This window comes from Planococcus sp. VCh962 (assembly GCF_057748275.1).
In genome coordinates this window covers 173015-287280 of sequence record NZ_JBYLHS010000001.1, presented here as the reverse complement: position 1 = coordinate 287280, position 114266 = coordinate 173015, and the positions used below count along the sequence as shown (strand labels likewise).

General features: G+C 44.0%; 136 protein-coding genes (2 of these 136 running past the window's edge). 11 read left to right on the top strand and 125 right to left on the bottom strand.

Annotation, left to right across the window (positions count from 1 at the left end; all coding sequences use genetic code 11):
• From pyrH to AC3AQ9_RS01460, 13 genes are all read right to left on the bottom strand, one after another.
• On the bottom strand, positions 1-168 hold the 5' end (the start) of the coding sequence (pyrH, locus tag AC3AQ9_RS01520) for a UMP kinase (protein WP_488305697.1). The gene continues 558 nt to the left of window position 1, outside the view; 168 of the gene's 726 nt are visible here — the first part of the coding sequence; it begins with the start codon at positions 166-168; its stop codon lies off the left edge, out of view.
• Between the two features lie 80 nt (positions 169-248).
• Entirely contained in the window at positions 249-1133 is an 885-nt protein-coding gene (gene tsf / locus AC3AQ9_RS01515; protein WP_488305696.1) for a translation elongation factor Ts, read from the bottom strand.
• 87 nt (positions 1134-1220) lie between these two features.
• Complete coding sequence (gene rpsB / locus AC3AQ9_RS01510; RefSeq protein ID WP_300989601.1) at positions 1221-1937, bottom strand: 30S ribosomal protein S2; 717 nt, start codon at positions 1935-1937, stop codon at positions 1221-1223.
• Positions 1938-2421: 484 nt separating this feature from the next.
• Positions 2422-3201 (bottom strand): GTP-sensing pleiotropic transcriptional regulator CodY, encoded by a 780-nt coding sequence (gene codY / locus AC3AQ9_RS01505; protein ID WP_488305695.1) that lies wholly within the window; start codon positions 3199-3201, stop codon positions 2422-2424.
• Positions 3202-3286: 85 nt separating this feature from the next.
• The gene (hslU, locus tag AC3AQ9_RS01500) at positions 3287-4684 is read right to left on the bottom strand and encodes an ATP-dependent protease ATPase subunit HslU (protein ID WP_488305694.1); all 1398 of its coding nucleotides are present in this window, start codon (positions 4682-4684) and stop codon (positions 3287-3289) included.
• Positions 4681-5229 carry an ATP-dependent protease subunit HslV gene (gene hslV / locus AC3AQ9_RS01495; RefSeq protein ID WP_300989604.1) on the bottom strand — a complete coding sequence of 183 codons (549 nt, stop codon included), beginning with the start codon at positions 5227-5229 and terminating at the stop codon, positions 4681-4683. Before hslV ends, hslU begins: the two co-directional genes overlap by 4 nt.
• 15 nt (positions 5230-5244) lie before the next feature.
• Entirely contained in the window at positions 5245-6138 is an 894-nt protein-coding gene (gene xerC / locus AC3AQ9_RS01490) for a tyrosine recombinase XerC (RefSeq protein WP_488305693.1), read from the bottom strand.
• 71 nt (positions 6139-6209) lie between these two features.
• The gene (gene trmFO / locus AC3AQ9_RS01485) at positions 6210-7520 is read right to left on the bottom strand and encodes an FADH(2)-oxidizing methylenetetrahydrofolate--tRNA-(uracil(54)-C(5))-methyltransferase TrmFO (RefSeq protein ID WP_488305692.1); all 1311 of its coding nucleotides are present in this window, start codon (positions 7518-7520) and stop codon (positions 6210-6212) included.
• Between the two features lie 19 nt (positions 7521-7539).
• Positions 7540-9609, bottom strand: coding sequence for a type I DNA topoisomerase (topA, locus tag AC3AQ9_RS01480; protein ID WP_488305691.1), 2070 nt, complete (start codon positions 9607-9609; stop codon positions 7540-7542).
• A 105-nt stretch (positions 9610-9714) separates the two neighbouring features.
• Positions 9715-10608: a DNA-processing protein DprA gene (gene dprA, locus AC3AQ9_RS01475; RefSeq protein ID WP_488305690.1), complete on the bottom strand. Its 894-nt coding sequence runs from the start codon at positions 10606-10608 to the stop codon at positions 9715-9717.
• 276 nt (positions 10609-10884) lie between these two features.
• Positions 10885-11277, bottom strand: coding sequence for a hypothetical protein (locus tag AC3AQ9_RS01470; protein ID WP_488305689.1), 393 nt, complete (start codon positions 11275-11277; stop codon positions 10885-10887).
• Between the two features lie 19 nt (positions 11278-11296).
• Positions 11297-11947, bottom strand: a complete 651-nt coding sequence (locus tag AC3AQ9_RS01465) for a hypothetical protein (protein ID WP_488305688.1) — start codon at positions 11945-11947, stop codon at positions 11297-11299.
• A 225-nt stretch (positions 11948-12172) separates the two neighbouring features.
• Positions 12173-12535, bottom strand: coding sequence for a YolD-like family protein (locus AC3AQ9_RS01460; protein ID WP_488305687.1), 363 nt, complete (start codon positions 12533-12535; stop codon positions 12173-12175).
• A 272-nt stretch (positions 12536-12807) separates the two neighbouring features.
• On the opposite strand from AC3AQ9_RS01460, the gene AC3AQ9_RS01455 reads away from it, so the two are divergent.
• Complete coding sequence (locus AC3AQ9_RS01455) at positions 12808-13134, top strand: hypothetical protein (protein ID WP_488305686.1); 327 nt, start codon at positions 12808-12810, stop codon at positions 13132-13134.
• Positions 13135-13207: 73 nt separating this feature from the next.
• On the opposite strand, the gene AC3AQ9_RS01450 is transcribed toward AC3AQ9_RS01455, so the two are convergent.
• The 3 genes from AC3AQ9_RS01450 to AC3AQ9_RS01440 are packed head-to-tail and all read right to left on the bottom strand — an operon-like array spanning position 13208 to position 15005.
• Positions 13208-14212 (bottom strand): peptidoglycan recognition protein family protein, encoded by a 1005-nt coding sequence (locus AC3AQ9_RS01450; RefSeq protein ID WP_488305685.1) that lies wholly within the window; start codon positions 14210-14212, stop codon positions 13208-13210.
• Positions 14209-14487 (bottom strand): holin, encoded by a 279-nt coding sequence (locus AC3AQ9_RS01445; RefSeq protein WP_488305684.1) that lies wholly within the window; start codon positions 14485-14487, stop codon positions 14209-14211. Before AC3AQ9_RS01445 ends, AC3AQ9_RS01450 begins: the two co-directional genes overlap by 4 nt.
• On the bottom strand, positions 14484-15005 hold the full coding sequence (locus tag AC3AQ9_RS01440) for a phage holin family protein (RefSeq protein ID WP_488305683.1): 522 nt from the start codon (positions 15003-15005) through the stop codon (positions 14484-14486). Before AC3AQ9_RS01440 ends, AC3AQ9_RS01445 begins: the two co-directional genes overlap by 4 nt.
• A gap of 256 nt (positions 15006-15261) precedes the next feature.
• On the opposite strand from AC3AQ9_RS01440, the gene AC3AQ9_RS01435 reads away from it, so the two are divergent.
• Complete coding sequence (locus AC3AQ9_RS01435; RefSeq protein WP_488305682.1) at positions 15262-15492, top strand: hypothetical protein; 231 nt, start codon at positions 15262-15264, stop codon at positions 15490-15492.
• Positions 15493-15796: 304 nt separating this feature from the next.
• Here the strand turns inward: AC3AQ9_RS01435 and AC3AQ9_RS01430 are convergent, their stop codons facing one another.
• The 56 genes from AC3AQ9_RS01430 to AC3AQ9_RS01155 form a co-directional block, all read right to left on the bottom strand.
• A complete protein-coding gene (locus AC3AQ9_RS01430) occupies positions 15797-16204 on the bottom strand; it encodes a hypothetical protein (protein ID WP_488305681.1) in 408 nt (135 codons plus the stop codon).
• Positions 16205-16291: 87 nt separating this feature from the next.
• Complete coding sequence (locus AC3AQ9_RS01425) at positions 16292-17455, bottom strand: siphovirus ReqiPepy6 Gp37-like family protein (protein ID WP_488305680.1); 1164 nt, start codon at positions 17453-17455, stop codon at positions 16292-16294.
• 69 nt (positions 17456-17524) lie between these two features.
• Entirely contained in the window at positions 17525-17854 is a 330-nt protein-coding gene (locus tag AC3AQ9_RS01420; RefSeq protein WP_488305679.1) for a hypothetical protein, read from the bottom strand.
• 152 nt (positions 17855-18006) lie between these two features.
• Positions 18007-18360 (bottom strand): hypothetical protein, encoded by a 354-nt coding sequence (locus AC3AQ9_RS01415; protein WP_488305678.1) that lies wholly within the window; start codon positions 18358-18360, stop codon positions 18007-18009.
• A 113-nt stretch (positions 18361-18473) separates the two neighbouring features.
• Positions 18474-18578 carry a CD1375 family protein gene (locus AC3AQ9_RS01410; RefSeq protein WP_488305677.1) on the bottom strand — a complete coding sequence of 35 codons (105 nt, stop codon included), beginning with the start codon at positions 18576-18578 and terminating at the stop codon, positions 18474-18476.
• Positions 18579-18612: 34 nt separating this feature from the next.
• Positions 18613-18741: a hypothetical protein gene (locus AC3AQ9_RS01405; RefSeq protein ID WP_488305676.1), complete on the bottom strand. Its 129-nt coding sequence runs from the start codon at positions 18739-18741 to the stop codon at positions 18613-18615.
• Complete coding sequence (locus AC3AQ9_RS01400) at positions 18741-19007, bottom strand: hypothetical protein (protein ID WP_488305675.1); 267 nt, start codon at positions 19005-19007, stop codon at positions 18741-18743. The genes AC3AQ9_RS01405 and AC3AQ9_RS01400 overlap by 1 nt, the downstream gene beginning before the upstream one ends.
• 15 nt (positions 19008-19022) lie before the next feature.
• The gene (locus AC3AQ9_RS01395) at positions 19023-20486 is read right to left on the bottom strand and encodes a hypothetical protein (RefSeq protein ID WP_488305674.1); all 1464 of its coding nucleotides are present in this window, start codon (positions 20484-20486) and stop codon (positions 19023-19025) included.
• Positions 20487-20498: 12 nt separating this feature from the next.
• The gene (locus AC3AQ9_RS01390; protein ID WP_488305673.1) at positions 20499-21344 is read right to left on the bottom strand and encodes a phage tail family protein; all 846 of its coding nucleotides are present in this window, start codon (positions 21342-21344) and stop codon (positions 20499-20501) included.
• On the bottom strand, positions 21345-26171 hold the full coding sequence (locus AC3AQ9_RS01385; protein WP_488305672.1) for a phage tail protein: 4827 nt from the start codon (positions 26169-26171) through the stop codon (positions 21345-21347).
• A gap of 4 nt (positions 26172-26175) precedes the next feature.
• Positions 26176-26505 (bottom strand): hypothetical protein, encoded by a 330-nt coding sequence (locus tag AC3AQ9_RS01380; RefSeq protein ID WP_488305671.1) that lies wholly within the window; start codon positions 26503-26505, stop codon positions 26176-26178.
• An 11-nt stretch (positions 26506-26516) separates the two neighbouring features.
• Positions 26517-26966 carry a tail assembly chaperone gene (locus AC3AQ9_RS01375; protein ID WP_488305670.1) on the bottom strand — a complete coding sequence of 150 codons (450 nt, stop codon included), beginning with the start codon at positions 26964-26966 and terminating at the stop codon, positions 26517-26519.
• A 68-nt stretch (positions 26967-27034) separates the two neighbouring features.
• Entirely contained in the window at positions 27035-27559 is a 525-nt protein-coding gene (locus tag AC3AQ9_RS01370; RefSeq protein WP_488305669.1) for a phage major tail protein, TP901-1 family, read from the bottom strand.
• A 16-nt stretch (positions 27560-27575) separates the two neighbouring features.
• Positions 27576-27980 (bottom strand): DUF3168 domain-containing protein, encoded by a 405-nt coding sequence (locus tag AC3AQ9_RS01365; RefSeq protein ID WP_488305668.1) that lies wholly within the window; start codon positions 27978-27980, stop codon positions 27576-27578.
• On the bottom strand, positions 27977-28399 hold the full coding sequence (locus tag AC3AQ9_RS01360; RefSeq protein ID WP_488305667.1) for an HK97-gp10 family putative phage morphogenesis protein: 423 nt from the start codon (positions 28397-28399) through the stop codon (positions 27977-27979). The genes AC3AQ9_RS01365 and AC3AQ9_RS01360 overlap by 4 nt, the downstream gene beginning before the upstream one ends.
• Positions 28392-28718, bottom strand: a complete 327-nt coding sequence (locus AC3AQ9_RS01355; protein ID WP_488305666.1) for a phage head closure protein — start codon at positions 28716-28718, stop codon at positions 28392-28394. Before AC3AQ9_RS01355 ends, AC3AQ9_RS01360 begins: the two co-directional genes overlap by 8 nt.
• Positions 28708-29034, bottom strand: coding sequence for a phage head-tail connector protein (locus AC3AQ9_RS01350; RefSeq protein WP_488305665.1), 327 nt, complete (start codon positions 29032-29034; stop codon positions 28708-28710). The genes AC3AQ9_RS01355 and AC3AQ9_RS01350 overlap by 11 nt, the downstream gene beginning before the upstream one ends.
• 9 nt (positions 29035-29043) lie before the next feature.
• Entirely contained in the window at positions 29044-29379 is a 336-nt protein-coding gene (locus tag AC3AQ9_RS01345; RefSeq protein ID WP_488305664.1) for a hypothetical protein, read from the bottom strand.
• Positions 29380-29397: 18 nt separating this feature from the next.
• Positions 29398-30420 carry a major capsid protein gene (locus tag AC3AQ9_RS01340; protein WP_488305663.1) on the bottom strand — a complete coding sequence of 341 codons (1023 nt, stop codon included), beginning with the start codon at positions 30418-30420 and terminating at the stop codon, positions 29398-29400.
• Between the two features lie 30 nt (positions 30421-30450).
• Positions 30451-30759, bottom strand: a complete 309-nt coding sequence (locus AC3AQ9_RS01335; RefSeq protein WP_488305662.1) for a hypothetical protein — start codon at positions 30757-30759, stop codon at positions 30451-30453.
• Positions 30760-30774: 15 nt separating this feature from the next.
• A complete protein-coding gene (locus AC3AQ9_RS01330; protein WP_488305661.1) occupies positions 30775-31371 on the bottom strand; it encodes a DUF4355 domain-containing protein in 597 nt (198 codons plus the stop codon).
• A 174-nt stretch (positions 31372-31545) separates the two neighbouring features.
• Positions 31546-32574, bottom strand: a complete 1029-nt coding sequence (locus AC3AQ9_RS01325) for a phage minor head protein (RefSeq protein ID WP_488305660.1) — start codon at positions 32572-32574, stop codon at positions 31546-31548.
• Positions 32575-32586: 12 nt separating this feature from the next.
• Entirely contained in the window at positions 32587-33942 is a 1356-nt protein-coding gene (locus AC3AQ9_RS01320) for a phage portal protein (RefSeq protein WP_488305659.1), read from the bottom strand.
• A gap of 9 nt (positions 33943-33951) precedes the next feature.
• Positions 33952-35169 (bottom strand): PBSX family phage terminase large subunit, encoded by a 1218-nt coding sequence (locus tag AC3AQ9_RS01315; RefSeq protein WP_488305658.1) that lies wholly within the window; start codon positions 35167-35169, stop codon positions 33952-33954.
• Positions 35159-35992, bottom strand: a complete 834-nt coding sequence (locus tag AC3AQ9_RS01310) for a terminase small subunit (protein ID WP_488305657.1) — start codon at positions 35990-35992, stop codon at positions 35159-35161. Before AC3AQ9_RS01310 ends, AC3AQ9_RS01315 begins: the two co-directional genes overlap by 11 nt.
• 109 nt (positions 35993-36101) lie before the next feature.
• Positions 36102-36320: a hypothetical protein gene (locus AC3AQ9_RS01305; RefSeq protein ID WP_488305656.1), complete on the bottom strand. Its 219-nt coding sequence runs from the start codon at positions 36318-36320 to the stop codon at positions 36102-36104.
• Between the two features lie 92 nt (positions 36321-36412).
• Positions 36413-36736, bottom strand: coding sequence for a hypothetical protein (locus AC3AQ9_RS01300; protein WP_488305655.1), 324 nt, complete (start codon positions 36734-36736; stop codon positions 36413-36415).
• Positions 36737-36902: 166 nt separating this feature from the next.
• On the bottom strand, positions 36903-37403 hold the full coding sequence (locus tag AC3AQ9_RS01295) for a sigma-70 family RNA polymerase sigma factor (RefSeq protein WP_488305654.1): 501 nt from the start codon (positions 37401-37403) through the stop codon (positions 36903-36905).
• A 96-nt stretch (positions 37404-37499) separates the two neighbouring features.
• Positions 37500-38825 carry a PIN-like domain-containing protein gene (locus AC3AQ9_RS01290; RefSeq protein ID WP_488305653.1) on the bottom strand — a complete coding sequence of 442 codons (1326 nt, stop codon included), beginning with the start codon at positions 38823-38825 and terminating at the stop codon, positions 37500-37502.
• Positions 38826-39010: 185 nt separating this feature from the next.
• Entirely contained in the window at positions 39011-40312 is a 1302-nt protein-coding gene (locus tag AC3AQ9_RS01285) for a hypothetical protein (RefSeq protein WP_488305652.1), read from the bottom strand.
• On the bottom strand, positions 40309-40506 hold the full coding sequence (locus tag AC3AQ9_RS01280; RefSeq protein ID WP_488305651.1) for an XtrA/YqaO family protein: 198 nt from the start codon (positions 40504-40506) through the stop codon (positions 40309-40311). The genes AC3AQ9_RS01285 and AC3AQ9_RS01280 overlap by 4 nt, the downstream gene beginning before the upstream one ends.
• Positions 40507-40518: 12 nt before the next feature.
• Entirely contained in the window at positions 40519-40737 is a 219-nt protein-coding gene (locus AC3AQ9_RS01275) for a hypothetical protein (protein WP_488305650.1), read from the bottom strand.
• Positions 40738-40757: 20 nt separating this feature from the next.
• Positions 40758-41177 carry a RusA family crossover junction endodeoxyribonuclease gene (locus tag AC3AQ9_RS01270; RefSeq protein WP_488306797.1) on the bottom strand — a complete coding sequence of 140 codons (420 nt, stop codon included), beginning with the start codon at positions 41175-41177 and terminating at the stop codon, positions 40758-40760.
• Between the two features lie 11 nt (positions 41178-41188).
• Positions 41189-41320 (bottom strand): hypothetical protein, encoded by a 132-nt coding sequence (locus AC3AQ9_RS01265; protein ID WP_488305649.1) that lies wholly within the window; start codon positions 41318-41320, stop codon positions 41189-41191.
• A complete protein-coding gene (locus AC3AQ9_RS01260; protein ID WP_488305648.1) occupies positions 41317-41595 on the bottom strand; it encodes a MazG-like family protein in 279 nt (92 codons plus the stop codon). The genes AC3AQ9_RS01265 and AC3AQ9_RS01260 overlap by 4 nt, the downstream gene beginning before the upstream one ends.
• Positions 41592-41924, bottom strand: coding sequence for a hypothetical protein (locus tag AC3AQ9_RS01255; RefSeq protein WP_488305647.1), 333 nt, complete (start codon positions 41922-41924; stop codon positions 41592-41594). The genes AC3AQ9_RS01260 and AC3AQ9_RS01255 overlap by 4 nt, the downstream gene beginning before the upstream one ends.
• The gene (locus AC3AQ9_RS01250) at positions 41857-42147 is read right to left on the bottom strand and encodes a hypothetical protein (protein WP_488305646.1); all 291 of its coding nucleotides are present in this window, start codon (positions 42145-42147) and stop codon (positions 41857-41859) included. The genes AC3AQ9_RS01255 and AC3AQ9_RS01250 overlap by 68 nt, the downstream gene beginning before the upstream one ends.
• A 204-nt stretch (positions 42148-42351) precedes the next feature.
• On the bottom strand, positions 42352-42654 hold the full coding sequence (locus AC3AQ9_RS01245; RefSeq protein WP_488305645.1) for a hypothetical protein: 303 nt from the start codon (positions 42652-42654) through the stop codon (positions 42352-42354).
• A 39-nt stretch (positions 42655-42693) separates the two neighbouring features.
• Entirely contained in the window at positions 42694-42882 is a 189-nt protein-coding gene (locus AC3AQ9_RS01240) for a hypothetical protein (RefSeq protein WP_488305644.1), read from the bottom strand.
• On the bottom strand, positions 42882-43178 hold the full coding sequence (locus AC3AQ9_RS01235; RefSeq protein WP_488305643.1) for a hypothetical protein: 297 nt from the start codon (positions 43176-43178) through the stop codon (positions 42882-42884). Before AC3AQ9_RS01235 ends, AC3AQ9_RS01240 begins: the two co-directional genes overlap by 1 nt.
• Positions 43179-43344: 166 nt before the next feature.
• Positions 43345-43521, bottom strand: coding sequence for a hypothetical protein (locus tag AC3AQ9_RS01230; RefSeq protein ID WP_488305642.1), 177 nt, complete (start codon positions 43519-43521; stop codon positions 43345-43347).
• A gap of 167 nt (positions 43522-43688) precedes the next feature.
• Positions 43689-44138 carry a YopX family phage-derived protein gene (locus tag AC3AQ9_RS01225; RefSeq protein WP_488305641.1) on the bottom strand — a complete coding sequence of 150 codons (450 nt, stop codon included), beginning with the start codon at positions 44136-44138 and terminating at the stop codon, positions 43689-43691.
• Positions 44135-44326 (bottom strand): hypothetical protein, encoded by a 192-nt coding sequence (locus AC3AQ9_RS01220; protein ID WP_488305640.1) that lies wholly within the window; start codon positions 44324-44326, stop codon positions 44135-44137. Before AC3AQ9_RS01220 ends, AC3AQ9_RS01225 begins: the two co-directional genes overlap by 4 nt.
• 1 nt (position 44327) lies before the next feature.
• Positions 44328-45146 (bottom strand): ATP-binding protein, encoded by an 819-nt coding sequence (locus AC3AQ9_RS01215; RefSeq protein WP_488305639.1) that lies wholly within the window; start codon positions 45144-45146, stop codon positions 44328-44330.
• Between the two features lie 11 nt (positions 45147-45157).
• A complete protein-coding gene (locus tag AC3AQ9_RS01210; RefSeq protein ID WP_488305638.1) occupies positions 45158-46006 on the bottom strand; it encodes a DnaD domain-containing protein in 849 nt (282 codons plus the stop codon).
• 59 nt (positions 46007-46065) lie between these two features.
• Positions 46066-46872, bottom strand: coding sequence for a PD-(D/E)XK nuclease-like domain-containing protein (locus AC3AQ9_RS01205; RefSeq protein WP_488305637.1), 807 nt, complete (start codon positions 46870-46872; stop codon positions 46066-46068).
• The gene (locus AC3AQ9_RS01200) at positions 46820-47740 is read right to left on the bottom strand and encodes a hypothetical protein (protein ID WP_488305636.1); all 921 of its coding nucleotides are present in this window, start codon (positions 47738-47740) and stop codon (positions 46820-46822) included. Before AC3AQ9_RS01200 ends, AC3AQ9_RS01205 begins: the two co-directional genes overlap by 53 nt.
• 107 nt (positions 47741-47847) lie before the next feature.
• Positions 47848-48048, bottom strand: coding sequence for a hypothetical protein (locus tag AC3AQ9_RS01195; protein ID WP_488305635.1), 201 nt, complete (start codon positions 48046-48048; stop codon positions 47848-47850).
• 32 nt (positions 48049-48080) lie between these two features.
• The gene (locus AC3AQ9_RS01190; RefSeq protein ID WP_488305634.1) at positions 48081-48893 is read right to left on the bottom strand and encodes a DNA adenine methylase; all 813 of its coding nucleotides are present in this window, start codon (positions 48891-48893) and stop codon (positions 48081-48083) included.
• A gap of 36 nt (positions 48894-48929) precedes the next feature.
• The gene (locus AC3AQ9_RS01185) at positions 48930-49289 is read right to left on the bottom strand and encodes a YqaI family protein (RefSeq protein ID WP_488305633.1); all 360 of its coding nucleotides are present in this window, start codon (positions 49287-49289) and stop codon (positions 48930-48932) included.
• A 1-nt stretch (position 49290) separates the two neighbouring features.
• On the bottom strand, positions 49291-49503 hold the full coding sequence (locus tag AC3AQ9_RS01180) for a hypothetical protein (RefSeq protein ID WP_488305632.1): 213 nt from the start codon (positions 49501-49503) through the stop codon (positions 49291-49293).
• Between the two features lie 402 nt (positions 49504-49905).
• Complete coding sequence (locus AC3AQ9_RS01175; protein ID WP_488305631.1) at positions 49906-50418, bottom strand: helix-turn-helix domain-containing protein; 513 nt, start codon at positions 50416-50418, stop codon at positions 49906-49908.
• A gap of 88 nt (positions 50419-50506) precedes the next feature.
• Positions 50507-50812: a DNA-binding protein gene (locus tag AC3AQ9_RS01170; protein ID WP_488305630.1), complete on the bottom strand. Its 306-nt coding sequence runs from the start codon at positions 50810-50812 to the stop codon at positions 50507-50509.
• Positions 50813-50868: 56 nt separating this feature from the next.
• Positions 50869-51048, bottom strand: coding sequence for a hypothetical protein (locus AC3AQ9_RS01165; RefSeq protein ID WP_488305629.1), 180 nt, complete (start codon positions 51046-51048; stop codon positions 50869-50871).
• Between the two features lie 27 nt (positions 51049-51075).
• Complete coding sequence (locus AC3AQ9_RS01160; protein WP_488305628.1) at positions 51076-51846, bottom strand: phage antirepressor; 771 nt, start codon at positions 51844-51846, stop codon at positions 51076-51078.
• 146 nt (positions 51847-51992) lie between these two features.
• A complete protein-coding gene (locus AC3AQ9_RS01155; protein WP_488305627.1) occupies positions 51993-52247 on the bottom strand; it encodes a helix-turn-helix transcriptional regulator in 255 nt (84 codons plus the stop codon).
• 175 nt (positions 52248-52422) lie between these two features.
• Here AC3AQ9_RS01155 and AC3AQ9_RS01150 point away from each other — a divergent pair, with 175 nt between their 5' ends.
• The 5 genes from AC3AQ9_RS01150 to AC3AQ9_RS01130 all read left to right on the top strand — a co-directional run bounded on the left by AC3AQ9_RS01150 (position 52423) and on the right by AC3AQ9_RS01130 (position 55764).
• Complete coding sequence (locus tag AC3AQ9_RS01150; protein ID WP_488305626.1) at positions 52423-52989, top strand: helix-turn-helix domain-containing protein; 567 nt, start codon at positions 52423-52425, stop codon at positions 52987-52989.
• 91 nt (positions 52990-53080) lie between these two features.
• Positions 53081-53731: a DUF3862 domain-containing protein gene (locus tag AC3AQ9_RS01145; RefSeq protein ID WP_488305625.1), complete on the top strand. Its 651-nt coding sequence runs from the start codon at positions 53081-53083 to the stop codon at positions 53729-53731.
• Positions 53732-53800: 69 nt separating this feature from the next.
• Positions 53801-54262, top strand: coding sequence for an ImmA/IrrE family metallo-endopeptidase (locus AC3AQ9_RS01140; RefSeq protein ID WP_488305624.1), 462 nt, complete (start codon positions 53801-53803; stop codon positions 54260-54262).
• Positions 54263-54277: 15 nt separating this feature from the next.
• Positions 54278-54466, top strand: a complete 189-nt coding sequence (locus AC3AQ9_RS01135; RefSeq protein ID WP_488305623.1) for a hypothetical protein — start codon at positions 54278-54280, stop codon at positions 54464-54466.
• A 104-nt stretch (positions 54467-54570) separates the two neighbouring features.
• Positions 54571-55764 carry a tyrosine-type recombinase/integrase gene (locus AC3AQ9_RS01130; RefSeq protein WP_488305622.1) on the top strand — a complete coding sequence of 398 codons (1194 nt, stop codon included), beginning with the start codon at positions 54571-54573 and terminating at the stop codon, positions 55762-55764.
• 89 nt (positions 55765-55853) lie between these two features.
• Here the strand turns inward: AC3AQ9_RS01130 and sucD are convergent, their stop codons facing one another.
• The 25 genes from sucD to AC3AQ9_RS01005 form a co-directional block, all read right to left on the bottom strand.
• Positions 55854-56756, bottom strand: a complete 903-nt coding sequence (gene sucD, locus AC3AQ9_RS01125; protein ID WP_488305621.1) for a succinate--CoA ligase subunit alpha — start codon at positions 56754-56756, stop codon at positions 55854-55856.
• Between the two features lie 18 nt (positions 56757-56774).
• On the bottom strand, positions 56775-57935 hold the full coding sequence (sucC, locus tag AC3AQ9_RS01120) for an ADP-forming succinate--CoA ligase subunit beta (RefSeq protein WP_488305620.1): 1161 nt from the start codon (positions 57933-57935) through the stop codon (positions 56775-56777).
• 136 nt (positions 57936-58071) lie between these two features.
• Positions 58072-58848, bottom strand: coding sequence for a ribonuclease HII (gene rnhB / locus AC3AQ9_RS01115; protein ID WP_488305619.1), 777 nt, complete (start codon positions 58846-58848; stop codon positions 58072-58074).
• A gap of 73 nt (positions 58849-58921) precedes the next feature.
• A complete protein-coding gene (gene ylqF / locus AC3AQ9_RS01110) occupies positions 58922-59785 on the bottom strand; it encodes a ribosome biogenesis GTPase YlqF (protein ID WP_488305618.1) in 864 nt (287 codons plus the stop codon).
• An 11-nt stretch (positions 59786-59796) separates the two neighbouring features.
• A complete protein-coding gene (lepB, locus tag AC3AQ9_RS01105; protein ID WP_300989613.1) occupies positions 59797-60354 on the bottom strand; it encodes a signal peptidase I in 558 nt (185 codons plus the stop codon).
• A 300-nt stretch (positions 60355-60654) separates the two neighbouring features.
• Positions 60655-60999, bottom strand: coding sequence for a 50S ribosomal protein L19 (gene rplS, locus AC3AQ9_RS01100; RefSeq protein ID WP_488305617.1), 345 nt, complete (start codon positions 60997-60999; stop codon positions 60655-60657).
• 133 nt (positions 61000-61132) lie between these two features.
• Positions 61133-61861: a tRNA (guanosine(37)-N1)-methyltransferase TrmD gene (gene trmD / locus AC3AQ9_RS01095; protein WP_488305616.1), complete on the bottom strand. Its 729-nt coding sequence runs from the start codon at positions 61859-61861 to the stop codon at positions 61133-61135.
• Complete coding sequence (rimM, locus tag AC3AQ9_RS01090) at positions 61858-62376, bottom strand: ribosome maturation factor RimM (RefSeq protein ID WP_488305615.1); 519 nt, start codon at positions 62374-62376, stop codon at positions 61858-61860. The genes trmD and rimM overlap by 4 nt, the downstream gene beginning before the upstream one ends.
• 428 nt (positions 62377-62804) lie before the next feature.
• Entirely contained in the window at positions 62805-63038 is a 234-nt protein-coding gene (locus AC3AQ9_RS01085; RefSeq protein WP_300989617.1) for a KH domain-containing protein, read from the bottom strand.
• 12 nt (positions 63039-63050) lie between these two features.
• Positions 63051-63323, bottom strand: a complete 273-nt coding sequence (rpsP, locus tag AC3AQ9_RS01080; protein ID WP_052651220.1) for a 30S ribosomal protein S16 — start codon at positions 63321-63323, stop codon at positions 63051-63053.
• Between the two features lie 224 nt (positions 63324-63547).
• A complete protein-coding gene (ffh, locus tag AC3AQ9_RS01075) occupies positions 63548-64903 on the bottom strand; it encodes a signal recognition particle protein (RefSeq protein WP_488305614.1) in 1356 nt (451 codons plus the stop codon).
• Between the two features lie 12 nt (positions 64904-64915).
• Complete coding sequence (locus AC3AQ9_RS01070) at positions 64916-65239, bottom strand: putative DNA-binding protein (RefSeq protein ID WP_488306796.1); 324 nt, start codon at positions 65237-65239, stop codon at positions 64916-64918.
• A 68-nt stretch (positions 65240-65307) separates the two neighbouring features.
• Positions 65308-66324, bottom strand: a complete 1017-nt coding sequence (gene ftsY / locus AC3AQ9_RS01065; protein WP_488305613.1) for a signal recognition particle-docking protein FtsY — start codon at positions 66322-66324, stop codon at positions 65308-65310.
• A gap of 15 nt (positions 66325-66339) precedes the next feature.
• Complete coding sequence (gene smc, locus AC3AQ9_RS01060; protein WP_488305612.1) at positions 66340-69888, bottom strand: chromosome segregation protein SMC; 3549 nt, start codon at positions 69886-69888, stop codon at positions 66340-66342.
• A 3-nt stretch (positions 69889-69891) separates the two neighbouring features.
• On the bottom strand, positions 69892-70647 hold the full coding sequence (rnc, locus tag AC3AQ9_RS01055) for a ribonuclease III (protein ID WP_488305611.1): 756 nt from the start codon (positions 70645-70647) through the stop codon (positions 69892-69894).
• Positions 70648-70961: 314 nt separating this feature from the next.
• The gene (locus AC3AQ9_RS01050) at positions 70962-71198 is read right to left on the bottom strand and encodes an acyl carrier protein (RefSeq protein WP_488305610.1); all 237 of its coding nucleotides are present in this window, start codon (positions 71196-71198) and stop codon (positions 70962-70964) included.
• A gap of 40 nt (positions 71199-71238) precedes the next feature.
• Positions 71239-71985 carry a 3-oxoacyl-[acyl-carrier-protein] reductase gene (gene fabG / locus AC3AQ9_RS01045; RefSeq protein ID WP_488305609.1) on the bottom strand — a complete coding sequence of 249 codons (747 nt, stop codon included), beginning with the start codon at positions 71983-71985 and terminating at the stop codon, positions 71239-71241.
• Positions 71982-72917 carry an ACP S-malonyltransferase gene (gene fabD, locus AC3AQ9_RS01040; protein WP_488305608.1) on the bottom strand — a complete coding sequence of 312 codons (936 nt, stop codon included), beginning with the start codon at positions 72915-72917 and terminating at the stop codon, positions 71982-71984. Before fabD ends, fabG begins: the two co-directional genes overlap by 4 nt.
• Positions 72910-73905 carry a phosphate acyltransferase PlsX gene (plsX, locus tag AC3AQ9_RS01035; RefSeq protein WP_488305607.1) on the bottom strand — a complete coding sequence of 332 codons (996 nt, stop codon included), beginning with the start codon at positions 73903-73905 and terminating at the stop codon, positions 72910-72912. Before plsX ends, fabD begins: the two co-directional genes overlap by 8 nt.
• Complete coding sequence (gene fapR, locus AC3AQ9_RS01030; protein WP_488305606.1) at positions 73902-74486, bottom strand: transcription factor FapR; 585 nt, start codon at positions 74484-74486, stop codon at positions 73902-73904. Before fapR ends, plsX begins: the two co-directional genes overlap by 4 nt.
• An 89-nt stretch (positions 74487-74575) precedes the next feature.
• Positions 74576-76618 carry an ATP-dependent DNA helicase RecG gene (gene recG / locus AC3AQ9_RS01025; RefSeq protein WP_488306795.1) on the bottom strand — a complete coding sequence of 681 codons (2043 nt, stop codon included), beginning with the start codon at positions 76616-76618 and terminating at the stop codon, positions 74576-74578.
• A complete protein-coding gene (sdaAA, locus tag AC3AQ9_RS01020; RefSeq protein WP_488305605.1) occupies positions 76608-77507 on the bottom strand; it encodes an L-serine ammonia-lyase, iron-sulfur-dependent, subunit alpha in 900 nt (299 codons plus the stop codon). The genes recG and sdaAA overlap by 11 nt, the downstream gene beginning before the upstream one ends.
• Positions 77508-77523: 16 nt before the next feature.
• Positions 77524-78186 (bottom strand): L-serine ammonia-lyase, iron-sulfur-dependent subunit beta, encoded by a 663-nt coding sequence (gene sdaAB, locus AC3AQ9_RS01015; protein WP_488305604.1) that lies wholly within the window; start codon positions 78184-78186, stop codon positions 77524-77526.
• A gap of 159 nt (positions 78187-78345) precedes the next feature.
• Positions 78346-79998 (bottom strand): DAK2 domain-containing protein, encoded by a 1653-nt coding sequence (locus AC3AQ9_RS01010; protein ID WP_488305603.1) that lies wholly within the window; start codon positions 79996-79998, stop codon positions 78346-78348.
• An 18-nt stretch (positions 79999-80016) separates the two neighbouring features.
• The gene (locus AC3AQ9_RS01005) at positions 80017-80379 is read right to left on the bottom strand and encodes an Asp23/Gls24 family envelope stress response protein (protein WP_488305602.1); all 363 of its coding nucleotides are present in this window, start codon (positions 80377-80379) and stop codon (positions 80017-80019) included.
• A 221-nt stretch (positions 80380-80600) separates the two neighbouring features.
• Between AC3AQ9_RS01005 and rpmB the strand changes: the two genes are divergently transcribed.
• A complete protein-coding gene (rpmB, locus tag AC3AQ9_RS01000; protein WP_488305601.1) occupies positions 80601-80789 on the top strand; it encodes a 50S ribosomal protein L28 in 189 nt (62 codons plus the stop codon).
• Between the two features lie 281 nt (positions 80790-81070).
• Here rpmB and AC3AQ9_RS00995 read toward each other — a convergent pair whose 3' ends face one another.
• From AC3AQ9_RS00995 to AC3AQ9_RS00935, 13 genes are all read right to left on the bottom strand, one after another.
• On the bottom strand, positions 81071-81712 hold the full coding sequence (locus AC3AQ9_RS00995; RefSeq protein ID WP_488305600.1) for a thiamine diphosphokinase: 642 nt from the start codon (positions 81710-81712) through the stop codon (positions 81071-81073).
• On the bottom strand, positions 81709-82374 hold the full coding sequence (rpe, locus tag AC3AQ9_RS00990) for a ribulose-phosphate 3-epimerase (RefSeq protein WP_488305599.1): 666 nt from the start codon (positions 82372-82374) through the stop codon (positions 81709-81711). The genes AC3AQ9_RS00995 and rpe overlap by 4 nt, the downstream gene beginning before the upstream one ends.
• Entirely contained in the window at positions 82367-83263 is an 897-nt protein-coding gene (rsgA, locus tag AC3AQ9_RS00985; protein WP_488305598.1) for a ribosome small subunit-dependent GTPase A, read from the bottom strand. The genes rpe and rsgA overlap by 8 nt, the downstream gene beginning before the upstream one ends.
• A gap of 29 nt (positions 83264-83292) precedes the next feature.
• Positions 83293-85260 carry a Stk1 family PASTA domain-containing Ser/Thr kinase gene (gene pknB, locus AC3AQ9_RS00980; RefSeq protein ID WP_488305597.1) on the bottom strand — a complete coding sequence of 656 codons (1968 nt, stop codon included), beginning with the start codon at positions 85258-85260 and terminating at the stop codon, positions 83293-83295.
• 2 nt (positions 85261-85262) lie between these two features.
• Entirely contained in the window at positions 85263-86012 is a 750-nt protein-coding gene (locus AC3AQ9_RS00975) for a Stp1/IreP family PP2C-type Ser/Thr phosphatase (RefSeq protein WP_488305596.1), read from the bottom strand.
• A 41-nt stretch (positions 86013-86053) separates the two neighbouring features.
• Complete coding sequence (gene rsmB / locus AC3AQ9_RS00970) at positions 86054-87397, bottom strand: 16S rRNA (cytosine(967)-C(5))-methyltransferase RsmB (protein WP_488305595.1); 1344 nt, start codon at positions 87395-87397, stop codon at positions 86054-86056.
• A complete protein-coding gene (gene fmt, locus AC3AQ9_RS00965; RefSeq protein ID WP_488305594.1) occupies positions 87394-88326 on the bottom strand; it encodes a methionyl-tRNA formyltransferase in 933 nt (310 codons plus the stop codon). Before fmt ends, rsmB begins: the two co-directional genes overlap by 4 nt.
• Entirely contained in the window at positions 88323-88838 is a 516-nt protein-coding gene (def, locus tag AC3AQ9_RS00960) for a peptide deformylase (protein ID WP_488305593.1), read from the bottom strand. Before def ends, fmt begins: the two co-directional genes overlap by 4 nt.
• Before the next feature lie 19 nt (positions 88839-88857).
• Positions 88858-91254, bottom strand: a complete 2397-nt coding sequence (gene priA, locus AC3AQ9_RS00955; protein ID WP_488305592.1) for a primosomal protein N' — start codon at positions 91252-91254, stop codon at positions 88858-88860.
• Positions 91244-92449, bottom strand: a complete 1206-nt coding sequence (gene coaBC, locus AC3AQ9_RS00950; RefSeq protein WP_488305591.1) for a bifunctional phosphopantothenoylcysteine decarboxylase/phosphopantothenate--cysteine ligase CoaBC — start codon at positions 92447-92449, stop codon at positions 91244-91246. Before coaBC ends, priA begins: the two co-directional genes overlap by 11 nt.
• 75 nt (positions 92450-92524) lie before the next feature.
• A complete protein-coding gene (gene rpoZ / locus AC3AQ9_RS00945) occupies positions 92525-92749 on the bottom strand; it encodes a DNA-directed RNA polymerase subunit omega (protein ID WP_488305590.1) in 225 nt (74 codons plus the stop codon).
• A complete protein-coding gene (gmk, locus tag AC3AQ9_RS00940) occupies positions 92749-93369 on the bottom strand; it encodes a guanylate kinase (RefSeq protein ID WP_488305589.1) in 621 nt (206 codons plus the stop codon). Before gmk ends, rpoZ begins: the two co-directional genes overlap by 1 nt.
• A 1-nt stretch (position 93370) precedes the next feature.
• Positions 93371-93646 carry an extracellular matrix/biofilm biosynthesis regulator RemA family protein gene (locus AC3AQ9_RS00935; protein WP_488306794.1) on the bottom strand — a complete coding sequence of 92 codons (276 nt, stop codon included), beginning with the start codon at positions 93644-93646 and terminating at the stop codon, positions 93371-93373.
• Positions 93647-93761: 115 nt separating this feature from the next.
• Between AC3AQ9_RS00935 and AC3AQ9_RS00930 the strand changes: the two genes are divergently transcribed.
• From AC3AQ9_RS00930 to AC3AQ9_RS00920, 3 genes are all read left to right on the top strand, one after another.
• Positions 93762-95426, top strand: a complete 1665-nt coding sequence (locus AC3AQ9_RS00930) for an Rqc2 family fibronectin-binding protein (protein ID WP_488305588.1) — start codon at positions 93762-93764, stop codon at positions 95424-95426.
• A 210-nt stretch (positions 95427-95636) separates the two neighbouring features.
• The gene (locus tag AC3AQ9_RS00925) at positions 95637-96488 is read left to right on the top strand and encodes a transporter substrate-binding domain-containing protein (protein ID WP_488305587.1); all 852 of its coding nucleotides are present in this window, start codon (positions 95637-95639) and stop codon (positions 96486-96488) included.
• Between the two features lie 23 nt (positions 96489-96511).
• Positions 96512-97189 (top strand): amino acid ABC transporter permease, encoded by a 678-nt coding sequence (locus AC3AQ9_RS00920; protein WP_488305586.1) that lies wholly within the window; start codon positions 96512-96514, stop codon positions 97187-97189.
• 75 nt (positions 97190-97264) lie between these two features.
• Here AC3AQ9_RS00920 and AC3AQ9_RS00915 read toward each other — a convergent pair whose 3' ends face one another.
• The 15 genes from AC3AQ9_RS00915 to AC3AQ9_RS00845 all read right to left on the bottom strand — a co-directional run.
• A complete protein-coding gene (locus AC3AQ9_RS00915) occupies positions 97265-98221 on the bottom strand; it encodes an ABC transporter permease (RefSeq protein WP_488305585.1) in 957 nt (318 codons plus the stop codon).
• Positions 98214-99137, bottom strand: a complete 924-nt coding sequence (locus AC3AQ9_RS00910) for an ABC transporter ATP-binding protein (RefSeq protein WP_488305584.1) — start codon at positions 99135-99137, stop codon at positions 98214-98216. Before AC3AQ9_RS00910 ends, AC3AQ9_RS00915 begins: the two co-directional genes overlap by 8 nt.
• Before the next feature lie 206 nt (positions 99138-99343).
• Positions 99344-99748 (bottom strand): VOC family protein, encoded by a 405-nt coding sequence (locus tag AC3AQ9_RS00905; RefSeq protein WP_437150256.1) that lies wholly within the window; start codon positions 99746-99748, stop codon positions 99344-99346.
• A gap of 250 nt (positions 99749-99998) precedes the next feature.
• A complete protein-coding gene (gene dsdA, locus AC3AQ9_RS00900) occupies positions 99999-101345 on the bottom strand; it encodes a D-serine ammonia-lyase (protein ID WP_488305583.1) in 1347 nt (448 codons plus the stop codon).
• A gap of 375 nt (positions 101346-101720) precedes the next feature.
• Complete coding sequence (gene pyrE / locus AC3AQ9_RS00895) at positions 101721-102350, bottom strand: orotate phosphoribosyltransferase (protein ID WP_488305582.1); 630 nt, start codon at positions 102348-102350, stop codon at positions 101721-101723.
• The gene (pyrF, locus tag AC3AQ9_RS00890) at positions 102347-103036 is read right to left on the bottom strand and encodes an orotidine-5'-phosphate decarboxylase (RefSeq protein ID WP_488305581.1); all 690 of its coding nucleotides are present in this window, start codon (positions 103034-103036) and stop codon (positions 102347-102349) included. Before pyrF ends, pyrE begins: the two co-directional genes overlap by 4 nt.
• Positions 103033-103947: a dihydroorotate dehydrogenase gene (locus AC3AQ9_RS00885; protein WP_488305580.1), complete on the bottom strand. Its 915-nt coding sequence runs from the start codon at positions 103945-103947 to the stop codon at positions 103033-103035. The genes pyrF and AC3AQ9_RS00885 overlap by 4 nt, the downstream gene beginning before the upstream one ends.
• On the bottom strand, positions 103944-104711 hold the full coding sequence (locus tag AC3AQ9_RS00880) for a dihydroorotate dehydrogenase electron transfer subunit (RefSeq protein ID WP_488305579.1): 768 nt from the start codon (positions 104709-104711) through the stop codon (positions 103944-103946). The genes AC3AQ9_RS00885 and AC3AQ9_RS00880 overlap by 4 nt, the downstream gene beginning before the upstream one ends.
• Complete coding sequence (gene carB, locus AC3AQ9_RS00875; RefSeq protein ID WP_488305578.1) at positions 104708-107896, bottom strand: carbamoyl-phosphate synthase large subunit; 3189 nt, start codon at positions 107894-107896, stop codon at positions 104708-104710. The genes AC3AQ9_RS00880 and carB overlap by 4 nt, the downstream gene beginning before the upstream one ends.
• On the bottom strand, positions 107889-108986 hold the full coding sequence (locus AC3AQ9_RS00870; RefSeq protein WP_488306793.1) for a carbamoyl phosphate synthase small subunit: 1098 nt from the start codon (positions 108984-108986) through the stop codon (positions 107889-107891). The genes carB and AC3AQ9_RS00870 overlap by 8 nt, the downstream gene beginning before the upstream one ends.
• Complete coding sequence (pyrC, locus tag AC3AQ9_RS00865) at positions 108983-110260, bottom strand: dihydroorotase (protein WP_488305577.1); 1278 nt, start codon at positions 110258-110260, stop codon at positions 108983-108985. Before pyrC ends, AC3AQ9_RS00870 begins: the two co-directional genes overlap by 4 nt.
• 2 nt (positions 110261-110262) lie before the next feature.
• Positions 110263-111132, bottom strand: coding sequence for an aspartate carbamoyltransferase catalytic subunit (locus tag AC3AQ9_RS00860; RefSeq protein ID WP_488305576.1), 870 nt, complete (start codon positions 111130-111132; stop codon positions 110263-110265).
• Between the two features lie 248 nt (positions 111133-111380).
• The gene (locus AC3AQ9_RS00855) at positions 111381-112667 is read right to left on the bottom strand and encodes a solute carrier family 23 protein (protein ID WP_488305575.1); all 1287 of its coding nucleotides are present in this window, start codon (positions 112665-112667) and stop codon (positions 111381-111383) included.
• Positions 112668-112685: 18 nt separating this feature from the next.
• Positions 112686-113225, bottom strand: coding sequence for a bifunctional pyr operon transcriptional regulator/uracil phosphoribosyltransferase PyrR (pyrR, locus tag AC3AQ9_RS00850; protein WP_488305574.1), 540 nt, complete (start codon positions 113223-113225; stop codon positions 112686-112688).
• A gap of 189 nt (positions 113226-113414) precedes the next feature.
• Positions 113415-114266: the 3' portion of an RluA family pseudouridine synthase gene (locus tag AC3AQ9_RS00845; RefSeq protein ID WP_488306792.1), read on the bottom strand. The gene runs 60 nt beyond the window's last position; 852 of the gene's 912 nt are visible here — the last part of the coding sequence; its start codon lies off the right edge, out of view; it ends in the stop codon at positions 113415-113417.

Genomic DNA, 114266 nt, shown 5'->3' with positions numbered 1-114266 from the left:
ATTTCCGCCGCCTACAACTACAGCGACTTCCACACCAAGTTCCACAACTTCTTTTACTTGGCTAGCTACGGTTTTGATGATTTCAGGAGACAAACCGAAACCTTGTCCGCCTGCCATCGCTTCTCCACTTAGTTTTAGTACAATGCGCTTATATTGTTGAACACTCATCGGTACCCTCCATTACACTTTTATTGAAAAATAGGGAACACCTTTCAGTGTTCCCCGGGTTGAAACATATAGAATAAACCTTATTTTTTGTTTACTTGGCTCATTACTTCATCTGCAAAGTTATCTTCGCGTTTTTCAATGCCTTCTCCAACTTCGTAACGGATGAATTCTTTAACAGTACCGCCAGTTGAAGCTGCGAAATCACGAACTTTTTGATCAGAATTCTTAACGAATGCTTGGTCAAGCAAGCAAACGTCTTCGAAGTATTTACCAAGGCGGCCTTCAACCATTTTAGCTACAATGTTTTCTGGTTTGCCTTCGTTAAGCGCTTGTTCTGTCAATACTTTACGCTCGTGTTCTACTTCATCAGCAGAAACTTCGTCGCGTGAAACGTATTTCGGGTTCAAAGCAGCGATGTGCATTGCGATATCACGAGCAGCACTGTCATCAGTAGAGTTTTCAAGAACAACTAATACTGAGATGCGTCCACCCATGTGAAGGTAAGGACCAAAAGCATCAGCGTCAGTTTTAGTACGGATTTCAAAGCGGCGCAAAGTGATTTTCTCACCAATTTTAGCGATAGCGTTTGAAATGTGGTCTGCAACTGTAGAACCGTTAGACATTGTCGAAGCAGTAGCTTCTTCAATTGTAGACGGTTTTGTTTCGATCAAGTGCTCGCCTAATTCTTTCACCAAAGTTTGGAAGCCTTCGTTTTTCGCTACGAAATCTGTCTCAGCGTTTACTTCGTAGATTACTGCGTCATTGTCTTTTACAAGGATTGAAGTAATCCCTTCAGCTGCAATGCGGTCAGCTTTTTTAGAAGCACTTGAAAGGCCTTTTTCACGCAAGAAATCGATTGCTGCGTCAATATCGCCATCTGTTTGAACTAATGCTTTTTTGCAATCCATCATACCTGCGCCTGTTTTTTCACGCAATTCTTTTACCATTTGAGCTGTAACTGCCATGATTAAATTCCTCCTTAGAATATATACGATTTCTCAAAAAAAGGTGATAAGTGGGGTTGGCCGCTTATCACCTGTACTACTTGTGAATTACTCAGCAGCAACAGCTGGAGCTTCTTCGTCTTCTTCCGGTTTTGACTCAAGCAAAGCGTCTGCCATTTTACCAGTCAATAGCTTAACTGCACGGATTGCATCGTCGTTTGCAGGAATTACATAATCGATTTCATCCGGATCACAGTTAGTATCAACGATACCTACGATAGGAATGTTCAATTTAATAGCTTCTGCTACAGCAATGCGTTCTTTGCGTGGGTCAACTACGAACATTACGTCCGGCAGTGAACTCATATCACGGATACCGCCAAGGAATTTAACAAGGCGTTCGTGTTCTTTTTTCAATTGAACTACTTCTTTTTTCGGTAGAACATCAAAAGTTCCATCTTCTTCCATGCGCTCGATTTGTTTCAAACGGCTAACACGTTTTTGGATTGTACCGAAGTTAGTAAGCGTTCCACCCAACCAGCGTTGGTTGATGTAGTAGTTACCAGAGCGCTCTGCTTCTTCTTTGATAGCATCTTGAGCTTGTTTTTTCGTTCCAACGAATAGTACTTTACCGCCTTCTTCGCCCACTTGTTTCATGAAGCTGTAAGCTTCCTCCAATTTGCGGACTGTTTTTTGAAGATCGATAATGTAGATACCGTTACGCTCAACGAAAATATATTTTTTCATTTTCGGGTTCCAACGGCGAGTCTGGTGGCCAAAGTGTACACCAGCTTCAAGCAATTGTTTCATAGAAATTACTGACATGTGTGTTTCCTCCTGATAGGTTATTTTTCCTCCGCATTCTTCTTCTCTGAACCGTTACTTGTTCCAAGCACCTGCGACTCAAATCAAAATGCGTGTGTATTTAACACCATTTGAAATTATACCACGGCCGCTAATAGAATCGCAAGAAGTTTCTCTCATAAAAAATACTTTAGTTTGATGTTGTTGTGCTATTCCTCAAACTGGCTGCCAGGGAGTAATGCTTTATTGGCGCGGATCCGCATCGGTCGGGGGCGACTTGAAAAGTCGCGCGTGCACTTTAGGTATGGCTTTCACAGGAAGTTGTGCATAAACCGCTCATCTTCCTGCTTCGCTCCACCCTTGGACGCGCATCGCTTGATGGAAGGTTCATCTGTAGGCATGTGAAGATGCAACGGCTTTTACCGGTAGAATGAATAAAAGAGCATCAATATTTTTCAAAAAGAAAAAGAGGCTATCCTTTTGGGACAGCCTCTTTTAATCTTACTTAGTTCATTTTCAATTGTTCTAATTCAGCTAGGAATTTTGTGTTCAATACTTTAATGTATGTCCCTTTCATTCCTAGAGAACGTGATTCGATAACGCCGGCACTTTCAAGTTTGCGAAGAGCGTTAACGATAACCGAGCGAGTGATTCCTACGCGGTCAGCAATTTTTGAAGCGACAAGCAAACCTTCGTTGCCATCAAGTTCTTCAAAAATGTGTTCAATCGCTTCAAGTTCACTGTATGAAAGTGAAGAAATCGCCATTTGAACAACCGCTTTGCTGCGTGCTTCTTCTTCAATGCGGTCGCCTTTTTCACGAAGGATTTCCATCCCTACTACCGTTGCACCGTATTCACCCAAAATCAGATCATCGTCTTCAAACGGCTGATCAACGCGGCCAAGTAGAAGCGTTCCTAAACGCTCTCCCCCGCCAATAATCGGAACGATTGTTGTTAAACCGCCTTTAAACAATTCGCGCTCTTCCACTGGGAAGATCGTGTGGTCACTGTTTACGTCCAAGTTTGCTGACGTTTCTGTGATGTTTGATAAGTTTTGAGTGTATTCAAGTGGGAATTGGCGTTCTTCCAGCATCCCTTTCATACGTTCGTTTTCGATTTGCTGGTTTACTGCGAAACCTAGCACTTTACCTTTACGGCTTACAACGAAAGCGTTGCATTCAATTACTTCGCTTAAAGTTTCAGCCATATCCTTAAAGTTAACTGGCTTTCCTGCTGCCGCTTGCAGCATCGAGTTAATACGTCTTGTTTTTTCCAATAAATTCATTTAAATGAACCTCCTACAGTTTCAAGCACTATTTATTAAATATTCTAAAGGTTTTTACTCTTTTTTGAAACTTTTTTGCCTTGAATTACAAGATAAATTGTGACAAATCTTTATTTTTCGCCACATTTTCAAGTTTTTCGTTCACATATTGAGGAGTAATGTCAATTTGTGCAGGCGATATCTCTGCTGCCTCAAATGATAAGTCTTCCAACAAGCGTTCCAAAATTGTATGGAGACGGCGAGCTCCTATATTATCGGTTTCCTGATTCACTTCATAAGCAATTTCCGCGAGTCTGACTATTGACGCATCAGTGAAGTGTACCATAACTCCCTCGGTTTCGAGAAGGGCTTTGTATTGATTAATCAAAGAATGTTTTGGTTCTGTTAAAATTTTGACAAAATCATTCACTTCTAATTTCTGCAATTCAACTCGAATCGGGAAGCGCCCCTGCAATTCAGGGATAAGATCTGAGGGTTTAGTCATATGGAATGCGCCTGCTGCTACAAACAGCATGTAATCCGTTTTGACTGCACCGTATTTTGTAGATACCGTTGACCCTTCGACAATCGGCAAAATATCACGCTGCACTCCTTCTCTTGACACATCCGCGGACGAAGTACTGTTTTTACTAGCGATCTTATCCATTTCATCGATAAATATGATGCCCTGCTGTTCAGAACGCTGAATCGCTTCCATTGCGACTTCCTCATTATCCACCAGCTTGGCTGCTTCTTCAGCAATTAAAATTCGGCGCGCTTCTTTAACCTGCAAACGTCGCTTTTTCTTTTTCTTTGGCATCAATGAAGATAAAGCGTCTTGCATATTTGCGCCCATTTGTTCCATTCCCGAACCTTGCAAGGCGTCAAACATAGATGGGATATTTTCTTCCACTTCTACAATGACCCATTCATCTTCCAGTTTGCCGGCTTTTAAATCCCCGGCAATTTCTCTTCTCTTCACGCGCACTTCCACTTCAGCAGTCGGATCTTCTTCTTCTGATTCCATTTTTTGTCCAAAAAGCATTTCAAGTGGATTCTGGCTATTCGGCTTTTTCTTGCGTGAAGGTGCAAGCAGTTTTACGATTCGTTCATTGGCTGCGGATTCCGCCTGGAACTTAACTGCTTCAAACTTTTCTTCTTTAACAATTCGTACAGCTGCTTCCACCAAGTCCCGCACCATCGATTCAACGTCGCGGCCAACATAACCCACTTCCGTGAATTTAGTGGCTTCCACTTTTACAAATGGCGCTCCGGTCAACTTGGCAATGCGTCTGGCAATTTCCGTTTTCCCTACACCGGTCGGGCCAATCATCAAGATGTTTTTGGGAATCACTTCATCGCGGAGTTCCTCATCCAGCCGGCTGCGGCGGTATCGGTTGCGCAAAGCGATTGCGATTGAACGTTTGGCATCTTTTTGGCCGACGATAAAACGGTCAAGATGGTCAGTAATTTGTCTAGGAGTCAAATCTTGCTGTTTTTTCATTTGGACAACTCCTCTACTACGATTTGATGGTTAGTGTAGACGCAAATATCAGCTGCGGTTTCTAAAGCGGATTTGGCTATTTCAGCCGCTGTCATCTGGTCCCCTGCAAACTTTTTCAAAGCTCGTCCTGCAGCGAGTGCATAATTTCCTCCTGACCCGATCGCTAATATCCCGTCATCAGGTTCAATCACTTCTCCGGTCCCGGACACGAGTAATAACTCATCTTTGTTCATGATGATCAGCATGGCCTCTAATTGGCGAAGCATTTTATCTCCCCGCCATTGCTTGGCCAATTCGACAGCAGCACGCTGCAAGTTGCCATTGTATTCGGTGAGCTTGCCTTCAAACATTTCAAATAAAGTAAAAGCATCTGCAACAGAACCTGCAAAGCCCGTCAAAACTTGGCCGTTGTATAATTTCCGCACTTTTCTCGCCGTGTGTTTCATTACTACTGCATTGCCAAATGTGACTTGGCCGTCGCCAGCCATTGCACATTCACCGTTATGCTGAACTGCGAATATCGTTGTTGCATGAAATTGCTGCATATAGATGTCTCCTCTCTAAGCTCGTGGATGTGAATTCAAATAAGTTTTTCTCAAATGCTCTTTTGTTACATGCGTATATACTTGTGTTGAACTTAGGTGCGAATGCCCCAGCAGCTCTTGCACAGTCCGCATATCAGCTCCATTGTTCAGTAAGTGAGTTGCAAATGTATGGCGGATCATGTGGGGATAAATCGATGAATTGACAGATGCTTTTTTCATGCATTCACTTAAAATATGCCGAATGCCTCTATCAGTCAGTGGTTCACCGCGGTTATTGACAAACAGTCCCAGATGTTCTTGCTTCTTCATCAACTTTGGACGAACTTCATCAATATAAAGTTCCAAAGCATCGTGTGCAAACTGGCCGTATGGAATATACCGTTCTTTCCGGCCTTTCCCCATAACCTTCACAATCTGTATTTGCCGATCCAAATCCTGCATCCGAATTGATACACACTCGCTGACCCGCATCCCGGTGGCATACAGCAACTCAAGCAAAGCTGTGTTTCGGATTGATAAATTATCTTCGCCTTTCACTGACGCAAATAACACTTCCATTTCTTCTTCGTAAAAAAATTGTGGAAGCCGTTCTTCTTTTTTGGGATGGTATAGCGAACGGAAAGCTGCTTCGCTCAGTCCGAATTCCCGATTGCCGTATTTGAAAAAAGAACGGATCGCTGAAATTTTCCTGGATATTGTCACGCGCGACAATTGGGCATCATATAATTGAGTCACATAATTTCTTGCATGCAAATATTCTACATCCCGTATCTCTGGCACTTTTTCTTTTTCCAAAAACAGAAAAAAATCCTCCAAATCTTTTTCATAATGGTGGACGGTGTGCTCAGAGTAATTTTTTTCGAGTTGAATGTAAGCCATAAAAGATTTGAGCATTTCTTCTTTCTTCATCCAATGCACCCACCTTTTTTCACAAATACAAAAGCCTCTAAATTATAACAACATTTAGAGGCTTTTATCAATTAAACCGTCACGGTATTCATATAATTTTGAATTGCTTCGAGTGCCCGTTCCGCATGTCTTTCTGCACGTTCTTGTTTGGATTTGATCCGTTCACCTAAATCAGGGAACAATCCGAAATTGACATTCATCGGCTGGAAGTTCTTGCTGTCCGCTTCCGTAATATAGCGCGCCATGCTGCCAAGAGCAGTTTCGGCCGGCAAGACGACCTGTTCTTCGCCCAATGCCAGTTTTGCTGCGTTGATGCCTGCCAGAAGCCCGCTTCCTGCAGATTCCACGTAACCTTCAACACCGGTCATTTGGCCAGCAAAGAAAATGTTCGGATTCGCTTTCAGCTGATATGTCGGTTTCAAAACGCGTGGTGAGTTGATGAACGTATTGCGGTGCATCACACCGTAACGGACAATTTCCACGTTCTCAAGTCCTGGAATCAGTTTCAATACTTCTTTTTGTGGCCCCCATTTTAAATGTGTCTGGAAGCCGACAATATTATAAAGTGTTCCTGCTGCATCGTCTTGGCGCAGCTGAACAACTGCATATGGCCGTTTGCCAGTTTTCGGATCTTCTAGCCCTACCGGTTTCATCGGTCCGAAAGTCAAAGTCTTTTCGCCTCTGGCAGCCATGACTTCGATAGGCATGCAGCCTTCAAAGTAAATTTCTTTTTCAAATTCCTTCAGCGGCACTACTTCCGCTTCAACAAGAGCTGTGCGGAAACGGTTGAATTCTTCTTCCGTCATCGGGCAGTTCAAGTAAGCTGCTTCGCCTTTGTCGTAACGGGATTTCAGATAAACTTTGTCCATATCAATGCTGTCTTTTTCTACAATCGGCGCAGCCGCATCGTAAAAGTAAAGATATTCTTCACCAGTCAATTGACGGATTTTCTCAGCAAGTGCTGGAGAAGTTAAAGGGCCTGTCGCAATAATTGTAATGCCTTCCGGAATTTCTGTCACTTCTTCGTTGATGACTTCCACAAGTGGATGGTTCCGCACTTTGTCAGTGACCAAGCCTGCAAATTCGTGGCGGTCTACAGCTAGCGCTCCTCCTGCAGGAACAGATGAGCGGTCAGCAGAGTCGACAATAACCGAATCCAACTTCCGCATTTCCTCTTTTATCACTCCAACTGCATTGGTCAAGGAATTGGCACGCAGCGAGTTGCTGCAGACCAATTCTGCAAATTTGTCTGTATGGTGAGCTGGAGTTTGTTTAACAGGGCGCATTTCATACAACCGTACATTGATGCCGCGCTTCGCTACTTGCCAAGCCGCTTCACTTCCTGCTAGTCCAGCCCCAATTATATTTACATATTTCGTCATTTTAAAACACCTCTATTAATTATTGAACTTCTTCTTTGTAATCGCAGTTTGTACAATTGATTTGTACACCTTTTTTCACTTTTTTCTCAACCAGCAATTGGCTGCACTTCGGACATGGACGTTCAATCGGTTTATCCCATGAAACAAAATCACATTCCGGGTACCGCTCACAGCCGTAAAAAATCCGGCGCTTTTTGCTTTTTCGCTCAACGATCTCGCCTTCTTTACAAGTTGGGCATGCCACACCGATATGTTTGACGATCGCTTTTGTGTTTCGGCAGTCTGGAAAATTGCTGCAAGCCATGAACTTGCCATATCGGCCTAGTTTAAATACCATAGCCGAACCGCATAGTTCACAATCTTCACCGGCAGGTTCATCTTTGATCTGCACTTTTTCCATTTCATTTTCGGCTACTTCAACATGTTTTTCGAAATCTTTGAAGAAATCGTCAATAATGACTCTCCACTCAATTTCGCCTTCTTCGACACTGTCCAAGTCATTTTCCATTTTCGCTGTAAATTCAATGTTTAAAATATCCGGGAAAAATTCGAGAACCAGCTGATGGACAATTTCTCCAAGTTCTGTTGGAATAAAACGTTTGGCATCCAGTGCCACATAACCGCGTTTTTGAATGGTATCCAAAGTCGGCGCATAAGTAGACGGACGCCCTATCCCCAATTCTTCCAGCGCCCGGACTAAACGGGCTTCCGTAAAGCGCGGAGGCGGCTGTGTGAAATGCTGTTTCGGTTCAATGCTTACCGATTTTACAGTATCACCTTCCGCCATTTCTGGCAAAATATTATCTTTGTCTTCTGTCTGGTCGTCAGTGCCTTCAATATAAAGCTTCATGAAACCAGGGAACTTTACTTGAGAACCGTTTGCCCGGAATACCGCATCTCCGTTCTGTAACTCTGCCATCACTGTATCCAATACAGCTGGAGACATTTGGCTCGCTACAAAACGATCCCAAATCAGCTTATATAGCCGGTACAGGTCTCGCGATAAAATGTTTTTCATCGATTCCGGAGTCCGTAAAACGCTTGTAGGACGTACCGCTTCGTGGGCATCCTGAGATTTAGATGATTGCTTGGCGGCCGCTGATTTCGTTACATATTCCTCGCCGTATTGCTCCACGATAAAATCCAAGGCATCTTTCTTAGCTGTTTCTGAAATACGGGTTGAATCTGTACGCATATACGTAATCAATCCTGTTATGCCTTCTTTTCCAACTTGTATACCTTCATATAGTTGTTGAGCAAGCATCATGGTCTTTTTCGCTCGGAAGTTTAGTTTGCGGGCAGCTTCCTGCTGGAGGGATGAAGTTGTAAAAGAAGGGGAAGGATTTCTCTTTCTTTCTTTTTTCACAACGCGGTTTACTGAAAAGTCATTACCTTTCATCGATGCCATAACAGCTTTTACATCGTCCTCATTTTGCAATTTCATCTTTTCGCCGGCATTTCCATAAAACTGTGCTTCAAATTTCTTTTTTGCTTTTTCAAACTCACCGGTAATGGACCAGTACTCTTCTGGCTCGAAATTTTTGATTTCATTTTCACGGTCAATGATCAGACGAAGAGCAACAGATTGTACCCGTCCTGCTGATAAACCTTTTTTAACTTTTTTCCAAAGCAAAGGGCTGATGCTGTAACCAACAAGCCGGTCGAGTATCCGCCGCGCTTGCTGAGCATCCACCAAATCCATGTCAATTTTGCGAGGATGTTTAAATGATTCTTTAATGGCGTCTTTTGTAATTTCATTGAATACGACTCGGCAATCTGTGTCCTGATCAACACCAAGAGCATTGGCTAAGTGCCATGCAATAGCTTCCCCTTCGCGGTCCGGGTCAGCTGCGAGAAAGACTTTTTTCGCTTTTTTTGCTTCTTTTTTAAGATCTTGTAAAATTGGGCCTTTGCCTCTGATTGTGATGTAACGGGGTTCGTAATTATTTTCTACGTCTACTCCCATTTGGCTGCGGGGCAGATCGCGTAAATGCCCGAGTGATGCACGGACTTTATACTTTTTCCCTAAATACCGTTCAATTGTTTTCGCCTTCGCGGGCGACTCAACAATAACCAAATAATCCGACATGAATATTCCTCCTCATAGAGGTTTCTTAAAATTATATAAAAGAATTACCTGTTGCAAAATGTATAACAGTTTTTACCGGAATGCAAGGCTTTTCATTTACAGCTGTTATTTTTCAGCCGTTAATTGCCGATATTCTTCGAGAATTTGACTGCCTTTCCATACCGGTTTAGCTCCTTCTGAAATTAGTTTGTGCGGCCCTTTTGACAAGGGGGAAAAAATATCTCCCGGAACAGCGAAAATATCTTTTCCGTGGTCCAAAGCGTGCTCTACAGTGCTTAACGTGCCGCTTTTCTCATTTGCTTCCGTGACAAGAATACCCATTGACAATCCGCTGATAATTCGATTCCTCATGGGGAAATTCCATCGTTTCGGCTGCATATAAGGTGGATATTCTGTGATGGATAAATATTTTTCTTCTATTATACTTATCAATTCAGCATTTTCCCTTGGATATGGATATAGAAAGCCGCTTCCTGTCACAGCGATTGTCTGGCCACTCAGTTCAATTGCCGTTGCATGGGCCATGGCATCTGCACCTTTTGCTAAGCCGCTGACAATAAGAATTTGTTGTTTGACTAAAGAAGGCAATATGGCATTAATCGCTTTTTGAGAATAATGGGAGGCGTTCCGGGAGCCGATGACTGCTATTTTTTCGGGGATCTGCAGCAGCTCAAGCCGGCCTTTCGTATAAAGTATCGCCGGTGGATCTATCAATTCCAGCAAACTCTCGGGGTAGTTGGGATGGTGATAAGATATGGGGGTTATCTTATGTTTTTCGTATAAATCTTCAAAAGGAATAAGTAGAGCTTCGACATATGCATTTTTTAATTGGACTGCATGGAGGCTTGGAATATTCAGTAGAGCAGCTATTTCATATGGTTTTCTACTGCTGAGCTTTTCCAATTCCGGATCATCGATTAATAACCGGTTTAAGCGGTTCAGCGGTTTCGGATAGACGTAATGCAAAGCCAGCAGCCGCTGCCAAAAATCTTCTTTCATGAAATTCCTCCTTTATTCAAATAAAAATAAGACGCATCAGCAAGATGCGCCTTATCCTTATATTAATGTGTTTTACACTGATCGTAAGAAGGGCAGATTCCGCCAAACATTCGTCACCTTTTTTCCCTTTTAAAAATCGAGTTTCTTCTATATATAATGTTTCTTATTAACTCGATAACTGCGTAAAACATTTTTCCTGCTGTGCGAGTTTATGTGCGAATTTTTCAAACCAAAAAAAATCCCTCTACCGAATCCAGGTAGAGGGATTTTCTTTGCCTAACTAACTATAGATTGCATTCTTTTGTTAAGTTGTAATAGCGAATTTGATTCCAGTTCATTTTCGCTAAGTTGGTCGTGTGCTATTTCATTTTGAATATTAATATACAAATCACTACACACATTTCTTTCAGCAAGTAAAGTGCTTGGGATTAGTATGCTGTTCATCGAAAACGTTTTATCACAATCAATGATTGTTGTAGCTTTAAAAGGATTTCTTTCTGAATTTACATCTTCAATTATACGGCGATAAGGATCTCTCTTGTTAATAAGATGATAGGGTTTAAATCTTTGGCATTTAACAAATTTTTTGTTAATGCCTTCCTCCATACAAATATACATGTGAGCATTTACCGCTAAATTAGAAGAGATATCGGGAAAAGCAATTTTCATTGTTACTACATCCTGCATACTAATCAATTAGGAGAACCCCGCCTTCATCTACAGAAACATAAACTGGATTTTGCACGTCTTTGTGATCTGCTAAATTCATAAGTACACTGCTATGATCCTCTTCGAGTCTGGCCATGTCTTCTTTTGAAATCAAGAAGTTGGTACTTCCAATAGTAACCACTTCTACCTGATCAATAAAGTCTATGGGATACATATTTCTTAGAGTTAAGAGCATGTCTATGTCCTCTTGAGAATAATCTCTCTCATCCATAGGAACATTCTGGTACTTTCCAATTTCGTTTTCTTTTACTTTCCAAACATCTAACTCGTGAGTTAGATCAGAAAGTTCTTCTTCACTAAGGATTTTTACGATGAAACCAGCGGTCTTCGCTCTTTCTTCATTAATTTGATCCTCGATTATAGTGTTAGCTACAACATGATAGAACACTTCTTTGCGATGTGTGTAGTCTCCGTATACATCAGTAAAGACTGGTCCTTTTCCATAAGCTTTTAAATAAGAAAAATCAGCATATTCATTTTCAAGTTTTGAAAAAGATTCATAAAAAAAGATAAATTTTTGCAATTTAAGTGAACTATAAAATTCCTCTTTATAATTCTCATACAACCAGTTTGAGAGCGCTAGTCTACGGTTAGTACTGTTAAGAAGCATAAGTACCCCTCCTATTCTCCATGACTCTATTTTACACATATTGTGAAGATATGCAACTTTTATCCTAAACCATTACCATTAGAATGTCATAAGCCAATATAACCCTTAAATTTTTTCGAAAAAATATTTTTTTGATTAATTATATATATTTAATAAAAACTAAAGTAGTAGAGATCTTAATCAACAAACTTAGCTTTCTTTCAAATGAGTTAGAGATCTTTTAACTCAATCAATCATCATGATTGCCACGATTTCATCAAACGGCAACCGGTTTGAGCCATAAGGATCTTCATAGATTATCGTCCGGGATGAGGCATCAATCCGTTCGATGATGCCGACATGGTAATGGAATTTATTATCTTTCCAAGATTTTAATTTCACGGTGCATTTTGTTTTCATCGCCAGCTCGATTTCTTCTTGGATCATCTGCAAGTCAAATTCGCTCAAGTCTGGTTTCTTGTCCTGGTTGTCTTCCTCGTACCAGTCACGCATCATCTGGACGTGCTCTGTCAGAAACATGCCCTGCCATTTAATATTCCCTCGGTCCTTTATGTTGCCCATCTGTTTCATTTGTCGATTGATTTTCATGTTGACCACTCCCTCTCCATATAAGAACACCTGTTCTTATATTACCACAGGAAATGTATCTATAATCCTATATTAGAAAAATAATGAGTAAATTACTTTCATACATTTAACCCGTTTCTCTATACAAACAACCGTTTTAACTCTTCAAAGTGACATTATAGCGGCACAATTTGTGTTTATTTCTATTCAAAAACTCAAAAACGGCTCATTGTGGTCTGCTTGGCAATTCGTTACGATAGGAAAAACTGTTACCCAAAGAAAGGATGAAGCTGATGAACGTTAAATGGAATTTGCCGGATGAATTAGAAGGAATGAAAGTATTGGAGACCTTGATTAGCCCCGTGAATCTAGATATAGGGGTAATGATTGTTGGTGAAAATTATTTTGAAGGAGCCGAACAACCGATTGTGCGATTTTATTTAATCACGATAAAAGAGGATGAGTGCTACATCAATGATGAGCTGCAGGCATTCGCTTTCCCGAACTTTAGTAGTGCAAAGAAGTTTGCAGAAGATGCACCGAATATGTCGGCAATTGATTTGATGTTGCAGATGAGTGGACATAGTGCGGTCAAGCTGAACGGAATCATTGTCCAATAAAAAAAGCCCCAACCGTTTCCACGGAAGGGGCTTTGTGTGTAATAATACTATAGTGTTTGCTCGTACTTGAATCTTACTTATCTTTTATTAATTCGGCAGCACGCAACACCATGACGGCCACTTCTTCGCGAGTGGCTGGCCGATGCGGGAAGGTACCATCGGTAATTCCCATCGCTACCGCCTTATTGAACTCAGGTAACAATGATTTGGATGGCTGGGCTTCCTTCTGATAAATCACACCAATATCTTCTTTTGGTTTATCCGCTGGCTTTGGTGCGGACTTGTTTAGATTCGCAAGGATTGCATCCAGTTTCGCTTGAGACGCCTTGCCCCATATCCCATCAGCCACTAATCCATTCGCCTTCTGGAACGATTTAACGGCCGCCTCTGTTCCGTTGCCAAAAATGCCGTCTGCAGAAAGCTTGTAACCGGCTTTGACCAAGCCACTTTGGATTGCTGTGACGCCACTTCCTTTATCCCCGCTTAAATAGTAGTCTCTTTTTGTTGCTTGTGTCACTGTTACTCCTCCTTTATACACTGCTTCGACTTTGTTCCGGAATGGAAGGAATGAGCCGTATTTATTCAAGATTAACTGTGGACAATACTTTCCACTCCAATGTTGATGCGGCCGAACAGCTGTAATCGGCAAGTTAATTTCTTTCATTAAGTATGCATAAAGAGCAATGGCATTCTTTTCAATTTTGTTTCGATCTGCACCTTTATGCATGCATTTTTCGACGCCGATACTTGTCCGGTTGCCGCTAGTCGGAAGCCAGCCATCACCGCAATGATAAGCGCACTCGTCAAAAGGGAGATGCTGAATGATGAAGGTTTCATCCACGGATACATGCCAGGAAATGTGGCTCGTATCACGCGGCAACTTATTTCCAAGGTTATGGATAAGCCGGTTATGGGCTTTGGCATCGGCTCCAATTCCTGTATTTCCGGTATCGTGGTCCGTAAGAAACTTTGGATTCATTGGTGTACGAGGGCGAATTTCTTTGTTGGCTCCATCTACAATATCGACGATGACTGTGGCATGGCCGATTTTCATTCCGTGTGGAAGCAAGCGCATCATAACTCGTCCTCCTTGGTATAGCCGTCACGCTGCTTGACCAGTTCAAACAATCCGGTACCGCCCAACCCTGCTAATGCGCCCGCCCATAACCGGAAGGTCAAGTCCAAGTCACTGAACGGATACGACAAGCCCCCGACCATCAAGCCGACGACCAAAGCGATGACCGGAATCAGATTAATCGGTGTAGGGACCGTCTTTTTGACGACTTCCACCAGTGCCATGACAATTGGTACGATAACGGATGCAAAAAACAAAATCTCGGTCATGTTGTTCATTTGTTTTCCCCTTCTTTCTTATTGTCCTGCTGGACGTTTTCCTGCTGCACTTGCTGGATCTCTTTGATCAAGACGGCTTTATCGATTTTATCCAGCAAGGGATCTCGGATTAAGGATTGCTCCTTGCCTCCGGGATCCCGATTCAACTTGTCCAAGGCATTGTAGAGCACTGGCGGAATGGGAAGCCCCATTTGCGCACAATTCTCCAGGATGGACAAGCCTTCATTGACGATGAAGAAACTGGCGACCCCCATGATGATGATGCCGTTCGTGTCCTGGCCCATGTGAATAAAAAAGTATTCGATGCCGGCTGTCATAGCCAGAACAACGAAAACTGCGAATTTCTTGATTAACCCTGCCATCCCTAAGGTGCTGTTGAGCGATTTGGTGAGCCATGCCCGCAGCAGCCCCGTGATCATATCTAGAAACATGAAAAACAATAATACGACGGTCGCCTCATTAATTAAGCCCGTCAAATAGACTGCAAAGCTCATTAACGCTGCCAAGAAACCCTTCACCGCCGTAACCTCCCATCTGTGCATATACCTCATCATCTCCCATACTCCCACTCCCCCAATATCTCTTTTATGGCAAAACTAAAAGAGCGCCCTAATGGACGCCTTCTCACTTCATACATGCTCTACTTCTTTATTGATATTTAATTTGAACATATTTAACAAATAATTCTTAATACTCATTGAGTTTAAATCTCCCATGTATTAGTCTGTAAGTATTGGCCAATATTACCTACATACTTATAAGGAGCACATTTAAATGGACACGTTAGAAGATGTACATAGAATACTTTCAAGTAAAAAAGGTGACCTTACTGCTAAACGGTGGTCAAAAGATGAATCCATCCAACAACAAATACTCCACTTTCATTTTTCAGTGAATAAATACCTGTCCAAAATTGGCCGTCCTGACTTGGCCCAGTCCCTGGAAGAAAGCATCAATGACTATTTATTAAATCCCTCTTTCGTCGATGACCAGTTCAAAGAATGAATGTAACGGTTAAGTCATAACTGCACTTGTCTCTCACTAATTAATGACTGGAGGATAGAAAGATGCTCCCGATTACGCGCCATTATATCCAATCCACTTAAATCACCTCAATAAATTGGAATCTCCCCTTGTGCGCCATAGCATACCGGCCCACTTCTCTCTGTTTGATGAAATGCTTGCCTTTTTTTAACTATCGGTTTAAGTGAAGAAGCTGCTTGGCATATAATCGATGATTTTCGACGAGCTTAATCTTGGCAAAACAAAAAGAGCGCCCGTGTGGACACTCTTGAATTCAGCTATTTTATTAACTTCTTTTATTAAAAGTAGGTCTTCCTAACTTTTCAATAAGATAATGCTCGAGAGCGGAGATGAAGTACCATTGAGTAGGATCATCAAATATTATTACTCCAATCTCAGTATCCATATCCTTAATTACTACATCCCATTTTTCATCACCAAAAGCAGTAACTTGGTTGATTATTCTCGAACGTAATCCGACTGCTGGAAGCGCTCTTCCCACGTATTTAACTTGTCCATGCTGGATAAAATAATAAACCCCACATACCCTTTTCAAACTAACTGCAAATTCTGGTGTCCCAATTACGTTTTGTAACGTTTCTTTTTTTCTTGAGTAAGATAATCCATTACTTAATAAATCAGAAAACTCCTCAAGTTTACTGTCTATATCTTTTTCAGTGAATATTTGTTGCACTATAATTCCCCCTCTTAATCCCATTATTCGACAAAACAGGAGAAAATCCTTTAAGTAAAACAAGAAGAGTGCCCGATTGGACACTCCCTACTTCCTTATTTCCCCGCTAATCTGCTGGAACTGTCGTTTGATTACATTAATCAGGGTAGGCCGGTTATTTCCGAAGGTTGCCGATATTTCATATCCGCTGGCTTGATGGACTTCGACAATTTCCGAAATCCTCGCATCGAGCGTGACGCCCCATGATTTGTTTCGGACCGTTGCGATATCACCTAGAAAATAATCCCGTTCAAACTCCAATTGCGATTTCGACAGGATTTCCGCTTCCAGGTATTCCTCCTGAATCATCGTTTCTAAATCCCGCGCACCACGTATCGCTAAATCCGCTTTGATATCCGCAATCGGTCGCTGCACAGCTTCTTCGCCTTCCACGGTTGATTCCACTGTGTCCGGAATGTCACGGGCATCAACGAATAGCTCATGGCGTTCCCTTCCTGTGGACGCCCCCACTTCTGTTACAATCCGTTCAACGCCTTCACCTGGTCCCGCTACGATGGCGACATTCTTATAATTCAATTCCGATTCCGAGTATTCCATTTCCTTGATGGTGTTAAACTGCGGATCGAACTTGACCGGAGGTAAAATCGACTGTCCCGCTGTCCGGTCGCTGCCTTCCACAATGTCGAAGACGAACTGTTGATTCGGAATATCGATGCGAATCTCCCAACCGATGCCGGATGCCAAGCTCATTTCCGTTAATTCTTCCGCAACATTCTTGAATCGGGATTGCCAGCTGAGATGTGCGCCGCGTTTTTTATCCGGTGCGATGATCAGATTTGGAAAGATGCGGTCTGGATTGTCCGGCGTGATGAAGTTCCGTTGGATGTAATGCTTCATGACCGTTTCGGCAGCACCGGATTTGTTGTCGTAAGCGGTATGGCTCGGCGGGTAAGTAATCCGTTGCATCAGGAATGCTTTTAACGGCAGCGCCTTAACTATCCAATCCTCGGAACCCTTGCCGTTCTGGTCGAGTTTAATTTCCCGGTGCATGATTTTATACACACGTTCATTCCGTCCGTCAAAACGAAGCATGCGCCCTTTGGTGAGCAATTCAGCGTTCGAGCTGTATCGATTGATGACCAGTTCAATTTCTCCAATTGTATGAAAGCGATGCGTTATTAGAAGAGAGCTGTATTTCGTGATTTCCCCCAGCTGCTGAAAGTTCTGGTCGATGATGCGTAGTGATTTCAATTTTTCACCTGCTTTCGATATAAAAAAAGAACGCCGGTTAGGGCGCTCTCCTAATTATATAAATGTACTTTAGATGCTAACTTCTTTCTCATAAAAGACATCGTGATAAACTTCGTACTCTTTCATTACATCTTCTAGAGGATATATTCCACCAGGATATTTTTGGTTTTCAAGCCCATCAATTCTATTCATTAAAGAATCTTTAAAATATTGACCAACTGCAATTGGTTTAGGATACTTTTCTTTTACTTCCCTGACAAAATCTTCACTCAATATCCTTCTGAACGTATGGTGCATCATTGCATTTACAATTGTTATTTTATTGTCTTGTTTTTTTATTATGACATAGTAATTTCCTAAATCATCCTTAATTAAATCTCGACTAACTAACAGTTCCATATAATCATCCCCTTTTCTGTAAATAACATACATTAGAAAAAGGATCCTGGCAACATTTTTTGAAATTTCTACGACACATAAGGGTCCTGAAGCGAAGATTCATACAGAAAAAAGCGTTCCAAAATATAAGAAGACTTTTCTAATAATATCGGCTATGCACGTATAATGATTTTTATATCATCCGAGTAGATAGTAAGCTCTTTATAACTATACTCAATTTCATAGTAGCTTGTTGAGTATGTTCCATACAGCCGAGCGTCTACGTCCTTAAAATTGTCTCCAAATTTTTGCTCCCACATAATGTGCACTTTATGAAAGTTGCTCCCTAAATCAACTTGAACTTCTACAAAAATATTATGAAGATAGTTATCCTCATCATCTTCGCTTTTTAGAACGAGGACATTAGCAGACTTTTTATAATCATTGTCTCCAATACACTCTCGTTTGAAATCCCTTACAGCTACAATAGAGATAGCCTCTTCTTCTTGAGTAAGGTTTTTTGACATATTCTTCATCTCCTCCCAGTTTATTTAATTCAACAGAAGAAGATAAATCCCTTTTTACTTTATAATTTTTGTTATTCGTTAGTTTCTTAAGCTGTTAGAATTTGTGAAACTGTTTAGCGCAAGTTTCCTACATCAGGCACCTGATCAATAGTACGCTTCCCTGCCAATATTAGAACTGCGTAAGAGTTTGCGATTGAGCTTTCAGTTGTGAATGTCATAAATAACATCTCCTTTGTTTGTATTAGGAATAATTTAAGCAGCGAGAACATCGGATACGGTCTCACGCAAGTTCTGGAAGTTTGGTACATCATCAATCGTCTTGATGCCCTTTTGGATTAGCAGTACGTAGTCTTTTACTATCTGGCTGTTTTCAGTGAACATCAAATATTCCCCCCTGACATCATGAGCATCATTTCAAACATTTCTGCATTGGATTTTGCGGTATCTATTCTTAGTTGTTCCACTTCCGAGAGGGGAATATCCTTAAATACCACTACATGTTCTGCACCGGTCACATCTACATAATCAATCGTTTTATTTTCAGGCACTTCAATCATTTGATACGGCAACCCATTCGGTGGCGTAACTGTTCCTGTTACTTGATAAAAAATCTTTCCATCGAGATCATAAACTATTAGTGTTTTCATTTTTACACTCCTTTTTTATTCATAAGCCCACCATTCACAATAGAAATCGTACGCTCCGGAAAAACCTTTTATAATTGTAAAACTATCGGTTGTCGGCTTTGATGGGGGCAATACTTTAGTCGATTGACCTGATACGGATTGACGCCACTGTGTTGTTGCGCTATTGTAACTCTTTACTTCAGTAGCCATATCTACTGTTCCCGGATTGTCGGGTCTGGTATCGTAAACAACTACAATTCGAGACGGAATAAATCCTAAATTATTAACAACAAAGCTAGTAGCGCCGTATGCTGGTAACATAAACTTCCCTGTTAATTCTTTCTTACTAGTGGCAGTAGTTCCTCCACTGTAGTAACCGGAAGGAACAGGTACGCCTAAACCCAGATTAAAAGTCCCTCTGTTCGGCATTGTGCCGGTAATATCCCCTGCATCCGTGCTTGCTGTTTTACCAGAGAGAAGGTCAGATGCAGTGGCGTTACCCGAAGCCCCTTCACCCTGTAAGATAAAAGACGCTGTCGCAGCGTTGTAGCGAACTGTATAGATGCCATTAGCTTTAAGATTCGAAACGGTATTGCCGTTCGCTTTTTTGATTGGAACTGCGCCGAGTCCGTTCACATTTAAGCTGGATGCCGTTGTTGAATCCATATTGATTGCTACCACGACCCCTAAGCCCTCAACATATCCTGCAGGTGCTGGGTTCAATGTGACAGCATAATTATTTGCCGGTCCAATAGCCGTGGCAAAAGCTGGATGCTTCACATAATCCGCCTGATGCGTCGCAAGCTTGTCATCCACATCTTGCACTGATTGCGGTGTTGCATAACCGCTAGCTTGCAAGGCTTCGAACCATCCCCGATACTCCTGCTCATAATCCGTAAGGTTCTGCGTCAGCTGCGCTTCAAACGCTTCGGCTTCAACACCAAGCTCTGCGGTCCGTGCTGTGATGTATTGTTGGAATTGGTCGGTTGGGATACTAATCAACGAATAAACTACGCCGCACAGATTCTCGTCCAGCCGTTCATCCAGCAAATCAGAAACACGTAAGCTTGCCGTGTTTGCCCGGACTCGAACCTGTGCGAGTGACAATTCATAAATAAAATTGTCCCGCTGAAGTGTCGGAGCAACCGGAGTCGCACTGGACACACCTTGCTTTACATGCAGCTTGATGTTCCGTTCCGCATTCCGCAGATCCAGCCGCAAGACAATCCGGTCGATGCGGTCAAGCGTCGCTTCCGGAATGCTGTGGATGAGCGTGAGCGCTTCTGTGTTCTCGTACAAATGCCCTTTCATGAGAGCTTTGCCGGGGCTGACAATTGTGTTCAAGGTGCCGCTTTCCACAGCGACCGCCATGCCCGGGACTTCGTTTGTATGAAGCAAACCTGTGGACAGCACACTGCCGAAATAATCCGCAAAATCCGAAGCTTGGTATTCCCTGATATCATTGGTTCCATCATTAAAAAACTTATAACTTTGAGCCATTTTTCACCCTCCTTATACCGCCGTAAACAACTTACTGTACGAAATATTTACAATCGCACCCTGTATATCGCTGTCAGCTGTGTATTCGATATCGTTCTCGCCTATTTCCAATTTCAAAAATACGGCATCATCATCAATCCAATTGAAGACGTTCCGGCGTGTGCCATCCGGTTCCACAAAGAACACGGTAGCCGCTTCCGTATCAATTTCCATCACTTCGCCTTCCCCAAGCGTCTGGTTGACCTTGAAGAATTCGCCAGTCGTATTGTTGATGATTCTCGGATTAACTGCCGGACCATGAAATTCAATATTCATCGGAGCAAGGGCATCCCCGTCATTGTTTATAATGCGACGATCACGTTGCACACCCATTCGGAACTTCCCGCTAAACGGGAATCGGAATAAAGGTTCAAACGCCGGTTCTTCCGTTACTTCAAGCGAACGCCAATAAGGATTCGGGCAGATAAGCTGGATCAGTCCCTTTTGCAAGGTTTCCGTTCTCGGCCCATCCGGGAATACCGGCACCGTTTCCGCTATCGCTTTGATTTCCCTAGTCACAAACCCATTCTCGTAGCGCAACGTCCCCGCGCCCAGCTTCGGATTGAATGCCTTCGCCACTCGGATTCGCGAAGAGGAAATGTCATGATACCCGCCGTCTTCGGCAATCAGAAACTCAATCGCAATCTGGCGTTCATCGAGTGTGCTATCTACCCAAGTACTGCCGTCTTGATAAGGTGAACGCTGCAGTTGCGTTGAAGCTCCCACATCACCCAAACCATTCACTTTCTGTAAATAAAAAGGAGGGCCATCGAAACGAATGACCTCTCCCCTTGCACTTTCAAATATTAATCGTTCCATTTAAAGCCCCCATTCCATGGCGAGTTGACGGCTTGCCTTGATTTGCTCACGCTTAATCTCGCTTGGAGACAACGGCGTACTCGAATGAATGGCAATGTGTTGCGTGATGCCACCACTTCTACCATCTACAGCGCCGGAATGATTCACGTTCATGCTGACTTCCAGCTCCCGGCGGATTTGTTGTTTCATATCTGCGATGTCCGCATGTATATCAACGCCTGCCAGCTGCACATCGGCAATGTTCGGCACGATAGCACGAGCCAATTCGTTGGATGCTGCCATTACATCTCTAACAGTGGAAGACAATCCGTTGACCATGCCTTGCCCAGCAAATTGACCAAGCGTTTCCAATACCCGTGAAGGTGAATGGATTTGCAACGCCGATTTAATGGTTTTCTGAACACTGCTGGCAATCGATTGGGCTTCTTTTTCAAGCGGGCCTTTCATCGAATTCATGCCTTGGATCAATCCAGCTACAGCGTCCTTACCGATTTGACTCAGTGTTTTGAACTCGTTCTCTGTGGATTTCGTAATGGCCGCAATATCCTTGGTCCAATCCACTTTCAACTGAGTCAATTCCTGTTTGGCCACCGAGCGCAATTCAACGATGCGCACACGGGCTTCGTCTTTCAGCTTCGTCAATTCTGCATTCGTCACTGCTCGCATTTCCTCGATTTGTCTTTGGGTATCGGCTTTCATGCCGACCAACTGTTCTTCCGCTTCTGCTCTTGCCAACGCTGATTTCTCCAAGAATAACGAGGAATACTGCGTCAATTGGTCTGTAGTCATCGAATTGAGAGCTGTTAACTGCGGCAAGGCTTTCGGCCCCATGTCGCGCAATTCCTTAAGCAGCCCATCATTGATGCCTTTGGATGCCAGTTTCGAGATTTCCGATTCCCATGCTTTAAAGCCATCTACTTGTGACTGCAGGTTGTTCAGCAATTCCGTTCCCGTTTCTTTCGGCACCATTTCGAAACTATCGAACAGTCCAGCAAAGTTTTTCAGAGAATAGTAGCGATCCTCGAATGCTTTTTCGTACTCGGCATTCAGGCGCTGCTCTTCCGCAATCAGCTTGTCCTTCGCCGCTTTCGTATTCGCCACCAAATCTTCGTTGACTCTCGCGATATCGGCTGCCAATGTTTCGTTGATTTCGGTCATGCGGTTCGAATGTTTCTCATTGGTTGATTCGATATCGTTTTGGATCTGGCGCAAGATGTCGCGGTACTTGCTTTGAGCTTCTATTTTCTCTTGCGTACCCGCCTTGAAGGATGCAGCTGCATGACGCCATACATTCGCTTCCTGGATAGCTGACAAGCCTTCCAGCTTCCCTTTGTTGTCCACGAACTTCTGAATGGCATCCAACCGCTCTTTTTGGACCGTTGCTTCTTGGGCCTTGATTTCTGTAGCAGCTTTCTTCTGGATGCTTGCCAGTTTCTCGGTGTGCGATACTTCGGCCTTCTGAATCTTCGCTGCGGAATCCCGGCGGATCTGTTCAATGCGCAATGTTTCAGTCGCGGTCAACTTCCGCTTCTTCGCTTGCGCTGCCGCCTTGATCTGATAGATATCTTCCTCAGCTTTGCGCTCAATCTCTTTGATGTTCGATGCGCTCTTTTTGTTTTCGGCTGCACGGTCCTTCGCTGCTGCTGATTCGATGGCCGCAATCGCCTTCGCGTTTACTTTCGCCACGCTTGTCATGACTGCGCCGAGTTCGGTCATTACTTTCTCGTTCATTTTCTTTGTATCGTTGACGCCAATCGCCATACCTTGACCGACGAACTGTCCGATTTCTTTAAAGACCCGGGAAGGTGAATGGATATCCAGCAATGATTTCGCTTTGCCGATGACACTGCCGACCACTCCGGAAATGGCTTCCACGGCTGCCGTGCCCATGTTCTTGATTCCGTTGATCAAACCAGATACCAAATCGGATCCTGCCGATATCATTTGACCGACATACGATAAGACTTTGCCTGGCATTTCAGCCACTTTGGAACCGAGCGTTGTGACTGCTTCCGTCATTTTATTGCGTACCGCTGTAACTACATTTGTGAAGAAGGTGGTCGCGGTGGATACCAAAGCCGATAGTTTGGAAGACGTTGCCGACTTCGCCTCTTCCCATTTGTTGCTGAGTGCCGTTTTCGCTTCCGACATTTTCGAAGTGACTTTGGAGACGATTTCCGCAAACTTGGTCGCAACTGCCGTCACCATTGCCGCAATCTTGGAAATCGCTGCAGCCTTGGCTTCCTCCCACTTATTCTGGACGGTCGTCTTGGCAGAATTCATTTTTGACTGTACATTCGAAACGATTTGAGCAAATTTCGTCACGACCGTAGAAACCATTGATGCAATCTTGCTGATCGTCGCCGTTTTCGCTTCTTCCCACTTGTTTGAGACAGTCGTTTTTGCTAACTCCATTTTTTCTTTCACGCTGTTTGCTAAAGAAGTGAATTTCTCCTTCGTGGTATTCCAGATGGCTGATGCCACTTCGGTTGTTTTCGCCTTCGCTTTTTGCCAAGCTTGCGTGACGCTATCCGATACCGCCGTCCATGCTTTCTTTGTCCAGGCGGAAATCTTGTCCCAGTTCGCAATGACGAGTGCCGCTATCCCGATAATCGCACCCGCTATCCATCCAATCGGACCGAGCGCAATAAACCAAGCCGCTGCCATTCGTGCTGCCTGCGCAAGCGCTTGTATGCCCATTAAGGTCCATTTCGCTACGAATGTTGCTGCTGTTGCCGCCATACTCGCGACCGCTGTTGCCATTGCTGCCCCTGTGGTCAGCATCCATGCTCCTGCTACTTTGGCTGCATGGAGCAACGATTGAGCGCCGATTAATACCCATTTCGCAATAAATGTCGCAGCCGCTGTTGCCATGCTTGCGATTGCCGTTGCCATGGCCGCACCAGTTGTTAGAACCCATGCTCCTGCGACTACAATGGCATGTGCCGTTGCCTGAACACCCATCCATAGCCATTTGGCTACAAAGATCGCTGCAGATGCTATCATTTTCGCAACCGATGTTACCATTGCAGCCCCAGTTGCCAACGTCCAAGCCGCCGCCTGTTTAATGGCACTTGCTGTCGCAACCGTTTGCACCCATATCCATTTAGCTACTGAAACTGCCGCCGCCCATGTTTGCTTGGCAACAAAAGCAATCATTGTGGTAATCAAACCACCCAATAACGCATTAAGTGCTACTACGTTTGGAAGTATCGCTAAAAAGGCACCACCGAAGACTGCGACCGCCGCAATTACTTTTCCAATCCACGAATGGTTCTCCAGCAATTTATTCGAGAATGCCATTACTGAGTTTGCGATTTCTAGTAATTTGGCGCCTGTAGGTGCTAAGGCGATACCTAAATTCACAATGAAAGTTACGATATTACCGATAGCCGTAACCACTTTCGGGCCATTTTCATTGATATAGCTGATGAACCCCTGAAAGCCTTGATTGGTAGCAAGTGTAGAAGACCAGGCTTTAAATCGTTCCATCATTCCCTGTAAATTGGTCATCATGCCGGCAGATGAAGTACCGAAACCTGCAAACAAATTAATGATTCCAGTAATGGCATTACCGAAGATCGAACGGATCTTAGGCATATTTTCGTTAACGTAATTAACAAAGCTCTGGAATTTCGAGCTTTCTCCCAATTTGGCAGACCAAGCCGCGAATCCTTCGGACATGCTTAAGAATCCCGCCGCTGTATTAGTGGCCAAAGGTCCAAATGCGACCATCATGCTAAAGAAACCTTGGAAGAAATTGCCGACTGCTTTCGTGATGGTCGCAAGCATCGGTCCCGCTGATGTATTAAGATAATTAAAGAAGTTCTGCATTGGTTCAGCTTTAATTGCCCGACCGAGCGTGTCCATCAATCGATTTGCCACCGTTGCCACATCAAGGAACATCGGCTTTAAATCGGTCAGGACGCCGCTCATAATACCAAGTCCTGCAGTAAACGTCTGAATTGTCTTAGCCTGCAAAGCCCCGGCAATTTCACTCCATGTTGATTTCAATTTATTCAGCGCTTCCAACCCTTTTGCCTGTTCTTCATTCAGTGAGCCTTGAACTTCCTTCATTTCCTTCATGATCTTTTGGCGTTCTTTCCAAGTATCTGCAGAAGCCAACTTTTCTTCTAACTTCTTCAATTCTTCGGAAGCGCTGAAAATGTCTTTTAAGTTTGTGACTGCAAGAGCACCAAATGCTGCAGCGCCAATCCCAGCTGTTGCAAATGCCGAACCAAGAGCGAAGGTAGATCCACCAATTGTGCCGATCATCGGTCCTAAGTTTCCAAGCAATCCGACCACAGACGCCAAGATTGGAACGATGGCCGGACTCATGGCTATGGTGATTCCTCTGGCTGTCATGCCCATGACTTCGCTCAGATTCCGAGAGAAGCTGGCAATGGCACCCATAACGCGCTGATAATCCTTCCAACGCGTCCGAATCTCAACCACAATGTCTCTAGCTGTGAGCGCTCTTAATCTTGCCATGAATGATTGTGCCTGGACAGTTGCTGCAGCTGAATCCAAATCCACCGTTACTGTCGGTTCAGCACTTGCAATTTGAGCCGTTACAGCCTGTACTGCTGCAGCACTGGACATGAATCCGGCTGTATCTGCATCAATTTCCACATCTGCCACGCTGGAGGAAATGTCGTTCACGACCGACTGGACTTGCGCAGTTTCTTGCATGAATTCTTGAATGTCTGCGCCGATCATTGCATCAGCGCCTAATGCGGTTTCCCGAATGATTGCATCTACTTCTGCAAGCTCTCGCTGGAAATCCCGTATATTGGCGCCGATTATGGCTTCAAAGTTCTCTTCCATCTATTCAACCTCCTTTCTTAATGACTTGTGGCCGGTAACCCTTCATGGCTTCATGAGCTTTGCGGAATAATGTTAAGTCGCGAGGCGCTTTCTTCTTAGCCCCGCCGTTCTCCAAATCCTCACGAGCTTTCTTAGCATCGTACAGATCTGTGAGTTTAAGCCGCTTGCTTCGATGTGCGTTTTCGATATACATGGCCTGTACAGCCGACATTTCGTAGTCGTCAATGCGCCGAAGCTGCGCGCCTTTAATGAAATTTTTGTATTCCCTAGGAGTCCAGGAAAGGATGCGGTCGGTATCATACACTTGCAGAAAATACGCCGCATCCACAATCAACTGGTTGTAATCTATGCCTTTAAAGTCTGTCTCGCTTCGTTCATCACTTCGTACATCTGTCCGTTCCGTTTCTTCTCTTCCGCTGTTTTGCCGTTCTCTTTCAGCTTCTCGAGACCTTTCCAGAAGTCTCTCCGTTGAAGTGCGTAAAACCCCGATTCATCCAAGAGTACGAATGTCTCCTTGAATAACGGTTCTGCCCCTTCCTCCTCGATGCGCTCGAACAACGCGTCTTCGATGTCATCGAGAGAGGGTTTGTCCTTTTTGTAATGCGACAATGCACAATCCCAAAAAGCCAATAGCTTCTGATTGCTTTTAGACATCAAGCCCATATAAATATTCAAGAAACCGCCTGTTTTGTTGCCCTTTTCATCGGCTTCGTTGTATCTTTCGTCTGCCACTTTATCGAATTTAAAATCACATTTACCTTCAAATTCTTTACCGTTAATCGTCAAAATTGCCATTTCCCTATTCCTCCTATGAAATCCAAATTAGTTAAATAAAAAAAGAAGCAGGTTATCCCTGCCTCTCCTTATGGTGCTACGGGTGCTTTAGTTTGTTCTGGGAACTCGCCAGTAGACGCTCCTGGTGCCTCGAAACCATATTGCGCAAATTCAATCATTTCTACTGGAAGAGGATCAATTTCACCTTCTACAGAATTGCCTAGTACTTGAACCGTGGATGACATTTCGACAAATCCATCTTGTGGCGCTGATTTTTCAACATTTTCAACAAGACCGATTGCAAAAAGTGTATTATGCTTTCCATTCGCATTTAGATTTAAATCAACTTCCCAAAGTTTGATTTGCTTCTTATTTCGAATTCCTCCAAGAATTGCTTTCTGGCCAGGATCCGCAGTTTCCGCGTATGCTGTAATATCAAACGATTCACTTGTTTGGCCATAGCCAAGAATGCGTCCGAATTTCGTTTTCTCGTCAATCAGTTCATTTTCCATCGAATGAGTGTGCTCCGTTGAATTTCCGATTAAGTGTCCTTCTGTCCCCAATACCGCATCTGATGCTTGAATCAATAGAATCGAATCTTTACCTTGTTGCATATGTGTCCATCTCCTTTTAATTGTTTTTGATCGTAAATTTAAATCTTGCAATGCCATGTTTAATTCGCGGATCTGTATCATCGATTACGTTCATCCGCGGCTTGGTTACTTTTTGCAAAGTAAAAGGACCCTCGATTGAGAGCCCTTTGCCAACCGCCTGAAGTACGGCGTTTAAAATGTCATATGCTTCTTTTTTGCCATCGTATACAGACCACACATGCACCACCAGCGAGATTTCTTCGCTATAGGTGCTCTTAGTCTCCAATGGCAGCAAACTCGGCTCACCGACCGTGATATACGGATGGATATGCTCTGTTGCCACAACGTCATGAACGCCTGTCACTTTACCCGGCACAAGGTCGGATGACAATCGTTGATAGACGGCTTTTTGCAATGGCCATAATGCGGTTTCTAATGTCATCCTAATCTCCTCATTTCCGTTTGAAAGTGACGTTCACCCACATCGATTGCCGGTCCCCAAAACTCTTGAGGTCGCTGGCCACGTGTGGTGACGAATCGCCCAAGTTTATCCGAGTAGTAGATCCAAGGCGTTTGGCGCCCGTTCCCTTCAACTGCATAAATGCCGGTGCCAAAGTTGACGTAAACAGCGTAATGGGCCGTTACCCGAATAACCGCCGTCAAACCGCCTTCTTGAATCTCCATCTGCATGGAATCCCTCAAGTTTCCATCATCCACCGGTGCCAGCATCTGAGCATTCGACAAGATGATTTGAGCTGTCTCCACGACAATCCGTTTGACCTCGCCTTCTACATGCTCCCCGAATCGCTGGACTGCTCGGGTTAGCTCCTGACTGCCATAGGTGATGCGCCCTCTACCCATTGGTTATCAACTTCAACGGGGCTTGCATAGTTTCATGTTTGCCACCCTGGTCCCGAGGGCGAGCTGAGACTTCATAAGATTCGCCTTCGAACGTGATTCGGGTACCAGCTTTAATGTCTTTTCTATAGTCATAATAGAAGTTTCGATCAAGCGTATAATTCATTTGTTGGGCTCGAAAAACATCGTCAGTGTTCGGTGTATCCATAAGACCTGAAATACTGAACGAATCAGCCCACGACTCAGTAAAACCACCGCCGCCATCCGACTTCTTTGAAACCACTTGAACAGTCACTTCATGCGGCCATCTTCTATTTCGCACGGAACCTCACCTTCCGATATGGCCGGAGAAGCTTTAATACACCTTCCGGCAAATTCTGTTCGAAAGAATCCGATGTAGATCCCGCTGAACTGGACTTCACTCCCGCTTCAAGCATGCTGTATTCACTTGCTTTTGCCACAAATTGAATAACTGGACCAGGAACATTTTCAGCGCCGTTTGAAGCAAACGAGTTGTTTGTTTCTTCCTTAGCCCATTCGAGCCAATCAGGTGCCACTTCCGCCAGAAATGCATCGTGCTTATTTGTCGTAATTTGCAGTCTTGCCTTCACTTTTTGCACAAGAACTTTTGGGTCCATACATTTCACCTACTCTCCGAGGATTTGTTTGATGTAATCCTCTTTGATGGCATCTGAAGCGTACTTAATGCCTTTTGAATCCAAATAGGCCTCAAGCTTTTCGTTTTTCACTTTCTTCAGTTCGGCTTCGGTAAATGTAGAGTAATCTACGCTTTCTTCTGTTTTAACTACAACAGTATTGCGATCTGCAGCTTTCGAGTATTTCACCATTTCTTCTTCCTCCTCCGAAGTGGCTTCTCTTACAATGTTTTCATTGAAGTGTTCTTCTTCCATTTCAAAAACCTGCCCGGCAGGATGAGTTACACCTTTGTACCGGACAGGAATCTTGAGAGCTTTTACGATCATCGTTCTTCATCCTTTCGATTAGGCGATTGGCTGAGCTTGGAATACTTCATCAGCTGCAGGGAAAGAAGGAATAGCCGTTGCTACTGCTTTTGTCCAAGTGCTCACTGGATCCAAGTTTTCTTCGTAGACCATAGCCAGAACGTTTCCGATTTTTGACGTTTCGATAGATGGATCACGAGTCAAACGGATTTCTTCAGCTGTAGGTCCGTATAATGTTTCGCCAAGAGCGCCTTCGTTGAACAACACGAAAGCATTTTCAGGGAAGTAACGGTGTTTTGTGTAAGAACCGTTCTTCGCTTGCTTGCGGTATTGTGCATCATAAGTAGCGATCTTTGGAAGTTTGGCGCCTGATAAGAAGGCATTTAGGTCTCCCATCGTCAAGACGCGACCAGAATCATTACCGAAAATAGCAGATTTTACTTTTGGATGAGTGAGCAACGCTCCAACAATCGTATTAGAAGTTAAAATACGTGTAGGTGATGTTCCCATCGAATTGGACCAACGAATGATATCTTCAATCGGATTTGATGCAGGATCTGTCCATAGATCAGTACCAGACAATGCTTCTTTATTTTCTTCTGGCACAAGGTAATCGATTGATGCATCTAAGTTATTTTCATCCAAAGTCACTGTCCCTCGTGCAAGTAATTCCATACGCATAACTTCCACGCGAGCCCGAACACCTTGAACCAGCACATCGATATCGTTATAAACATTTTGCATAAGGTACTGTTGATCGGCCGCATTCCGCGGGTTTTCCAATTGAATGATTTCTTTCTCAGTAAGTTGCATTTTACGTTTGATTAACGCAGCTTCGAGTGCAGCTTTGCTAGCTTCACGTGAGCCGATTTCAGATTCCGTATCAAAACCGTGGACAGACGCCACAACTGGCAAACGACCCGCGCCTTTAATTTGATCAAACTCTAATGACGGTGTTTTGCGAGACGGAAACAATGTATCTCCTAAGAACGGCGCATACTGGCGGTTTTGCAGGTAGTTAAGTACTTCCTTTTGATTGAATAAATCTAATACGCTTGGCATGTTTGTTTTCCTCTTTTCTAATTAGTATTTTTATCGAAATTTGATTTCTATAAGCGCTGTGATTGCTGTAGCTGCTGGTGCCACTGGCAAGCGTTCTGGAATGACATAAGCTTCAACGATTAACGAGCCGGCTTGCGGGCCTTCTGTTACGTCTGTATCGTGCATAAGAATTCCTTTGGCAGTAGCATCATTGGCAGGAAGTATTGTTCCAGCCGGCACGATTTTGCGGCCGTCTGCATTAGCAGCAACCCCTGTTGACTCGACCTGAGTAGTGAATGCTAAAAATTTAGCGCTGGCTAGAAAATTAATTTGTTCTGCAGTTTCTTTTTTGAAATACATTAAAATGCTCCTCTCTTAATCCCATAGTGTGGTTTCGACTGGCTTGGCTTGATTGTTGGCACTCTGAGCAAATGTGGCTCCAATGCTTGTATCTGATGATGTGCCGCCTTTTGGATCGCGCCCGTTTTCTTTGAATTTGCTTTCAACTGCAGCTTGAACAGCCGCATTATAAACTTCTTCCAACTTCCCAAGGTTGGCATTCGTGCTGTCTTCGTCATCCGCAATGAAGAAGTCCAAGATATCCGTAGGAAGCTTTTTCTCTGCTGCTACAGATAATGCTTTGTTCTTCAATGTTTCACGGGTCCGCGCTTTTTCTGAGTCATCAAATTTCTTCTGTAACTCTTCTAAAGCGATCTCAGCAGGGGATTTCGTTGGGTTGGCTTCGCGCACTTTCGCTTCGATTAAACCTGGCAATTGATTTGTTTTCCATGTTTCCAAGTGCTTGTCCGCATGGCGATCTTTCTCGCTATCGAAATAGCTTTTCACTTCAGCATTGGTTTTAGACACCGATTCCACATCGCTTTTCTCGATTCCGGATAAAATATATGATTCAAGCGCTGTTTTATCGCCATTTTCAACCAATTTTTTCAGTTGTTCAATATCCACTCTCATTGCATTTCCTCCTTTGCCCTCCATACGCTTTAAGCCCACAGAACGCATAATAAATAAGCCTGTTTTAAGACTGTTGCTCAAAGTCTGCTAGTTAACCGATAGCTCGGAGATGATGGATCTCCCACCTTTCACGCATTTGACTTAATGAAACGCACGACCATCACCCCCTTCCAATTAAGTTGCATGCCTGTCTTTCCACTCATTGTAAGAAACATAAGGAATCACCCGGCTCGGTGGCTGAATCTCCTTTTGGGCCTTCTTCACAGCCTGCTTATACGTCAATCCTTCATCTGCCATATATTTATCAATGCGATTGGCCAGCTTCTGCTGATAACCAGCGTCCATGTAATCACGCTCACGGCGATATTCCGGCAGTTTGCCACCAACCTTAAGGATGGTGACACATCGGCATTGAATGGATAGCACAGCTGCATCAGGACCGACCCACAATCTCGGTGCTGTTGTGAAATTGGCACCGTATTTGAAGACGCCATTCTTATCGGCTTCTTGGCCATCTAAGTTCTGGTGCGCCTTCCGTACCCGATTATCAAGCATGGACGCCCAAACCTTAGTGGTTTTAACGTACTGAGAAGCCACTTCGTTGACTTGTTCAGCCGCAAGGCTTCTAGCCCTTCCAGCTTCTGTCCGAGCTACTAAGCGCGCTTTATTTGAGGCGAAGCCAAGTTGTCGTTCCAATCGTTTAGCGATTTGCGAATAGCTTTCACCTGCAATTAATCCCTGTGCAATTTCAATGTTAATCCGGCGAACAATATCGTTTCTGTGCTGCTCAAAGATTTTTGGTAAGGTCAATTCAGCAATCGGATTCAGCAATATCGTCTGGATCAGTTCGGTTGTTGGAATATCAAAGCCCATCTCAGTAGCATTCGTGACGCTCATTTCGATCAAGTAAGCTGTCAGGAGATACTTAGCTACATAGTGAGTTTCCACTTGTTCTTGGATGGTTGTTATGACTTCTCGATAGTGTTCGGACGTTAAATCGGTAATGAGCTTCATTTCTTTCTGGAACCGATTGTATCTATTCAATTCGGTGAAGGAGAGCTCACCATTCTTTTCATATTTCCGGTACATTTCCGAAATCTGAAATAGGATGGCCTTTAACCGTTTGGCAAAGACCTTTTCCAGATCGGTTTCTGCTTTGACCAGCAGCTTGTCGAGATCATCTTCGATTTCAAATTGGTTCATTTGCTCTCACCCTCAATCCTTCTTGTCGATTAACGGCTCCAACTTCTCACCAAACCTCAAAGCTTCCTCTTCCATCTTCTTCATCTCGTACAGCACATCATCCACGAATGAAAGTAGGGAAAGACGAGTCTCCTCGCTCACGTTCCCTTTCAATGCAGCTGAAGTTAATGCTTCATCCAAGACATTCGCTGGCAAGTTACGCTTAAAGGCAAAATAAACTTTCAGATAATCTTCTTTGGCGAATCCTTTTCGCTTGTACCAGGCGCTGAATAACACCTTGAACTGGTAGCGTAGAGAAGAAACAAATTTGCGTTCCATCGTTATGCACTTATTTTCTAAAGCCGTCAGCTTCAAGCGCATCGCAATGCCAGTGATATTTCCTCCGAATGCTTCATCCGAAAAGTTCACCGACTTCGCAAACTTTAAGATGTTCTGTTCTAGGCGATCCAGATGGTTCTCAATCATTTGGTCATTGATGTCTTTGGTCAGATACTTCACGTCATCATTCTCACCAAACAGCTCAAATACTCCCGATTTCTTTAAATCGTCCAGCGTATCGGCATCGGCGCCCATTCCTTTTAGAATCAGGTAGGCCAATCGGTATTGCTCAATCTCATTGGAAGCATCAGACAATGTGCGGTCGTAAGCATCAATGAGAGCCAATACCTTCTCGGCATCGGCTTTCAGTTCTTTGTTATTGGCTACGCCAAATAGTGGATTGAATTCGAACATATGTGGCTGGATGTCCTGTAAATCAAATTGGCCGCCGTTCTTCCGAGTGAAGAAGTAAATGTTCGTTTCATCATAAAACTCAGCATGCAGCTCATTGCCAATCATGAAATAGCGCAAGGAGTAGTCCGGCTCATGAATCTCTTCTCCAATAAAAACAGCTTCCCACGGATCCAGATTCTTGATTCGTTCCTTCCCTTCTCGGTCGATGTACGCAAGTCTTGCTGATAGGCCACAAATAGCAGCCATCTTTCCGTGCTCGGCATCAATATCTTCTGCATTGTTCCGCAACAGGAACTCCTCAATCTCTTTTTTAATCGCCTGGTTGTCTTTATCCACACCGTAGCTAATGGGATGACCAAACATATAGCCGACCTTCGTGTCGACGATATCGGCATCATAGGCGTTGTTTAACCGGTTGTTGACTTTATCATCCAGCCGCTTAACGGAATTACTTTTACCGAAACCATCATAGGCTGCAGCTGCACGCTTGAAGATGGTCGGGCCCTCTTCATCCGCTTTATAACGCTCGTACAGCTTTTTCATGCGTTTGTGATCCTTGTTATGTGCCTGAATGATCTCCTGGATTAACTCTTCCGTTATTCCGTATTCATCAATCTTGTTTTTGAAGTGCAGCATTGGTTTCACCTACCCTGTTTTTCGTCTTTGTGGTTTTGTATGCGTATAGATGGCGTACCGTATCGCATCCAGCACATCGTCATGCTCTTTCTTTGGTTCTCCGGACTTCTTATCCCAGATGTATTTATATATTTCTTCTCTGAATCGATCCGCATTGTCATAAACGACAAAAAAGCGCTGCTTCTTAATCAAGCGCGCAATCTCTTCGATGCCAGACAAGATTTTCTTATCTGCATTTATGGCCCGGAACCCTTCTCTTCTAAACCGGACAACATGTTCTGGCCGTGCCGTATCACAATAGAAGTTGATGTTGCCGTATTTCGCTTTGACTTCTTTCGCAATATCAACCCAGCCATCAATTTCCTTATGCTGATGCGCATACTCTTCGACCATATAATAATTCTGTTGTCCATCGGTGCCGATCACCACGATAGAGCCATAGTGTTCGTAACCCCAGTCAACGCCAGCAAAGTATGAAGTAAGATTTAAAGACTCTGCTTGCTCTTGCGTAATGAAGTGAATGTCCTTATTGAAGTCGCTGTAAACGACACCGTCACCACTTACCCAAAGCCCTTTAATGTTGCGGTCATAAAACATGCCAGAAGGAGTTGATTCGATGATGTTCTTTCGGTACCGTTCGGATAAAAAAGTATTGTCTTCTAACTGGAATGAATAGTTGATGATGCTGCCGGAAGTATTCTCGATGTAATCTTTCAAGAGCCAATGCTCCGGATTGTCCGGGTTGGTATCAACGACAATTCGAGCACCTTCACCAGAGCAACGGGACTTGATTTCATCAAAGACCTGTTCGTTTGCCAGTGATCCTTCGTTGATGTATGCACCAAAGGCTGTCATCCCTCGTATCTTATCCAGATGCGAAATGGTGGAATGTCCTGCCTGAACCACGTAAACACCGAATAACGTGAAGTTGTTGTGCTTATCAAAGTTGAAGGTGATTCCGTATTTATTCGTCAGCTCGGTCAGAATGTTGTTTTGAATCGTTCCAAGCGTGGCGCCAGATAGAATGTACATCGGTTTATCGATTTTAAATTCATCAGCTATTTTCCGGACTCTGATTAGCTCCTGAAGAAACAAATCATTATCCAGCACCGTTTTACCGGATCGTTTGGCTCCGTGGTTGATCAGCATGAACCAATCATCATTGACGCAGCGGCTATAGATTTCCTGTTGCTTCTTTGTGTAAATGGCATCTAAGTTAGTTGTCACGGAACGCACCACCTAAAGCCGTGAAGTAATCTTTCAGCTTGTCTTCCGTGCTGGTATCCGGTGAACCTTCACGATGCAGCTTATCGATTTCAGCCTGTAGCTTCTGGACTTTCAATTCATCCAGTGACAGCAAACGCTTATCGAGTTCCTGCATTGCTTTCTGTTTGTCATGCAGTTTTATGGATATACCATCTTTACCCTGCTTTACTTCGCTAATGAGTGAACCATCAACTTCAGTAAAATCATTGAGATAGATAAAGTTTTCTTTGAACTTTACGAGTTCCCCATTTTCATCCTTCAATTCTTGACCATACTTATCTCTTACGACAACTTCCTTTGTTCCGAATTCCAGATAGTCTGTAATATCAGCAAAAGCCATTTTTAAATACTCTCTACCGATATCTGTAGCATCTACAAACAGCTCATTTTGCATTTCTGCTTTAAGCCTGCGGATTTCACCTCTGATGTCAACCTTTGTCAACAATCGATTGCCTAGTGTCTTTGCTGTTTTATAATCGCAATCATATACTTCTCGATAAGCCTTCGTAGCATTAAAATGCTTAATATAATGCAGACAAAACTGCTGTTGCTTGTCGCTAAGTTCCTCAGATAGAATGACAGGTTTCTTATTTGGAGTACTCCGTATTTTTGATTGGAGTACTCCGTTCGATTCTCCGTTCCATTTGTCCTTGGATTTCCATCCGCCAACTGTCTTTTCAGGAACACCTAATTCTTCTGCAATGGCCCGATTCGTGATGTTGCCATTATGCTTCTTCCAGATCTGGAATGCTTCATCTCTACGCGGATCTCGCTGTCTTGCCATCTACATCACCGCCGCCTCCTAACTCTATTCTCAAAATATATCTCCCTCTTTCACGCTATTCGCTTTTTTAGACATAATAAAAAACACCCCGAAGGATGTTTTAAGGAAATCATATGGCGCCAAGTCCGACTAAGATAAAGAAAATCAAACTTACCGGCAAAACAAGCATAGCTAAAGCAGCCACGAATTGTTTAAGTGGCCCTTTCTTTAATGCTGCAATTAATACTGCAACTACAACAGCAAAAACAAACCATATTAGGACAGGTGTAGCAAGTGGCTTTATAGCTTCCCACATGTCCGGATAATCGAACAATTGTACTTCTGGCATCTCTTTTCACTCCCCCTATTTTTTATCGGAAGGAGTATTCACTTTTTTAATAGCCAAAAATAAAAAGCACCTCCGAAGAGATGCTCAATGATTTAGAAACCTAGTTTCCTAGCTATATATTCATTTCCAGCTGTACTTAACATGTCTTCCCACGATGTAAAGTCACTGTTTTTCTGAATATAGGAGTCTAATTCTGCGGGTTCAATAGAATCGAAATCTTCTTCCGTTTCCGTATTAAAACCACTCTTTTCAAAGAAAACTTCAATGTTTTCTGAGTTAGTATGCTTTTGCATAAAACTATCAGTAAAAAGTTCTCCGAACGAAACATGGTCTTTCTTCGCCAACTCTTCGGCATCCTTCTCTAGTTTTTCAAGGCTCTTACTCACCTCATCAAAACCACTCATTTCAAATTTCATAATTTCACCCCCTCAGTATTTACTTTCTACAGAGAAGGAATAAAATCCTTTTTAGCCAATAAAAACCACTCGAAATAAGCGGGGCTGTAGGAGGGACTGTTCACACGAACGCATCCCCTCTTTTTTCTCCCCTTCATTTGTACTGACTTCGCATATCATTCGCATATCATGAAGCGTTTTTCTCGAATCGCTTCTTCACCTTCTGTTTCGCTCGTCTAATGGATTGCTGCACCATACTCTTGCTAATACCCAAGTCATGTGCAATCTTCGACCAGCTTAGTCCAGCGCCATAATGCAGCACATAACACTGCCGTTCTCTCAGCGAGAATGAAGCAAAGATATCAGCCAGAATAATTTTCTCTTCAGCTGTCATATATAATTGTTTCGGCCCCTCTTCAAGTTGCTCGGTAATATCCGGAATAATGTCCATCGAAGCAAATGAGTGCTTTTGATAGATCCCTTTAATGTCTGCACCTTTATACGTACCTGGCTGTCTTCCGGTCTCCATCCACTCCATCGAAAAAGCCATACTCTCAATCATGCTGTTGATCTGGGTGAGGTCTTGTTTGTCGTGAAAGTTCTCTCTGTCTAATCTGTCACGACGACGTTCCAAATCCTTTTTACCAATTCCGTATTCGTGCAGTAAATCATCAACCCATATCGTCATAAAATGACCCCCTCGTTCTTTTGGAAATAAAAAAAGAAGACACCAAAACAGCGTTATGCTGTAGTGATGTCCTCCAGTTGACTGGTGGGACTGTTTTCATTTAATGATTTTAATTATAAAAACTCTTAAATCTAAGTCTATTTTTGATACTTTTCCATTAATTTCCTTCAATCTTCGATAAACTTTTTGCTTATTTGTCATACTACGTGCATGAGCAGCACCATTCCGTAAATCTTTATATTCTTCTATTAAAATCTCAAATTCTGTTTTCGTATCATACAATAAGAAGGTTTCTTCTAAGCTTAAAGTTTCTTCTTCCAATAATTGTATATTTTCTTCAATACGATTTTTCTTATTCTCTATCCTTTGCATTAAATCAAATATATTTATTAAAAGTTCATTCTTAGCTGGAGAACTTCTTTCATCATTTTCTTCATTGGTATGGATAGTATAATTATTTTTAAAGACTCCGTAAGATGAATAATTACTATTTAAATCTGTATTTTTTGATTCTGAATGTAGTAATTTTTCCGACTTGATAACTTCTTTTTCGATTTTTTTGTAATTAATTTCTGAGGTTGTATGATATAAGAATGAACTACTAGTAAAAATCCGGAAATTTGCATTAGACACTCTCAGCATTTCTTCTATTAACTCTACACGGGCCCCTATTTTTTTCCCATAGGATTTATAGAACCAATCCTTTTTTACATCATTTGTAACAAATACAACCTCTTTAATTTCTTCGCTTTTTGCTTTTTCTAATATTTCTTTCCACATAAAGTAATCACCATAAGCTGCACACATTTTTTGACCTTTTATAAAATAAAATTCATTCTTTTTATCTGCGTAGTCTTCAAATCCAGGTGGTTGCTTATCATCATATCTTTTTTTTGCTTCTTCCGACCAAGCAATATAGTTATAGTCTTTATTATCAGCGACTCTTTGGCGGTAGATTTCTTCTATAAAATCAATATAGTCCTCTTTGTTTTTTGGTTTGATTTTCTCTTCAATTAATTTTAGGTTCGATTCAAGACTTTCTTTTAAGTTTTTTAGTGCATCTTGGTTTTCGTTTATTAATTCTTCGTATAACTTATATTTACTGCTAAATTCATGAGTAGCATCTTCAATTAATTTCTCAAGACCACTATATAAACTTGAAGTGAAATTCTTTCTTCCCTCTTCAATTTCATGAAGACGGTCTTTTCTGTTTTTATTAAATTCAAACCCAACTTGATACGGCATCCATAAGTTTTCTTTCACTAAATTTATAGATTTAGTTAGCTCACCTCGAAGACTAGAACTTGATCTATATAACTCTAATAAAACGTTGGTATCTATAACTATTAAAACTGATTCATCCAAATTATGAAAATCAATATTTTTCTTGTTGATGAAATATTCCTGGAAAACATCTTTCATAACTCTTCCTCCTAAGCAAAATTTGCACGCGTTACCTATCCATCATGCAGTTTATTAAAGCAATACAAGGAGGAAGTTTCACGTTATTTACATTATATTCTATTTGTCTTTATAAATCAGTAAAAAAAAGACACCAAAGCAGCTTGATACTGTAATGATGCCTTCCAGTTAGCTAATGGGACTAATTAATTTGATAAAGCTTCATAAAATTCTTTTTCTTTTTCTTCATCCACTAAAGTTAACAATATATTTCTGTGTTCAAATTTATCAGATACACGCTCTAATAATATCTCTCCTAATATCCTTAATCTTCTAAGTTTACTTGGAGTTCTAATATATCGTTTTATATCTCTATCAGTCTTTAGATATTCCACAAAAAACTCTGAAGCTGTATCATCGAATTTTTTAAACATATCTGGAATAATTAGTGCAGCTCCGTTGGCATAAAAATCTGTTCTAGCATGATACAATGAACTCCCTATAAATCCTATATAACTTCGAGTTATAACTCTCACATATCTTTCTAACATGTCTTGAGGTATATAGCTGGAATATGGAAGCAATTTTTCTGCACATTTATTCTCCGTTGAAAAGTCGCCAAAACTATCCTCATATTCTTCAATCGTTGGGTTAATTATATAATTCTTAGAAAACCTTGATAAATATTCATTTCCACTTACAATATCTAAAAAGTTAAAAGCCATAATAATTTTATTACGCTCTCCAGAGGTAATAATTCGATCTAAACTTCTACCTATTTGCAATTTTTCTTCTTTTGATAACACTTTCCATAACAACGGAGCACAAAATTCTATATTTGATTTTAATATGGTTGAAGCATTATCTAATAAATAAGATTTAAATAATCTATTCGATAACTCAACCTTATATCGCTTAGGAAGATCCCCTAAAGCATTCTCTATAGCAATTTTGTTTCTATCATAGGATTCGGTGTTCATTATTGCTAGATAATCATCTATATCTATTATTTGCATGGGGTATTCGTCATTAAGTACATATTTTATACAGTCTTCCATTACAGACAATACTTTTATCATTGAAGGTTCAGAGCTACCTGGGTGTCCACTGAAAAAATGCCGAGTTTCTTTAGCATGCTTTAAAATCTTACTGGCTTCATAACCGATAACTCCAATTTTATATGCACCCTCAATCAATTCATCGTCGTTTACAAAGTTCTGAAAGTCCTCGTAACTTTTTATTTCTCTTCTTAACTCCATCTCTTTATTAAACATTTCTAAACTTCTATACATAATTTTGTTTCTTAAATCATCGACGACTGCGTTCCAAAACGACCCAATAGAGCTTCTATATCCTTGAACAGCTAAAACTCTTATAGCTTCTGTTATATATGGATTATCTCTCATATCACTTCTTACGTTCTCAATTGCTCTAGTGAATAATAAATCAATCTCATTTTTCTGTATCGTTACTGGAACCGGATTATCAACTTTTGATAATTCATTCAAAACTCTTCCCCCTCATCAAAATTCACACGCTTCACTTTCCCATCATGAGTCTTGATCCGCGTTTCAGCATGTGGAGGAAGCTTCCCGATCTTTACCTTCCCTTCAGAAATAATCAGAAGGCAACTCTTGGGCAACTTCATTATATCCAACTTTAGCTCCCCTGTCTCGGAAATCTTTACCTGTTCCATCCTCATAAATGCCCCTCCTTAAAGTCCAAATAGCCCTCGTTGTCGTTTCTTGATTAATCCCCGTTCAGCGTGATCAAACACCAGGAGCGCAATCTCTGACGGCTTTCTGCGCATCTTGACTGCTATGTTTGCTACACTGATGCCCGCTTTCCATAATTCCTGAAAGTCCCTCAACTCTTCATCGGAAAACAGCAGGTTCAGTTTGATGTCGTCGCTTTCGAAAACGTGATATTTCATTGGCGCTCCTCCTTCGCCTTTCAGTACGTAATATTCACTTCAACCCTCGGCGTCATGCTATAAAACTTCCGGACGTTCATACTGACCACTTGGCTGTCGTCCTGCCAGATGATTTTGCTCAGTCCATCCTTCACGCCTTTCACGTAATTGTCGACATCGGGTTTCGTTGTCGGCAGCAACAAGCCCTTCTCAATAAGCTCCAGTTTCGGCTTCGTCTGGTACTTCTTCGGTATCGGTCGGTAGAAGTCCACGCTCAGCTGTATCGGCCCTGTAATGAGCTTCTGCGGCTTATGCTGGGATGCCACAAGCTTCACGTATTGCTTAAACTCTCTGGACTTCGCTGGATCGTAGAGAACCGTCTTGCCAGAATAACTCTTCCCGGCTCTCGGCCTTCCTTGAGCAACTGGATCCCCCATGATTTCAAAACTGATTGTCTCCAATGGCTCACCCCTTAAATTATTTTCATCATTCGGTCGTAGGCTTCGCAAAGCGCACGATCATCCATCTTTTCGAAATACTTTTTATCCTTAAAGAGAAAGACCGAGAGCGTCTCGATCATTCCTTCGCGTTCGTCCTTACTCATTTCATTCGCTCCTCTAATACCTGTTCAGCAATTGCAGAAGCGACTGCAGCTACATGAATCAATTCCTCATAAAGATTGTCGGCGTCCGTATCCTTGCCCCATCCTTTTGATTTCTGCATTGCTTCAGCTACTTCTCCAACTTCTTCCGTGAGAATCATGAGCCAGTCGCCAAGTGAATGACGTTGATGACCCCACTTGCTGTTTTGGCGGTACCGTTCTTCAATAACGTCCACATTTACTTTGGCAATTAAATCTTTCTCTGTTTTTGTACTCATGCCCGCTGATCCTCCAATTCGTAAAACTTTTTCCGCGTCATCCTCGCCGGAATATTCGCTGCTTCCCATTCGCTCCACTTGTAATGTGTGATGCGGCTCCAGAAGGTCTTACGGTTGATTCCATTCCGTTTAGCTTCGTCAAGCTTCTCTTTGCTGTAATGCATATAACTTCGAACACCCGGCTTGCGCCCGACTTCATCGGCGTCTCCTAGCTTTTTTCCGCATTTTAGGAGATCCGCAGCAACGTCTTCTCCAGCTTCTTCACGCTTCAGCAGCTTGTCGATGGTGTCGAGTACTTCCAGCCTTTCTTCTAACGATAGTTTGGCCATCTTCTTTCACCTTCCGTTTCAACTGAGCTTTTGCCGATCGATAAGCTTCCTCGTAATAATTGGCTCGTGTTCGCCATTTTGTTTCTGATGCTTTTATTTCCTCGCGGTCCTGACAGCGTGCCAGTAGGATTTCCAATGTTGCTGTCGGTATGGCAATGGATAATGCTGTTGGATTCTCAGCAACCATTAATTCCACTTGATGAATACGTTCTTGAATTTTCATTTCACTCACCGACCTTTGTTGTAGCAGCGTATATCGCTGTGCTGCCGAATAAAAGTAGAGCATGAAATGTGATGACGAATAATGGATCCATGTGATTTCCTCCCTTTTCTTCTCAACCGATAGTCTTTCGTCTGGCGGTGTAGACTTACCGACACCACCAGTACCAGGCTTATCTTTTCTTACCGCACATAATGGGCGAACTGTTTAATATTCTGTAGAAGCAATTACGTGCGGATTATAATTTTCGTATTTTTTAATGACCCATGAGAATGGTTTTTTGACATAGTAGTCGCCATCCACTTCCTTCATCGTATGAGGTTGAGATTTTTCTTCATCCGAAAGTTCGTCAATGTCTAAAAACATTGTTTCATCAAGGCTCACTTCACCTTCAAAAGCTTCTTCAATGTCTTCCAAACTTTCGCCATAAGTTTCGTGATAATATTGTTTTGCTTCTTTTTCAGATTCAGCACAAACCCAATCAATCTCATTCATTTTAAAAACCTTCATCATTTTCCCTCCTTCTCTTTATCCATCAAAAGTGCGATACTACCATTTCGCTTTCGGCAAAGCGCCCTCATAATCGAGTCGCTCTCTGATGTTGACAGCTTCATTCAAATCACATTTTACGATTCGCTGGATGGCATCTACTCCGAATTTCGGAACCCAATAAGTCGGTTTCCAACTCGGAATCGCGGCAAGTACGATGTCGTAATTATTTTCCATGCCATTTCTCATTACTGAACAACCTCCATCTTCTCGACCAACTCTGCATTCAACTCTTCCTCCGAGAGCCAACGGAACTTCTTGTCTGGATACTCTTTATTCCAATATTCCTCCGTGAACTGTAAGCCGGTATAAACTTTCGTGCAGATCAAGCTGCCTGGCTGTTGCTGGCGTTCATCAAAGCCGAACCACATGGCCGGGTCTGCACCGCTGATAAAACCATTGAACACGCCTTTTTTCCATTCACCCTCATGAAATACGGAAATCCGTTCGCCTCTTACCAGTCCATTCATTTCTTTGTAATCCATTTGAACAACCCCCTCGAATTGTTGGTTCATCCTGCATTCATCCACTCAATCTCACGCCAACCATTCCGGCGCATCCACTTGACTCCAGAAGGACGGAAGCGACCAAACTGCCAAACCTTGTGGTCGCCTTCCATGCGATAAAACAGCACTTCCCTCGCTCTGCTCATCAGAACCACGCGCTCGCTTTCGGTTCTAAATCCCTTCTCAACTTCTGCTGCAGCAAGAATGCCCGGAGATCGTAATAATCCATACTGTCGAGCGCTTCCCCGTTCGGCCCCAACGTGACCCCATATCCGTTTAGTTCCTCAATCCAAAACATAATATGAATGTGTCTGCCAGCCATGTTCCATCCCCCTCAGAATTTAAATCGTAAAACATTTCTAACTACTCACTTTTGTCTTGCTTTGAAATTCCTTTCAGACCCTTATTTAAAGAAAATATTGGTAAATAGTTTCAAAAAAATAAAGCGAAGGGCAAATACTATAAAGATGATGGGTGGCTCTCTCTGCTTTATCCTTCCAGTAGCTCTAGATGCTCGTAGATATTGCCGATGACTTCAAAAGTTGTTACATCTTTAAAGTAGTCAGCCAGTCCATCCGATATTCCACTTTTTTTCGGATTTACAACTCGTTTTACAGATACAAAGGCTGCTATTTCTTCAGCGTATTTGACAACGCCATGGTAGTTGTAAACGCCATCGTCTTGGTATGGATATTCTTCTGAGGTTAAAATATCACCCTCATAAATCTCAACGCCGTTTTTATCCTTTAAGCCTGTGTATTGCATATAAATCAAGTGCTCCATTTCGCTCATAGTATCTCCTGCTGAAGTAATGCTACGAATATCAGTACACTCAATTCCTTCGCTACCAAGCTGGAAAATCAAATCGACATCTTCCCCTGCATAATGCATTTCATTCGCTACGTTATCCCACGCTCGAAACTTGATTTGTCTACTCACGCCGCCACCTCATATTCCAAATGCTGCATAACGATATCCAAAGCCGTTTTCCGTATTGGATGGATCTGTGTCAGCAAGTCGTCGCATTCCTTTTCCAGTGCTTCATCCTGGCATCCGCTTGCTTTCCAGCTGCCAGCCGTTGCGATGAATAATTTCAACAAGTATTCGCGTTGTTCAATTGGGGTCATCTTAGTTCCCTCCTAGGAATGCCTTCCGGCGATAATCGATACCGTTCATTTTGACAATCTCTACACCATCCATGATCCGGGAGAAATTTCGAGTGCCAACTTTACCTTCCAGCTCGCCAGGTAAAAGGTTTGACGTGTAGATGGTCGACTTCCCTGAGCGTCCGTCCACCACTTCAAAGAGCTTAGTCCAGACCCAGTTGTCGTCGCCTTGTTTTCTATTCGTATATTCAGCGCCAAGATCATCCAATATCAGCACATCAACAGTTGCTATATAATCCAACAAATCTGCTTCTGAAAACTTAGAACTGCCGCCGAATGTATCTTTGATTTTCGTAATCAATTTTGGAACCGATAGGAACAATGCTGAATGTCCGTTGACCAGTAATTCTTTCGCTGTTGCAAAGGATAAATGGCTTTTGCCGGTTCCATATGTGCCAAGCAGCAAGAAGCTTTGCGGATCCGCTGGGTCGAAGTTCTGAACAAAGAGCTGAAGCTGTCCTTTTGCAAATGCCAGTTCTTGCGATGGCGGCGTGTAATTGTCGAATGTCGCTTTTTTGAGCGACTCATTCACCAGTGAGTTTTGATCGAATAGGCTGCGGAAATGGTTCATTTTCGCTTTCTTTTCATTCTCCAAGACCCGCTGTGCCAGAATCCGGTCGCCGCACTTGCAGCCAAGGTAGAAGCGTTCAATCTTTCCTTTGTCCGGTCCTCCAGCAATGGGCATTTCCGTTACATTGACTTCATGGCCGCACCCTTCGCATTCGTAGGTATTCAATATGACTGGTGCCGGGAAGTCCTCAAGCATTTGTTTGTAGCTCATCGGCTCTCCTCCTAGACTCCGTAATTGTATGGATCGTCTGATTTTGGTTGTTCGGGCGTTCTGACAGGTGATTGGCTTTGATTCTGCTTGCTTCTTTCGAACGCTTTATCGTCAGCAAATACTGCAGCAAGAGTTTTCAATCGTTTATTTTGCCAAGCACGAAGAATGGCTTCAGCAAATTTAATTTTATTTCCAGCATTGGCAACAACGGCTCTCCTAAATGACTCATGAACCAACTCCTCAGATGATTCATCAATCATTTTTGAAATCACTTCCGCTACATGCGGTGTTAATGGATGAATATTGTCTTCATAGAATCGAAATGCCATTCCCGGAGAACCACCATCAACATACGGTGTTTCTTCTTGTTGTTCTTTATCATTCTCTTTATCATTCTCGTTATTGTTCTTGTTATCTTTACGGCTGAGTATCTCGGGACTATCCATAGCCCTTGTATACTGTATGGATACCTTATCGGTTTTTATTTTTTGAGCCATTTCCCAGTACTTTTGCGCAAACGGTTCGTATTTAACTTCATTCAACTCTGACTGGACTCTAGCCACTACTTTTGGACTGTTGTTCCAGTTATATTTCGCCCAGTTCTTAATGTAAATTTCCTTGGTCGGTTCGTGGTATTCGATTTTTCCGTAATCCACGAAGCGCTGCAGAAGCTTTTCAACTGTTTCTCGGTTATATCCTGTTTCTGTTTCGATGATTCGCTTTGGCAATTCATAAATACCAATCTGTGAAGATTTGCTATTCGTCATCAAGTAGATATAGAAATATTTTTCTTCTGGTGTCAGATCCAGAACGAATGCATCTTGCCAAAAACTGACTTGAACCTGTCTGTACTTGCTCATCCTATGTCACTCCTCATTCTCTCTGTAGAAAAGAAAGGGGATCCCTCAATCCCCTTTATCTAATCTAGTAGCATGCCCATTTCAATCGTGTTTGATAGCTTTTTCGTGCTTCTACAGTAATCGCAACGGTCGCATCTGCTTGGAGGCGTTTCACCATTCTTGATGCTGATTAGTCTTTCCATTACTGATTCCACGAAGTCGATTTCAAACTGGAATCGGTCGGCATCAAAATGGATCACGGCTTTATCAGGCGGATCTTCTTTCGTTACGGCCACAATGTACGGGTTATACGCAAAGCCGGTATTCAACTCGATCACTTTGCGATAAATTGCCATCTGCAAGACGTAATCCCATGCTTCAACGAAGGAAACATACATCTCATACTTCGTGCTCCAAGTGCGCTTAGAAAGGCTCTGAGTTGTCTTTAAATCTGTGAAGGTCTTTCGTGCGTGATTGATGGAATCCACTTTGATTTTCCAAGGGACCCCGAACAATTCAGCGGTGAAGATTTGTTCTTTCTCTCCGTCCATGGCAAACATAGCGAATGGATCGTCTTTGATGGTCTGAATCATGTCATCCGCCATGGCAAAGGCAGAATACTTATCACCTTTTCGATTGAAAATCACGCCATGATTCTCTTCAATGAGCTTTGAAAACTCTTCTTCACTGTCGAATGCAGCATGAGTGTAAGAGCCGACCAGCAAGGCGCTGGAGTCCTTTTCGGCATACTCGCCGTTTAGGACCGCCATTGCTTTGTCTGAACAGGAATTAAGCTGCTTGAACTGGGAAACCGAGAAATACTGCCGATTGGCATCAGCCGAGTGGTAATTCTGGCTGGTCAGGTGAAACGTCTGCTGGGTTACCATCTGGCTTCACCTCAGCTTTCGATGGATCCAAGTCCTTGATGCTTGGCTTCTTCGGTTTTTCATCCTTCTTTTCGAAAGACTGAGCAAGGTCGCTTTTCTTGTCTTTGCCAGCACTCTTATCGAACCAGTCTTCCGGTTTACTCAAACCGTCTTTAATGGAATTGAAGATGTTAATCAGTTCGACAAAGTCATGTTCAGTAAAAGAATCTGCGTTATAACCGAATTTGTCCTCAATCATTTCCTGCGTGACCCGATACTGTTCTTTGAAAGCGTTCAGTGCTTTTGCTATGCGGTCTTTTAACGGTCCCTTATTATTTCCGCGCAATGTTTTTTCGCACTCTTCCAAGGCCTTGTCTACTATGTCTCCTGGGATGATTCCAAGGATACAAGCTCGCACTCGACGAGAACCGTTATTTGCTACTAATTCGTAAATGTCACGCGGATCGTCAAGAATTTGCATACCAGTCTTTGTTTTCCGAGAATGTTTAACCGTGAATACTTTTTCTTGCCGTGTGTTTGTTTCCAAGTCCCAGGCATAAGCCATAGCAATCGATTCGCCATTCTTTTGCTCCAGTTCTTTAACGCCGAATGAAAGATTCCCCCAGTTTTGAGCCAAGACTTCCGCAAGTCGAATGGATGGACCGGTTACTTTCGTTCCACCACGCGGATATTGATACGCAGCTACAGCTGCTAAAGCTGGACGTTTGCAGTTATCTAAGATGCGTTGCTCAGCTTGGTAAACGTTCCGTGGAAATTGCTTGGCCAAGAAGATGGCGCCCTTCACTTCTTCCATTTCACGAGAAGCTGATGCCTGGGCTAAAACGCCGCCCTGTTGTTGGTTCTGAAATTGCATTGATAGTTCGCTCATTGAAATTCCTCCATTTTCTGTGCTAAACTAGCACTATAAGTTTTTATTTTCATTCCTCTACCACAGTGGAAGAGAAACCGGTCAGCTAGTCGCATAGCTGGCTTTTTTCATGCCCGGATTTCTGGCTCCGAATACTTCCGTCTAATATCCTGCCAGTCGTTAAAGGTGACGCCATCCGGCCATACATTTTCTTCTACTGCCCGGATCAACTCTTCTTCATGGCAGTCGTCACATTGCCCGGAGAAGCCCAGCAGTTCATTCTGGATGAAGATGCCGCAGTCGTGGCAGTAGGTGGCTTGGTTGTTCATGGTTATCACTCCTTTTGGGCGAACAGACCGATTTAAATTACATCAAAAATATTCATCTGTTTATGACTCTCCATAATCTGAGGATTAAGCCATAGCACTTCCTCTTTTGATGTAGCTGCTTCAGTTGTGCTCGTTTTCGTTACCTTAGACCAATCTTTTAATATGTCGTTATAAAGATCGCTTTCATATCCACTCAACATGACAAAGCCTTTATGCTTCACCAATCCATTCAGTAAGGTTTCATGCTGCGAATTCTTCATTTCATAGGCGTAATGTCTTTTAGTTCGAGTTTCCAAAACATATGGCGGATCTGCGTATATCAAGCAATCTTCCCGGTTATACCGTTCAATCAAAGTAACAGCATCTTGATTTTCAATCTGGACTTGCTTCAATCTGCCAGTCGCTTCTAATATGGTTGCCGGAAGACCGTTCCAGTCCGGTATTGCATTGATGGTTACAGTGTCTATGTTGTGGCGCCATCCGGTTCTATCAGAGGTCTTCCCACCCCGAGCCATCCAACATCTAATCAAAAACACTCTCGCTCTTTCTAATTCCGTCAATTCGGTTTTCAATGCATCGAACGTCTGTAAATATTCTTCTCGTGAGTAAGGGGTGAACTGAATTGCTTTGGCCAGTTCTTCGGGAGATTCACGAATTACTTTAAATAGATTTACAATATTGCCATCTAAGTCATTTACTGTTTCTATCCGGGCAGCTGTTTTATTAAACAGCACTGCACCACTACCGAAAAACGGTTCTAGGTATATTTCATGTTCAGGCATTTGACTTACTATCCAGCTGGCCATATTCCACTTAGAACCAACGTAATTCAAAATCCGCTTCATATTCTCACCTGCTTTCTATTTCCGCTAAACCATCAACTACGATTTAGCCGACCGATAACAAGGAACCTTGGCCACTTCCTGCAAATACTCAGCCACATTCTCGTTCAAAACGATTCGACCCGCAGGATCCTCAAACCATTTATCTCCGGTCTGAATTTCCGAACCGAACATGTCCTCGATGGGATGGTCATCTGCTGCGTAAATGTTCCGGCCTTCCAGTTGCTCCTGGTCATCGAATTCCTTCTCCAGCCATTCCGCTGTAACGGGTCCGTGCCAGTAAACTTGGTTGATGACGTTGCTGACGATACGAGCTGCTGCATGATGAGAAAGATTGTTCAAGCGCTGCTCCATCGCTTTGGTGTCTTGGTATTCCGGCATCGCTTCAATTTCGCGCATTTTATGACTCCTCCCATTTCACTCTCTTTTTTAACTCCAGATAATAAACGCCGTGTTCTTGATAGCCCTCTTTCTCCCAACTGCTTGGGTTGAATGCTGTTTCAAGTTGGATGCCTTTGCGAAAGGCCACAGAGTGCAAACTGCCATCCTCATTCCAACTGGCCGAGCTGACTGGATATTCAATACCGTCTACTTCGATTGTTGCTTTTTTCATGTGTTCACTTCCTTTCGTTTCAGCCCTTCCGGATGATTCCAGATGCTGTTGCTAACGTTGCGTGTAATGTTTGTTGAGTGAGTTTCTGGAGCTTGTGAAAAGCTCTTTGTTTACGTTTTGACACATACACCACTCCTTTCCGATGGATTGAATCCCATCAATAAGCCCAGGAGGAGGAATTACACGCGGCTTACCAGACCGACTTCCCTGGACTTATTGACGAGAGCCAAGGCTCTCGATATACTTGAGTTAACATACTTAATTGTTTGGCAGCTGATCTGGACCATCAGTTGCTTTTTTTATGTTCATTTTTAGAACTACCGACTTGCGTACCGACCAAGAACATAATGAATGCGAACATTCCTGCTGCAACCCAACTGTGTAGAAATTCTCCGACTTCAATCACTGCAACCATCCTTTCGCTCTCAACTGGGTGTAATGCTTCTCCCAAGTTTCCAAGTAACCGATATCTGCTTCCTCGCAAACGACTGCCACCAGATGTTCAATCGCTGTGATGGCTTCTACAGCTTCTTCCAACAGGTTTTCGAGCTGTGGCTTCTCCCAACTTGATAAACTCTTCAACGGCTTTGCAAAACTGAATTCCTTCAGTGCTATCATCATTTCTTCAATTTCTTCGATTGTTTTTTCTTTCACACTCGATCTGTGCAAATCCACGTCTGGACCGTTCAGCCAGACTGGGCCGGTTTTCGTGTATTCGTTTCGTATGGCGATTGCGAAGCGAGGGTTTTCCCTGCGCTTCATCATGCTGAGTGCCACATCTGGCGGAATTTCTCTCTGGCCGTTTTCGTATTTCGAGACCGATTCCCGAGCAACGTGGTGTTCCATAGCAAATTGCAGTTGCGTTTGATTGCCCCTCATTTCCCTGGCTGCTTGTAGCAAGTTTGTCTTTTTCACATTTCCTCTCCCTTTCTCCCGAGCCGTTCACATTTGGCTGTAAAATCGGCGTTGTGTGTACCAAAAACAGTGGTCGTATGTTTTATACTTAACTTACAGAGCGAAAGTAATTGGATTTCTTCTCTAGCCAAGTAGCGTTGGCACGGATCCAGTTAAATAATTCATCTGTATAGATTTTGACTCCGAACTCCCGGCATACTGGAAAGTCTGGACGTCCAATTAACTGACACATCTTCGACTCACTGATTCTCAGCAGCTCTTTCGTTTCTTCCCTTGTCAGAAAGTGCGGCAAATCCCTCTTCGGTTCCGTTTGTGCAACAGCCTTCGTAATCTCCTCTTTAACAATGTTCCGTAAATCCTCAACGGACATTGTAATTAGAATGTTTTGTTCCATCTTCATCACTCCTCCTGGGCGTCCCTCGCGCCCTCTTCTTTTTGGTCGAACAGTTATCAGACTAAATCCCACGATTCGACGTCTTTCATTGTTTTAACCGAAACTTTCACATCAATTTTTTCGTATCCATATTCCTGAACTGCCTTCATAGCTTCCGCGACTTGTTCAGCAGCTTCTTTCGGATTTCGATTGGTAATACTAAATTTAAAAACTTCCATCTTTTTTTGTTTAGCCACTACTATTCCTCCTTTTCCATCCACTGTTCAGATTGCTTGTTGACCAGACAAAAGTTTGTTGATGAAGTACACCTGGCCCTTACCAGTAACTTTCGTTGTTTTATTAACGGTGATCACGCCGCTGTTATGGTTGATTGGCGTCTCCTTAATTTCGAACAGCCCCATATTCATACTTCTTTGAGTAGGTGTATTCCGGTCACTTCCAAAGCGCTTAACGAGATACCCGTTATCCCTTAACCATTCAAACAACCGTTTCTCGCCAGTATTGATGCCGTTCTGTTTCAAGATCACTGCAAGCTCACGGATCAGAATAGAAGATTCACTCGCTTCCACTGATTCTGCGAAAAGAACTTTCGGCCGCTGATGCTCCAATTTAGTTTCGGCTACCTTGCGTTTTTCCTGTTCTTCTTTTAGATTGGTTAGTAAGCCAATGGTGAAGTCAGGGTTTGCGATTGCTTGTTGTAATGTGTCAGGTGACATGTATGCGCCGTGCTTGCGAATGGAAGGAATGACTTCACTAGTAATCCACTTTCTAAATTTCTTGGCTTCAGGTTTACGACTGTCCAAAATGACATCGTAAAGACCGTCCTCACTTACTAAAGAAGCTGTTTGCATTCTTCCTAATGAGTCAGGGATGGTATCCATGGTAACGACCCCATCTTCTAACCTGGCTCGTACGTTGGCTACATTATTGATTTCAAGTATTTTGCAAACGTCCGTCAATGCGAACCACGGTTCATCATTCTTTTCTACAATCCGCAATTTGCTGCCATCAAAAATTTTTGTGATTTGATTCAAGGCTTTTCCTCCTTAAAAAAATTATTTTCAATAATTTACAGCTATAAAATTCTATAGAGATAATTTTTTAGATTATATTTACAGTAGATTTGAAAGGGGTGCCGCTTTGGATTGAGCACCGCTTGGTTGCTTAATCCTCCCCTTCCTTAGACCGCGACTCGCTTTTGCAACTTATCGTTGCCTTTCACTTCAAAAAAAATCGTCCACTCTATTTCTAAGAGTTTCCCAATCTTCATTGCAACTTCTGGTGACGGTCTTCTTTCACCATTTTCTATCATTCCGTAAAATTGTCGTGAAATATTAGCTCCTGATAGATCTGCTACATCCTGATGAGAAAATCCTAATTCATTTCTTCGTTGTACTAGAAGTTTTTTTAAATCCTTTACTTCCAATCTTTTCACCTCCAAACGCAACCTATAGTTGCTTATAAAGTAATGTTAACAGCAACAATTGGTTGCGTCAATAACTTTATTTAATTTCTTTTTCGCAACTTTTAATTGCATATTGTAATTTGTTTATTATGCAACAAATTGTTGCTGTATAATAAAAGTATTCTTTATGAATCGGGTGATAACAATGTTTTCAACAAACCTTAAACGCTTAAGAAAAAATAAAAGGCTATCCCAAGAAGATATGGCCAAATATTTAGGTATAACCAGGCAGGGCTATTCGAAATATGAAAATGACAATAGCGAGCCTTCATTTGAAATGCTTATTAAAATAGCCGATTATTTTGATGTCTCTACGGACTATTTACTAGGTAGAATAAATAATATTAATGAAATAGAATCTGTGAGCGAAGATAAGAATGGTAGTCGCAAAGGTATTGAGCTAGCTGGAGAATATATCCGAAGATATGAAAATCAAAGCAGCGAAATATATATGACAGATATGGACGCTAAGGACAGTGATCCAACTGAGTACCTTGAGACGTTCCGTTCAAAAGGCGTAGATATTACTGCGGAAGAGCTTGAAATTTTATCGTCATATCAAAAAGAAGTATTAGAATGGGCCATTAATGAAAATGCCCTCTTCTTTAAGAACAAAAGCAATAATGTCCTGGATATGATGGAACGTTTGGAAATTGCTTACGAGGTCGATAAAGTCATGAAACAGAGAGAGAAAAAGAAAAAAGACAAATAATTATTTAAAATTTCTCGAAAAAGGTATTTTTTTGTGTATTATTTGTTATTATTTACTAGAAAGACATTATTAAGTATGGGGGTCAATTTACATGAAGAAGTTATTTAAATTTGGTTGTCTTGGGATTATTGGACTAATTGTCTTGGTAATCGTAGCTGCCGTCGCTTTTAGCGGTACGGATTCGACAACTGAAACCACAGAGAAAGCGCCTACAGATTCAGCTCCTGCCGAAACTACACCAGCTGCAGAGGAGCCGGCAAAAGAACCGGCAAAAGAAGGCGTATTAACATCAGAGAAATTTGATCAGATTAAAAGTGGCATGACATACGAGGAAGTTGTGGCAATCATCGGTTCAGAAGGTCAAGTGATGTCTGAGTCTGGCGACAAAGGAACCGAGTTCCATACAGCGATGTATGAATGGGAAACAGACGGCTTCATGTCTTCTGCTAACATCATGTTCCAAAACAATAAAATGATGAGCAAATCACAAATGGGTGTATCGGATACTGAAAGCCCTGAAGTAAGTTTGGAGCAATTTAACCAACTTTCAACTGGCATGACGCTTGAAGAAGTGGAAGCGATTGTCGGAGGTAAAGGAGAAATCCTTTCCGAAACGGGTGATCCAGGAACTGAGTTCTACACAGTGATGTATTCTTATCCTGGCACGGGTCTTGGTTCTAGTGTTACATTGATGTTCCAAGGTGATAAATTAGATACCAAATCTCAATTTGGATTAGAATAAAGAACATGCCCTTAATTGGGCTTTTCTTTTAAACTAAAAAGAACATACGTTCCATAAAGGAGTGCTCTCATGGCTTATACATTCACCACGACCGAAGATTACGTAGATAACATGTACCGAGCTATCGGCATCTACCACCCACATCAACTCAATCTCGAGGAAATCGCTGCCCGAAATGGCATCGGCGTCTTCTACAGCCCTGCCGAATCCATGAATGTCCGAAATGCCATCGTTCTGGACAGTCGGATATCCGAACAAGCACAATGGCAGGATTTCGGCCATGAATTGTGCCATGCGCTTTGGCATTGTGGAAATCAAATCACCATGCCGATGCCTTATCAGGTGTATCAGGAGAACACATCAAATAATTTTGCACAATATGCCTGCATCCCCTCTTTTATGCTTCACCGCCTCGAATTGCCGTTCCATGAACGGGATGCCATCCTGCTGATCCAAGAGACGTTCAATGTGGAATGGGAGTTTGCGGAAAAGCGATTGCATCGTTACCTGAAGTATTTATTCTATGGATGAAAGCGAGGAAGGAAAATGAAAAACCAACAATACATACCGATCAGCGAATTGGCCAATCAGCAAAAAGAACAGCCCGGCGTGTATCCGGTCTTCGGGAAGATCCGGCGGATAAAAGGAGAACTGGTCGGCGAAGTCAAAGAATATAGCGACGCATTCGGGAACCGATTGGATTCCGCAAGCGTCACACCGAAGATGTACCACTGAGCCGCCTGTACAATGAAAAAACGACCAGTTGCTGCCACGGCTACATCAAACTGTACCAGCAGGCATCCATTGCCGAGGTATGGTGAACCGGAGGAGGAAATGTCATGAAATGCAGGAAGTTGCCCAGCGGGGTCTGGGAGTGTTATCAAGAGGGGCCGAGGGATCCCCTCACCAATGAACGGAACCCCGTTCGAAGACAATCGAAGAAAAAGACCGTTGCCCAGCGGAAAGTGACCGAAGCCATTGAAGCGCTAAGCAGCGGCATCGACAGCAAGACAGCGAACCACATCACGTTCCATGAAGTCGCACAAGAATGGATGGAGGCCTATAAGCTGACCGGCGTGAAGAACAATACGCTCGTGAGCCGGGCGTCTTCCCTTAACCTTTTAAACGGCTACATTGGCCATTTGGCCATCGGCCGCATCACGCACCAGGCCATCCAGGATGTGTTGACCGACCTTTTTCGAAAAAAGAAATCGAAATCCACCATGGCCCATGCCAAAGTGACGGCGCATTTCGTCTTCCAGCATGCCATAAAACTGAAACTGCGTTCGGATAATCCCGTCACCCATACGGTCATTCCTAAGAAACGGCAGACCGTCGAGGAAATCGAAAACGAAGAGTTGAACGAAAAGTTCTTTGAGAGCCATGAGCTCGAGCAGTTTCTGGCAGCGGCTGATCAACACGGCTTGCCACATGATCGGGAATGGTTTCTGCTCTTGGCGTTCACCGGCATGCGGGCGGGCGAGATGTGCGCCTTGAAATGGAGCGATATCGACTTCGAGGAAAAGAAGCTGCGCATTACCAAGACGATAGAAAGCATCAAGGGCTACAAATCCTATGAAGTGACGCCGCCGAAGACCACCGACTCCGTGCGGACCATCGACATTGACGACGACATTCTCACGATGCTCAAACAGGTCAAACGCAAACAGGCCGAACACCGGCTGAAGTACCAGCTAGGTGCCGGGAATTATCACGACCAGAACTTTGTCTTCACGCGCCCGGAGGACGGCTACCCTTATGCGCCACCATTTATTTACCGGCGTTCCCTGCGCCTCTGCAAGCTGGCAGGACTCGACAAAATCGAAGGGCCGCACATTTTACGCCACACCCACGTCACGATGCTGACGGAGGCCGGTGTGGAGCTGCACGTCATCATGGAACGGGTCGGCCATGTCAACGCGCAGACCACCCGAAACATTTACACCCACATTTCCAACCGGAAGAAAAAAGAGGCGGCGGAATTGCTCAGCCATCAGTACGGGAAGATCTTCCGGGCCTATTCCGGCATGTGATGTGCGAATTATGTGCGAGTGGACGGTTTTTGCGCAAATAAAAAAACCCGAAACGTTGATGTACCAACGTTTCGAGCCTATTTTATCGATTAATGTGTTTTACACTGATCGTACAAGCCTTTTTCTCTGATTACTCGGATTAAAGTCTCACCGATAACTGAAGGTGTTTCTGCAACTTCGATTCCAGCAGCATTCATTGCTTTGATCTTATCTGCAGCCGTACCTTTACCACCAGAAATGATCGCACCGGCATGGCCCATACGTTTTCCTTCTGGAGCTGTTTGTCCTCCGATAAAGCCGACAACCGGTTTTGTCATGTTTTCCTGGATCCATTGAGCTGCTTCTTCTTCAGCAGTTCCTCCAATTTCACCGATCATGACAACCGCATATGTGTCTTCATCTTCGTTGAAAGCTTTTAGCACATCGATGAAGTTTGTTCCGTTAACCGGATCTCCACCGATACCAACTGCAGTTGACTGGCCAATGCCTTCTTCAGACAATTGGTGAGTCGCTTCATACGTCAAAGTACCAGAACGTGAAACTACGCCGACATGTCCTTTTTTATGGATATAGCCAGGCATGATGCCAATTTTACATTCGTCAGGTGTGATAACTCCTGGACAGTTTGGTCCGACCAGGCGAGTTTTCTTGCCTTCCATGTAGCGCTTCACTTTTACCATATCCAATACCGGAATATGTTCAGTGATGCAGATAGCCATATCAAGATCAGCATCGACCGCTTCAAGAATTGCATCTGCTGCGAAAGGAGCTGGTACATAAATTACCGATACGTTAGCTCCTGTAGCTTTCACAGCGTCTTCAACTGTATTGAATACAGGTACGCCTTCAACTTCAGTGCCGCCCTTGCCAGGAGTTACCCCAGCAACGATTTTAGTTCCGTATTCGAGCATTTGCTTTGTATGGAAAAGGGCAGTTGACCCTGTAATTCCTTGTACAAGCACTTTTGTGTCTTTGTTAATATATACACTCATTTTTGTCCCTGCCCTTCTTTAGCCTACAAGTTCTACAATCTTTTTAGCGCCATCAGCCATCGTACCGGCTGCGACAATATCAAGACCTGATTCGTTCAGCAGTTTTTTGCCCAATTCTACGTTCGTACCTTCAAGACGCACGACTAGAGGCACGTTCAAGCTAACTTCTTTCGCTGCTTGGATTACGCCTTCTGCAATGATATCGCACTTCATGATACCGCCGAAAATGTTAACGAAAATTCCTTTTACATTCTTGTCAGAAAGAATGATCTTGAAAGCTTCCGTTACTTTCTCAGCAGTGGCACCGCCCCCAACGTCAAGGAAGTTAGCGGGTGTTCCGCCGTAATAGTTGATGGTATCCATAGTTGCCATTGCAAGTCCGGCACCGTTAACCATACAGCCGATATTTCCATCTAGGGAGATATAGCTCAAGTCATATTTTGAAGCTTCAATTTCTTTTGCATCTTCTTCGTCATAATCACGCATTTCCATAATGTTCTGGTGACGGTATAAAGCGTTAGCATCGAAATTGAATTTCGCATCCAATGCTACTACTTGGTTGTCTCCAGTCACTACTAGTGGGTTGATTTCAACGATAGCTGCATCTGTATCAACATAAGCCTGGTAAAGGCCAAGCATCAATTTAGCTGCTTTGTTGACAAGTTTAGCTGGGATGTTCATGTTGAATGCCATACGGCGCGCTTGGAAGCCAGTTAAGCCGACAACCGGGTCGATTTCTTCATAGAAAAGGCGCTCCGGATTGTTTGCTGCTACTTCCTCGATGTCCATTCCGCCTTCTTCAGAACCCATAAGAGTTACACGAGAAGTTTCACGGTCAAGAACCAATCCTAAGTAATATTCCTTCTGGATGTCGCTTCCCGCTTCAACATACAAGCGTTTCACTTCTTTTCCTTCAGGACCTGTCTGATGAGTAACAAGCACTTTGCCAAGCAATTCTTTAGCAATTGCGCGCACTTCATCCAAGTTTTTAGCAAGCTTGACTCCGCCTGCCTTACCGCGGCCACCTGCGTGGATTTGGGCTTTTACCACAACAACATCAGTACCTAGTTCTTTAGCGGCTTTCACTGCTTCTTCCGGAGAAAAAGCTACATGGCCTTCAGGAACTGCTACTCCATATTGTTTAAGGATTTGTTTTCCCTGATATTCATGGATATTCATCTGTCATCCTCCAATCAAACATCTATATCTTTATGTAGTGCCTTTATCATTGTATTAAAGATGCCTTCAAAAGTCCACAGTTGTCGGTTATACTGCAAAAAACTTCAAATTTTCTGACGTCTCGGACAGGCCCTTCTCAGAATAACTTGTCTTGCAGCAAGGACTTTACGGGTTCGAATGTTTTCCGATGAATGGGGCATGGACCGAATTTCTGCAAAGCTGCAACATGCTCTTTTGTTCCATATCCAGCGTGTTTTTCAAATCCGTAAACCGGATATTCGACTGCATAAGCTTCCATGATCGCGTCACGGCCAGTCTTTGCCAGAATAGAAGCCGCGGCAATGCTCAAGCTCTTGGCATCCCCTTTGATTATCGATTCACTCTGCCTGCCTACCTCCAGTTTCATAGCATCGGCAAGAACAATATCGGGTCCAGGATTTAATTGTAAGACCGCCTTTGCCATCGACAGTTTAGTAGCCTGGTAAATGTTGAGTGCATCAATTTCTTCAGGTGGTTGAATATGTACAGCGTAACTGACGGCTATTTCTTTTATCAGCAAAGCAAAATAATCCCGTTTCGCTTTCGGCAACTTTTTTGAATCGTCCAGGCCAATGAGGGCCGAACAATCTTCAGGCAGGATAACAGCTGCTGTGACAACCGGCCCAGCAAGTGGACCTCTTCCCGCTTCATCGACTCCACAGACTAACTCATCTTTATTTTTTTTAAATAGTTGATCAAAATCCACTTTTTGTTTGTGCGCAGAAACGAGTTTTTCATGTTGGCTTTTTTTGCGATGCCAGCCAGCCAAAGCTGCCTGGACATTTTTTCTTGGATCTTGCTGCAGCTCTTCCATCCACGGTTCCCAATCTGCAGCCTCCGCTAATCTTTCTTTTACTTCTTTGATTGTTTTCATGCCTTCAACTCTTTCTTTTTTGTATGAAAAAAAGGCTGGCTCAATTGCTTGAGCCAGCCTTTCTGATTGCATTTCATTCCTCAACAATCATTTCGTCGTGGTAATCGAATGTAATCCGGCCAAGATATTGGTTGCGGATATCACGGACGATGGCTTCAGCAGTCATTTCATAATCCACTTCTCCACCTGCTGAAATAAAACTCCGTTTTTTGGCAATGGCATTGAATGTATTGACAATTTCCTCGTCCACTCCATCAATGCCATAGCGCTCTTTTAACCGTTCCGGATATCGCTCTTCAAGAAATTTCAGCGCATAAATCGCCAATTCCTGCATCTGGATTACCGAATCTTTTATCGCTCCTGTAACGGCCAGCTTCAAACCGATTTCCGGGTCTTCAAACTTTGGCCAGAGAATTCCAGGAGTATCCAAAAGCTCTATTTCCTTGCCCACTTTAATCCATTGTTGCGCTTTTGTCACGCCGGGCATATTCCCTGTTTTCGCTAAACTTTTTTTGGATAGCCGGTTGATGAGAGTAGACTTACCGACATTCGGTATCCCAACAATCATGGCACGGATAGCCCGGGGTTTAATCCCTTTGGCTACCATGCGACCCCATTTTTCAGCTAAGATTTCTTTTGATGTTTTCGTTACTAATTGCAGTCCTTTCCCTTCAAGGGAGTTGATTGCAACTGCACGGGTTCCTTGATCCTCAAAATAACGAATCCACTTTTTGGTTTCAACTTCATCTGCCATATCCATTTTGTTTAAAATAATCAAACGTGGTTTTTGCTGAATCACTTGATCAATCATCGGATTTCGTGAAGATAAAGGTAACCGGGCATCCACAAGTTCGAAAATAATATCCACTAATTTCAGCTTTTCCGTAACTTCTCTTCTTGCTTTTGCCATATGCCCTGGAAACCATTGTATCGTCATAAAAACACTCCTTAGTTAACGACTCCCGCTTCAGCCATCGGCCAGAACACAAAATTCGTGCTGCCGATGACTTCTTCCATAGGCACGATGCCGATATGGCGGCTGTCTTTGCTTGCTCTTCGATTATCCCCCATTACAAAAACATATCCTTCCGGAATTGTGCTTTTATTGGTGATATCCTCTAATGTAAAATCTTCAGTTAATGTACCGGTAATGCCTTCTTTATAAGAATCCAAATAAGGTTCTTCTACCGCTTCACCGTTTATATAAAGCTGATCATCTTCATAAGCGACATGATCTCCGGGTAGTCCAATTACTCGCTTAATATAATCCTTTTCTTCAGGAGCATGAAAAACGATAATATCAAATCGCTCAGGATCCCCAACAGTATAGCCAATTTTGTTGACGATCATCCGATCCCCGTGTTCTAAAGTCGGCATCATGGATTCTCCATCTACAACAATCGGTGTGAAAAAGAAAAATCGTATTATTGCAGCAAGCCCAAATGCAATCAATAAAGCTTTAGACCATTCCCATACTTCATTTTTTTTCTTCACTTCAGGTTCCATGCGTGTTCCTCCCTAAACTTTCTGATTTAATTGTACAAGGATTGTACGCTTTTAGCAAAGAAAAGCGAAAGTCCTTAAGCCGATCGGATTATGCGCCTGCGAGCTTAAATACAGCCCACGTTCGGCAAAACCAACAGCTCTTTCCCCTCTTTTTCACGCACTGAAACAATTGAACAGTTGCCTTTCGTTTAAGGCCCTTACATTTTAAAAAAGCTTTGAATGGACTACAATCCCTTAAATTCAGTGAAGACAAAGCAAAAAGAAAGAGGGCGGATTCCGCCCTCTTTCATCAGTGCAATCTTATCGAATTTCTTTGATGCGTGCTGCTTTACCGCGTAGGTTACGCAAGTAATACAATTTCGCACGACGTACTTTACCGCGACGAACAACATCAAGTTGTGCAATTTTTGGTGTGTGTACAGGGAATGTACGCTCAACACCAACACCATAAGAGATTTTACGGACAGTGAATGATTCACTGATTCCGCCTCCACGGCGTCCAATTACTACTCCTTCGTATACCTGAATACGTTCGCGAGTTCCCTCGACAACTTTCACGTGTACACGAACAGTGTCTCCCGGACGGAAATCTGGGTGATCTGTACGTAGTTGTTCTTTAGTAATGTCTGCAATAATGTTTTGCATGTTTTTTCTCTCCTTCTACAGATGCTCTTGCACACAAAGGCTGTTGCAGCGGAACACCGTGATCCTGTACTTCACATAAAAGTACAGACTCCATAGTACCACTAAACAATCTGTTGCGCAAGAGTCATTCTGTTTATCGTTTTTGTTTTTTCAATTCATTTAAAATTTTCTGCTGTGCCTTAGTCAACTCAAGCTCTTCAAGCAAATCCGGTCTGCGGTCCAATGTGCGTTTCAGCGCTTGCTCTTCCCGCCATTGATCGACTTTGGCATGATTGCCGGATGTCAAAACTGCCGGAACGGTCCATCCTCTGAAATCCGCAGGACGGGTGTACTGAGGGTGTTCCAACAAGCCGGTCGAGAAAGAGTCTTGGACCGGTGAGTCGGCATTGCCCAGCACCCCTGGAAGAAGTCTGACGACACTATCGATAATAGTCATCGCTGCCAGTTCGCCTCCGGTCAACACAAAATCTCCAATAGAAATTTCGTCTGTCACCAAATGCTCCCGAATCCGTTCATCATAGCCTTCGTAATGGCCGCAGATGAAAATCAATTCTTCTTCCTGGGCGAGCTCTTCCGCTTTTTTCTGGGTAAAGCGTTCCCCTTGTGGACACATCAGGATAATCCGGGATTTTTTGCTTTGAGAGAGCGATTCAACTGCATTGAAAATCGGTTCCGGTTTTAGTACCATGCCGGCTCCACCGCCAAATGGGTAATCATCCACTTGGCGTTTGTTATCGGCAAACTGCCGGATATCCGTAACACTCAACGTAACCGCATTTTTTTCTTGAGCCTTTTTCATGATTGATTGATTGAAGATTCCCTCGAACATGGTCGGAAATAAAGATAGGACGTTTATATTCATTCGTTCAACAAACCTTCCAGCACTTCTATGACGACTTTCTTTTCATCTACATCAATTTCTTTAACTACATCTTCGATATAAGGAATGTAATGCTTTTTCCCGGTTTTCGGAGAAACTTCCCAGACATCATTTGCGCCTGTCTCTAAAATCTCTGTGATGGTGCCAATTTCATGGCCTTCAGTTGAGAAAACAGTACAGCCCAAAATTTCGTGATGATAATAGGCATGGTCTTCCAATTCCGTTAAATCATGCTCCGCAATGCGCAAATAGGAATCTTTGAATTCCACTACATCATTGATATTCGGATAGCCTTCAAACGTCAGCAATTCAAAATTCTTATGCTGGCGATGACTGGCGATTTTCACCATGATCGGTTTTTTGGCCTCGGGTTTAAAGAGACCGAGTTTCATGCCGACAGCAAAGCGTTCTTCCGGAAAATCAGTACGCGATAAAACCCGGACCTCTCCTCGGATTCCGTGAGTATTAACGATTTTTCCTACATTAAACCATTCCACTCATAAAACACCCTTCCACTTTCTGTTTAAACTAAATAAATTGAAATAATCTTTATCTGTGGGTATTCCGCAGGCAAGACATTGGCTGAGGCCTACGAGACTAAGTCTTTGCGACGAAGCGCACAGAGATGCAGAGACAGAGTCAGTACGGTTTTCTCCGCTGTTTGGCTCCATATCTAAGTGAGCAACCATCAAAAACTATCTTAATGATCATCTCTTTTATAGAAAACTTATCCAGCGTAGGCGCGTCCACGGGCGAGACGGAGCTATGAGACGAATGTTTTTCTCGGCTCATGGCGGGAGTCCTGCCCAAAGCGACCGAAGCGGCGTGGTAAAGAATCATTTGTTGATTCGTCTTATATAGATTTCATTTTGCAATTTCATTTAATCTGACAAAAAAGGAAGGAACCTGGGCTCCTTCCTTTTTGTTAATCCACAATATCTACGTAAGTCTTTTTCTTATGATAATTGCTTGCTGCTGAATACACGATTGAACGGATGGCTTTCGCCACACGCCCTTGTTTCCCGATCACTTTCCCTGTATCTTCTGAATGCACGGAAAGCTTGTAGACAATACGGCTTGCATTTTCGTCGATTTCGACTTTAACATCATCCGGATGATCAACCAGCGGTTTCACAATGGTTTCAATCAGCTGCTTCATAAGAAAACTCCCTTACTTGCTTAATTTTTCGTTATGGAATTTCTCCATAATGCCGTTTTGAGAAAACAAGTTGCGAACAGTGTCAGATGGTTTTGCACCATCATGAAGCCATTTCAACGCTAATTCTTCGTCGATTTTAACTTCAGCTGGAACTGTTAGCGGGTTGTAAGTACCTACTGTTTGGATTTGACGGCCGTCACGTGGAGCACGTGAGTCAGCTACTACGATACGGTAAAAAGGAGATTTTTTAGCTCCCATACGTTTCAAACGAATTTTTACTGCCATTTCTTAAAGCACCTCCGAATAGTTTCACACAAGATATTATATTAGCAAGCTTTAAATAGTTTGTAAAGTATTTTTTCTTAACACCTTAAATTTTATTTGAATTTGCTTAGAAAAGCATAGTAACTATGCCTTTAAACCGCTGAAAAGCGTTCTTTTGCATTGATTGTCAACGCAGAAATGCATTTTTGCACCTATAAAAATACCTAATTTTTTTACCAATAAGCTTATTTAAAAAGGGAATCCAGCCCCGGCATCGACATTTTCTTTTTGCCTTTTTGATTCATGCCGGACATTTGTTTCATCATTTTTTTCATGTCTTCAAATTGCTTCAAAAGACGGTTGACGTCTTGAATCGTCGTGCCGGATCCTTTGGCAATCCGTTTTCGGCGGTTAGCGTTAATGATTTCAGGAGTGGTTTTTTCCTGTGTTGTCATTGAACGGATAATCGCCTCTACGCGGCCCATCTGGCTTTCATCGACTTTCGCATTTTCAAGGCCTTTGATTTTATTCGCTCCTGGGAGCATTTTTAAAATTTCATCGAGCGGCCCCATTTGTTTCACTTGAGTCAGTTGATCCAGGAAGTCGTCAAATGTGAAAGAAGAAGTTCTGAACTTCTCTTCCAGTTCTTTCGCTTTTTCTTCATCGACATTGGACTGCGCCTTTTCAATCAACGACAGCATATCACCCATGCCGAGAATGCGCGATGCCATGCGTTCTGGGTAGAAAGCTTCCAGCGCATCCATTTTTTCGCCCATCCCGACAAATTTGATCGGTTTGTCGGTAACTGAACGGATCGAAAGTGCGGCACCGCCTCGCGTGTCTCCGTCAAGCTTCGTTAAAACGACGCCTGTGATGCCCAGCGCTTCATTGAAGCTTTGAGCTACGTTGACGGCATCTTGCCCTGTCATCGCATCGACAACAAGGAAAATTTCATCCGGTTCTTTTAACGCACGGATGTCTTTCAGTTCCTGCATGAGGTTTTCATCGACGTGCAGACGCCCGGCCGTATCAATCAACACCGTATCCATATGTTCTTGTCTGGCATAATCAATTGCCTGGCGTGCAATTTCCACAGGTGAAATATCTGTCCCTTTTGAAAAAACAGGAAGAGACAGCTGCTTGCCGATTGTTTCAAGCTGCTGGATTGCTGCCGGACGGTAAACGTCCGCCGCTACCATCAAAGGTTTACGGTTATGTTTTTTGCGCAGCAAGCTTGCCAGTTTTCCCGTAGTGGTTGTTTTACCTGCACCTTGCAAGCCGACCATCATAATGACCGTCGGCTGTTTTGTAGAGAATTCTATTTTGCTTTGTTCGCCGCCCATTAATGACGTCAATTCGTCTTTAACGATTTTTACGACTTGCTGGCCGGGCGTCAAGCTTTGCATAACATCTTGGCCAACCGCGCGCTCACTGACTTTTTTAACAAATTCTTTAACTACTTTTAAGTTAACATCCGCTTCGATTAAAGCAAAGCGGACTTCTCGCATCATCTCTTTGACGTCTGCTTCGGACACTTTACCTTTGCCTTTAATCCGTTGGATGGTCCCTTGCAGGCGCTCGGATAATCCTTCAAATGCCATAGTTTCCGCCTCCTAATCCCATTCTTTCAGCTGATCGATAAATTCGCGTACCCGCTCTTCTGTAAATGGCTGTTTTTCAAACGATGAAACCAATTGCTGCCGCTGTTGGAATTTCTCGAAAAGCTGCAGTTTTGCTTCGTATTCTTCGAGCATAGCTTCCGTGCGGCGGATATTGTCATAAACCGCTTGGCGCGTAATATTATATGCTTCAGCAATTTCACCTAAGGAATGATCATCTAAATAATACAGCATCATATAACTGCGCTGTTTAGGCGTCAGCAACTCCTGATAGAAATCAAACAAATAGTTCATGCGTGTTGTCTTTTCTAACCCCATCATCGCTGTTCACCCCCACTGACTCTCCTGATTAGGATACTGAAAACACTTAGAAGCGTCAAGTAATTTTACTTGTCTGCTTCTGCGTTTTCCATTTCTTCTTCTTTATCCAATCCTTCAGCAAATAAGCCATAAACATATTTTTGAGGATCAAACGGCTGCAAATCGTCCATTTGCTCACCAAGCCCGACAAATTTCACTGGAATATTCAATTTGCTGCGGATGGCTAAAACGATTCCGCCTTTTGCGGTGCCATCCAATTTGGTCAATACAATTCCCGTCACATCCGTCGCTTCTTTGAACATCTGAGCTTGTATCAAAGCATTCTGGCCTGTAGTCGCATCAAGGGCAAGCAGCACTTCATGCGGCGCTCCAGGGATTTCCCGAGAAATGACACGATACACTTTCTCCAGTTCATTCATCAAATTGACTTTGTTTTGCAGACGGCCGGCCGTATCGCAAATCAGCACATCAACACCACGTGATTTCGCTGCACGCACCGCATCATACATGACTGCCGCAGGGTCGGACCCTTCGCTTTGCTTGATGACGTCAACACCGACGCGTTGACCCCAGATATCCAATTGTTCGATCGCTCCAGCACGGAAAGTATCTCCGGCGGCCAATAAAACTGACTTCCCTTCATTTTTCAAACGGTGCGCCAATTTAGCGATCGTTGTTGTTTTACCGACGCCGTTTACACCGACAAATAAAATAACAGTCAAGTCATCCGAAAATTTCAATTCATTGATTTCTTCTTCTCCGGCCTGATAAATCTCCACCAGCTTTTCTGAGATGACCGACTGGACAGAAGATGTATCTTTAACATTTTGTCGCTGGACTTCGTAACGAAGTTGGTCCATCAATTCCATAACCGTTTCAAAACCTACGTCCGCCTGAAGCAGGATTTCTTCCAGTTCTTCAAAGAAATCTTCATCCACTTTACGGTATTTTGCCACTAAATCATTTATTTTCGAAGTAAAGCCCGTACGTGTTTTGGTTAAACCTTCTTTATATTTCTCGGTTGACTCTTCAGCCTCCGCATTTCCCGCAAATTTATCTTTTAACTTTTTAAAGAAACTCACGTGACCACTCCTTTTTTATATTTCTTCCTGCAGTTTAACAGAAACGAGTTTTGAAATCCCGGATTCCTGCATCGTGATGCCATATAAAACATCAGCACCTTCCATTGTACCTTTGCGATGCGTAATGACGATAAACTGTGTGTCTTCACTGAATTTCTTCAGGTATTGGCTGTAACGCACTACATTCGATTCATCGAGTGCAGCTTCCACTTCATCCAGCACGCAGAACGGCACCGGACGTACCTTCAGAATGGCGAACAATAAAGCAATCGCTGTAAGAGCACGTTCTCCTCCTGATAGCAAACTTAAATTTTGCAGTTTCTTTCCAGGCGGCTGCGCGATGATTTCAATGCCCGTCAATAATAAATCGTCAGGGTTCGTCAATACAAGATCTGCTGCCCCGCCCCCGAATAATTCTTTGAATACTCGCTGGAACTGAATTCGGATGGCATGGAATGTGTCATCAAAGCGACTTGTCATTTCTTCGTCCATTTCCCGGATAACTGTCCGCAGCGTGTCTTTTGCTTCGTTCAAATCATTCCGTTGTTCAGTCAAAAAGCTGTGGCGTTCTGACACATGGTCGAATTCTTCAATCGCGCCTATATTGACAGGCCCCAATTCTTCAATTGACTGTTTCAGCAATTTCACTTTTTTGCGTACGGCATTTTCTTCTTCTGCCAATTCGTATTCTTTTGCTTCTTCCAGTGTTATATGGTAATTGTTCTCGAGCTGGGCAAGGAAGCTTTGAATCTGTACTTCAACTCTCGTTGATTTTACTTCGCAAATGCGGATTGCCTCTACGTAACCTTTGTAAATGCGTTGCATTTCTTTCAGGTGTTCTTCCAGAGTGTTCATTTCATCTTGCTTCGTAACCCGTTCTTCCCTCAGTTTCTGAATCGTTTGCTGCTCTGTCAGCTTTTTCTCCGTCCACTTGGAAATTTCTCGCAGAATTTCGTCATCAGAATAAACTTTAGTTGCTTCCTCTGACTGGATCCATTCAAGTTCTTTTCGATTTTCTTCTAATTTCCGATCACTTTTCAACTTCCGTTCGAGTAGTTCCGACTCGCTGCGGATCAATTGTGCCACTCTTTCTTTCATCACAGCCAATTGGGATTTATGATCGGCCAATTTCGTAAGGACTAAGTCACGGGCCGACTCATTTTGTTGTTTAAAATGCGTCAAATCATCGATTTGTTTTGAGATGGCGGCCAGTTCTCCGCCAATTTCTTCCAGCCTTGTTGCTGCAAGTTCTTTTCTTGATATCACTGAAGACAAATCATAGTCTCTGTTATTGCGCTCTGCCTGGAAAAGCTGGAACCGGTCTTTGGTTGTTTTCAATACCGCTTCAATTTCCCTCAGCGTCATGGCACGTTCCGATTCTAAATCGCGGTATTTCTCGCCTTCCGAACGCAGATTATTCACTCGCTGTTCTGTGGCATGTACTTCGGCCTGTTCTTTTCTTACTGTTTTTTCAGCATGGACAATCGTTTCAGCAAGTTCACTTAATTGTACAATCAATTGTTCGAGCTCCGCTTTTCGAGTAAAGAAAGAAGCTTGGGATTTGCTCGCTCCGCCTGTCATCGAACCGCCAGCATTGACCACATCCCCATCCAATGTAACCACCCGATAACGGTTCATCGTCAATTTGGATAAAGCAGACGCGCCTTTTAAGTCTGAAGCAATGATGACATTGCCCAATAAGTTTTCGATGATCATGCCGTATTTAGCATCATAACCGACTAGCTCGAAAGCCATTTTTACAAAAGACGGATGCTTTTCAATAGAAGCGACCGTTTGCGCTGGAATCTTTCTTGACTTCATGACGGTCATCGGCAGAAAAGTCGAACGCCCTGCACGCTTTTTCCGTAAAAATTCAATCGCTTCCCGAGCGTGCTGTTCTGTTTCCGTAACGATATGCTGGCTTGAAGCGCCTAAGGCTGTTTCAATCGCTTTTGCATAATTTTGGTCTACTTGGACAATTTCAGCCACTGCCCCGACAATTCCTTCAAGCTGCCCTTTTTCACGTGCCACCAGCACTTCACGGACGCCTTGGAAAAAGCCTGAAAAATCGGATTCCAGTTCCTGCAAGGTTTCAATGCGGGCACTCAATTGCTTCTGGGATTGATAAGCTTGGAAAAGCATGGTTTGTTTTTTCTCAAAGGCCTCTTTCATCTCGCGGAAAGCAGTTTCGGTTTCCTTATATTGAGTTCTCTTATCTTCAAGCAGTTTTTTTATTTCAACCATCTTCTTCTCAGCGGAAGCTTTTTCCTGTTCCAGTTTTGCAATTTCAGACGTAAAGTCTGCTTGCTGGACTGCAATGCGGCTAGTAGACTCGGATAGCTGCCGTTCTTGCAAATCGATGTTCTTCAATTCGTTTTTGACGGTAGCCTGTTCATTCATCAAATCAATATAAGTCGATTTATGAGATTCTATATCGTTGTCAATATCGGCAGGGGTCCGGTTTAATTGTTCCTCAAGAAGTTTAATGGTTTGGCGGATCGATAATTGTTCCGCTTTTTGTTCTTCCAGTAAAGCCAGCTGTTCAGTATGCCTCTTTTGAAGATCATCATTTTCCACTTTTTCAGCTTCCAGTGTTTCCTGCAGCTGCTGTGCTTGCCGGTTTGCGTTATTCTTTTTCTCCGACATTAATAATTTACGGCCTTCCCATTTTTCGCTTTCACTGCTGGCTTCCACTAAATGATTTTGGGATTTCTCAATTTGGCTGTCCAGTTTGGAAAGGGCGGTACGGATGGCACTTATCGTTTTTTCTTTGTTTACAATTTCAGCCGCCAACTGACCTTCTTTTTCTTCATGAGCCAGTGTCTCAGCAGACAACGTCTCGAGTTCCAGCTCTAGCTGAGTAAGGTCAAATGCCAATAATGCAATGTCGGCGTCTTTAAGCTGTTCATTCATGTCTATATAATCGCGGGCTGCAGATGCCTGGATTTGAAGCGGTTCCATCCGGCCATCCAATTCATGCAAAATATCCAATACGCGGTTTAAGTTTTCGTCCGTTTCGTTTAATTTCACTTCAGCTTTTTTCTTCCGCTGTTTGTATTTCAATACACCTGCAGCTTCTTCGAAAATCGAACGCCGCTCATCAGCTTTGCTGTTTAATATTTCATCTACACGGCCTTGTGAAATAATGGAGAATGCTTCTTTTCCAAGTCCCGAATCCATAAACAAATCGGTTATGTCTTTCAAGCGGCAATTTTGCTTATTTAATAAATAAGCGCTTTCTCCACTTCGAAAAACCCTCCTCGTTACGCTGATTTCGCTGTAATCGAGAGGGACCCGTCCATCTGTATTGTCTAAAATTAAGGTTACTTCCGCAAAATTAAGCGGTTTTCTGGAATCACTGCCTGAAAAAATGACATCTTCCATTTTTGCACCACGCAGAGATTTGGCCGACTGTTCTCCGAGTACCCAGCGGATGGCATCTGTTACATTGCTTTTGCCGCTTCCATTTGGTCCAACTACCGCTGTTACCCCCGGCACAAAGTCAATGCCGATCCGATCAGCAAATGACTTGAATCCCATGACTTCTAATCGTTTCAAAAACATTTTCTAATCCTCCATTGCTTCCTGCAATTTACGGATTGCCAGCTGAGCGGCTTGTTGTTCAGCTTCTTTTTTAGAACGGCCATTTCCAATGCCCAGTTCCCGATCAGCCAGCGATACCCGTGTGACAAAAATCCGGCTGTGCGCAGGCCCTTTTTCATCAATAATTTCATACGTTAACGCACCATTATTTTTTTGCTGCACCAATTCCTGCAACTGGCTTTTATAATCCATCACATGCGAAAAAGCACCGGTTCCCACTTTTGGAAACAATACCATTTCCAAAAACGCCACCACTGGTTCTAGTCCTTGATCTAAATACAAGGCCCCGATATACGACTCAAAAACATCTGCCAAAAGAGCTGGCCGTGTACGTCCGCCTGTCTGTTCTTCTCCTTTGCCAAGCAGGATATACTTGCCAAAATTCAATTCATTGGCGAACAGAACCAAAGAGGGTTCACAAACGATTGCTGCACGCAATTTTGTCAATTCCCCTTCGCTCATTTCAGGATACTTTGTATATAAAAAATGGGAGACGGACAATTCCAAAACAGCATCTCCCAAAAATTCAAGTCGCTCGTTGTCCAAATAGTGTCTTCTTCGATGCTCATTCACATAAGATGAATGTGTGAAAGCTTGATAAAGCAAAGCAGGTTGTTTGAATTCGATATTAAGTTCTTTCTGCAATTGTTCAAAAGCCAGTCTGGTACTTTCTTTAATAGATCCAGGCTTTTGCTGGTGTAGTTTCTTTTTCATTGCCATTTTTAATCTGCCTTCCTTTGACGTTCTTCCTTTGATTTTACCTTTTTTCGCTTCATAGTGCAAAAAGAGAATAGGCGCACAGCCGCTTTGGATAAGCAGTTGTACGCCGATTTCTAATGCTAAGGGTTCATTTTGAGCTAAAAGGCCAGATTTCCAGTCCATACCATAAGAGAATAAGAGCCACCGCTTTTCATTATCCAGCTGCGGCACCTAGATCCTCGAGGTCTTAAGTCTGCCCACCTGCACGGCACAAAACGCCGCTCCTGTGTTCTGCCTTAAGCTTATCGGGTCTGACCAGGATCTTCGCTTTTCAATTAGCCTTGTTTCTTTTCAATATACGCTACCGCGTCGCCTACTGTAGCCATGCCTTCAGCGTCTTCGTCGGAAATCTCCATGTCGAATTCGTCTTCAAGTTCCATAACCAATTCAACTACGTCCAATGAGTCCGCTCCTAGGTCGCCTGTGAATGAAGCTTCAAGCTTCACTTCGTTTTCTTCTACACCTAGACGATCTACGATTACTTTAGTTACTCGCTCTAATACTGTTGCCAATGTCGTCACCTCCCCTCAAATCAGTATACAAAACTTTTGCCTACATGACCATTCCGCCATCAAGATGAAGCGTTTGGCCGGTCATATAAGAAGATTCGTCCGAAGCTAAGAAAAGTACTGCTTTCGCGACTTCTTCGGCTTCTCCGAAACGTCCGAGAGGAATTTGGGCGAGCATGTTTTTTTGAATGTCTTCATTCAATTTATCTGTCATATCCGTGGTAATGAAACCTGGAGCAACGGCATTTGCTGTAATGCCACGGCTTGCTAATTCGCGTGCCGTTGTTTTTGTCAATCCAATGACACCTGCTTTTGCAGCTACATAGTTTGCCTGTCCTGCATTGCCCATAACCCCGACAATTGATGAAATATTAACGATGCGGCCAGAGCGCTGTTTCATCATTTGGCGAGTTACCGCCTTTGTGCAGATGAAAACGCCTTTCAAATTCGTGTTAATGACATCATCCCATTCGTCATCTTTCATGCGCATCATTAAATTATCCCGTGTGATGCCAGCGTTGTTGATCAATATATCAATTGAACCGAATGTGCTCACCGTTTCATCAATCATTGCTTTTACTGCCTCTGAATCAGAGACATTTGCCTTTACTGCAATAGCTTCTCCGCCATTTGCCTGGATTTCAGCTACGATTGCTTCCGCTTTTTCCTGGCTCCCGCTATAATTGACAACGATTTTCGCGCCTGCAGTCGCCAGTTTCCGAGCAATTTCAGCTCCTATTCCGCGTGAAGCACCTGTTACGATTGCCGTTTTCCCTGTTAAATTGGTCATTTAGACAGCTCCTCTACCGCTTTTTCAAATGATTCCATATCGTATACCGGCAGTGTTTGGACTGAACGGTCAATTTTTTTCACGAGCCCGCTCAGCACTTTCCCAGGACCGACTTCTACGAAAACCGTAACACCAAGGTCGATCATTTCGCGGATTGATTGCTCCCAAAGCACCGGTGAATACAATTGACGCACCAGCAATTCCTGGAACTGCGAAGCATGTGTTTCGCTTTTTGCAGTAACGTTTGTGATAACTGGAATGACAGCATCTTTCAAGAAAGCGCCGCTTAAAACTTTTGATAAAGACTGGGATGCCGGACGCATCAATTCCGAATGGAAAGGCCCGCTTACATCAAGAGGAATAGCCCGTTTAGCGCCGCGTTCTTTGGCAATGATGCACGCCTGCTCGACGCCGTCTTTGGTTCCTGAAATCACTATCTGTCCCGGGCAATTCAAGTTTGCGAGCTGAACCACTCCTGTTGAATCCGTCACTTCATTTGTCACTTTTTTTAGTTCTTCACTGTCCATGCCAAGTATCGCCGCCATAGCGCCTTCTCCAGCTGGAACTGCTTCATTCATAAACAGTCCGCGTTTATGGACGATGTCGACAGCTGTTTCAAAAGGTAAAACACCTGAAGCTACAAGTGCGCTATATTCGCCTAAACTGTGGCCAGCCGTAAAGTCCGGCGTGATGCCAGCACGGATCAGCCTTTCGGTAATCATTGCACTAACCGTGAGTAATGCCGGTTGCGCATGGTATGTAAGAGTCAAGTTTTCTTGAGGGCCTTTAAGCATGAGTTCCGATAAATTTACGCCTAATGCTTGGTCTGCGTCCGTGAAAAACTGGCGGCTTTTGTCATCAGAAAGAAAGCTCTCGCCCATGCCAATCGTTTGGGAGCCTTGTCCTGGATAGATAAATGCGATTTTAGTCATTTGGGTTCTCCTTTTTCAATGTACTGTATATCGTGCCTGTAACATCGTGTTCAACCATCGTCCGGGTTTGGCGGATTGCATTGAATAAGGCATTTGCATTGGAAGAGCCATGGGCTTTTATAACGGGCGCTTTTAAGCCGAACAACCCGGCCCCGCCGTATTCGCTGTAGTCCAGCATGCCTTTCAAACCATTCAGATCATTTTTTACCAGAAGAGCCGCAAACTTTGTTTTAGCCGATGACATGAAAACATCTTTAATCATCGAAAAGACATTCATCGCTGTTCCTTCGATTGTTTTTAAAACCATATTCCCGGTAAATCCATCTGTAACGACCACATCAGCCGCTCCATTCAATAAATCGCGTGATTCCACATTGCCAATAAAATTCACAGGAGCTTCTTGCAGCAATGGAAATGCCGCTTTCGTCAACTCATTGCCTTTTTTCTCTTCCGTTCCGATATTCAATAATCCAACAGTCGGATTTTGAATACCCCGGACTTTTTCGGCATAAATGCTGCCCATTACGGCATATTGCACCAGGTGTTCCGGTCTTGCTTCAGCATTCGCTCCCATATCTAGCATGACAAACCCTTTGCCGTCTATCGTTGGCAATGTCGGCGCTAAAGCAGGGCGATCAACTCCATCGATGCGTCCAACCACAAATAATCCTGCTGCCATAAGTGCTCCTGTATTGCCTGCTGATACACATGCATCCGCCCGTCCATCTTTTACCGCTTGTGCCATCTGGACCATAGATGCGCCTTTTTTTCTGCGCACTGCCCGCACCGGATCGTCTGTCGCTTCGATGATTTCATCACAATGGATGACAGTCAGCCGTTCATGATCTTTTAAATACGGCTCCATTTTTTCTTGGTGTCCATAAAGCTGGATTGACAAATCTCCGAATTCCCCTAAAGCTTTAAAGACGCCTTCAATAATTTCTTTTGGCGCATGATCTCCGCCCATTCCATCAACAGCTATAATCATTTTTTGTCACCTTCACTTTGTTCCGTCATTCGATACATTTCAAATGTGCCGATAAATACAGTCGCTAAATCCACCGAAGAAACGACTTTTACATAAGCCCGGTTTTTCCCCGGATTTCGGTCTACAACATGCGCTTTCGCCACGACCCGCTGTCCGGCTGTCACTGGTCGAAGAAATTGCAGTTCCGATTTTACCGTCAGTGCCAGCTCATCGTTCATGACAGCTACAGCCAAGGAATTGGCCTGTGCGAATAAATGATGTCCTCTGGCGATTTGGTTGCGCTGGAAAACATGTTCAGGTTTCACATCAAATATCGATATTGCCCGTTCATCCAGTTCAATATCTATAATTTCGCCAATGACTTCATCGATTGGCAAAGATTTCACTTCATCTTCAAATGTTTTCACGGCCACATGTTTGATGCGCTCACGCAATTCAGGAATGCCAAGTTCCATCCGGTCCAGACGAATCGTCTGTACACTGACATCGAACTTTATCGACAGTTCCTCGTCAGTGACAAATGGATTGTCCTTGATGGACTCTGTTAACGCTTGCTGCCGCTCTTTTTTTGGTTTTCTCACGTTGTCACCGCCCGCTATTAGCACTTGGTACTAATATGAGTATATAAATAACAAAAAAAGAATGCAAGGATTATCTGAATCCTGCATTCTTAATCTAATCTGCCTGTGGCCAGCGCGCCTGATTCTTCAAGCTGCTCACGCAGGCACTTGGTTTCATCACTGGTCCAGAATTCCTGGCTGTTAACGAGCGCTTCAGCATCTCGCCTAGCAGTTTCCAGTGCCCGATAATCATGGACTAAATCCGCCATTTTAAATTCCGGCACTCCGCTTTGCTTGCGCCCGAAAAAGTCTCCCGGCCCGCGTAGCTGCAAATCCTTTTCTGCAAGGACAAATCCATCATTCGTCTCTGTCATAGAAGACATGCGCTCTTTCCCAACTTCAGTTTTCGGATCAGCCAGCAATACACAATAAGATTGCTCACTGCCCCGTCCGACTCGCCCACGCAATTGATGGAGCTGGGACAGGCCAAATCGTTCGGCATCGTATATCAGCATAAATGTGGCGTTTGGGACATTCACCCCAACCTCCACTACTGTCGTCGACACCAGCACATCAATTTTACCTTCAGTAAAGGAACGCATCGTTTGCTCTTTTTCATCACCAGACAACCGCCCGTGCATCAATCCTACGGTATGTTTGCCATGGAAATAACTTGAAAGCTGCTGAAACAAATCCACTGCATTTTGATAATCCAATTTATCGGATTCTTCTATCAACGGACATATTACATATGCTTGCCGGCCTTCAGCAAGTTCCTTTTCCATCCGGCCCACTATTTTTCCAAACATCTCTTTTTTCATCCAGTATGTTTGTATTTCTTTGCGGCCTACAGGCATTTCATCAATCACCGAAACATCCATTTCACCAAAAGCAGAAATCGCCAATGTACGCGGAATTGGCGTTGCCGTCATGAACAGCACATCCGGATTATAGCCTTTGTCTTTCAAGACCCGGCGCTGGTCTACACCAAAGCGGTGCTGTTCATCTGTAATGACGAGCCCCAGCTTTTTAAACTGTACATCCGGCTGAATCAAAGCATGGGTACCGATTAGGATATCAATTTTGCCTTCTGCCAGCTGATCAATGATGAACTGGCGCTTTTTGCCTTTCACAGATCCTGTAAGCAAGGCGATATTCACACCAAACGGCTGGAACCATTGCGCCAGTGTATTGGCATGCTGTTCGGCCAGTATTTCAGTCGGCGCCATCAAAGCGCCTTGCTTACCTGCCGTAACAGTTGCATATAACGCTATTGCTGCTACTACCGTTTTCCCTGAACCCACATCCCCTTGCAGCAGCCGATTCATGTGGAAAGGCTCTTTCAAGTCCCTGCAGATTTCATTGACAACACGTTTTTGGGCATCGGTCAAATCAAAAGGCAGCGTGTCAATAAAGTGTTTCAGCCGGTTCAAGTCATAATCGATAAATGAACCGCCTTCTTCTTCGCGGTTTTTTTTGCGCAATGCTTGCATCTTCAACTGGAATATCAACAACTCTTCATAAACAAACCGTCTTCGTGCTTGTTTCAAAGCTTCCCCATCAGTCGGAAAGTGAATCCATTCAAGCGCATCTTGTACAGGCACCAGATGATAAGCCGTCCGAAATCTCTCAGGCAAGCAATCTTCCAGGTCATCTTTCGCCAAATCCAGCGCTTGCCGCATCAGTTTACGAAACGTTTTCTGAAAAATGCTGCCTTTCAAGCTGTACACCGGCTCGAAATCGACTCCATTGGTCCGGGGTCCGATAGAATGGTTTGTCACAGTGATCACTTGTCGGCCACGGTCCCATTTCCCGGATAAAGTGACGACTTCGCCTATTCTTAATTTGGCTTTAACATATGGCTGATTAAAGAAAATAGCTTTTACCAGATGCCGGCCCACCATTATCTGGACTTGGGTACGTGATTTATTTTTACCTAAAAAAAGGACGGAAGGTTCGCTCTCGACCCTTCCCTCCACAGTGACTCTTTCATTATGCGGTGTATCCGCCAAGTCCTTCAGCTGAAAATCTTCATGGCGGTATGGAAAAGTCATAATCAAGTCATGAATCGTCTCGATTTTCATCTCCTGCAAAGTTTCAGCTGCCTGTTTGCCCACCCCTTTTAAAGAGGCGACAGAATCCTTACTTCCCACTGCCAACCACGGCTCCGCCAAAGATTTTCGCTTCCAGCCACTTACCTGTAGGAGTAGCGGCAAGTCCGCCTTTTGCCGTTTCTCTTAATGCACTCGGCATAGATTGCCCGATTTCAAACATTGCACTGATTACTTCATCGCATGGAATGCGGCTTGTTACACCAGCCAGAGCCATATCTGCAGCTACCACTGAGTTGGCTGCTCCCATAGCGTTACGTTTCACACAAGGCACTTCTACGAGTCCAGCGACAGGATCGCATACAAGCCCTAGCATATTTTTCATCGTGATGGCAAAAGCTTCAGAACTTTGCTGCGGAGTACCTCCAGCCATTTCAACAATTGCAGCTGCAGCCATCGCTGCGGCTGAACCAACTTCTGCCTGACATCCACCGGCAGCTCCGGAAATGGAAGCGTTATTGGCAACCACGAACCCGAATGCTCCTGATGTAAACAAATATCGGATCATTTGTTCGCGTGTTGGATTTAATTTGTTCTTGACTGCAAACAAAGTTCCAGGAACAACACCTGCTGACCCCGCTGTCGGTGTAGCACAAATGGTGCCCATAGCCGCGTTGACTTCATTCGTCGCGACAGCTTTGCTGACCGCGTCAAGCAGCAAATCACCAGATAAGGAATTACCCGACTCCATGTATTTTTGCAGCAGGACGGCATCTCCTCCTGTTAAACCGGAAACTGAATGTACACCTTTCAAACCTTTTTCAACCGCTTCTTCCATGACTGTCAAATTACGGTCCATCTGTTTCATGATTTCTTCCCGCGAACGGTCCATCAACAGCATTTCCTGCTCAATCATAATCTCAGAAATAAGCTTGCCTTCATCTTCCGCTCGTTTAACTAATTCTTTTACATTGTGAAATAATGCTTCCAATGTTTATACCTCCTTCTTAATCGGCGATTCTTGTCACTTGTGTAATGTTTGGAAGTTCAGCAAGCTCGTCCATCACTTCTTTATCGACATTTTGATCCACTTCAATCACCATAAGCGCCATGCGCCCTTTTTCTTTTCGGGAAACTTCCATATGACCGATATTGATATCGTATTTATATAAGCAATTTGCTACGTTCGCTATACATCCTGAGCGGTCTTCGTGAACCACTAAAATGGCTGGGTGTTCTCCTGAAAGACGCAGTGGAAAGCCATTCAGTTCTGTGATTTCAATCTTGCCTCCGCCAATCGAAATGCCCATCATCGACATTTCAGCACGCTCATCACCAATGACAATTTTAACGGTATTCGGATGTTCCACGTGGCTGGTCTCCGGAATAAATTCGAATTCCAGTCCAAGTTTCCGCGCTTCTTCAAATGATGTTTTTATGCGTTCATCGAATGTGTCATAGTCCAGCAGCCCGCCGACAATCGCAACGTCCGTGCTGTGGCCTTTATATGTTTCGGCAAATGAGCCATATAAATGGATTTTCGCCCATTTTGGCTGACGCCCGAATAAATCTCTTGCTACTCTCCCGATACGTGCTGCTCCCGCAGTGTGTGAGGAAGATGGACCAATCATAACCGGCCCGATTATATCAAAAACAGATTTGAACTTCATTGCTCAAACCCCTTTCTTTCATTTATAAGTTCATTTTACATGAAATTGCCACATTTAACAAAATTGAACCGCTTTCATTACTTTAAAGGTCAATAGACGGAATGTTCTGAATCTAAAAATAAACAAAAAGCGCATACCATGTACACGCTTTTTGTTGTTTTATTCAACGGAAAGGATGTACGGATAAAGCGGCTGTTTGCCATTGTGGATCTCTACTTCAACTTCATCATTCAACTCTTCGATAAAGCCAGCCAGCTTTTCAGCATCTTCGGCTGTAACATCTTCACCGTAAAGAATTGTGACTATTTCAGCGTCCTCATCAATCAGCTTTTTAACCAATTCTTCCGTTACTCGCTCCAGGCTGTTATCAGAAATAACAATTTTCCCTTCGGAAATTCCCATGAAGTCATCTTTTTTAATCGTAATGCCATCTATCGAAGTGTCCCGCACGGCAAATGTAACAGAACCGGATTTCACTTGTTTAGAAGCTTGCGTCATCGTCTTATGGTTATCCTCAACAGAAGCATTGGGATTAAAGGCTAAAAGTGCAGCCATTCCTTGTGGCACATCTTTTGTCGGGACCACTGCTGCTTCAATTTCAAGCAGCTCAGCAGCCTGTTCTGCTGCCATAATAATGTTCTTATTGTTCGGCAAGATCAATACCCGTTCTGCTTCGATAGATTTAATAGCGTTCACAATATCCTCCGTTGAAGGATTCATCGTTTGGCCGCCTTCAATCACAAAGGCAGCACCAATGCTCCGGAGTAGTTCTGCTATGCCTTCTCCCATTGCCACCGTAACTACAGCATATGGATGCTTCGCTGTTGTTTTCGGTGCATCTTTATGGAAGTCTTCTCCCACAATATCAATATGCTGCTGGCGCATATTTTCAATTTTCATTGAAATCAAGCTGCCATAGTTCTGGCCATATGTAAGCACTTTGCCCGGTTCTTCAGAATGAATATGGATTTTTGCAATTTCTTCATCCGAAATGACCAGTAAGGAATCCCCGTAAGCACTCAGGTCAGAACGAAATTCAGCTTCATTGAATTCTTTTTTGCCTTCTTCAAATTTGACCATGAATTCTGTGCAATAACCGAATTCAATATCTGCTGTATCCATGAAGCCCGCAATATTTTTATGATGTTCGGCACTTACCAGATCATCCATTGTATTGTGTGCATGCTTCTCAGGTAGCGCTTCCCCTTTCAAAGACGCTAAAAAACCTTCATAGACATAAACGAGGCCTTGACCGCCGCTGTCGACTACGCCAACTTCTTTCAATACTGGCAACAGATCCGGAGTCCGCTCCAAAGAAGCTTTTGCTTCTTCTACAATAGCTTCAAATAAAACAATAACGTCTTCTTCAGTTTTAGCTAACTCCATGCCTTTGGCTGCAGCATCTTTTGCTACGGTCAAAATGGTTCCTTCTACCGGCTTCATGACAGCTTTATACGCGGTTTCCACTCCATGTTGAAGCGCTTCCGCAAATTTAGCCGCAGTCAATTCTGACTCATTTGCGATATACTTGCTGAATCCCCGGAATAACTGAGACAAAATAACACCTGAGTTGCCGCGTGCCCCCATTAACAACCCTTTTGACAACGCTCCTGCAGTCTTGCCAATGTGTTCTTGTGCATTTGCTTCTGTTTCTTTCGCACCCGATGTCATTGATAAGTTCATATTTGTTCCGGTATCGCCATCAGGCACCGGAAATACGTTCAATGCATCTACATAATCCGCATTTTGAAACAGATGGTGCGCACCCATTGTTACCATTTCCGCGAACTGGTTTCCATTTATTGACTTCATAGCCGCTTCTTCCTCCTCTTACGAGTTCGTCACACGAACTCCTTGAACATAAATATTGACCGCTTTGACAGGCATGCCCAGCGTTTTTGTAACAGTATACTTAACTTTTGACTGTACTTGATAAGCAACTTCGGAGATTTTTGTACCATAGCTTATAATGACATACATATCAATGATCAAGTCTTTATCTTCTTGGCGAACAATGACACCTTTCGCGAAATTCTCTTTGCGTAAAATATCTGTTAAGCCATCTCTTATTTGATGCTTTGTTGCCATTCCCACAATTCCATAACATTCAATGGCAGCTCCACCTGCAATTTGCGCAATCACATCATTGGAAATATCGATTTGGCCGTATTCGTTTTTAATTTCAATCGACATTGAGAATTCCTCCTTGAGTCCTATTTCACTCTTTTCATTCTACATGAAACTATTATACAAGAAAAGCCGGCGTTTTGGGTGTAAAGGCTTTTTTCTTGAAAGACATGCGAAAATAAGTTGCAAAGGGCATTTGTGTGTGGTAAATTATTAAAGTATGTGAAACGAAAAACGAACTGAAATTCTATTATAATTTTCAGCTTCACTTGTGAGGAGGGACTTACATGCCTAAAGTATGTGCAGTTAGTGGACGCAAAGCTCGTTCTGGAAACGCCCGTTCACACGCGTTAAATTCGACAAAACGTACATGGGGAGCAAACCTTCAAAAAGTTCGTATCCTTGTAGACGGTAAACCGAAACGTGTATGGGTTTCTGCAAGAGCAATGAAATCAGGAAAAGTTGAGCGCGTATAATCGCTCATGAATAATGCCAGGTCTGACATTCGTCGGCCTGGCATTTTTTCATGTTTTTTAATTATAAAGCCTTCCAGTTTCAAAAGAGATTCCGGAATAAGACTATTCCGGAACCTCTTTTTGTTGATTATTTAAAGCGATTTATGGATATACGCCCGCTTTTGCTTTTCTCAGTGTCTAGTCCCTCGAGGTCGCTTCAGACTGGGCTGCGATGGCAAAGACCGCCATTACTAACCAGTCTTCCAGCGCTTGTCGGGGCTAAACGGGCACCCGCGCTTTTCTCAGTTATCCGAGCTTTCGATCATGATGCAGCTGCCGCTTGCAAGCGATACTGTTCCTTCGGTTTCCAGTTCATTGCTGATAAAACGAGTGGAGCCAAATGGAATCGTTTCGCCTTTAACTTCATATTTGAATCCTTTTAAGGTGAAACCATGGACTTCTTCAGCAAATGGATAAAATGAAATGTAGCGGTAGCTTTTATCCGGGATCACTTGATGAGTTCCCGGACTTAAAAAACGGATGCGATTGTGGCGGTTGACCAACACAAATTTGATTGCCGGAAACTTGCGCTGGTATTTATAGATGGCATGAAGCGCACTCATATAATGGTCCAGCCTGCCGCCCGTCACTCCTGTAATAATGACCTTTTCCGGAGAAAAGTCCATCGCTTTTTCCAACGCCAGTTCAGTGTCCGTTTCATCTTTTTCTGCTGCGGCACGGTTTAGCTCTGGAAACATTTTTTCGATTTTCTCCATCTCTTCTCTGGATACAGAATCAAAGTCGCCTACTGCTGCTACCGGCTCGATGCCTTGGTCCAGCAACACTACCGTACCGGCGTCTACTCCGATAAACAAGGCAGATGGCCATAGAGAGAAATCGGGCATTTCTGCAACCGGTCCACCTGCTGCCAGCACGACTATCACAAAATCGCCTCTTCTCCTACCTGTTTGATTCCCTGCAAGGCTGCTGCACGGTCTGTTTGGCTATAGATAGCTGATCCAGCTACAAAAACGTTTGCTCCCGCTTTTGCACAAGGAACGATTGTTTCTTCGTTAATGCCGCCATCAACTTGGATTTCAATATCCAAACCTTTTTCGTTAATAATCCGGGATAATTGCTCAATTTTCGGAACGACCGAGTGAATGAACTTTTGTCCGCCGAATCCCGGATTGACCGTCATGAATAACACCAAATCGATATCTTCGAGTATGTGCTGAATCGATTCAACCGGTGTATGCGGGTTTAATACCACTCCCGGCTTAACGCCAAACGAACGGATCAATTGAATGGTTCTGTGGAGATGCGGAGCTGCTTCTACGTGTACAGTTATATAATCCGCACCTGCATTGGCAAAGTCTGCAATGTACTGGTCTGGATTTGAAATCATCAAGTGGACATCTAGAGGAAGATTGGTCAAAGGACGCAATGCATCAACCACAATAGCTCCCATCGTGATATTCGGAACAAAATGGCCATCCATAACATCAATATGAATCCAATCTGCCCCTGCAAGTTCAACTTCCCGGACTTCTTCTCCCAATTTCGAAAAATCTGCTGCTAAAATAGAAGGTGCAATTTTAATCATTAGTATACCTCGGCTTTCGATTCATAATTTCTTCTAAAAATTTCAAGTAATGCTTATAACGGTATTCTGGAATTTCATTTGCTTCCACAGCTGCCTTAATGGCGCATTTCGGTTCATTTAAATGTAGGCATTCACGGAATTTACAGCGGTTTGAGCGCTCTGCCATTTCTGGAAAGTAACCGGACAATTCCTCTTTTTCGATTGTATCAAAATCGAAGGAACTGAACCCGGGAGTATCTGCCAATAATCCGTTGTTCACTTCAATCAGCTCGACATGGCGGGTGGTATGCTTGCCTCGGTTCAACGCCTTGGAGATGTCATCCGTTTTCAGCTCCAAAGCCGGCAAAATCGTATTGAGCATGGTCGATTTCCCGACTCCTGACTGTCCTGCCAACACACTGATTTTCCCTTCCAGCACAGGCATTAAACGCTCTTTCAGTGTTGGATCTCCTTTATAAGTTGGAATTACTTCGTAGCCGATTTTTTCGTAATCGGCTACGAATCCTTCCAGTTTTTCTTTCTCACTGTCTTTCAAAAGGTCCATTTTGGTCAGGCAAATGACAGGTTGTATATTATGCTGTTCTATTGCTGTCAGGAACCGATCCAAAAGGAGCGGATGAAAATCAGGCTGCTTAGCGGAAAAAACAAGGATTGCCTGGTCGATATTCGAAATTGGTGGCCGCACTAATTCGTTTTTCCGCTCATGGACATGAGTAATCGTGCCTTCTAAATCATGGTCTGCTTCATAATCGACAAAATCACCAACTAACGGCGTAATTTGCCGATTTCTGAAAACACCCCGTCCTCTGCACTGAATATAGCGTTCTCCGTTGTCGTCCAGAACATAATAAAATCCGCTTAGCGCTTTTCTAATTTGACCTTTCGGCATGCTTGCTTTCACTCCTTTTCATTATGCATTTATTCAACGCTGTCATAGGCTATGGTTTCTTCTAGAATGATAGTCGAGTCACGTACAATACGGTAAGTGGCACTCTCGCCTTCTGCAATCTGCAGTTCAAGCTTACGCGTTTCGTTTTCAGTGATGGTGAATTCTTCTACCGGTTCAACCATTGTATTGTTTTGGTCTTGAATATAGATCTGTACGGTCTGTTCGACAGGCTCTTCTCCTTCTGCAGCCGGTTCATATGGGATTTCGACTGTATGGATATAAGTTTTCAGCGGAAGCGGAGCTTTTCCTGAAGACATGACCACTTCAATCGTACTGCCTGCTTCAAGCTGCTCTTCTGCAGCTGGGTTTTGAGACAATACAGTCCCTTCCGGTGCACTTTCAGAAGGCTCTTCTCCAATAATCCGGATGTTAAATCCGGAGGAACGGGCATATTCGTTTAAATCTTCTTCCGTATACCCTGTAATGTTTTCGACGGTTCGCATATCTTTCCCTTTGCTGACGGTAAATTCAACATCTGTTTCGGAAACGATGATTTCTTCACCGGCTCTTGGGTCTTGATCAAGGATTGTCCCAGCAGGCTCATCTGAAAATTCCGGTGTTTGCTCAATCGATTTGTAATTTTCATCTTTAAGCAATTCCATCGTTTGTTCAATATCACGGCCTACATAATCCGCAAATTCTTTTGATTCTTTCCCCGTACTGATAAACAATTGAATTTCCGACTCGCGGTCACGCATTTTATTGGCTTCAGGTATTGTTCTGATAACTTGGCCTTCTTCAATTTCCTCGGAAGGCTGCTGCTGTTCTTCCCCGATGACAAATCCCACTGCCTCTAGTTCTTCTATCGCTTCATCACGCTCCATGCCCGAAACGTCCGGGACCGCCACTTGCCTCGGACCGAACATTTCAGGAAACGCTACTGCGAGTATCAGCCCTACAAGAATCAGCAAGCCGATGAGCCCTGCAATTAAAGGGCCTTTTTTCCGCTTCTTCTTGACTGGCTCTGGCGGTTTAGCCTTTTTATCGATCGGGCCGGCCGGTGCCAGCTCTTTTGTTTTTTCCATACTCTCGTAAACGACCCGGTCTTTAATGATGGGCATTGCTTTTGTTTCATCTTGGTCGACTGGGACCGTAAATTTAGGTTCATTCAAACGTTCCGGCAATAAAACCGTTGCTAAGTCCTCTTCCATTTCATTTGCCGATTGATAACGATGTTGTGGATTTTTAGCAGTGGCTTTTAGCACGACGTTTTCCAGGCTCTGCGGCATCGATGGAACAATCTGCCGCAAAGAAGGTGTTTCCGTTTGCAGATGCTTTAAGGCAATCGATACTGCAGATTCCCCTGAAAACGGCAGTCTTCCGGTCAAAAGCTCAAACATCACAATCCCAAGGGAATAAATGTCTGATTTTTTGTTGGCAGTGCCGCCTCGCGCTTGTTCCGGGGACAGGTAATGCACAGTCCCGAGAACCGAATTTGTCTGTGTATAGGAAGTGGCACTTAATGCCATCGCAATTCCGAAATCGGTGATTTTCACATTTCCTTCTGCATCCATCAGGATATTCTGGGGTTTGATATCGCGATGGACAATCTGGTTTTGGTGCGCATGTGCAAGAGCTGATGTTAACTGTGTCATAATCTTGACCGCTTCTTCAGGGGCCACTGGTGAGTGTTCGATTATGTATTCTTTTAAGGTTTTCCCAGGAACATATTCCATCACAAGATAATGAATGGATTCTTCTTCGCCTACATCGAAAATGTTCACGATATTCGGATGCGCAAGACTGGTAGTCGATAAAGCTTCTCGCTGAAAACGCCGCCGCAATTCTTCTTCATTTGAAAAGTCATATCTTAAAATCTTAATGGCAATATCCCGATCCAAAATCATGTCATGGGCCAGGTAGACGTTTGACATACCGCCGCCGCCGATCAATTCCAATATCTTATAGCGGCCATTTATACTTCTGCCGATTAACATGGCTACACCTCCTCAGCCTTTGAGGAAAGAAGAACAAACGAAATATTATCTTCTCCTCCCAGTTCATTCGCGAGTTTCACCATTTCTTCACCTTTTTGTGAAAGCGGAACAGGAGATAGAACAATTGATGCGATATCACTTTTCGAAACTTTATTGCTCAAACCATCCGAGCATATAAGCAAGTAAGAAGATGATGCCAAAGAAAAATGCAAAATTTCCCCGTCAATTTCGGGATCAGTTCCAAGTGCTTTCACAATCCAGTTTTTCTTTGGATGATCCTCGGCTTCTTCTTCGCTGATTTCCCCGCTGTCTACCAGCACATTGACGTATGAATGATCACGCGTCAATTGTTCTACAGCTCCGTTTATCACATATGCCCGGCTATCCCCGATATGGCACATGACGCAATCCTGCTTATCAATCAATGCTGCAATCAATGTCGTTCCCATACCTTTGCAATCCGGATGGTTTAATGCATATTCGTAAACAAGCTTGTTCACATACTGGACATTGACCGACAGCCATGTCTTTCGTTTATCTACAGTTAAAAAAGTGTCTGCTGCTTCTTCAATAAAAAGCCTGCCCAGCGTTGACACGGTTAGATCGCTAGCTACATCCCCCGCATTATGGCCACCCATGCCATCGGCAACAAGGGCCAACAGCAATCCTTCCGGACGCCTGAGGACAGCGACGCGATCTTCATTTATTTTGCGTTTTCTGCCTGTATCACTTTCCATGACATATTGAAACAAATCCCGCCACCCCGTTTCTTGTCTGTTTTTGCTATTATTTTTTAAGCTGTAGCTTTTTTTCGAAAAGCAGCGATAAAGAACCCATCACTGCCGAAATCTTGTGGAAACACTTGGACAAATCCTGTATTTTTCAGTCCAAGTGATTCAGGCAAGGATACCTGGATTTTCTCCATTTCCGGATGGTCTTTCAAGAAACGTTCTGCCGTTCCCCGGTTTTCCATTGAGTCGACCGTACATGTGCTGTACACCATGATGCCATCCTGCTTCAATAATTGGGCAGCTTGGTCCAAGAGCTCTAATTGAATTTCCTGGAGTCTTGAGAAATCCTCTTCTTTTTTGGTGTATTTGATGTCTGGCTTGCGTTTGATGACGCCAAGTCCGCTGCATGGAGCATCGACTAAAATGCGATCGAATTTCTCAGGCCCGAACCGTTCCACGCTCTTTTTGCCATCACCCGCTTCTGTTTCAATGACCGTATGGCCAAGGCGTTTCGCTGTTTCATCAATTAGCTTGATTTTATGCTTATGAAGGTCCATCGCGAATAAATTCCCTTTGTTCTCCATTTTCTCGGCTATATGAGTCGTCTTGCCTCCAGGGGCTGCACACATGTCCAGGACTTCCATATTCGGTCCTACCTGCAAAGCGTATGCTGGCAGCATGGAACTTTCATCTTGGATGGTGATAAAGCCTTTTTCAAATGTCGCCGTTTTAGCCGGCTGGCCATTCGTGACAATCAGGCACTCTGGAACAAATTCACTTTGCACGGCTTCCAGCCCTTCGGATTCCAGCATTTCAATCACTTCTTCAGGAGAGGCCTGCACCGTATTGACACGGACAGTTTGGGATGGAGTTTTATTGTTTTCCAAAGCCATTTCACGTGTTTTTTCCAAACCGAATTGCTCAGCCCAGCGCTTGATCATCCAAACGGGATGGCTGGTTTCGATTGCGATTTTTTCATACGGATCGCTGATGGTATTAAATGAGCGGACACCGTTTCGCTGAATCGAGCGCAATACTCCATTGACTACAGATGCCACTCCGCCATGGCCGCGCCGTTTCGCGATTTCCACTGCTTCATGGACAGCTGCATGAGCGGGAATGCGATCCAGATAGACAATTTGGTATAACGACATACGCAGCAATGTTTTTACCCAGGGCTCGATTTTTCCTTTCAGGTACGGTTCCAAATAATAGTCGAGCGTCATTTGGTGCTGCAATGTGCCATATGTGATCTCAGTCAGCAAGCCTTTGTTTTTATCAGCGATTCCATAGCTTTGAATCGTCTGGTGCAAAAGCAAATTGCTGTATGCCTGCTTGTTTTCTACAGCCCATAAAATCGAAAAAGCGGCATCCCTTACATTGCCTTGTAGTTTTTTGTTTTTCATTCGAATATATCTCCTGCCTGGATTTTAGGTCCTTTTAAATAATCGGAGGCGGACATCCGCTTTTTGCCAGCCGGCTGCAAATCAGTGATGGCCAAAATGCCATCGCCGGTCTGAACAAGGATTGCGTCTTCAGCCAACCCGACCACTTCGCCAGGTTGGCCGCTTTTCGCAAGTCCACGGACTTCCGCCCACCAGATTTTCATATTTTGTTCATTATAGGTTGTAAATGCCACCGGCCATGGATGCAATCCACGTATCTGGTTGTAAATCGCTTCCGCTGGTTTAGTCCAATCAATGCGTTCCTGTTCCCGTGAAATATTGCGGGCATATGTCACTTTTTCTTCATCCTGTGGAATCCGTTCGTTGGTTCCATCAATAATGGAAGGCAAAGTTTGCTTCAGTAATTCTGTACCAGCCTCACTCAATTTATCGAACATGATTCCGGTATGGTCCATTTTGCCGATTGATACTGCTACCTGGGAAATGATATCCCCTGCATCGAGCCGATCGACCATATACATGATGGTGACACCGGTCTCTTCCTGGCCATCGATGATCGCTTGATGAATCGGTGCTCCCCCGCGGTATGCAGGAAGCAGAGAGGCGTGAACGTTGATTGCACCAAGTTTCGGAGCTTCAAGCACTGCACTTGGCAGGATCTGTCCGAATGCAGCGGTGATGATCAAGTCTGGAGCTAAATCGAGCACATGCTGCAATTCTTCCGGATTTCTCAGTTTTTCAGGCTGGTAGACAGGCAGTCCAAGGCGCAACGCCTCTTCTTTCACCGGAGTCGGTGTCATCACCTTTTTGCGACCTACAGGCCGATCCGGCTGAGTGACGACTGAAATGACGTCGTAACCTTCTTCAACCAGCATGCGAAGGATGGGTGCCGAAAAAGCCGGCGTTCCCATGAAAACGATTTTGGTCAAAAGGACTCCTCCTCTTCAGCTGCTGCCGCTTCAGCGATCATGGCATCCAATTCTTCCTGAGTAACATATTTAGAGATTTTGCTGGTAAACAGCACGCCATCTAAATGATCCATTTCATGAAGAATTGCGCGCGCTTCATAACCTTCAGCTTCCAGTTCATACCAGGAACCGTCCCGCTCTTGAGCTTTGATCTTTACATGATCCGGACGTTCTACTTCCCCGTAAATTCCCGGAAAACTCAAGCAGCCTTCAACGTCTGTATCGGCACCTTCAAAAAGAGCTAATTCTGGATTGACCATTTCAATCGGTTCCTGCCCTTCACCAAAATCGACAATAGCCACACGGACCGCTACTCCCACTTGAGGAGCGGCAATTCCAACGCCATCATTAGCGATCATTGTTTCATGCATATCATCTAATAATGTCGCCAGATTTTTATCAAAAGTTGTAACCGGCAAGCATTTCTGTTCTAAAATGTCACTCGGATGTTTCACGATATTGCGGATAGTCATTTAATATTCCTCTTTTCTTTTACATCACTGATGTCGGATTCATATCAATCGATAATGTAGCGCCTTTTTTTAACCACTCAGAGCGGTAGATTTTAATCAGCTGCTGCAGGACATCAGACAGTTTCGGTTCTTTTTTGTATTTTATCAAACATTGGTAGCGATATCTATTGTTCACCCGGGCAATCAGTGATGCCGACGGACCGATGATGATGGTATCCGAGGATAGCTGCGACTGTAGATAGCGCACAGTCTGATCGGCATACCCGGAAGCAGTCATCAAATCTTCATGGGTAAATTGAATATTCACGACATAATAATACGGTGGATACCCACTTGCTCTGCGCATCGCCATTTCCTGTTCGTAAAATGGTTCATATAATTGGTCTTTTGCCAGTATAATTGCATAATGCTCCGGAGTATAAGACTGGACAACCACTTCGCCCGGTAATATATCGCGTCCTGCCCGCCCGCTTACTTGTGTCAGCAATTGGTAGGTTTTTTCCGCCGCGCGGAAGTCCGGCAAATGCAGCGTTGTATCTGCCGAAAGTACACCAACTAATGTGATATTCGGGAAATCCAGTCCCTTAGCAATCATTTGAGTGCCAAGCAGAATATCGGCCTTACCCTCGCCGAATGCAGCCAGAATTTTTTCATGGGCGCCTTTATTTCTTGTAGTATCGACATCCATCCGCAGCACACGGGCTCCAGGAACCAACTTAGCCAATTCTTCTTCAACTTTTTGAGTGCCGGTGCCAAAAAAGCGGATGTGTTCACTTTCACATTCCGGGCAGATATGCGGCACTGGTTCATCATAGCCGCAATAATGGCATTTCATCAATTCACTCGAACGGTGATACGTTAAGGAAATATCGCAATTTGGGCATTGCATGACTGTACCGCAGTCCCTGCACAGCACAAATGAGGAATAACCCCGTTTATTGAGAAACAGCACCACTTGCTCTTTCTTCTCCAGGCGATCCCGTATCGCTTCTGCAAGCGGCACTGAGAACATCGAACGGTTTCCGTTGCGCAATTCTTCACGCATATCAACAATCTGCACGTCTGGCAACGGCTGATTTTTCGCCCGTTTTTCCAGCTCCAAAAGTTCATATACACCTTTTTGTGCCCGTGCATAGGATTCAAGCGATGGTGTTGCACTTCCCAGAATGACCGGACAATTATGTTGCTCACTGCGCCAGATTGCTACATCCCGTGCATGATAACGCGGTGAATCATCCTGTTTATAACTGGATTCATGTTCTTCGTCTAGAATAATCAATCCAAGATTCTCGAACGGCGCAAAAATCGCCGATCTGGCTCCAACCACAACTTTTACTTCAGCACGCTGGATTTTTCGCCATTCGTCATACTTTTCTCCCGCTGACAAGCCGCTATGCAGTACCGCAACAAGGTCGCCAAAGCGTTCCTTAAAGCGAATCGTCATTTGCGGCGTCAATGAAATTTCCGGTACAAGCATGATGGCCTCTTTGCCATCTTTGAGTACTTGATCTATTGTCTGAAGGTATATTTCGGTTTTACCGCTTCCCGTAATGCCGTGGAGCAGAAACGTTTTCGGTGTATTCAGTGACCGTTCAATGGCATCAAAAGCGATTTGCTGGTCTTCTGTCAGCAGCAGCGAATGTTTTTTCTCAATTTCTGTCTGCAATTTTGGATCTCGGTAAGACTCTTCATTTTTGATAAAAGCGGCACCTTTTTCCACCAAAGCATATATCGTCGGCAATGAGACACCCGCTTCTTTTTGCATATAGGAAGATTCAATCGCTTGTCCTACATGGTTCTTCATGTATTCCAACAGCTTTACTTGCTGCTTGGCATTTGAACGGATTTCTATGGTCTCCAGTTTTTCAAGGGAATCCGCTATATGAATCATCCGGACTTTTTTGACTGCGGTCTGCTGTGAAATGTCCGTATCGGCAAGGATGGTTCCCCGGTTCAATTCCTTCTTCAATAAGCCATATACTTCTACAGCGTCCTGAGAACGCACAAATGGCCGTTTTTCAAAATAAACGCGAAGCGGCTCAGCAATTTCTTCCAACGGCGCATTCAGTACAAAACGCTTTTCGTATTTTGCCCGAAGCGCTGAAGGAATCATGACTTGCAGCGCATCTATCTCAAAACAGATGGTCTTTTCTTTCATCCATCTGGCCATTTCCAATAACTCTTTATTCAATACTGGTACGACATCCATCAATTCATGGATCGGTTTCAGCCGTGCCGGATCGAACTCTGTCGTGTCTTTAATCGCTGTTATAAAGCCAAGCACTTTGCGGTTGCCAAACGGAACTTTCACGCGCATTCCGGGCTCGATGAGCACTTGAAGGTGAGGCGGAATAGCGTAGTCAAAAGGCCGGTCAATAGGATGCGCTGCAACATCGACAATGACTTCAGCGATCATGTAAATCTTCCTTTTCAAGGATTGATTGAAGCACACGGCGCGCGAGTTCCTGTTTCGGCATCATGCCGAAGGACTGCTCAAACCCTTCTTTGCCATAAACCGTTACGCGGTTCGTATCCGATTCAAAACCGGCTTGTGCTTCACTTACATCGTTGGCGATAATATAATCCGCATTTTTCCGTTCCAATTTATCTTTTGCATATTGCCCGACATTATTCGTTTCTGCGGCAAAGCCAATCAGTAATTGAGTGGTTTTGGTTTTCCCAAGATGCTGCAGAATATCGACGGTACGCTCCAACTCAAGGATTGAACCGCCTTCTTGTTTTTTCATTTTCTGATTATGCACACTGATCGGCCGATAATCAGCGACAGCCGCCGTCTTGATGACAACATCAGCCGTTTGATATTCCGATTCTACGGCATTTAGCATATCTTCAGCACTTTCCACAAAAATCCGCTGGACGCCTTTTGGCACGGGCAAAGAAACAGGTCCACTGATCAGAATCGTTTCAGCCCCCATTTCTGCTGCTGCTTCTGCCATCGCATAGCCCATTTTGCCACTGGAGAAATTGGTAAGGAAACGGACAGGATCAATGCGTTCGCGTGTCGGTCCAGCTGTTACCACTACTTTTTTTCCAGTCAGCAGTTTCGGACGGGCAAAAAAATCAGCTACCAGTTCTGTGATCTTTTCCGGTTCTTCCAGCCGTCCTTTGCCAACATATCCGCATGCCAGAAATCCTTCAGACGGCTCGATGAACCGGATGCCATCATCATGGAGCTGCTGGATATTGCGTTTTACTGCAGCATGGTCATACATATGCACATTCATCGCCGGCGCTACCCAAATAGGAGCCGTCGCTGCAAGCAGCGTTGTCGTCAGCATGTCATCTCCAATACCGTTCGCCAGTTTTCCGATGATATTGGCCGTTGCAGGTGCCACGATAATTAAATCCGCCCAGTCAGCAAGATCAATATGGGCGATGACAGAAGAATCTTTTTCATCAAACGTATCATAATAGACATCGTTTCTGGACATTACCTGGAAAGATAGAGGCTGTACAAATTGACGTGCAGACCCGGTCATGATCACTTTGACGGAAGCTCCTGCCTGAGACAGTTTGCTGACAAGCGCAACCGCTTTATAAACGGCGATCCCCCCGCTTACACACAATAGAATTTTACGATTTGCCAACAATATAAAACACCCTTTCTAAACAACAAACTCCCAAAGAACAAGTTTGCTCTGGGAGTCGTTTGCTGAGATTAATGGTTAAATTTCGTCTTCATAAATTGCATATTCATCTTGATGTTCAGGTCTCAAAACACCGGCTGCCACTTCTTCAAGCGCTTTGCCGACCGACTTGGCGGAAACATAATTGTCTAATTTTTCATCACCGTGTTCATGTAATTGGCGCGCACGCTTGGATGCAAGAGCGACCAGTGAATATTTGGAATCAATTCGGCTTTTTAACTTATCAACGGATGGGTATAGCATTATACATTCTCCTTTAGCATATCAAAATATCTTTTTTCTACACGTTCACGTTTGCAATGCTCAGCGATAATAATGGCATTTATGCGATCACATGCGTTTTCAACCAAATCATTCTCAACCACGTAATCGTATAAATTCATCATTTCAAGCTCTTGGCGCGCAGCGAAAAGCCGGGATGCAATGACATCATCCGTTTCAGTGCCTCGGCCAACAAGCCGTTCTTCTAATTCTGATAAACTTGGTGGAGCCAGGAAGATAAACAAGCCATCCGGAACTTTTGCGCGTACTTGCGCTGCCCCTTGAACTTCGATCTCCAGGAATACATCCCGCCCGGCATCTCGCATTTTGTTGACATACTCAAGTGGCGTACCATAATAATTTCCGACAAATTCAGCCCATTCCAGTAATTGATCCTGCTCGATCAATTCCTCGAATTCGCTTCGCGTCTTGAAGAAATAATCCACTTCATCCACTTCGCCTTCGCGCGGGGCTCTGGTCGTCATCGAAATGGAATACTCATAATTCGTATTTGGCTGCGAGAACAGCGCTTTTCTTACAGTGCCTTTTCCGACACCCGATGGCCCTGATAATACAATCAGCAGTCCGCGTTGCTTTCTCATTTTATCCCTCATTCGTCTCATCATCATTTTCTTCCGCACGTGCAATCGCAGTTTCAGCCGATACTGAGGAAATCACCACATGGTCACTGTCCATAATGAAGATAGACTTCGTCTTCTTTCCCCCGGTCGCATCAATCAACAAACCTTTGCTTCGTGCTTCTTGGATCAGCCGCTTGGACGGCGCGGAATCCGGCGTTACAATTGACACGATCCGGCTCACTGCAACGGCATTGCCACCGCCGAGAGAAATAAATTTCACCGTTTTTTTCACATCCATCACCGCCATCGCAACTGATCTTCATTGTTCGTTTTCTATCTAACTGTCTTATTATATCATATTATACCGTGAAAATGATAAGATGGAACAAAACGATTTGAAAGAGGGATTTTTAATGGCATTTGATGGATTATTTACAAAAGCAATGACACGTGAGCTTCAACAGCTTGTGTCAGGCAGAATTTCAAAAGTTCATCAGCCTAACCAGCTTGAACTGTTACTGCATATCCGCGCACAAGGAAAAAACCATAAATTATTGATTTCCATCCATCCTTCGTATTCGCGCATCCATTTGACAGCGATGGCGAACGTCAACCCTTCTGAACCACCGATGTTTTGCATGCTGCTCCGCAAGCATATTGAAGGCGGGGTCATAACTGAAGTCATCCAGCACGAAATGGACCGCTTGGTCATTTTGAAAATCAAAAGCAAAAACGAAATCGGCGATGACATTGAAAGAGAACTCCATGTAGAAATCATGGGACGCCATTCAAACATTATCCTGGTGGATTCCGAGCGGATGATGATTCTTGACAGCTTGAAACATTTGCCGCCAAGCGTTAACTCATTCCGTACAATTTTGCCTGGCCAGCCTTACGTATTTCCACCTTCCCAAGAAAAGCAAAATCCTTTTGAAGCTCCGGATAAATTGACAGAACTTGAAGAAAAAGAAATCGTCGGTACATTTTCCGGATTTTCTCCATTAAATGCGCGTGAACTTTATTACCGTATGGAACAAGCTGATGATAAAAAAGAAATTGCTGATCTTTTTCTCAGGGACTTTCTGAAAGAACAGCCAACCGGCTATTACATAGAGCTTGAAGGAAAAAGCTTTTTCTCCGCTGCTCAGTTGACGCATATCGGTGGAACTGAACTGGAATTCCCTTCACTTGGTGAACTTCTTGACCGCATGTATTACGCCAAAGCGGAACGCGACCGCGTTAAGCAGCAGGCCGGGGACTTGGAACGCTGGCTTCAAAACGAAATCGCCAAATTGAAATTAAAACTGAAAAAATTGAAGAAAGAGCAAGACCAAGCCGAGAAACGGGATCAGCTGCAACTCAACGGTGAGTTGATCATGGCAAACCTCCATCGCATCACAAAAGGCACGAAAGAAATTGAAGTCGACAATTATTACAACGATGAAAAAGTCACCATCACACTCGACCCAAGGAAAACACCGATTGAGAACTCGCAGAAATATTATTCCCGCTATCAAAAAGCGAAAACTGCATTGATAAAGACTCAAGAGCAAATTGAAAAAACCATAGAAGACATCGAGTATTTTGAAACGCTTATGCAGCAAGTGCAGCAAGCGGGACTTTCCGATATTGAAGAAATACGGGAAGAACTAGCGGAACAAGGATTTATGAAGGCTCAGAAATCGAAGAAAAAGAAAAAGCCGACAAAGCCTTCCGTTGAATCATATGTATCCAGCACCGGCGTTCCTATTTCTGTCGGTAAAAACAACAAACAAAATGATTATGTCACCTTCAAAGTCGCAGCGAAGTCTGATACCTGGCTCCATACAAAAGATATACCTGGTTCGCACGTCATCATCCATTCAAATGATCCTGATGAAACCACGATTATGGAAGCCGCGACGATTGCCGCATATTTCAGTAAAGCCCGGGAATCGAGTTCTGTTCCGGTTGATTACACAGAAGTCCGCCAAGTAAAAAAACCAAATGGCTCAAAACCCGGTTTTGTTATTTATTTCGAACAAAAAACTGTCTTTGTTACACCGGATGAAGATTTGATAATCAAATTAAAGAAATAATTAGATTCAAGCGGGAAGCTTCCAGGCTTCCCGTTTTCATTTAAAATACTTAAGGAAAAAGCTGAAAAATGCGAATCATTATTAACCGAATATTCTTAAAATCTTCATTTGTTTACATAATAAATATATATAAATAAAATGATTGCATTGCTTGAATTCAAAGTAAATGCTATCTTTTTAAAGGACATAAATTTTAGGAGGCTTATACATATGATCACTTTTTCAAACAAGCCAAAATGGCTTATGGCGGCTAGTGTCGCATCCATGGTTTTATTAGCCGGCTGCGGCAATAGCAGCAGCGAGACAGCAGAATCGGCTGAAACCAAAAGCGCTTGGGACGAAATTCAAGAACAAGGTTCCATGACAGTTGCTACTTCCGGCACACTTCTAGCCACTTCGTTCCGGGATGCAGAATCCGATGAACTGACCGGTTTTGAAGTAGAAGTTGTCCGTGAACTGGGCAAGCGTCTGGATCTGGATATTGAATTTAAGGAACTTGGTTTTGACGAGATGCTGACAAGCGTCAATACCGGCCAAATCGATATCGCAGCGAACGATATCGAAATCTCAGAAGACCGTTTGGATAAATTCATCTTCTCTACACCCATCAAATATTCTTACGGCACAGCAGTTGTCCGTAAAGACGACTTATCCGGCATCAAAACGCTGGAAGACTTGAAAGGCAAAAAAGCCGCTGGCGCTTCCACTTCAATTTATATGGAAATCGCCCGTGACTACGGCGCTGAAGAAGTGACTTATGATAATGCCACCAATGAAGTATATTTGCGCGATGTGTCCATCGGCCGAACCGATGTGATATTAAATGATTATTACCTTTCTACATTTGGTGTTGCAGCATTTCCCGAATTGAATATCACCATTCATCCAGACATTAAGTACGCTCCTTCTGAAGTCGGGCTCGTGATGAATAAAGACAATACGGAACTTGCTGAGAATGTCAATAAAGTACTGGAAGAAATGCTGGCGGACGGAACTATTTCCAAAATCTCCGCTGAGTTTTTCGGTGGTGCTGACGTATCGGTAAAACCGGATATTGAGTAAGTCATTAAAATGGAGGGTTTGTCATGAGTGATATCGAATGGGGGCTGCTCTTTGATCCGGCACTGGCAATCGATTCCCTTCCTTATGTATTGGAAGGCATCTGGTATACATTGCTGATTTCTATAGTGAGCATGGGGCTGGCACTGGTTATCGGTTTTTTCCTAGCGCTCGCCCGCACCTCCAAACTCATCCTGCTTCAATGGCCGGCACGCCTTTATATTTCCTTTATGCGGGGCGTACCTATTTTGGTCATTTTGTTTCTGCTGTATTTTGCCTTGCCGGTAATCGGCATCGAATTCACTGCCTTGCAGGCTGCTTTAATCGGATTCACCATCAACTGTGCAGCCTATATCGCTGAAGTGTTCCGTTCTTCCCTGGCATCCGTTGACAAAGGGCAATGGGAGTCATCGACGGCACTCGGCCTGACCTACTGGCAGACGATGCGGCGAATTATACTGCCGCAGTCTGTCCGCATTGCTGTACCTCCGCTTTCGAATGTTTTTCTGGACTTGATCAAAGCCTCTTCTTTGGCGGCGATGATCACAGTCCCTGAGATCTTCCAAAAAGCCCGAATTGTTGGAGCGCGTGAATACGATTTGCTGACATTGCTGATTTTAGTGGCGCTCATTTACTGGGCAATCTGTTCTGTCATGACAATCCTGCAAAATTATTTGGAAAAACGCTTCGCGGATTTTTTGTGAAGAAAAATTATCAACGAAAAAGGCTTCCTTTCTGGAAGCCTTTTTCGTTTGTTACATATGATTTTTTCTGGTTCATTAATGCCCCGCCACGTCCCGTTTTGTAAAAGCGATCCAAGCGGCTGCGAGGAACACTACAAAATAGACACCCAGTACAATTATAGAGAATGTCAATGTCATTCCTTCCACCATGGGTTGTGCTCCATTAAAGTATTGCATTAAGTTCGTATTGGCAAACAGGATATATTTCGACCATTCGTATCGGGACACGAATGACACCATTGTACTTCCGGCCATCATCAGGAAAATTGCCAGCCCGATTGCCATGCTGCTGCTTCTGAAGATAGTCGAGATCATAAATGCAAATGTTGCCATCATCACAAGCGTCACCATTTTAAATCCGTAAGATACCAAAATCTCCTTAATGACATTACTTTCCGTGAATCCATCAGCTGTCGATATGACGATGTTTGGCGACAAACCGTTGACTCCGAAGAATAGCGCACCGACAATCCATGAAAATATAAGCAGCGATACTAGTATTGTCGCTGCAAAAACCAGCACGGATACATATTTCGCAAGTAAAATCTTCGTCCGCGAAATCGGCCGGATCAGCAGAAGCTTGATGGTTCCCCACTGGAACTCATTAGCGACAATACCGGCAGCCACGATAATAGTAAACAAACTGAGAAGCGAAGAGATCATGGCATTTTCCAGCACATACTCCCAGGCATCGTAAGGTTTAGGTTTTATATTATTTTCAAGATGATAATTGTTTTTTTCAATAATCATCGGATTGCTGAATGAGGCAAATTCATCCTGCTCCATTTCAGCTGTAAGCTTCACATTTTCTGTTTGCAGTTCTTCTTTCCAGTTTTCCCCGTATTCGTTTTTCAATATATCCGTATCCATAAACGTATTCACCAATCCGCCGGCCAAAGCGGCTATCGCTATAAACGCTATCATGATCCAAGCCGTTTTTTTGGAATACAGTTTGATTTGTTCATTCCAGACCAACTTCAGAAAATTATTCAATTGTATTCTCCCCTATCAGATCAAAGAATTTGTCTTCCAATGTAGATTGGAGCACCCGCACTCCGTAAACATCCATTCCTTTATGAATCAGTTCTTTCAAAACTTTTGGGATTTGTTCTTTTGTCAGGGATAAGACCAACTCTTTTTTATGTACTGTCACTTTATGCGCTGTATGTGCTTCCAGGAAATCTTTTGCTGATTCAAGCGGATGGACTTCAATATGCACATCTTTTACATCGTTTTGGACTTCGACGCTTTTAACGGATTCTATGGCAATCAATTCACCATTTTTAATGATGCCAATCCGGTCGCACATCAATTCGATTTCAGACAATAGATGACTGGAAACAATGACTGCCACATTTTCCTGTTCTGCCAGATTGCGTATGTATTTCCGGATTTCACGGATGCCTGAAGGATCGAGTCCGTTCGTCGGTTCATCAAGTATCAAAATCGAAGGCCTATGCAGCAATGCCTGTGCAATGCCAAGGCGTTGGCGCATTCCAAGAGAATAGCGTCCCGCTTTTTCATGGATAGCTTTATCCAGACCTACCAATGACACCACTTCTTGGATCCGTTCGGGGGTGATCCCATCCATCATACGGGCAAAATGCTGTAAATTTTTCATGCCACTCATAAAAGGGTACATTTCCGGATTTTCCACAATTGCTCCGACATGACGGATGGCTTCCTTATAATCATTTCTAATGCTTTTCCCTTCGATTATTACATCCCCATCTGTAATATTCATCAGTCCTACCATCATACGGATTGTCGTCGTTTTACCGGCACCATTCGGCCCTAGGAATCCAAATACTTCTCCGGCTTTTATATCGAAGTTTAATCCTTTGATAATCGATTTGTTCCCGATGGTTTTCTTTAAATCAATCAATTGCATAGCTACTGGCTTCACCAAAAAACACCTCCATATTTTACCTGTCTATAGGATTATACGAAGCAAAACTATTTAAGTTTCCAAATTCGGGAATTATTTTTACATTTTTATCCTGGCGCTAGAAGAGTAATTTAATAAAAGAAAAGAAATATAATCCAGCGGTCCGTGTTTTCTCCACAAAAAAAGTCAAAAGCTGCTTATATTAAAGCAGCTTTTGACTCTTGCCCTTAACTTTGTTGCGGCATATAAATGACTTCCCAAAGATGCCCATCCACATCCTGAAAACTCCAGCCGTACATATACTCATCGTCCATTCGATCATTAGAAGCTGTACCGCCTGCGGCAAGCGCCTTATTGACCATTTCATCCACTTCTTCCCGGCTATCCGCTGAAATCGCTGTAATGACTTCCGTGTTGCGGGTTGCATCCGTTAACTCTTTTTTCGTGAATGTCTTAAAAAAAGCCTCTGTTAACAGCATAACGTAAATGTTTTCTCCAACCATCATACAGGCGCCTTGCTCATTGGTCATTTCCTGATTAAATTCAAACCCCAGGCTGCTGAAAAAGTCTTTCGATTTTTGCAAGTCTTTCACTGGCAAATTCACATAGATCTCTTTAGCTTGCACTGCCATTTGTCCTCCTCCTTTCTTCCGGAATTTGTTATCTTTCTTATTCGATATAAGTTTTTATAAGTCCTTTAAAAATTGAAAAGAACAGCCATTTACGGCTGTTCTTAAAAAAGCAGATATTGGGTTCCAATAGAAAATGCAGCTGTTGAGTATATTCTTCAATGTTCCAACGACACTTGTCTGCTGAATAACTACTGTTTGCAGGGCAATATCAGAAATACTTGCCTTCTAAAAATTTAAAAGAGGAGGTAGTTTAATATTTCAATTGATCATTCAAAATTTCCATTCCCTTTTCATAAAAACGTTCCATGTCTTCCCGAGGGACCAAGTTCCCGCCTGTCGCCCAGACAATATGGGTAATCTTCTCTTCATTTAAGCCATGGTTTGCTATATAATCACTTCCCAGCACTTCTCCTGGGCCTTTTAAGCCGGCAGTCGCAGAAGGCTCAACGGAGATGCCTTCACTGTCCGATAGCATTACGAGCAATTTAAACAATTCACCGTCTTCCAAAGTGTAAACCCCGCTCACCAGCTTTTCGCTGATTGAAGAGGCAAAGCTGGAAGGCCGGCCTACTGCCAATCCATCTGCTTCCGTCCGGTTATCGATGCCAAAATCCTGAACGCTGACTTTCTCTTTTTCGCCTGTCAGCAATCCGATCAATACCGCCGGCGAATGCGTCGGTTCCACAAAAAAGCAATGCACAGCATCACCGAAAACTTGTTTCAATCCAAATGTGATGCCGCCAGGAGCACCGCCGACGCCGCATGGCAAATAGACAAATAAAGGATTATCCGCATCAACGGTAATTTGTTTTTCTTCAAGCTGCTGTTTCAAACGGAAAGCTGCGACGCTATAACCAAGAAAAAGTTGTTTCGACTTTTCGTCATCTACAAAATAAGCACTGGGATCCGCTTGCGTCCGTTCCCTGCCAAGCGTAATCGCTTTGCTGAAATCCCCTTCGCATTCATGGACAATGGCACCTTTTTGGCGCAGCAAGTCTTTTTTCCACTGCTTGGCATCCGATGACATATATACGGAGGTCTGGAAACCAAGCCTCGCACCTATAATGCCGATGCTGAGCCCCAAGTTTCCAGTGGATCCAACGCCAATCGAATAATTGCTGAAAAACTGCCTAAAAGCCGGTTTGGAAAACATTTCATAATTGTCCTCTTTTGAAATCAGCCCTGCTTTTATTGCCAGTTGTTCTGCCAAATACAGTACTTCATACACGCCACCGCGAGCTTTAATCGATCCCGCTATCGGCAATTCATTATCGCATTTCAAGTAGAAGTTTCCTTGGATATTTGTATGGTAATGTGCATTCAGCGCTTTTTTCATTTCTGTAATTTCTCTAAGCGGTGATTCGATGAGGCCATCCGAAGGTTCCGCATCTTCGAATTCTTTAGCCAAAAAGGGAGCGAAACGCTGCCATAATAATTCCGCTTGTTCCATATCCTCTAAGGAAACTGCCATTGGTGGAACGTTATCCATAGAGGTCTGTTTCGGATTCTGCCAGAAAACCGGCCTTAAAGAAAGTACGTCCTCTAATAAAGGATATTGCTGTTTCCAATTATTGATTTGCTGTTGATTAACTTGCATGCATTTCATCCTTTCTATCTAAAGATGCTCTTTGCTTCTATCATACACGAAACTCAGCTATTTTTTCTTGAATTGAGTGATTATTTTAGTTTCAGCAATTTAGTAATCATCTTGCAATGGCAGAAACCACCTTCTTCTGCTGAACTAAGTTGAACAGATGATTTTGAAAACCAAGACCTCTCCATTAAGTTCAATTGCTGGCATGGCCGCTATGACATTTAGTACAGCAGGTAAAGATATATTTTACAATTTTTTCACTTACTGTCCGGTTCGGTGCAAATACTGTCCGCTGTCCTATGAATACTGTCCGCCAAAGCTCTAATACTGTCCACGATCAACCTATTACTGTCCAACGAAAAAAAGCCGACCCAAAGGTCAGCTTCCCAACGTTCCTGCTTTCAAACTTTCATGCCAATCGGCAAGCAACGGCAAATCCTCTTCTGAAATGGCGTTCATTTCCACTGCTTCTTCAACAAGTGCCGGGAAATTCGTCAAGGTATGGAATGTAAAACCGGATCCTGTAATCGCTTCGATTGACTGGGGTAAATCGTATGTAAATATCGCCACGATGCCAAGCACGTCGAAGCCAGCCGCTTTCAATCCTTCTGCTGCCTGCAAAACTGAACCGCCTTTGGAAATCAAATCTTCCACAACGACCACTTTTTTCCCGGCTTCCACTTTGCCTTCGATCATATTGCCCTGGCCATGCTCTTTCGCTTTAGAACGGACATAAACCATCGGCAAGTCCAATAAATCACTGACCCATGCCGCGTGGGGAATTCCAGCTGTTGCTGTACCGGCCACCACTTCACAGTCAGCATAAAATTCATTGATCAGACCAGCCAGGCCTTTGGCGATTTCTTTTCGGACAGCGGGATAAGACATGGTCAGCCGATTGTCGCAATAGATTGGTGATTTGATGCCGGATGCCCAAGTGAATGGATCTTGCGGACGCAGTTCCACTGCTCCGATATTCAATAATTGTCTCGCAATATGTTGTTTCATGCTTGCCCGCTCCATTCGTTTTTAATTTGGTGATAACTTGCTGCTGGATTTTCCGATTTAGTGATTGCCCGGCCGACCACGATATGTGTAGAGCCTTGTTTACGCGCTTGCTCCGGAGTCGCAATCCGTTTTTGGTCGTCTGCTGCGCCGTTTGCCAAGCGGATGCCCGGTGTGACTTTCAAGAATTCCTGGCCGCAAGCTTCAGAGATGCTGCTTGCTTCCAAGACTGAACATACCACTCCATCAAGGCCAGCCCGCTTTGCCTGTTTGGCATAATGAAGTACGGACTCTTCGAGGCTTACATAAATTAACTGGTCTTCATGCATTTGTGATTCATCAGTAGAAGTCAATTGAGTCACTGCAATTAGTTTAGTATCGAAACCTTGCAGCCCGCGTTTGGCTGCCTGCATCATCTCCAAGCCTCCTGCTGCATGGACATTTGTCAAATCTACGCCAAGTTTCGCTAGACCGCGCATCGCTGCTTCAACAGTGTTCGGAATGTCATGCAATTTCAAGTCCAGAAAGACCTGATGGCCCATCGCTTTAATGCTGCGCACCAGTTCCGGGCCTTCCTGATAAAAGAGCTCCATGCCGACTTTGACAAAAAGCGGCTCGTCAAATTTGGCTAAAAATCCCTCTACTTGCTGTCGTGATGAAAAGTCTAACGCAATAATGGGTTTATTCACAGACGATGGCTCCTTCCAACTAATTCTTCAACCGATTCATATCCGAGGGTATGCAGTTTTTCCGGCAATTGGTTGATGATTTCCGGACACACGAAAGGATTAACGAAATTAGCAGTTCCAACTGCCACGGCACTCGCACCAACGGACAAAAAGTCGATGACATCATCAATATCTGCAACACCACCCATCCCGATAATCGGCAAATCGGTTTGCTTCCGAACCTCATAAACCATACGAAGTGCGACCGGTTTTACTGCTGGCCCGGATAATCCTCCGGTAATATTGGCAATGACCGGACGCCCAGTTTTTGCATCCAGGCGCATGCCAAGCAGCGTATTGATCATCGTGATGCCATCTGCTCCACCTTCTTCAACCGCTTTGGCGATTGAGACGATATCGGTGACATTCGGGGATAATTTGATGTAAACCGGAACGGAAGAAACGTCTTTTACTGCGCGTGTCAATTCCCTCGCAATATCTGGATCGGTTCCAAAAGTGATGCCGCCTTGCTTGACATTCGGACAGGAAATATTGATTTCCAGTGCATGTACGTTCGGAGACTGCGAAATCGCTTTCGCCACTTCCACATAATCTTCTGTCGTGGTTCCTGCTACATTCGCGATAATCGGCACATCATATTGCTCTAACCAAGGAAGCTCTCCGCCCAGCACTTTTTCCAGTCCTGGATTCTGAAGCCCGATAGCGTTCAGCATGCCCGATGCCGTTTCGGCCACCCGCGGCGTTGGATTGCCGAGGCGCGTTTCAACCGTTGTCGCTTTGATCATAATGGCCCCGAGCTGGGATAAATCATAAAGTTGGGCATATTCTTTGCCGAAACCGAAACAGCCGGATGCCGGCATGATCGGATTTTTTAAGTCGAGCCCTGGAAGTTTTACTGTTAAATTTGTCATGCAATCACTACCCCCGCAGGAAATACTGGTCCATCAGAACATACTTTGATGTAATCCATTTCACTTTTTGTCGTTCGGCAGACACAGGCAAAGCAAGCTCCAATGCCGCAGCCCATCCGTTGTTCATAAGACAGGAAGCCTTGTTTTTCCGGGTAGGCCCATTGCACGGCTTCAAGCATCGGAGTCGGTCCGCAGCTGTAATACGTATCAAAGTCTTTTGGAAGTTCGTTTAAAATATGTGTCACAAAACCTTGCGTACCGTGAGATCCGTCCACTGTTGCAATATGCGTATCCCCTAGCGCCTGGAATTTTTCTTCATAGAAAACGGCTTGTTTGCTTTCAAAACCAAGGATATGGACGGTTTCAATGCCTTTTTCATTTAGTTCTTTTGCCAATTCATACAAGGGAGGCACTCCGATGCCTCCGCCAATCAAATAGGCTTTTTGCTTGGCTTGTTCCACCGGGAACCCATTGCCGAGCGGCCCGAGGATATCCACAGTGTCGCCGATTTTTTTCTCAGAAAGCAATGTTGTGCCTCTGCCTTCAGCCCGGTAAATCATGGTGAATTGAGAGTTCGCGAAATCAATGGAAGCCACCGATATCGGGCGGCGCAGCAGCGGTTCAAAGCTGTCCGCTAGCCGCAGATGAACAAATTGCCCGGGGGCTTTCATTTCCCCGGTCAATTCGCCTTGTACCGTCAATTCAAAGATATGGCGGGCAATTTCCTGATGGTCTGTAATCACCATGCGCTCTTGTTTGATCATACGCCAGCCCCCATTTCTTCTGCTGAAAATGTCATCGATTCGATGACGCGCAGCATCGCTTCTGCCGTGTCGAGCGACGTTAAGCAAGGGACTCCATTCTCTACTGACTCGCGGCGGATGCGGAAACCGTCGCGTTCCGGCTGTTTGCCTTTCGTCAGCGTATTGATGACCAGCTGAGCGTGTCCATTCTGGATCATGTCAATTAGCGTTTTTCCTTCCGACCCGATCTTGCCGATTGTCGTGACGCGCACGCCTGCTGCTTCCAATGATTTTGCTGTTCCTTCGGTAGCCATGATCTGATAGCCGATAGCTGTAAAGCGTTTTGCCAGTCCAATTGCTTCCTCTTTATCTTTATCTGAAATCGTCATCAGCACGGAGCCATGGTCTTTAATTTCCATTCCTGCTGCAACCAGCCCTTTGTACAAAGCCTTTTCGAGCGTTGAATCTTTGCCCATGACTTCGCCTGTCGATTTCATCTCAGGCCCGAGTGTAATGTCCACGCGGCGCAGTTTCGCGAATGAGAATACCGGCACTTTCACGTAAACGCCTCTTGAAAGCGGTGCAAGCCCAGGCGTGAAGCCTTGATCGGTGATACTGTGCCCAAGAATCGCTTTCATAGCGATATTAGCCATTGGAATGGCTGTGATTTTACTCATGAAAGGCACCGTCCGGCTCGAGCGCGGATTGACTTCGATGACGAACACTTCACCTTTTGAGATGACGTACTGGATATTCAGCAAACCGACAATATTCAAGCCTTTTGCCAGGCGAGTCGTGTAATCCACTAAGGTATCGAGCAGGTCCTGTGAGATGTTTTGTGTCGGATAAACCGCAATTGAGTCTCCAGAGTGGACTCCTGCACGCTCGATATGTTCCATGATTCCTGGTATCAATACATTTTCTCCGTCTGAAATCGCATCAACTTCAATTTCAATTCCTGTCAGATAACGGTCGACAAGAACCGGATGTTCCGGACTCGCTTCCACAGCATGCTCCATATAATGGCGCAGATCCGTTTCGTTATAGACGATTTCCATTGCGCGCCCGCCTAAAACGTATGAAGGGCGGACAAGTACCGGATAGCCGATATGATTGGCGATGACAACCGCTTCTTCTGATGACACCGCTGTTTTGCCAAGCGGCTGCGGAATGCCGATTTCATGCAATGCTGCTTCAAATTTATTGCGGTTTTCCGCACGGTCCAAGTCTTCCAAAGACGTACCGAGAATTTTCACCCCGTTTTGTTCCAGCTTGTCAGCCAAGTTGATGGCAGTCTGTCCACCAAACTGAACCACTACGCCTTTCGGCTGTTCGATTTCTACAATGTGCATGACGTCTTCTACGGTCAAAGGCTCAAAGTATAATTTGTCCGAAATCGAGAAGTCTGTCGACACTGTTTCCGGGTTGTTATTGATGATGATCGCTTCGTATCCCGCTTCTTTGATTGCCCATACGGAATGCACGGTTGCATAGTCAAATTCGACGCCTTGTCCAATCCGGATCGGGCCCGACCCTAGAACTATGATGCTTTCCTTGTCCGTGCGGATCGATTCATTTTCATCTTCATAGGTGCCGTAGAAATACGGCGTTTCCGACTCGAATTCCGCTGCACACGTGTCGACCATTTTGTAGACCGGCATCAGCTTCTGTTCTTTGCGCCAGTTATAGACTTCCTGTTCTGATGTATTCCATAATTTCGCGATTGTTTTGTCTGCAAAGCCCATGCGTTTCGCTTTTTTCGCTGTTGTATAATCAAAACGATTTTCGCTTAATACTTTTTCGTACTGGACGATATTCTGGAACTTCATCAGGAAGAAAAGATCGATCTGGCTCCATTCATGAATGGTTTCAATCGTCACACCGCGGCGCAGTGCTTCTCCGACAAAGAACAAGCGCTCATCGCCTGCACGGCAAATGCGTTTTTGAATCCACTCATCGCTCATGCCATCAGCATTTTTCAAATCCAGATGGAATTGCCCTGTTTCAAGAGACCGTACCGCTTTAAGGATGGCTTCTTCAAAAGAACGGCCCATTGCCATTACTTCCCCGGTCGCTTTCATTTGAGTGCCTAAATTCCGTTTCGCTGATTCAAATTTATCAAACGGCCAGCGTGGAATCTTCGCAACGACATAGTCAAGCGCCGGCTCAAATGACGCATATGTGCGTCCGGTTACTGGATTGATCATTTCATCCAGTGTCAATCCAACCGCAATTTTGGCAGCCAGTTTGGCAATCGGGTAGCCTGTTGCTTTCGATGCCAATGCCGATGAACGGCTGACTCGCGGATTTACTTCGATGATGTAGTAATTAAAGCTATCTGGGTCCAGTGCAAGCTGGACGTTGCAGCCGCCTTCGATTTTCAAAGCCCGGATGATTTTCAGCGACACATTGCGCAGCATCTGGTATTCACGATCCGATAAAGTTTGGCTAGGCGCAACCACGATCGAGTCTCCTGTATGGATGCCGACCGGGTCAATGTTTTCCATATTGCAGACCACAATTGCCGTATCGTTGGCGTCCCGCATCACTTCGTATTCAACTTCCTTAAAGCCGGCAATCGATTTTTCAAGAAGGCATTGCGTTACCGGGCTGTATTTCAAGCCACTTGTAACAATTTCTTGCAAATCTTCGTCGTTATGGCAAATTCCCCCGCCAGTGCCGCCTAGCGTAAATGCGGGGCGCACAATTACCGGATAACCGATTCGTGCAACAAATGCTTTTGCTTCTTCCATATTGTGGATGATATCGGAATCCGGAACCGGTTCACCGAGTTCGTTCATCAATGTACGGAACAAATCGCGGTCTTCCGCTTTATGGATGGCATCCAATTTCGTCCCTAAAATTTCAATATCCAGTTCTTCCAGAATTCCGGACTCATCCAACTCAATCGCCATATTCAGTCCAGTCTGTCCGCCGAGTGTCGGAAGCAAAGCATCCGGGCGCTCTTTGCGGAGAATGCGGCTGACAAATTCGAGTGTAATCGGTTCGATATATACTTTATCGGCAATTTCGGTATCGGTCATAATGGTTGCCGGGTTGGAGTTGATCAGAATGACGCGGTAGCCTTCTTCTTTCAAAGCCAGGCAGGCTTGCGTTCCGGCATAGTCAAATTCTGCAGCTTGTCCGATTACAATGGGACCGGATCCGATTACGAGTATACTTTGAATATCTTGTCTTTTAGGCATATTGCTGCTCCTTTCGAGTCGCGCTCATAATGTCGATAAAACGGTCGAACAGATAGTTGGAATCTTCCGGACCAGGTGATGATTCCGGATGGTATTGTACGGTGAATGCCGGATAGTCCAAATGGGCAAGCCCTTCATTGGTGCCGTCGTTAATCGCTCTATGGGTCACTTTCAAGCGTGTGCCTTGCAAAGTGTCTTCATCCACTGCATAGCCATGATTCTGTGAAGTGATTTCCACTCTTCCGGTCGTCAAGTCCTTTACCGGATGGTTGCCTCCACGATGGCCGAATTTCAGTTTAAACGTTTCAGCTCCGCAAGCGCGGGCGAATAATTGGTGGCCCAGACAGATGCCGAAAATCGGCACTTGGCCGAGCAATTCCCGGACCACATCGACACATTGCTCTACGTCTTTCGGGTCTCCAGGGCCGTTTGACAACATGACACCGTCCGGGCCCCAAGCCATAATTTCTTGTGAAGTCGTATTATAAGGCACCACAATGACGTCGCAATCCCGCTTGTTCAATTCGCGCAAGATGCCATGTTTCATTCCATAATCAATCAGCACCACTCGTTTGCCGCGGCCTGGACTCGGATAAGGCCTTGCTGTTGAAACTTGCGCCACTTGGTTGTGGGGCAAGTGCGTTCCTTGAAGCACCGCTACCACTTCATCGACATTCACTTCTTCGCCTGCTGCAGTCAACATGCCTTTAATGGAGCCTTTTGAACGGATCAGCCGCGTCAGTTTACGGGTATCGATTTCAGCAATTCCTGGAATGTTTTTCATGCGGAACAACTCATCAAGCGTTGAGTTGCAGCGGAAGTTGGAAGGGTATTCCGCAATTTCACGGACCACCATGCCCTTGACCGCAGGCTGGATCGATTCAAAATCGTCGCTATTGATGCCGTAGTTACCGATCAATGGATACGTCATGGTGACGATCTGTCCGCAGTATGATGGATCTGATAGTATTTCCTGGTATCCTGTCATGCTCGTGTTGAACACCACTTCACCGGCTGATGCTTTGTCGCTGCCGAATGCCGTACCTTCAAATACCGTACCGTCTTCTAAGATTAAATACCGTTTCATTATTTTGTCTCCTCCTGCCAAACGATTTGTCCACCGTAGATTGTCATTGCCGGCCATCCTGTGCAGTTCCAGCCACCGAATGGACTATTTCTTCCTTTAGTTAAAAATTCATCAACATTGATCGGCTGTTCTTTTTCCAGGTCCAGCAGCACCAGGTCGGCTGTTGTGCCCACTTTCATTTTTCCGTAAGGCAGCCCGAAAGTTTCACTCGGTTTTATAGTCAGCCAGTCGATCAATTGCTGCAGCGACCATTTACCGGTTTCGACAAACTTTGTATACAAGAGCGGAAACGCCGTTTCAAATCCAACGATGCCAAATGGCGCTGTTTCCATGCCATTCGTTTTTTCTTCCAAAGTGTGCGGTGCATGGTCAGTGGCGATAAAGTCCAGCGTGCCGTCAAGCAGACCTTCGTGCAGCGCTTCTAAATCTTCTTTGGCACGAAGCGGCGGGTTCATTTTCCAGTTGGCGTCGTCTGCCGGGATATCGTCTTCACTCAGCAGCAAATGGTGCGGCGTCACTTCTGCAGTCACGCGGATACCTGCACGTTTTGCATCGCGGATAACCCGGACCGATTCTTTGGTTGAAACGTGGCATACGTGATAATGGGCGCCTGCCGCTTCTGCGAGCAGAATGTCTCGGGCAATATGCACCGATTCAGCGATTGATGGAATTCCTTTCAAGCCAAGTTCGCTGCTTCTTCTGCCTTCGTGCATGACGCCGTCATATATCAGGCTATTGTCTTCACAATGCGCCACAACCGGCATATCGATTTTGGCAGCGTCCAGCATCGTTTCGTACATCATTCCCGCCTGCTGTATGCCGACTCCGTCATCAGTGAAAGCGAAAGCGCCGTTTTCTTTAAGTTCCTGCAAGTTCGTACGTTCTTTTCCGGCTTCCCGGATGGTGATGGAAGCATACGGCAAAACTCGGATAAGCGCATTATTCTCAATCAAAGCGTTGACATGCTGCAGATTTTCTTTCGAATCCGGCACTGGACGTGTATTCGGCATCGCACAGATTGTCGTATAGCCGCCTTTGGCTGCAGATTTCGTCCCGCTTTCGATTGTTTCCTTTTGCTCGCCGCCTGGTTCACGCAAATGCACATGAACATCTACAAATCCTGGTGCGATCATCCGGCCTTTGCCGTCTATTTCATTTTCTCCGTTTGTTTTCAAGCCAACTCCGATTTCCTCAATCTTTCCTTGTGCTACCCGCACGTCCGTCTCTGTCAGTTCTCCGTTTGCCAGCATCTTCACATTTTTAATCATTAAATCCATTCTCAATCTCTCCCTTTCAATGCATATTCGAGTACAGCCATGCGGACGAAAACTCCGTTTGCCATTTGTTTAAATATCCGCGAGCGTTCGCATTCCACTAAGCAGTCCGCAATTTCAACTCCTCTATTGATTGGAGCAGGATGCATGATAATTGCCGTGTCTTTCATTTTCCGTTCCCGCTCAACGGTCAGGCCGTATAGTGCATGGTAATTTTCTTTAGAAAACAAGGCGGATACTGCATGGCGTTCGTGCTGGACGCGCAGCATCATGACCACATCCGTATCTGCGAGAAATTCATCCAGGTTTTGCGACGTCTTGTAACCGCCGCTCCATTCTTCCGGACAGACGAACGAAACTTTAGCACCCAGCTGTTCCAATGCTGCCGCATTTGATTTTGCGACCCGGCTATGGGCGATATCACCGACAATTGTTACATGGATGCCTTCAAACCGGCCGAACTCCTGGTGGATCGTATACAAGTCCAGCAATGACTGTGTCGGATGCTGACCAGAACCGTCCCCTCCATTAATAATGGCGACATTGCATCCTTTGAGCTCTTCATAATAAGCTTCTTCTTCATGGCGGATGACAACGCCGTCCACGCCGATCGATTCAAAGGTTTTGACGGTGTCATACAAAGTTTCTCCTTTTTGGACACTTGAAAATGCAGTTTCAAAAGGCAGTACTGTTAATCCCATCCGGTGTTCAGCCATTTCAAAACTCATTTTGGTCCGTGTGCTCGGCTCATAAAACAAATTGACGATGGTTCCTGCCAATGGCTGCTGCTCGCCGTTTTCGAATTCTCCTGCCCGTTTCAGCAATTTCATGATGGTTGAATTTTTCAAGTTGTTCATTGTCAGTACGTTTGGCAAGTGGATCCCTTCCTTTCATTAAGTGAAACTTTATTCAGTGGGGGTCTTCCTCCCCACTGAAGATTAGTTGATCCAACCGGATTGTTATGATCAGTTAATCTCCTACTTTAAGGAGTGGAAGTCTTATTGAGCGTTAAACAGGATAAAAAAACACCTTCCTGAAGGCAGGAAGGTGTGAGGAAATAAAGGCATAGTTCGCCTTTGCTTCAACCCTTTCCATGCCTCTCTGGACATTCATTAAAAGGTGATTATTCAGTTCCGTGATCAATTTCGTCTTTATTGCGTCCTGGCAAGATCAGATTCAGCAAAACGCCTACGATGGCTGCCAGCGCCATTCCTTCAATTGAGAACGATTCGCTAAACTGGATTTTCGCTCCGCCGATGCCGATAACCAGGATAACCGAAGAGATGACCAGGTTGCGTTTGTCTCCAAAATTGATGCGGTTGTCAACCAGCATGCGCAGGCCGGATGATGCAATGATTCCGAACAGCAGGATGGAGATGCCGCCTAAAACCGCTGTCGGTATCGTTTCGATGACTGCCATCAATTTCCCGAAAAAAGAGAACAAGATGGCAAACACTGCGGCGCCGATGATGACGTAGATGCTGAACACGCGCGTGATGGCAAGGACACCGATATTTTCGCCGTAAGTCGTTTTTGGTGGTCCACCGACAAAAGATGAAATCAATGTGCCCAAGCCGTCTCCAAGAATCGAGCGGTGAAGCCCGGGATCTTTTATGTAGTTTCGTTCAACTATTTTTCCAAGAACCAGCTGGTGGCCGATGTGTTCAGAGATGGTAACAATCGCGATTGGCACCATGACGAACAGCAGCGTTGGTGTAACCGTAAAGCTGTAGTCGATTCCTGGAATCAGAAAGTCCGGCACTTGGAACCATGTTGCTTGATCAATTGGTGCATAGTCAATAATTCCGATTGCCGCTGAGTAAAGGTACCCAGCGATGATGCCGATCAAGATTGGCATCAGAGAGATGATATTCTTAAAGTAAATATTACAGATGATGGCAGTAATCAAAGTCACAAGTGCTGCTGAGAAATGTTTCATGCTATACTGACTCACGCCGTCCACCGTTATGTTCATGGCCATGTCAACCGCAGTTCCTGACAATGCCAGCCCGATGACGATAATGACCGGCCCCACTACAATCGGCGGCAGCAGTTCCATCAACCAACGGTAACCGGTCTTCCAGATGATCAATGCAACGATGGCATAGACGAGCGACACAAACATCGCGCCGATCATTGCTGAACCGATGCCGCCGGTTTCTGTCGCAATGGTGATCGGGACGATAAAGGCGAAAGATGAACCGAGATAAGCCGGTACCTTAAACTGAGTGATGAGGATGAAAATAATAGTTGCGATCCCACTTGTGAGTAAGGCAATCGCCGGGCTCAAGCCGACCAATTTCGGTACGAGAATCGTCGCGCCGAACATGGCGAACATATGCTGGAGGCTCAATGAAATCCATTGGACCGTTTTCGGTTGATCTTGTACATCCAATACTGCTTCATTCACTGTAAGTTCTCTCCATTTCTATTCGTGTATCGCTACACGGTCGCTGCCGTCACTTTCTTCCATCTGAACCACGATGCGTTCACTGCTCGATGTCGGGATGTTCTTTCCGACAAAATCCGCCCGTATCGGCAATTCCCGGTGGCCCCGGTCAATCAGGACAGCCAGCTGAATTTGAGCCGGGCGGCCAAGATCCATGACAGCATCCATGGCAGCTCTGACCGTTCTACCTGTATACAGGACATCATCCACCAATACCACTTTTTTATTTGAAATATTATGCGAGATGTCCACTTGCTGGACAAGCGGCTCCTGATTTTTATTCTTGACACTCAAGTCATCCCGGTAAAGCGTAATGTCCAGTTCCCCGGTTAAAATCGGTTTGCCTTCAATGTGCTCTATCTTTTCAGCGAGGCGCTTCGCAATAAATGCTCCTCTAGTTTTGATGCCCACCAATATGCAATCGTCAATTCCTTTATTGCGTTCGATAATTTCATGGGCGATTCGGGTAATGGCCCGCGCTATCGCTTTTTCATCCAAAATATCTGCTTTTTCTGCCATGGACTCCACTCCTTTTCCAAATAAAAAACCTCTTGCCTGAGAGGCAAGAGGTTAGATGCGCAGAAAAATTAAGCATGGAAGACAGTCTCCCAGCCAGCGTAAATACCTTCTCGGCCTCTCTGGACCGTTTTTAAAGGTGTTGCTTATTCGATTTGTTTTTTTAAGTATAAAGAACAGGTTGCCGCTTTGTCAATCTTTCTCTCGAAGAGATTCTAAAAGCTCAGCGAATTCCACCGGCGCATCAGCCGAAAATTCAAGGTATTCACCAGATCTTGGGTGATTGAAGCCGATGACTTCAGCATGCAGTGCCTGTCCGCCAATGTCCATCGTTTTCTTCGGTCCGTACTTCGGATCGCCAACTAACGGGAAACCGATATATTTCATATGGACACGAATCTGGTGGGTACGGCCTGTCTCCAAGCGGCATTCAACCAATGTATAATTGCCAAAACGCTCCAGTACACGGAAATGCGTAATGGCGTGTTTGCCCTTGTCAATGACAGCCATTTTCTGGCGGTCTTTTACATCCCGGCCAATCGGCGCATCTATTGTGCCTTTGTCATGTGGAATATGTCCATGTACAAGCGCCATATATTTTCTGGTAACCGTCTTTTTCACCAATTGGTCAACTAAAGAAGTATGCGCCATATCATTTTTGGCGACCATTAATAGACCCGATGTATCTTTGTCGATACGGTGGACGATTCCTGGACGCGCAATGCCATTAATGCCCGATAAATCTTTGCAATGGAACATAAGTCCATTAACAAGAGTGCCTTTAGCATGTCCTGGAGCTGGGTGGACTACCATTCCTCTTGGCTTGTTCACTACTAGAACGTCTGCATCTTCATAGACGATTTCCAGGTTCAAATCTTCTGGTATTACGTCAAGTTCTTCCAAAAGCGGCGGTGACACAATGATGATGTCATCCAGACGCACTTTGTAATTTGGTTTAACTGTTTCACCGTTGACTTTCACGGCACCGTCTTTTACCCAATTGGCAATTTGCGAGCGGGACCAGTCTTCGTCGATTGACGATAC

Coding starts and splice junctions, on each gene's coding strand:
- hslU (WP_488305694.1), bottom strand. CDS start 4,684: ATGAAAAAACAGCAAGATTTGACTCCTAGACAAATTACTGACCATCTT.
- AC3AQ9_RS01210 (WP_488305638.1), bottom strand. CDS start 46,006: ATGAGCAAGTACAGACAGGTTCAAGTCAGTTTTTGGCAAGATGCATTC.
- rnc (WP_488305611.1), bottom strand. CDS start 70,647: ATGGCAATGAAAAAGAAACTACACCAGCAAAAGCCTGGATCTATTAAA.
- AC3AQ9_RS01145 (WP_488305625.1), top strand. CDS start 53,081: ATGAAGAAGTTATTTAAATTTGGTTGTCTTGGGATTATTGGACTAATT.
- ffh (WP_488305614.1), bottom strand. CDS start 64,903: ATGGCATTTGAAGGATTATCCGAGCGCCTGCAAGGGACCATCCAACGG.
- AC3AQ9_RS01170 (WP_488305630.1), bottom strand. CDS start 50,812: ATGGAACAAAACATTCTAATTACAATGTCCGTTGAGGATTTACGGAAC.
- topA (WP_488305691.1), bottom strand. CDS start 9,609: ATGTCGGATTATTTGGTTATTGTTGAGTCGCCCGCGAAGGCGAAAACA.
- AC3AQ9_RS01260 (WP_488305648.1), bottom strand. CDS start 41,595: ATGAGTACAAAAACAGAGAAAGATTTAATTGCCAAAGTAAATGTGGAC.
- AC3AQ9_RS01360 (WP_488305667.1), bottom strand. CDS start 28,399: ATGGGTAGAGGGCGCATCACCTATGGCAGTCAGGAGCTAACCCGAGCA.
- AC3AQ9_RS01230 (WP_488305642.1), bottom strand. CDS start 43,521: ATGGCTGGCAGACACATTCATATTATGTTTTGGATTGAGGAACTAAAC.
- rpsB (WP_300989601.1), bottom strand. CDS start 1,937: ATGTCAGTAATTTCTATGAAACAATTGCTTGAAGCTGGTGTACACTTT.
- AC3AQ9_RS01365 (WP_488305668.1), bottom strand. CDS start 27,980: ATGACATTAGAAACCGCATTATGGCCATTGCAAAAAGCCGTCTATCAA.
- AC3AQ9_RS01295 (WP_488305654.1), bottom strand. CDS start 37,403: ATGACGATATGGGTTGATGATTTACTGCACGAATACGGAATTGGTAAA.
- AC3AQ9_RS00930 (WP_488305588.1), top strand. CDS start 93,762: ATGGCATTTGATGGATTATTTACAAAAGCAATGACACGTGAGCTTCAA.
- rpmB (WP_488305601.1), top strand. CDS start 80,601: ATGCCTAAAGTATGTGCAGTTAGTGGACGCAAAGCTCGTTCTGGAAAC.
- lepB (WP_300989613.1), bottom strand. CDS start 60,354: ATGGAACCTGAAGTGAAGAAAAAAAATGAAGTATGGGAATGGTCTAAA.
- ylqF (WP_488305618.1), bottom strand. CDS start 59,785: ATGACGATACAATGGTTTCCAGGGCATATGGCAAAAGCAAGAAGAGAA.
- xerC (WP_488305693.1), bottom strand. CDS start 6,138: ATGAAGAAAGAAGAAATGCTCAAATCTTTTATGGCTTACATTCAACTC.
- AC3AQ9_RS01310 (WP_488305657.1), bottom strand. CDS start 35,992: ATGGCAAGACAGCGAGATCCGCGTAGAGATGAAGCATTCCAGATCTGG.
- AC3AQ9_RS01330 (WP_488305661.1), bottom strand. CDS start 31,371: ATGAGAGTGGATATTGAACAACTGAAAAAATTGGTTGAAAATGGCGAT.
- AC3AQ9_RS01265 (WP_488305649.1), bottom strand. CDS start 41,320: ATGAGTAAGGACGAACGCGAAGGAATGATCGAGACGCTCTCGGTCTTT.
- AC3AQ9_RS00925 (WP_488305587.1), top strand. CDS start 95,637: ATGATCACTTTTTCAAACAAGCCAAAATGGCTTATGGCGGCTAGTGTC.
- rpoZ (WP_488305590.1), bottom strand. CDS start 92,749: ATGCTATACCCATCCGTTGATAAGTTAAAAAGCCGAATTGATTCCAAA.
- rsmB (WP_488305595.1), bottom strand. CDS start 87,397: ATGAAAAACAAAAAACTACAAGGCAATGTAAGGGATGCCGCTTTTTCG.
- AC3AQ9_RS01435 (WP_488305682.1), top strand. CDS start 15,262: ATGGACACGTTAGAAGATGTACATAGAATACTTTCAAGTAAAAAAGGT.
- trmFO (WP_488305692.1), bottom strand. CDS start 7,520: ATGACGAAATATGTAAATATAATTGGGGCTGGACTAGCAGGAAGTGAA.
- AC3AQ9_RS01085 (WP_300989617.1), bottom strand. CDS start 63,038: ATGAAGCAGCTGATTGAAACCATTGTGAAACCGCTGGTTGATCATCCG.
- AC3AQ9_RS00920 (WP_488305586.1), top strand. CDS start 96,512: ATGAGTGATATCGAATGGGGGCTGCTCTTTGATCCGGCACTGGCAATC.
- AC3AQ9_RS01450 (WP_488305685.1), bottom strand. CDS start 14,212: ATGATGCGCTTGCTTCCACACGGAATGAAAATCGGCCATGCCACAGTC.
- AC3AQ9_RS01010 (WP_488305603.1), bottom strand. CDS start 79,998: ATGAAGTCAATAAATGGAAACCAGTTCGCGGAAATGGTAACAATGGGT.
- rnhB (WP_488305619.1), bottom strand. CDS start 58,848: ATGAAAACAATCAAAGAAGTAAAAGAAAGATTAGCGGAGGCTGCAGAT.
- AC3AQ9_RS01415 (WP_488305678.1), bottom strand. CDS start 18,360: ATGTCAAAAAACCTTACTCAAGAAGAAGAGGCTATCTCTATTGTAGCT.
- pyrE (WP_488305582.1), bottom strand. CDS start 102,350: ATGAAACAACATATTGCGAGACAATTATTGAATATCGGAGCAGTGGAA.
- AC3AQ9_RS01140 (WP_488305624.1), top strand. CDS start 53,801: ATGGCTTATACATTCACCACGACCGAAGATTACGTAGATAACATGTAC.
- fabD (WP_488305608.1), bottom strand. CDS start 72,917: ATGACTAAAATCGCATTTATCTATCCAGGACAAGGCTCCCAAACGATT.
- AC3AQ9_RS01220 (WP_488305640.1), bottom strand. CDS start 44,326: ATGACCCCAATTGAACAACGCGAATACTTGTTGAAATTATTCATCGCA.
- AC3AQ9_RS01070 (WP_488306796.1), bottom strand. CDS start 65,239: ATGGGGTTAGAAAAGACAACACGCATGAACTATTTGTTTGATTTCTAT.
- AC3AQ9_RS01180 (WP_488305632.1), bottom strand. CDS start 49,503: ATGAAAAAAGCAACAATCGAAGTAGACGGTATTGAATATCCAGTCAGC.
- AC3AQ9_RS01215 (WP_488305639.1), bottom strand. CDS start 45,146: ATGAGCTACAAACAAATGCTTGAGGACTTCCCGGCACCAGTCATATTG.
- AC3AQ9_RS01375 (WP_488305670.1), bottom strand. CDS start 26,966: ATGGCAATTTTGACGATTAACGGTAAAGAATTTGAAGGTAAATGTGAT.
- AC3AQ9_RS00885 (WP_488305580.1), bottom strand. CDS start 103,947: ATGACAAATTTAACAGTAAAACTTCCAGGGCTCGACTTAAAAAATCCG.
- gmk (WP_488305589.1), bottom strand. CDS start 93,369: ATGAGAAAGCAACGCGGACTGCTGATTGTATTATCAGGGCCATCGGGT.
- AC3AQ9_RS01240 (WP_488305644.1), bottom strand. CDS start 42,882: ATGAGAAATGGCATGGAAAATAATTACGACATCGTACTTGCCGCGATT.
- def (WP_488305593.1), bottom strand. CDS start 88,838: ATGACTATCCGCAATATCGTGAAACATCCGAGTGACATTTTAGAACAG.
- AC3AQ9_RS01135 (WP_488305623.1), top strand. CDS start 54,278: ATGAAAAACCAACAATACATACCGATCAGCGAATTGGCCAATCAGCAA.
- AC3AQ9_RS01345 (WP_488305664.1), bottom strand. CDS start 29,379: ATGATCGTAAAAGCTCTCAAGATTCCTGTCCGGTACAAAGGTGTAACT.
- AC3AQ9_RS01305 (WP_488305656.1), bottom strand. CDS start 36,320: ATGCCAGAAGTACAATTGTTCGATTATCCGGACATGTGGGAAGCTATA.
- AC3AQ9_RS01350 (WP_488305665.1), bottom strand. CDS start 29,034: ATGGACCCAAAAGTTCTTGTGCAAAAAGTGAAGGCAAGACTGCAAATT.
- AC3AQ9_RS01465 (WP_488305688.1), bottom strand. CDS start 11,947: ATGCTTCTTAACAGTACTAACCGTAGACTAGCGCTCTCAAACTGGTTG.
- trmD (WP_488305616.1), bottom strand. CDS start 61,861: ATGAATATAAACGTCCTATCTTTATTTCCGACCATGTTCGAGGGAATC.
- AC3AQ9_RS01445 (WP_488305684.1), bottom strand. CDS start 14,487: ATGAACAACATGACCGAGATTTTGTTTTTTGCATCCGTTATCGTACCA.
- AC3AQ9_RS01255 (WP_488305647.1), bottom strand. CDS start 41,924: ATGGCCAAACTATCGTTAGAAGAAAGGCTGGAAGTACTCGACACCATC.
- carB (WP_488305578.1), bottom strand. CDS start 107,896: ATGCCTAAAAGACAAGATATTCAAAGTATACTCGTAATCGGATCCGGT.
- AC3AQ9_RS01420 (WP_488305679.1), bottom strand. CDS start 17,854: ATGGAACTGTTAGTTAGTCGAGATTTAATTAAGGATGATTTAGGAAAT.
- AC3AQ9_RS01250 (WP_488305646.1), bottom strand. CDS start 42,147: ATGAAAATTCAAGAACGTATTCATCAAGTGGAATTAATGGTTGCTGAG.
- AC3AQ9_RS00905 (WP_437150256.1), bottom strand. CDS start 99,748: ATGGCAGTGCAAGCTAAAGAGATCTATGTGAATTTGCCAGTGAAAGAC.
- AC3AQ9_RS01410 (WP_488305677.1), bottom strand. CDS start 18,578: ATGACATTCACAACTGAAAGCTCAATCGCAAACTCTTACGCAGTTCTA.
- rpe (WP_488305599.1), bottom strand. CDS start 82,374: ATGATTAAAATTGCACCTTCTATTTTAGCAGCAGATTTTTCGAAATTG.
- AC3AQ9_RS01385 (WP_488305672.1), bottom strand. CDS start 26,171: ATGGAAGAGAACTTTGAAGCCATAATCGGCGCCAATATACGGGATTTC.
- AC3AQ9_RS01235 (WP_488305643.1), bottom strand. CDS start 43,178: ATGGATTACAAAGAAATGAATGGACTGGTAAGAGGCGAACGGATTTCC.
- AC3AQ9_RS01400 (WP_488305675.1), bottom strand. CDS start 19,007: ATGAAAACACTAATAGTTTATGATCTCGATGGAAAGATTTTTTATCAA.
- pknB (WP_488305597.1), bottom strand. CDS start 85,260: ATGTTAATCGGCAGAAGTATAAATGGCCGCTATAAGATATTGGAATTG.
- sucD (WP_488305621.1), bottom strand. CDS start 56,756: ATGAGTGTATATATTAACAAAGACACAAAAGTGCTTGTACAAGGAATT.
- rpsP (WP_052651220.1), bottom strand. CDS start 63,323: ATGGCAGTAAAAATTCGTTTGAAACGTATGGGAGCTAAAAAATCTCCT.
- AC3AQ9_RS01150 (WP_488305626.1), top strand. CDS start 52,423: ATGTTTTCAACAAACCTTAAACGCTTAAGAAAAAATAAAAGGCTATCC.
- priA (WP_488305592.1), bottom strand. CDS start 91,254: ATGATCGCTGAAGTCATTGTCGATGTTGCAGCGCATCCTATTGACCGG.
- AC3AQ9_RS01325 (WP_488305660.1), bottom strand. CDS start 32,574: ATGAACCAATTTGAAATCGAAGATGATCTCGACAAGCTGCTGGTCAAA.
- AC3AQ9_RS01290 (WP_488305653.1), bottom strand. CDS start 38,825: ATGAAAGATGTTTTCCAGGAATATTTCATCAACAAGAAAAATATTGAT.
- pyrR (WP_488305574.1), bottom strand. CDS start 113,225: ATGGCAGAAAAAGCAGATATTTTGGATGAAAAAGCGATAGCGCGGGCC.
- AC3AQ9_RS01200 (WP_488305636.1), bottom strand. CDS start 47,740: ATGAGCGAACTATCAATGCAATTTCAGAACCAACAACAGGGCGGCGTT.
- AC3AQ9_RS01460 (WP_488305687.1), bottom strand. CDS start 12,535: ATGAAAATCAATCGACAAATGAAACAGATGGGCAACATAAAGGACCGA.
- fabG (WP_488305609.1), bottom strand. CDS start 71,985: ATGACCAATTTAACAGGGAAAACGGCAATCGTAACAGGTGCTTCACGC.
- AC3AQ9_RS01205 (WP_488305637.1), bottom strand. CDS start 46,872: ATGGTAACCCAGCAGACGTTTCACCTGACCAGCCAGAATTACCACTCG.
- AC3AQ9_RS01455 (WP_488305686.1), top strand. CDS start 12,808: ATGAACGTTAAATGGAATTTGCCGGATGAATTAGAAGGAATGAAAGTA.
- AC3AQ9_RS01390 (WP_488305673.1), bottom strand. CDS start 21,344: ATGGAACGATTAATATTTGAAAGTGCAAGGGGAGAGGTCATTCGTTTC.
- AC3AQ9_RS01370 (WP_488305669.1), bottom strand. CDS start 27,559: ATGCAACAAGGTAAAGATTCGATTCTATTGATTCAAGCATCAGATGCG.
- pyrC (WP_488305577.1), bottom strand. CDS start 110,260: ATGGATTTAATGATTAAAAATGTGAAGATGCTGGCAAACGGAGAACTG.
- AC3AQ9_RS01335 (WP_488305662.1), bottom strand. CDS start 30,759: ATGTATTTCAAAAAAGAAACTGCAGAACAAATTAATTTTCTAGCCAGC.
- smc (WP_488305612.1), bottom strand. CDS start 69,888: ATGTTTTTGAAACGATTAGAAGTCATGGGATTCAAGTCATTTGCTGAT.
- codY (WP_488305695.1), bottom strand. CDS start 3,201: ATGAATTTATTGGAAAAAACAAGACGTATTAACTCGATGCTGCAAGCG.
- rplS (WP_488305617.1), bottom strand. CDS start 60,999: ATGCAAAACATTATTGCAGACATTACTAAAGAACAACTACGTACAGAT.
- tsf (WP_488305696.1), bottom strand. CDS start 1,133: ATGGCAGTTACAGCTCAAATGGTAAAAGAATTGCGTGAAAAAACAGGC.
- AC3AQ9_RS01395 (WP_488305674.1), bottom strand. CDS start 20,486: ATGGCTCAAAGTTATAAGTTTTTTAATGATGGAACCAATGATATCAGG.
- AC3AQ9_RS01320 (WP_488305659.1), bottom strand. CDS start 33,942: ATGCTGCACTTCAAAAACAAGATTGATGAATACGGAATAACGGAAGAG.
- dsdA (WP_488305583.1), bottom strand. CDS start 101,345: ATGCAAGTTAATCAACAGCAAATCAATAATTGGAAACAGCAATATCCT.
- AC3AQ9_RS01275 (WP_488305650.1), bottom strand. CDS start 40,737: ATGAAATATCACGTTTTCGAAAGCGACGACATCAAACTGAACCTGCTG.
- AC3AQ9_RS01245 (WP_488305645.1), bottom strand. CDS start 42,654: ATGAAGGTTTTTAAAATGAATGAGATTGATTGGGTTTGTGCTGAATCT.
- AC3AQ9_RS01300 (WP_488305655.1), bottom strand. CDS start 36,736: ATGAAATTTGAAATGAGTGGTTTTGATGAGGTGAGTAAGAGCCTTGAA.
- AC3AQ9_RS00880 (WP_488305579.1), bottom strand. CDS start 104,711: ATGATCAAACAAGAGCGCATGGTGATTACAGACCATCAGGAAATTGCC.
- AC3AQ9_RS01405 (WP_488305676.1), bottom strand. CDS start 18,741: ATGTTCACTGAAAACAGCCAGATAGTAAAAGACTACGTACTGCTAATC.
- dprA (WP_488305690.1), bottom strand. CDS start 10,608: ATGAAAGAAGATTTTTGGCAGCGGCTGCTGGCTTTGCATTACGTCTAT.
- AC3AQ9_RS00935 (WP_488306794.1), bottom strand. CDS start 93,646: ATGGATGTGAAAAAAACGGTGAAATTTATTTCTCTCGGCGGTGGCAAT.
- AC3AQ9_RS01340 (WP_488305663.1), bottom strand. CDS start 30,420: ATGCCAAGCGTATTAGATTTATTCAATCAAAAGGAAGTACTTAACTAC.
- sdaAB (WP_488305604.1), bottom strand. CDS start 78,186: ATGAAGTTCAAATCTGTTTTTGATATAATCGGGCCGGTTATGATTGGT.
- AC3AQ9_RS01280 (WP_488305651.1), bottom strand. CDS start 40,506: ATGAGGATGGAACAGGTAAAGATTTCCGAGACAGGGGAGCTAAAGTTG.
- hslV (WP_300989604.1), bottom strand. CDS start 5,229: ATGCAGCAATTTCATGCAACAACGATATTCGCAGTTCAGCATAACGGT.
- plsX (WP_488305607.1), bottom strand. CDS start 73,905: ATGATTATAGCTGTTGATGGAATGGGCGGAGATCATGCGCCAAAAGAA.
- sucC (WP_488305620.1), bottom strand. CDS start 57,935: ATGAATATCCATGAATATCAGGGAAAACAAATCCTTAAACAATATGGA.
- AC3AQ9_RS01190 (WP_488305634.1), bottom strand. CDS start 48,893: ATGAAGCGGATTTTGAATTACGTTGGTTCTAAGTGGAATATGGCCAGC.
- AC3AQ9_RS01470 (WP_488305689.1), bottom strand. CDS start 11,277: ATGAAAATTGCTTTTCCCGATATCTCTTCTAATTTAGCGGTAAATGCT.
- AC3AQ9_RS01005 (WP_488305602.1), bottom strand. CDS start 80,379: ATGTCGATTGAAATTAAAAACGAATACGGCCAAATCGATATTTCCAAT.
- rsgA (WP_488305598.1), bottom strand. CDS start 83,263: ATGCCGAAAGGTCAAATTAGAAAAGCGCTAAGCGGATTTTATTATGTT.
- AC3AQ9_RS01185 (WP_488305633.1), bottom strand. CDS start 49,289: ATGCGCGAAATTGAAGCGATGCCGGAATACCAAGACACCAAAGCGATG.
- AC3AQ9_RS01195 (WP_488305635.1), bottom strand. CDS start 48,048: ATGAACAACCAAGCCACCTACTGCCACGACTGCGGCATCTTCATCCAG.
- AC3AQ9_RS01130 (WP_488305622.1), top strand. CDS start 54,571: ATGAAATGCAGGAAGTTGCCCAGCGGGGTCTGGGAGTGTTATCAAGAG.